We start from the raw sequence: 112,858 nt of genomic DNA on the forward strand, positions 1-112,858 counted from the left end.
TGATGTCGCCGACCGGCAATGCGCTGGCGACCGCCAGCGCGGTCGAAGCGAAGATGAAGGAGCTGTCGCGCTTCTTCCCGGCCAACATCACCTACGAGATCCCCTACAACATCACGCCTGTGGTCGAGGCCTCGATCGAGAAGGTGCTGACGACGCTGGTCGAAGCCGTGGTGCTGGTGTTCGTGGTGATGTTCTTGTTCCTGCAGAACATCCGCTACACCATCATTCCGACCATCGTGGTCCCGGTGGCGTTGCTGGGCGCCTGCTCCACGCTGCTGCTCGCCGGCTATTCCATCAACATGCTCTCGATGTTCGGCATGGTCCTCGCGGTCGGCATCCTCGTCGACGACGCCATCGTCGTGGTCGAGAACGTCGAGCGCATCATGGCCGAGGAAGGCCTGCCGCCGAAGGAAGCGACGCGGAAAGCCATGTCGCAGATCACCGGCGCCATCATCGGCATCACGCTGGTGCTGATGGCGGTGTTCGTGCCGATGGCGTTCTTCCCGGGCTCGGTCGGCATCATCTATCGCCAGTTCTCCGTCACCATGGTCGCCGCGATCGGCTTCTCCGCCTTCCTGGCGCTGTCGTTGACGCCGGCGCTGTGCGCGACGCTGTTGAAGCCTGTGGCAAAGGGGCACGGTCATTCGACCAACTTCGTGTTCGGCTGGTTCAACCGCATGCTCGAAGGCGTCAAGGAACGCTATTCGCGCACCGTCGGCTTTTCGCTGAATCGCACCGGCCGCTTGATGCTGGTCTATGCCGCGCTGCTGGTCGGCCTGTCCTGGGCCTTCGTCAACCTGCCCGGCGGCTTCCTGCCCGTCGACGACCAGGGCTTCATCACCACGGACGTGCAGACGCCGTCGGATTCGTCCTATGCCCGCACCGAGGCCGTGATCGAGAAGGTCGAAAAATATCTCGCCGCGCGGCCGGGCGTCGACAACGTCACCTTCCTCACCGGCTTCAGCTTCTCCGGCCAGGGCATGAACACCGCCCAGGCCTTCATCACGCTGAAGGACTGGTCGGAGCGCGGGCCGAAGGACTCCGCTGCCGCGATCGTCAACGACGTCAACCGCGACCTGGGCTCGTCGATCCGCGACGCAAAAATCTCGGCGCTGCAGCCGCCGCCGATCGACAATCTCGGCAACTCCTCCGGCTTCTCGTTCCGCCTCCAGGATCGCGGCCAGAAGGGCTATCAGCAATTGATGCGCGCCGCCGACCAGCTGATCGCGGAGGCCAATGCCAGCCCGGTGCTGCAGAAGGTCTATATCGAAGGCCTGCCCGAGGCGGGCGTGGTCAATCTCATGATCGACCGCGAGAAGGCCGGCGCGTTCGGCGTCACCTTCGAGGACATCAACAACACCATTTCGACCAATCTCGGCTCGAACTACATCAACGACTTCCCGAACCGCGGCCGCATGCAGCGCGTCGTGGTGCAGGCGGACGCGCGCGACCGCATGCGGGCCGAGGACATCCTCAACTACAACGTCAAGAACAGCCGCGGCCAGCTGGTGCCGCTCTCGTCCTTCACCACGATCGAATGGGCGCGCGGCCCGACGCAGATCGCCGGCTTCAACTATTATCCGGCGGTGCGCATCTCCGGCGAGGCCAGGCCCGGCTTCACCTCGGGCGATGCGATCGCCGAGATGGAGCGGCTCGCCGACCGATTGCCGCGCGGTTTCGGCTATGAATGGACCGGACAGTCGCTGCAGGAGAAGCTGTCGGGCTCGCAGGCGCCGTTCCTGCTCGCCCTGTCGGTGTTCGTGGTGTTCCTGTGCCTCGCCGCGCTCTACGAGAGCTGGACCATTCCGCTCGCGGTGCTGCTCACCGTGCCGCTCGGCATCGTCGGCGCGGTCACTGCCGCTATGCTGCGCGGCCTGCCCAACGACGTCTATTTCACCGTCGGCCTGATCACGATCATCGGCCTCGCCGCAAAGGACGCGATCCTGATCATCGAGTTCGCGAAAGATCTGCGGAAAGAAGGCAAGCCGCTGGTCGAAGCCACCATCGAAGCCTGCCGCCTGCGCTTCCGCCCGATTTTGATGACCGGCCTTGCCTTCATCTGTGGCGTGCTGCCGATGGCCATCGCCCACGGCGCCGGCGGCGCCAGCCAGCAGGCGCTCGGCAGCGTGGTGATGGGCGGCATGATCGCCGTGGTGATCCTGGCGCTCTTGATGGTGCCGGTGTTCTTCGTCTCGGTGCAGCGCGTGCTGGCGGGGGATCGCGAGCCGGCGCCGGCGCGGGACGCTGAAGCGCATGGCCGGCCGGCGCGGGCGCACACCGGCCACTGACGCTTCTCTCTGTCATTCCGGGGCGTGCGAAGCACGAGCCCGGAATCCATCGGGCCGCGTTCACGGTCGATGAATGGATTCCGAGCTCGCGCCAAGAGGCGCGCCCCGGAATGACGGGGAATGTGGAGTGCGAGCTTCCGCCTTACGCCGGTTTCCGCAAAATCTTCACCAGCTCCCCGTGCACGTACTCGTTGCCGCACACCACATGCCCGGTGATCAGCGGATCCCCCGGGGTCGCGATATCGCTCACCGTGCCGCCGGCTTCCTTCACCATGATCTGCCCGGCCGCGATGTCCCAGGGCGACAAATTCCGCTCCCAATACCCGTCAAGCCGGCCGGCCGCGACGAAGGCGAGATCGAGCGAGGCGGCGCCGAAACGGCGCAAGCCGGCGACGCGGTCCTGGATCGCGGTCATCTCGCGGCGGAATTCCTCGTGGTCGCCGCGGCCGATATGGGGCAGGCCGCAGGCCACCACGCATTCGCTCAGCTGGCGGCGGCCGGCGACGCGCAGGCGCTGGTCGTTGAGGAAGGCGCCCTTGCCGCGCTCGGCGATGTAGAGCTCGTCATTGGCGGGATTGTAGATCACGCCCGCGATCACGGTGCCCTCGCGCGCGAGCCCGATCGAGATCGCAAATTGCGGGATGCCGTGCAGGAAGTTGGTGGTGCCGTCCAAGGGATCGACGATCCAGGTGTGGCTCTTGTCGGTGCCCTCGCGGGTGCCGCCCTCTTCGCCGATGAAGCCGTAGCCGGGCCGGGCCTTGGCGAGGTCCTGGTAGAGGATCTCCTCGGCGCGCTTGTCGGCGAGCGAAACGAAATTGGCGGGCCCCTTCAGCGAGACCTGGAGATGCTCGATCTCGCCGAGATCGCGCTTGAGGCTGCGGCCGGCGCGGCGCGCCGCCTTGACCATGACGTTGATAGTGGCGGAATACAGCATATGCTTTTTGGTCTTGATCGGGGGGAGGGGCGCGGAAACGCGCCTGTTTGGGGGATTGGGTGCCCCGTGAGGGGCCCCGCGTCAAGTCATTTGGACCCGAGCCACTTCCTGGCGGCGGCCTCGGCCTTGGCGCGCTCATCCGCCGGCAGATCGGAAAGCTGCTTGTCGAGCTCGGGGTCGCCCTTGCCGGCCGTCTTGGCCACCAGGTGCCATTTGAAGCCTTCGATCTTGTCCACGGGCGTGCCGACGCCGTTGATCAGCACCCAGGCCAGCCGGTTCTGCGCGATCGCGCTGCCCTGGCGGGAGGCCTTGCGAAGCAGGGCGACGGCTGCCGGCTGGTTCTTCGGCGTGCCGGTGCCGTTGAACATCGCGATGGCATATTCGACCTCGGCATCGACATTGTCGGCGATCGCGGCGGCCTGAAGCAGCCGCACCGCGCGTTCGGGGTCCTTCGGCACACCGGTGCCTTCCTTGTAGAAGGTCGCGAGCGCGTATTGCGCTTCGGGCAGGCCTGCATCGGCGGCCTGGCGCAGCAGTTCCGCCGAACGCCGGACGTCCTGCGGCAGCGTCTGGCCGTCCAGGTAGAGCAGAGCGAGGTTATAGGCCGCCTTGGGCTCGCCGAGCTTGGCAGCCGAGGCCATCAGCCTGACCGCCTCGTTTTTGTCGACCGGGCCGCCGCGGCCGGAGATGCGCAGCATGGCGAGCGCGAACATCGCCTCGCGATCGCCGGCATCGGCGGCGCGCTTGTACCATTCGGCCGCCTTGGCGTAATCGCGCCGGATGCCCATGGCGTTGGAATAGAGCTCGCCGAGCATGGTCATCGCCTTGGCATCGCCGGCTTGCGCGCGCACGGTGGCGAGCTCGAACGCGGTCTTGTACTGGCCGCGCTGATAGGCGCCGAACACGAGGTCGACGTTGGGATCGTCGGACGGCGGCGCGGGGATCACGGTTGCCGGCTTGGGCGAAGCGGACGGCTTGGGAGATGCCGTAGGCTTCGGCGCCGGCGCCGCCTCCTTCTTCTTGGCAGGTGCGGGCGGCTTTGGCTTCTGCTTCTCTGCCGGTGCGCTCGGCGTCGTCGCCGGCGGGGTGATCTGCAGCTGCGCGGCCGCGGGCACTGTCAGCAGCAGCGTGGCCAGCATGGTGATGCACGGGAGCTTCATGTCGGGCGCTGGCCGTGCTCCTGGCCCGCAGGATCCTGGCCGGCCAGCGCCGTCGCATGGGCCTTCTTGATCGCGGCATCGACCTCGATCAGTGCGGCCTTGGGCCCGCGCGGATCGGCCCAGATGAAGTCGCCGACCAGCACGAAATCGGCGCCGCTGGCGGCGAAATCGTAGGCCTCGTCCAGCGTGGTAGCAAAGCCGACGCAAGGCGGCTCGAACAGCTCGGCCCACCAGTCGAGCCGCTCGGCGATCGCCTGCGACGACGGCCGCTGGCCTTTCGCATCGGGCTCGCCGAACAGCACGTAATCCGCGCCCATCTCGCCCGCATCCATGGAATGGTGCCGCGTCGTCAGCCCGCCGACACCGGCGATGCGATCTGGCTTGAGCGACGGCAGCGCCTCCTTCAGCGCGGCGATGCCGGGCAGGTGCGCGCCGTCGGCGCCGCCGCGCGCGACGATATCAGGATGGCCGTCGACGAGGAGTGCCGCGCCCGCCTTCTGCACCGGCGGCGCCAATGCCTTGACGCGCGAGATCATGCTGCGCTGATCGGTCTCCTTCAGCCGCAGCAGCACGGCGGCAATGTCGGCGGACGCGATCAGCCCCGGCAGCTCGGCGACCAGCGTCGCGGGATCATCGACGACGGGCGTCGCGAGATAGAGACGCGGCGCCGGGCGCGGCGGAGGCGGTTTGTTCGACAAGGTCTAGGCTGCCTTCTGTTCCAAGCTGCTTTGCCATTCGCCCTTGGAGGCGAGGCCGTTCATGCGGGCGCGATGACTGAAGGCGCGCTGGCCGGCCGCGACGTTCTCAGGCTTGCCCGACCAGGCCTTCTGCGGCGCGGCCTGCAGCGCGCGGCCGTAGGAGAAGGTCAGGCCCCAGGGCAGCGGCCCAAGCTTGTGCATGGCGTTGAGATGCGCGGTCGCCTCTTCGTCCGACTGGCCGCCGGACAGGAAGGCGATGCCGGGCACCGCCGCCGGCACGCAGGCCTTCAGCAGCCGTATCGTCTTCTCCGCGACCTCCTCGACTGAGCCCTGCTTCGGACATTTCTTGCCTGATATCGCCATGTTCGGCTTCAGCACCATGCCTTCCAGCGCCACGCGCTGCACGCGCAGTTCCTGGAAGGTCTTGTTGAGCACGCGGCTCGTCACCTCGTAGCAGCGCTCGATGTCGTGGTCGCCGTCCATCAGCACCTCCGGCTCGACGATCGGCACGATCTGCGCGGCCTGGCACAGCGCGGCGTAGCGCGCCAGCACGTGGGCATTGACGCTGATCGCCGTCATCGAGGGAATGCCGCTGCCGATGTCGATCACCGCGCGCCATTTGGCAAAGCGCGCGCCGCGCTCGTAATATTTCTTCAACCGCTCGGCGAGCCTGTCGAGCCCGACCGTGACGAGCTCTCCGGGACACATCGGCAAGGCCTGCGTGCCTTCGTCGACCTTGATGCCGGGAATGGCGCCGGCCTGCTCGATCAGCTTGACCAGCGGCGTGCCGTCCTTGGCATTCTGCCAGATCGTCTCGTCATAGAGGATCACGCCGGAGATGTACTGGCTCATGGCGTCCTTGGCGCGGAACAGCATCTCGCGATAGTCGCGGCGGTTCTCCTCGGTCGATTCCACGCCGATGGCGTCAAAACGCTTCTTGATGGTGCCGGAGGATTCATCGGCGGCAAGGATGCCCTTGCCCGGCGCGACCATGGCGGTCGCGATCTTGTTGAGCTCAGTCAGATTCATCGAGAGGTCCTCCCAAAACGATTCTGCCCTTGCCCGTGAAAATAGACCGTTCTCGGGCAATTGCCGAGTTATCGTTCGTCGCAGGGGGTCGGGGAGGTCTGTTGGGTAAAATGGCTGGCCGGGCTGGGCGGACCTTCACCTCGCCCCCGCTTGCGGGGAGAGGTCGGATTTTACGCAACGCGTAAAATCCGGGTGAGGGGGTACAAGTCTGTCGATAGGGCACAACTCGCGGAGAGAGCCCCTCACCCCGACCCTCTCCCCGTAAGAACGGGGAGAGGGAGGAGAGATCACGCAACCTCGCGATCGCTTACGCGACGCGGGGATCGCTTACGCCACCTTCGGATCCAGCTCGCCCTTGGCGTAGCGCTTGGCCATCTCGGCGGTGGTCAGCACCTTCTTGATCTTGGAGGCCTGGCCTGCGGTGTTGAACTCCTGCAGGCGCTGCTTGCACAGCTTGGTCATGGCTTCCATCGCCGGCTTCAGGTACTTGCGCGGATCGAACTCTTCCGGGTTGTCCTTGAGAACTTTCCGGATCTGGCCGGTCATCGCCATGCGGTTGTCGGTGTCGATGTTGATCTTGCGCACGCCGTTCTTGATGCCGCGTTGGATCTCGGCCACCGGCACGCCCCAGGTCGGCTTCATCTTGCCGCCATAGGCATTGATGATGTCCTGCAAATCCTGCGGCACCGAGGAGGAGCCGTGCATGACGAGATGCGTGTTCGGCAGCTTGCGGTGGATCTCCTCGATCACGTTCATGGCGAGGATGTCGCCGTCGGGCTTGCGGGTGAATTTGTAAGCGCCGTGCGACGTCCCCATCGCGATCGCGAGCGCGTCGACCTTGGTCTCCTGCACGAACTTCACGGCTTCGTCCGGATTGGTCAGCAGCTGGTCGTGGCTGAGCTTGCCTTCGGCGCCGTGGCCGTCTTCCTTGTCGCCCATGCCTGTTTCGAGCGAGCCGAGCACCCCGAGCTCGCCTTCCACCGAGATGCCGCCGAGATGGGCCATGTCGGTCACGGTCTTGGTGACGCCGACATTGTAGCCCCAGTCGCCGGGGGTCTTGCCGTCGGCCTTGAGCGAGCCGTCCATCATCACCGAGGTGAAGCCGGCCTGGATCGCGGTCATGCAGGTCGCCGGCTCGTTGCCGTGGTCGAGATGAACGCAGACCGGAATGTGCGGATAGATCTCGGTAACCGCGTCCATCATGTGCTTGAGCATGACGTCGTTGGCGTAGGAGCGCGCGCCGCGCGAGGCCTGGATGATGACGGGCGCATCGACCTGGTTGGCCGCGTCCATGATGGCCAGCGCCTGCTCCATGTTGTTGATGTTGAAGGCCGGTACGCCGTAATCGTTCTCCGCCGCGTGGTCGAGCAATTGACGTAACGTGATCCGAGCCATCTGTCTTTGTCTCCCGTTGGGGCCTCAAAGGCCGCTTGATTACTTGCTACGCAGAACTTCAACGCCGGGCAGGGGCTTGCCTTCCATCCATTCAAGGAACGCGCCACCGGCCGTCGACACATAGGTGAAGTCACCGGCCACATGGGCCTGGTTGAGCGCTGCGACGGTGTCGCCGCCGCCCGCGATCGAGATCAGCTTCTTGGCCTTGGTGCGCTCGGCGGCGTGCTTGGCGGCCGCGACCGTGCCGCGGTCGAACGGCTGCATCTCGAATGCGCCCAGGGGGCCGTTCCAGACCAGCGTCGCCGCATCGTCGATCGCGGCATGGACGCGCGCGATCGATTGCGGGCCGACGTCGAGGATCATGCCGTCGGCCGGGATCGCATCAAGCCCATAGGCATGCGACGGCGCGTTGGCGGCGAAATGGTAGGCGACGGTGGCGTCGACCGGGAGGATGATGGCGCAATTGGCGGCTTCCGCCTTCTCCATGATGCGCAGCGCGGTGGCGGCGAGATCCTTCTCGGCCAGCGACTTGCCGACCGCAACGCCCTGCGCGTGCAGGAAGGTGTTGGCCATGCCGCCGCCGATCACGAGCGCGTCGACCTTGGTGACGAGGTTTTCCAACAGGTCGATCTTGGTCGAGACCTTGGCGCCGCCGATGATGGCGATGACGGGCTTGCTCGGCGAGCCCAGCGCCTTCTCCAGCGCGTCCAGCTCGGCCTGCATGGTGCGGCCGGCATAGGCCGGCAGCTTGTGGCCGAGGCCTTCGGTCGAGGCGTGGGCGCGGTGCGCGGCCGAGAACGCGTCATTGACCCAGATGTCGCCGAGCTTAGCGATTTCCGCGACGAAAGCGGGATCGTTCTTTTCTTCCTCTTTGTGGAAGCGGGTGTTTTCCAGGCACAGGATGTCGCCGTCCTTCAAGCCGGCGACCGCCTTGGCCGCGGGCTCGCCGATGCAATCCTCGGCAAATGCCACGGGCTTCTTCACCACCTTCGCCAGCGCCTCCGCGACGGGCCTCAGCGAGTCCTTGGCATCGCGTCCCTTCGGGCGGCCGAAATGCGCGAGCAGGATGACCTTGCCGCCCTTGTCGGCGAGCTCGGTGATGGTCGGTGCAACGCGCTCGAGCCGGGTGGCGTCGGTGACGCGCCCGCTCTCCATGGGCACGTTGAGGTCGACGCGCAGCAGCACGCGCTTGCCCTTCACGTCGACGTCGTCGAGGGTGCGGAATTTGTTCGTCATCTCACGCTTCCTTGTCCCGGGCGCGCTGCGGCGCAGGGCGCCGCTGCGCTGAACCGGGACCCACGTCACGGCGAGTCCCACGGTTTAAGATGGGTCCCGGCCCTGCGGAGCAGCGCAAGCGCGCTGCACCGCGTCCGGGACACGAGACTCTGGTCAGATCACCTTCGCCATCGCAACGGCGGTGTCTGCCATGCGGTTCGAGAAGCCCCACTCGTTGTCGTACCAGGACATCACGCGCACCAGCGTGCCGTTCTGCACCTTGGTCTGGTCCTCGTGGAAGGTCGAGGAGTGCGGGTCGTGGTTGAAGTCGATCGAAACGTTGGGCGCGCTGGTGTAGCCGAGGATGCCCTTGAGCTGCTGCTCGCTGGCGCGTTTCATCGCCGCGTTGACTTCCTTGGCGTCGGTTGCGCGCTTGGCGACGATCTTGAGGTCGACGACCGAGACGTTCGGGGTCGGCACGCGGATCGCAACGCCGTCGAGCTTGCCTTTCAGCTCGGGCAGCACGAGGCCGATCGCCTTCGCAGCGCCGGTCGAGGTCGGGATCATCGACATCGCCGCGGCACGGCCGCGGTAGAGATCCTTGTGCAGCGTGTCCAGCGTCGGCTGGTCGCCGGTATAGGCGTGGATCGTGGTCATGAAGCCGGTCTCGATGCCGACGAGATCGTTCAGCACCTTGGCGACCGGCGCGAGGCAGTTAGTGGTGCAGCTGCCGTTGGAAACGACGAGGTGGTCCTTGGTCAGCGTGTCGTGGTTGACGCCGTAGACGATGGTGGCATCGGCGCCGTCGGCGGGCGCGGAGACCAGCACGCGCTTGGCGCCGGCGGTCAGGTGCGCGGAAGCCTTGTCCTTCGAGGTGAAGATGCCGGTGCATTCCAGCGCGATGTCGACGCCGAGATCCTTCCAGGGCAGCTTCGAGGGATCGCGCTCGGCGGTCACCTTGATCTTGCCGTTGCCGAGGTTGATGGAGTCGCCGTCGACGGTGACGGTGCCGGGAAAGCGGCCGTGGACGCTGTCGAAGCGGAGGAGATGGGCGTTGGTCTCGACCGGGCCGAGGTCGTTGATGCCGACGACCTCGATATCCTTGCGGCCTGACTCGGCGATAGCCCGCAGGACGTTGCGGCCGATGCGGCCAAAACCGTTAATTCCGACGCGGACTGCCATGTTTCGTCTCCTTCAATGACCGTTGTCATCCCGCACAACGCGCGGATCGCGCGCCTGCGAGGTTTTTAGGGGCGGACGCCCGGTTCAGCCGGGCGGTGCTTGATCATATGGGAGATTAGGTAGTCCTTTTTTGCGGCAAGCTCAACTCTCAGGAAACGCGCTTCAGCACAGCGTTAACCGCGGCCTCGGCGGTAATGCCGAAATGCTTGTACAGCTCCTTGGCAGGGCCGCTTTCGCCGAACGAATGCATGCCGATGAATTCGCCATCCTGGCCGATCACGGCATCCCAGCCCCAGCGCACGGCGGCCTCGATCGCGATCTTCACCGGCGCGTTGCCGATGATGGCGGCGCGCTTGGCCTCTGGTTGCGCTAGCAACAGCTCAAGCGAGGGAACGGAGACAACGCGCGAGGCGACGCCGCGTTCCGCGAGCTGCTTCTGGGCCGCGACCGCGATCTCGACCTCAGAGCCGGAGGCGAACAGCGTCGCCTTGGCTTCGCCCTGGGCGGCGACCAGTTCATAGGCACCGGCCGCGCAAGGATTGTCGTTCGGTGCCGTGGTCCGCAGCTGCGGCAGGTTCTGGCGCGTCAGCGCCAGCACGGTCGGGCCGTCGACGCGGTTGAGCGCGAGCTCCCAGCACTCGGCGACCTCGATGGCATCGCAGGGACGGAATACGCGCATGTTGGGAATGGCTCTGAGCGCGGCGAGATGCTCGACCGGCTGATGGGTCGGGCCGTCTTCGCCGAGGCCGATGGAATCGTGGGTCATCACGTAGACGACGCCGGCGCCCATCAGCGCGGCAAGGCGCATCGCCGGACGCGCATAATCGGTGAACACGAGGAAGGTCGCGCCGTTCGGCGCAAAGCCGCCGTGCAGGAAAATGCCGTTCATCGCGGCGGCCATGCCGTGCTCGCGGATGCCGTAATGGATGAAGCGGCCCTTCGGCGTCTTGGCCGAGAAGGCGGTCGCCGACTTCGCCTTGTTGTTGTTGGAGCCGGTGAGATCGGCCGAGCCTGCCAGGAATTCCATCGGCATGGCGCCGGCGATGACTTCGATCACCGCTTCCGACGACTTGCGGGTGGCCGCGGTCATCGGCTTTTCCAGCAGCTCCTTCTTATAGGCGCGCACGGCCTTGGCGAGCGAAGCGGGACGCTCATGACGCAGGCGGCGCTCGAACTCGCCGCGCTTGCGGCTGCCGAGCTCACCGAGCCGCGCTTCCCATTCCTGGCGTGCCGCGGCGCCACGGCTGCCGGCCGCGCGCCAGGCCTTCAGCACGTCGTCGGCGACCGCGAACGGCTCGAGCGAAATGCCGAGATTTTCCTTGGCGGCCTTGAGCTCGTCGGCACCGAGTGCTTCGCCGTGCACCTTCGAGGTGCCTTGCTTGTGCGGCGCGCCGAAGCCGATCGTGGTGCGGCAGGCGATCAGCGTCGGCTTATTGGATTTCTTCGCGCGCGTGATCGCGTCGGCGATCGCGGCCTGGTCGTGGCCGTCGATCTTTTCGGCGGCCCAGCCCGCCGACTTGAAGCGCTTCACCTGGTCGACGGAATCGGAGATCGAGGTCGGGCCGTCGATCGAGATGCCGTTGTCGTCGTAGAGCACGATCAGCTTGTTGAGCTTCCAGTGCCCGGCCATCGCGATCGCTTCCTGCGACACGCCTTCCATCAGATCGCCGTCGGAGGCGAGCACATAGGTGTGGTGGTCGACGATCTTCTTGCCGAATTCGGCGGCGAGCATCTTTTCGGCCAGCGCCATGCCGACCGCAGTCGAGATGCCCTGGCCGAGCGGGCCGGTGGTGGTCTCGATGCCTTTGGTGCGGAAGTTCTCGGGGTGGCCGGGGGTGAGCGAGTCGACCTGGCGGAACTGCTTGATCTGGTCCAGCGTCATTTCGGAATTGCCGGTCAAATACAGCAGCGAATAGAGCAGCATCGAGCCGTGGCCGGCCGAGAGCACGAAGCGGTCGCGGTCCGGCCAGGCGGGCGCGGCGGCATCGAATTTCAGGAACTGCGTGAACAGCACGGTGGCGATGTCGGCGGCGCCCATCGGCAGGCCGGGATGGCCCGATTTCGCCTTCTCGACAGCGTCCATCGAAAGGCCGCGGATCGCGTTGGCCATACGGGTGTGATCGACCTGCGTCATGTCTGAAATCCGTCTGAAATGAAGCGCTTGGCGATGGTTGCCCGCGCGGGGAGAAGCCTGGCGGCCACTGAAGGTTGGCGCTGGGATAGCACCTCGGTTCCGGGAGTCCAAGGCAATCGAACGCCGGTTTGGCCGCAAAAGTTGCCGGTGTGGACATCGGTTTTCCGCCGGAATCGCACCGTGCGGAAGCGACGCAGCGGCACGCCGCCCCGATTGATCGGTGCATAGTTTTGCGGCGGCGTTGCGCTTGGCTAGCTTGCTTTGTAAATTTCTGCTTCTAACCGCTTGCCGAACCGAGTCTTTTGCCGGACGGCAAGCTCCAGGGAAAGGCCACTGGGCAAAGGCCGCCAGGTTCCGCCGCTGACTGCATGAACGATCGCGTATCCAACAGTTCCGCCATGACGGAGTCGTCCGCCGTCGAGATCGAGATTGCGACCCGCAGACTCACGGCGGCGCTCGACGCGCTCGAAAGTGCGGTGGAGCGGCGGCGCGACGCCGATCGCGACGAGAACGAGCTTGCGGCGCGCATCCAGGCGCTCGGCGCGGATCGCTCGCGTCTTGCCGACGAGCTCGACGGCGCGCTGGTGAAGGCACGCAAGCTCGAGCGCACCAATCGCGAGATTTCCGACCGGCTGGATTCCGCGATCGTCACGATACGCTCGGTGCTCGATACCGGAGAGGACGGATGAGCCACATCAACGTCACCATCAACGGCCGGCAATATCGCATGGCCTGCGAGGAGGGCCAGGAGGTGCGGCTGCTCAAGCTCGCCGAGACGCTGGAGACGCGCATCCAGTCGCTGCGCGGAAAATTCGGCGAGATCGGCGATGCGCGCCTCACCGTGATGGCTGCGCTCACCGTGTGCGATGAGCTGATCGACACCAGCAACCGCGTCCGCACCCTGGAGCAGGAATTGATCGAGCTCAGGGATTTCCGCAACGCCGCCGTCGAGCGCGCCCGCATGACGCAGACCGCCGTGGTCAACGCCCTGAACGCCGCCGCCGAGCGCATCGAGAAATCAACCCAGGTCCTGAACCGCACCGTCGGCAATGGGATCGCGATCGGCTGAAGCTCGATAGTAGCCACGCGGCCAGTGCGCTCCCTCCCCCGCTTGCGGGGGAGGGTTGGGGAGAGGGTGTCTCCGCTGGGCGAGAACCCCCAAGAGGTGAGAGCCCTCTCCCCAATCCTCTCCCGCAGGCGGGAGAGGGAGTTCACCTCCGTCGTGGCTCGCCGCCCGCTTCACTACACCGAAGCTCGGCACTCTCGCCGCACTGGCGATTCGTCAGTACAGTTGTTACATTGCCTCCGCGAGGCTGCGACGTGCGTCAGGAGCCATATATCCCCGGGGCCTTATCGATCCTTTAGGGAACTGTCCCTGGCCGGGCCCGTGGGCTCGGACATATGGTGCCCACCTACTTTCGTAGGGAACTCCGGGATCGAGTGCTTCAACGGCGTTCGCGGCTTCGCACTTTTGTTTGCTTGCAGTTATGTTTGCTTGCAGTGCGTTCTTGTCGAGTGGGGTCTACGACAAACCGGCAGTGTCATGCCCCGCCTAGTGCGCAATTGCGCACGGGGGGCGGGGCATCCAGTACGCCGCGGCGTCGAGGTTTTTGCACTAGCGTCTCTGGAATACTGGATCACCCGCCCCAGTGCGCAGGGCGCACAAGGCGGGTGATGACAGCGGAGCAAAGACTTCGCCTTCGGGGGAAAACGCACATGCCCAACTCCAAAGCCGAACTCCGTGCCAAGGCCCTCGCCAAGCGCGACGCGCTGAGCGAGAAGAAACGCATCGCGGCCGCCGCAAAGCTCGCCAAGCGTGGCCTGCCGTTCAAGCTGCTGCCCGGCAGCATCGTCTCGGGTTATTCGCCGATCCGCAGCGAGATCGATCCGATGCCGCTGTTGAAGGTGCTCGCGGAGCAGGGCGCGCGGCTGGCGCTGCCTTGCGTCACCGCGCGCGGCCAGTCGCTGATCTTCCGTCTCTTCCATCCCAACGACCGCCTGATGCTCGGCCCGCTCGGCATTCCCGAACCTTCACCTGCTGCGGCCGAAGTCATTCCCGACATCATGCTGACGCCGCTCGCCGCCTTCGACCGCCTCGGCCATCGCATCGGCTATGGCGCGGGGCATTACGATTTCACCTTCGCGCATCTGCGCAAAACCAAGCAGATCGTCGGCATCGGGCTCGCATTCGCCGTGCAGGAGATCGAGGCGGTTCCGGCACTATCCCACGACGTGGCGCTGGATTATGTGCTAACGGAATCGGACGTGTTCGATTTCCGGAGTTCTGAAGTTGCGCATTCTCTTCGTGGGTGATGTCGTCGGCCGTAGCGGGCGCGAGGCCGTCTCCGAATATCTTCCCGGCATGGTCAAGGACTGGTCGCTCGATCTCGTCGTCGTCAACGGCGAGAATTCGGCCGGCGGCTTCGGCATCACGGAAGCGATCTACCAGGAATTTCTCGAGGCCGGCGCCGATGCGGTGACGCTCGGCAATCACTCCTGGGACCAGCGCGAGGCCCTCGTCTTCATCGAGCGCGCCGACCGCCTGGTGCGCCCCGCCAATTATCCGCGCGGCACGCCCGGCCGCGGCGCCGCCCTGGTCGAGACCAAGAACGGCAAGCACGCGCTCGTCGTCAACGCGCTGGGCCGCGTCTTCATGACCCCGTTCGACGATCCCTTCGCCGCGCTCGAGCGCGAGTTGGGCGCCTGTCCGCTCGGCGTTGCCGCCGACGCCATCGTGGTCGATTTCCATTGCGAGGCTTCAAGCGAGAAGCAGGGCATCGGCTTCTTCTGCGACGGCCGCGCCAGCCTCGTCGTCGGCACGCACACCCATGTGCCGACCGCCGACCACCAGATCCTGTCGGGCGGCACCGCCTACATGACCGACGCCGGCATGACCGGCGATTACGATTCCATCATCGGCATGCAGAAGGAAGAGCCGCTGCGGAGGTTTACATCGGGAATCCCGTCGGGCCGCTTCGAGCCGGCTGCAGGCGCGGCAACGCTCAGCGGCGTCGCGGTGGAAACGGATGACGCGACGGGCCTCGCGCTCCGCATCGCACCGGTGCGGATGGGCGGAAGGCTGGAGCCGACGACGCCGAAGTTCTGGTTGAGCTGAAGCGCGAAGCCAAATCACCCGGTGTCGTCCCCGGGCGATTATATCAACTTTGCCTCAGCAGCGGACATTGGCGGGCAACCAAGGGACATCCGCTTTGGGTCGATTCCGTTGAAAAAGGCCGGCAGTATTTTGTTGTAATAGCTCCGTCGCGACGTGACCGAACTGCTCCATCGACCCTATGCGAGCCTCGCGATGGGCATCGGGATGAGCTTGGCCATCTTTCGAAGGTTCTGGGCGGTGGCCGCGAGGATGAACTCATCGCGCGCGCCGTTCGGGCCTCGTAAACGCAAACGGTCGAGCTTGAGGATGCGCTTGAGGTGGGCGAACAACATCTCGATTTTCTTGCGAAGCCGGCGCGAGGTGCCTCCCTCCCACGATTTGGCGATCTGGCGCGCCATGTCGCGAGCGCCTTCGTAGATGGAGCGCGGCACCCTCCGTGATGCCTGCTTGGGGCAACACCGAGCCTTCAATGCGCATCGATCACAATCGCGCTTGCTGGCGAGGTAAAGCATGGTGGCACCATCATTCACCAACGTTCCGGTGGTGGTAAGAACTTTGCCACCAGGGCAACGATAGATGTCGCCAGCATGGTCATAGGTGAAGTCGTCGCGCGAGAAGATACCGTCTGTGCGGGCGGACTTATCGAAGACTGTAACGTGCGGTTCGATGCCGTGCTCATAGACCAGCCAAGCGAGCATCTCGGCCGAGCCATAGCCGCTGTCACCGAGTAGCCGGCTCGGATAGAGATCAAACCGCTCCAGCGATCGTTCAATCATGCGCTTGGCGGCCAATACCTCCGCCTGCCGGATCGCCGTCGTTGCCTCAACATCGACGATGATCGCGTTCTCGACGTCGACCAGGTAGTTCGTCGAATAAGCGAAAAACGCTTGGCCACCGTGCGCCCCCGTCCAGCGCGCCGCCGGGTCGGAGGGCGATACGAACTTCGGGGTAACCTCGGTCGCCGCTCCGAACGCGGCATCATCGAGGACAGCCAGATACTCATCGATTGCTCGGCCGGCAGCCTCCGGCGGAAGTCCCTTATCGCCTTCGATGCCCTTCTGCCGATTGGCATCGGCCTTGATTAGGCTCGCATCAACCGCAAATCCCTCACCGCCGACCAGTCGTTCCTCGATGCAGCGGCGCAGCACGCTCTCGAACACGCGACGGAAGAGGTCGCTCTGCCGGAAGCGGCCATGCCTGTTCTTGGAGAAGGTCGAATGATCCGGCACCGCCCCATCCAGACCGAGCCGGCAGAACCACCGGTAGGCCAAATTGAGGTGAACCTCATCGCACAGGCGCCGCTCCGACCGGATGCCGAAGCAGTAGCCGATCAGGAGCATCCGGATCATCAGCTCGGGATCGATCGAAGGTCGGCCGATGCTACTGTAGAAAGGTGCCAGCTCCCGCCTGATCTCTTGCAGGTCGACGAACCTGTCGACCGATCTCAAAAGATGGTCGGAGGGAATATGCTTCTCGAGCGAGAACTCATAGAACAACGCAGCCTGCTCGACTTGCTGATGCCCCATCATGATCTTCAGTCCTGCCAATTAGACAGACTGAATCACTGCTATCCTTGAGTCGCAACTGCCGCGTTTTTCAACAAAATCGGCCAAAAACGGAAATCACATTCTTCGCCCAATCGTCCACTGCGGTGCGCTGCACTAGTCTCGCGGCTTCTTGAAAATGAAGTCTAACGTTGACGAAGCGTCTTGCTTGCTCTTCCAGTCAGCAAGTTTTTCCTCTTCCGCGTGCAATTGACGATACAGTTTGGACATCCTACCAAATATCGAGCGAAGTGTCGTGTCGCTCGTGGTCTGCGAAATTTGAGCACACCGCTCGGCCATGTCGAGATTTTCGTTCATGAACACTGCCTCTACGCTTCCGCTAGAGCCGACCGATCGATACAGTTAGAAATGACCAACCTTGATCTGCCTGTCGAGAGCTTTGTCATCGAGCGTCTGGTCGAGGGCGGCTGGCGGGTTAGTGAGCGTCGCCCCGACCGCGAGGACATTCCTGTTGCGGACTTCGTGTCCCTTCGTGACGCCGAAGAATGGGTGAACTGGAAGCAGGGCGTTCCGAAGCTCAACCCTTATGCCGTTGAATAGGCCAAGAGGAGCGACTTCGGGTTTAGGTCAAAATGCGAAGAACTCAACCCGAGCAAATCTGGTCCGCCATGCTTCACCCTCAACGAGGGGGGCTGCTACTTCGCTGATGGGCCTTTGGACTAAACCGCTCGCGCTCTGGGTTGATTAAATGTGTGGTTGTCGCTGCACTTCATGAGTCCGGTTGTGGCCTGTGGCTGACGTTAGCCTCGTCGGCCAATGGTCAGCACACATCGCCGACTGAGATAGTGAAGTCGCGCTGGGTCACGTTGTCCGATCGCGTGGTTGAGCAGTCCCCGCGGTTGGGGTGCCCCAGCTCCAACATAGGCCCAGAGGGGCCGCCCCCAGAGGTTGGACCTTCAAGCCTTGAACAAAGTCGCAACATAGAACACGCCAGCCAAAACGATGCTGGTACCGATCACCGTGAAGGCGGCCTGTCTGGTTGAGAGCGCGCATGTCAACGCCTCCTCTAGTTGGACACGCCTAGCACCGTCAACGACCGCTTGTTGTGCCCCGGCGTTTGGAACTCAATGGTTTGGCCAACCGTCAGGCCGATCAACGCAGCTCCGACCGGCGTAAGAACTGAGACGCGCTTTAGCGTTATGTCTGCTTCGTGTGGATAAACCAATACCACGTCCCGGACCTCACCCGTCTTGTCATCGCAGTACCGGACCTTCGAGCCCATGCGGACTACGCCGGGAAGATCGGAATTGTCCGCCACCACGTTTGCACGCTCTATCTCCTGCGCAAGGAAATGGGCCACGCGCGGGAAGAGCACCGCGCTCGAACTGGCCAGAGCGTTGAGACGCCGCGCCTCATCCTCCATCACTGTGATGGGCGGCAACACGATTTCAGGTTTGCCTTTGCGATTGGTCTTGCTCATTACCTTCTCTCCTTTCCTAAGCGGCTGATGGTCCTGGATCGCCGTCATCAAAGAGCTTCTTGCCCTTGACCTCTCGATTGCTAAACAGAACCCTGACAACATCGTTCGGATCACCTCGGCTGACACGTTCGACCTTGACAACGTTGGTGCGCCCAACGGTGAAGAAGGGGATTTCGCTTCCGACCTTCAGCCCGACCAACGCTGCGCCCAACGGCGACATCACGGGGATTTGGGTTCGCTCGGACGTGTAGTCTTCGGGGTACACCAGTTGCCTTGTCTCGCGTGGGAAGCCCCAGGTGGTCCAGAACGTCACCCACGAACCCATGGTGACGATGCTGTCCAATCTGGCTGCGCGATCAGGGACGACTTCCGCACGGTTGAGTTCACTCAACAGAAAACGTGCGTCCACGTCGCCTTGATCTGCGCCCGCCTGCGCGAGCCGTTGCAAGCGATGATGATCAGACGCTGGAAGAGTGACGTTTGGGAAAAAGGGGGTGTTCACGACATGCCTCCTTGCTTGGGCTTCCCTCGCGGGAGCGCCACACACCAAATCTTTGATGAAGGAAGGGGTAATCCGGACGGCAGCAACTACCGTCCGGCTAAGCTCCTGCTTGGAGCCGTCCGGCGTGCAAGCAACGCCGCGCAATGCGCGGATCGATGTCGAGGACGTGGATCATGTCGCGACCATCATAGGATCTTCCGCTGTCCCCGTAACGCGACTAAAGAGCACACACGTAGCAAGAGAGCTAAAAGGATTGTCAACGTTCCGGATGGGGTCACGAGCGGCCCTCAGCGGGTCGAGACCGAATGTCTGCAACGGGCCAGCAACGGGCGCATGCACCACAGCAACCTACGCCGTCATTCGATCACTTCGTCGGCGCGGGCGAGCAGCGATGGCGCCATGGTCAGCCCGAGCGCCTTGGCAGCGCTGAGATTGACAATAAACTCGAACTTGGTTGGCTGTTGAACTGGAAGATCCGCAGGCTTGGTGCCCTTCAGGATCTTGTCTACGTAGGTCGCAGCGCGCCGGGACAAATCCGATAGGCTCGCGCCATAGGCGATGAGGCCTCCAGCCTCCACAAATTCCCGAACGCCGTGGATGGCAGGCAAGCGATTTCCCGCTGCGAAGTCTACAATCTGTTTTCGATAACCAACGGTGAGTGGGTCTTCGACCGTAATCAGGCCCTCTGGACGTCGGACTTTGGCAGCCTCGAATGCTGTATCAAAATCATCGAGACTGCGCACCTCAAGCGATTGGAGCGTAATTTGCAATGTCCGGGCGGCACGGTCCGTCTCTCTGAACACATCCGCCGCATAGGGATTGGCAGCATTCCACAGGATGGCCGCTCTGGAGACGTCGGGCAGAAGCTCCTTGAGTAGCTCCAACCGCTTCCCGCCCAAATCCGGAGCCATTAGGCTCAAACCTGTGACATTGCCGCCTGGGTGCGCCAAACTCCGAACAAGCCCGCTCCCGAGTGGATCGCCAGCAGGCGCCGTGACAATGGGGATCGTCGAGGTGGCTTGCTTGGCGGCGAGTGATGCCAATGTTCCGTTTGCAACGATGACATCGACCTTGAGATGCACCAGCTCTGTGGCCATGCCGGGTAGCCGATCCGAATGACCTTCTGCGAATCGGTACTCGAAGGCAATATTCGTCCCTTCCATCCAGCCCAACTCACGGAGGGCTTCAGCGAAAGCTCGTTCGAGTCCGACGCCACCCTGCGCAGCTGCGGCGCCCGCGTTGAAATAACCAATACGGTATAACTTGCCCACCGGCTGCGCTCCGGCACTGAGCGGCCAAGCAAGTGCAACGCCGCCAATGAATTTAACAAATTGCCGCCGCCGCATGGCTGTCTCCCGGACCAGGAGAACGTTAGTCCCAATTTCAATTATCGCACTGAACGGGGTTCGGGGATAGCGTCAGCCGCGGTCGGCGCGAGATGGCTGATGTCTCAAACGGGTCATTTGCAGTCGTTCCCAGCCGGGCAAGCCACGTCTGCTCGTCCCTTGGAAACGGGCAGTCCCGAATGATGAGTGTACGCCTTGGCCCGCAATTGCGAACGAGGGGCCAGAACCATGACTCCGAGCGCGAGCGCGCAGTTGTTTTGCGAAGCTTGTCACTCCGCGTTTTCGCCAAACCAATGCTGCGGCGCATGGGTCTTGGATCTGTGCTTCGCTTGTCCGTGGCAATGGCGGAGATCGGCGCGCGCAATCACGCGTCAATCTCAGGTGATCGCGCCCCGCGCCGCGACTGGCCAAAGTGCCTCCACGCGGGCATCCGGCGTGTTGAAGCCGCGCACGCCGACATACCAGTCGTAGAGATTGACGGTTGGGTCGCAATGGCCGGGGATCAGCGTCACCTTGTCGCCGATCGCCAGTCGCGACGAAGCGCTGTCGAAATCGAGCAGGCCATGCTCGTCGGAGGGCCGATGATAGCGCAGGTCGGGCCGGCCGAGCACGACCGGAAATCCGCTGTCGTTCGACAGGGCCTTGTGGCCCGCATCGATGACGGCGCGTTCGCCGGCGCCGGTGCTCATCACGGTCGCGATCACGAACAGCGCATGCTCGAACGGATTGGCGTTGCGCGTCCCGTCGGCGAGGTTCTTGGCGTAGTCGGCGTCCATGAAGATATAGGAGCCCGCCTGCAATTCGTTCCAGATGCCGCTCGCGCCTTCGAGCTCGAACGTGCCGGTTCCTGCACCTCCAATCGTCCGGCACTGAAAGCCCGCGTCCTTGAGCACGCGCAATGTTTCCGAGGTCGCATCGGCGGCGCTCGCGATGGCAGCGCGCCGCTCCTCCGGCGTGCGCAAATGCTGGGCAGAGCCGTGATAGGCCTGCAAGCCGCCGAACGACAGGAAGCGCGAACCCGCCACCTGCCGCGCCAGGGTGGCCGCCGCCGGCCCCGGCCTGACGCCGCAGCGACCGGCACCGACGTCGATTTCGACCAGGACTTCGATTTGCGATCCTGCCCGCTCCGCGGCGTGCGACAGTTGCTCGACCATGATCGCATCGTCCACGCAAACGCTGATGCGTGCGTGGCGCGCGAGGCCTGCGAGACGTTCCAGCTTCCGCGGGCCCACCACCTCATTGCTGACGAGCACGTCGCTCACCCCACCCGCAACCAGGATGTCGGCCTCGGCGACCTTCTGGCAGCACATGCCGATTGCGCCGCGCGCGATCTGCTTGGCCGCAATGATCGGCGACTTGTGGGTCTTCGCATGCGGACGCAGGCGAACGCCGAGCTTGCCGACCCGTGCCGCCATCGTATCGAGATTGCGCTCGAAGGCGTCGAGGTCGATGATCAGCGCCGGTGTGTCAATCTCGGAAAACGGCGCGCCGATTTGGGCAGGTGGACAGGACATCAAAAAACCAGCTTGCTGTGTTCGGGTTCGAATGCGCGGCGGCACTTCTACGGCAACGTCGGCCGCCGCACCAGTGCAGGCGCGGGGCGAACCGAATGCCTTCCAATTTTCGGAATATTAGCATTCTACCCCTGTTTTGCCCGACGGGTCAACGCGCGCAACGGCCTGCCGGCGCAAGCCATTGATTTCGCACACCCCGGCTACTGTGCATGGGGTTGTTTTCGAGTTTTTGTTTTGAAGATGCCGGAGCGTCCTCGTCAGCCCTGGCGAAAGCCCATCCGGAAAGCGCCCCAGTGCTTGCCGCGGATCATGATCGGCGAGGACAGGTCCTTCATCAGCACGAACTGCCCGCCGCCCATGTCGCGGCGGTAGGTCTGCAGCAGGAAGGGTTTTGTATTGGCCGCCACCTTCTTCACCGCGCGGTCGGTGAACAGGCGGCGGTTGCGGCAATTGGCGTTGTTCCAGACCGGGTCCTTGCCCTGCGGCAGGCGGTAGTTCGGATTGTGGGTCGGAAGGTAGCCGCCCCGCGCCCAGGCGACGCAGAACACGATGCGCGGATCGGAGTTCTGGATCGGGTCCTGGATCGCGGGCAGCACGCGGTCGGTGAACGCGACGTAGTTGGTCAGGTACTGCTTCGGATCGGTGCCTGATATCTCGCGGTAGGTCTCGTCCATGAGCTGGTCGAGCGTGATCTCGCCGCGGTCGATCGCGGCTTCGAACTCCGCCGAGATCCGCTTCGCGGTGTCGACGACGATGCGGATCAGCGGCGCGTCCGACGTCTCCACGCCGCTGTCGGCGATCAGCGCGATCAGGCCTTCCGAGGTGTCGAGCAGCTTCGCCACCCGATCGTCGGCGCTCCTGAGGTCGCGCGAGGAGAGGTCTACGCCCTTGGCGAGCTCGTTGAGCTCGCTGATCACGGTGTCGCAGTGGCCGAGGTTGGAGGTCGCCGCGCGGGCGACGCCGTCGATCTCGGCTTCGACCGAGGCGAAGCCCTGCTGGACCCGCGAGATGATGCCGGAGATCGCTTGCGCGCCTTCGCCGGCGGTCTTGGCGCGCTGCGAGGCGTCGCTGCTCTCGCCGATCAGGCCTTCGATCTGGCCGTCGAGATCGCGCACCGTGTCGGAGATCTCGTGCGTCGCCTGGCGGGTGGCTTCGGCGAGGCTCTTGACCTCGCTCGCGACCACCGCGAAGCCGCGGCCGGAGGTGCCGGCGCGCGCCGCCTCGATGGTGGCGTTGAGCGCGAGCAGATTGGTCTGCTTGGCGATCGCCTCGATCGAGCCGGAGACCTTCGCCACCTGCGCCAGCGCCGCGCCGACGGCGGACAGGCGCGCCTCGATCCGCTCCACCGCGGCGACGAGTTCGGAGATGTGGCTGACCGCGGTGTCGACGGCGCCGCGCGACTGCGCGATCTCGCCGACCGCGGCCGACGTCGTGGTTTGCACCGCCTGCGAGGCGTTGGCGATGTCGTGGTTGGTCGAGACCATCGTCTCGGCCGTCTTCTGCAGATGGTGAAACCGTTCCGACTGGCTCGCGACGCGGTTGGCGACGTCCTGGACGTTGCCGGCGATGTCGGCGAGCTCGACGCCGAGACCGCCGATGCGGTCGGCGAGCTGGTCGATCAGGCGTTCGGCGAGCGTCCGGTTGGATGCGGTGTCCAATACGGCAAGTTGTGCAGAGGACATGTACGGGCTCTCTCCAGTCGGAGCCGTTGATCGGCTCCTTGGCGGCATTCCGATTCCAGGTCCGACCTTAGAGGATGATTCGCGCCCGGCGTCTTGCCCAGGAGTGCAGGTGCGTGCAGGTGCGTGCAGGTGCGTGCACGCGTGGGGGCGCTACAGCTTGTAGGCCGTGCGGAAGCCGCCCCAGTGCCGGCCCTGCACGCGGATCGGGACGTCGATCTCGCGCATCATCACCGTGTTCCCGTTGCCCATGTCGCGCGCATAGCTCTGGACCAGGTACGATCGCAGGTTGCGCGCGGCAGCTAACCCCGCCGGATCGTTGAAGATGCGCCGGTTGCGGCTGTTGGCCGTGTTCCAGGCGACGTCGCCCGGCCGCTGCGGATGCGAATAGATCTTGTTGTGCACCGGCAAAAAGCCGTTGCGGTCGACCATGGCGCAGAACGCCATCCGCGACTCCCGCGCCAGGAAGGCCTCCTGGAACGGCGGCAGGGCGCGATCGGCCCAGTCGAGATATTTGGTGCGGTATTGCTGCGGATTGGTGCCGGCGATTTCCGCGTAGTCCGTGTCGAAGAGGTCGTCGAGCTTGACCTCGCCGCGCGCAACCGCCTGCTCGAATATCTGCGTCAGTGCATTGCCCGCCTCCATGGCACGGGTGACGAGCTCGGTGTTCTCCTCATGGATCGACCAGAGCTTGTCCTCGATCTTCTCGCTGAGCGCGGCGGTGGCGCCGACGAATTGCGCGCGGGCGCCGGCCTTGGATTGCTCGACCACGCGCAGGCGGCAGGCGCCGATGTCCTCCAGGCTGCCTTCGATCGTAGACTGCGCGGCGAGCCGGCTTGCGTCCGCGCCGCCGATCAGCACGCCCTCCATCGCGATTTCATAGACCGGCATCACGCCGCGCGCGGTCTCGAATTTGAGGTGGCAGGGCAGCCGCTCGGTCTTGCGGCGGTCATCGTGCTCGCTTTGGCGCAGCAGCACCGCGCAGCGCGATTTCAGCTTGCGGGCGAAGGTTGTGACGGCCTTGCCGGCGCTGGCGACGCTCTCGCCATGGGTCTCGGCGGCTTTGGTCGCCGCGTCGATCTCGGCCGCGCTCTCGCCGACCGAGATGATGAACTCCGAGGCGCTGGCGGCATTGCCGGAGACTTCGCTGGTTGTGGCATTCTGCTCGGCGACCGCGCCGTTGACGGTGTCGAACACCGGACGGATCGCCTCGATCGCCTGCGAGATGCGGTGCACCGCATCCGCCGAGCCGGCGGCGTCGCGCTGGAGCGCATCGATCTTCTTCGTGATCTCCTCGGTCGCGCTCTGGGTCTGCACCGCGAGCGCCTTGACCTCGGTGGCGACGACGGCAAAGCCTTTTCCGGCTGCGCCCGCGCGCGCGGCCTCGATCGTCGAGTTGAGCGCGAGCAGCGTGGTCTGCCGCGCGATCTGCGCGATCAGATTGACGACGTTGCCGATCGCGGCGGAGGATTCGCGCAGGCGGTCGACATTGGCGCGGGCTTCCTGGGCGGCGGCGCTGGCCTCGTCGGCGAGCTTGCCGGCCTCGCGGACCTGCGCGCCGATCCCTTGCGCGGACTGGGTGAACTTGTCGGCGGCATGGGCGAAGGTGGAGGCGGTGGATTGCGCCGCGTTGGTCCGGCCGGTCAGGGCGTCGGTGCGGTCGCGAATGGCGGCAAGGGTCGCCGCGGTCGCCTCGGCGCCGCCGGCCACCGAATTGGCGGCGCGCTCGAGCTGGCGGATCATGGCGCCGAGCTCGAGTTCCAGCAATTCCAGGATTTCCCGGGCCGAATCACTTTCGGCGGTCGGGGCGGGTGCGGCAGGGGCTGCCGGCTGCGCAGCCTCCGGGGCTGCCGCAGGCGCGGCCGTGTCCGGCAGACGCTTCCGAAATAGTCCGAACGCCATCGGGTCTCTCTTGTCGGGGAACGGTCGGGCACTATTTTCGCAGTCCGGAATGAAATCAGGGTTAACGGTGCCTGACATCTAGGCGGGCGCCATGGCGGCGGTTACCTTTACAGGGCTACCTCAGGACAAGCCGAGCCCTTTGATTCCGGTGGGTGGGCGGCCTATAAGGCCGCGCTTCCCGCATTTACCTTGACGCACGCTTCCATCAAGAGACCACGCATGGCCGGACATTCCCAATTCAAGAACATCATGCACCGCAAGGGGCGGCAGGATGCCCAGAAGTCGAAACTGTTCGGCAAGCTGGCGCGGGAAATCACCGTCGCTGCCAAGCTGGGCACCCCCGACCCCGCCATGAACCCGCGCCTGCGCGCCGCCGTGATCGCGGCGCGCCAGGAGAAAAAGAACATGCCGAAGGACAATATCGAGCGCGCCATCAAGAAGGCGCTTGGCAGCGACGGCGAGAACTATGACGAGATCCGCTACGAGGGCTACGGCCCCGGCGGCGTCGCGGTCATCGTCGAGGCGCTGACCGACAACCGCAACCGCGCCGCCTCTGACATCCGCTCCTTCTTCACCAAATCCGGCGGCAATCTCGGCGAAACCGGCTCAGTCTCCTTCATGTTCGACCGCACCGGCATCATCGAATACGACCGCAGCGTCGCCTCCGACGATGCGGTGCTGGATGCCGCGATCGAGGCCGGCGCCGACGACGTCGTCTCGGGCGAGAACGGTCACGAGATCTACGCTTCGACGGAAAGCTATCGCGATGTCGCCAAGGCGCTGGAAGCCAAGTTCGGCGAGCCGCGCAAGGCCGCGCTGATCTGGAAGCCGCAGAATACGGTTACCGTCGACGACGAGACCGGCGAGAAGCTCCTGAAGCTGATGGACTTGCTCAACGAGCACGACGACGTGCAGAACGTCTACGCCAATTTCGAGGTGTCGGACGCGCTTGTTGCGAAGATGGGCGGGTAGGGCTCGACGGCCCTACTTCCCTTGTTACTTCCGTTCTGTTTCTGTTTCCTCCAGGGCAGCCAGCCGCTATCACTGGCGCATGACTGCGCTCCCGATTCGTGGCCCCGTTCGCATCATCGGCATCGATCCCGGCCTGCGCCGCACCGGCTGGGGCGTGATCGAGGCCGAGGGCAATCGCTTGGCCTACGTCGCCTGCGGCTCGGTGGAACCGCCCGACGATTTGCCGCTGTCGAGCCGGCTGCTCGCGATCCATGAAGGGCTCGCTTCCGTCTTGTCCAATCACCAGCCGGTGGAAGCCGCGGTCGAGCAGACCTTCGTCAACAAGGACGGCGTCGCGACGCTGAAGCTCGGCCAGGCCCGCGGCGTTGCCATGCTGGCGCCCGCAATGTTCGGCATCTCTGTCGCCGAATACGCGCCGAACCAGGTCAAGAAGACCGTGGTCGGCGCCGGCCACGCCGACAAGCAACAGATCGCGATGATGCTGAAAATCTTGCTGCCGAAGGCCGAGCCGCCGTCCGCGGACGCAGCCGACGCGCTCGCCATCGCCATCACCCACGCCCATCATCGCCAGAGCACCGCTCTCAGGCTGAAGGTGGTGGGGATATGATTGGTCGTCACGCGTTCTCGCCGTCATGCCCGGGCTTGTCCCGGGCATCCACGTTCTTTCTTGTCGGCGTTGAAGGCGTGGATGGCCGGGTCAGGCCCGGCCATGACGATGGAGAAGTCTCTGCCGCGAATGAGGTCTTGATATGATCGGCAAGCTCAAGGGCTTGATCGATTCCTACGGCGAGGATTTCGTCATCCTCGACGTCGGCGGCGTCGGCTATCAGGTACATTGCTCCTCGCGCACCCTGCAGCATCTGCCTTCGCCGGGCGAGGCCGCCGTGCTGTCGATCGAGACTTATGTCCGCGAGGACCAGATCAAGCTGTTCGGCTTCCGCACCGATCAGGAGCGCGAATGGTTTCGCCTGCTCCAGACCGTGCAGGGCGTCGGCGCCAAGGTCGCGCTGGCCGTGCTCGGCACGCTGTCGCCAGCCGATCTCGCCAATGCGATTGCGCTGCGCGACAAGGCCGCGGTGGCGCGCACGCCGGGCGTCGGCCCCAAGGTCGCCGAGCGGATCGTCACCGAATTGAAGGACAAGGCGCCGGCCTTCGCCAGTGTCGATCCCGCCGTCGTGCATCTTGCCGGCGCCGTCGACGACCAGCGCGCGCCGCGCCCCGTCGCGGATGCGATCTCCGCCCTGGTCAATCTCGGCTACGGCCAGCCGCAGGCCGCCGCCGCGATTGCCTCGGCCTCGCGCAGTGCGGGTGAGGGCGCCGAGACGGCGCAGCTGATCCGGCTCGGGTTGAAGGAGCTCGCGAAGTGAGCGATCCCAAGGCCAGCCGCATGGTCTCGCCCGAGCGGCGCAGCGATGATGTCGGCGACACCGCGCTGCGGCCGCAATCGCTGTCCGACTTCGTCGGCCAGGCGCAGGCGCGCAAGAATCTCTCGATCTTCATCGAGGCGGCGCGCAAGCGCGGCGAGGCGCTGGATCACGTGCTGTTCGTCGGCCCGCCCGGCCTCGGCAAGACTACGCTGGCGCAGATCGTCGCAAAGGAGCTCGGCGTCGGCTTCCGCGCCACCTCGGGGCCTGTCATTGCCAAGGCCGGCGACCTCGCTGCGCTGCTGACCAATCTCGAAGAGCGCGACGTGCTCTTCATCGACGAGATCCATCGCCTCAGCCCCGCGGTGGAAGAGGTGCTCTATCCCGCGATGGAGGATTTTCAGCTCGACCTCATCATCGGCGAAGGACCGGCGGCGCGCTCGGTGAAGATCGAGCTGTCGAAATTCACCCTGGTGGGCGCCACCACGCGCGCCGGCCTTCTCACCAATCCCTTGCGCGACCGCTTTGGCATTCCGGTCCGGCTCAACTTCTACACGATCGAGGAGTTGGAGAGCATCGTCAGCCGCGGCGCGCGCGTGCTCAACGTCGGCATGAGCGCGGACGGCGCCAACGAGATCGCGCGCCGCGCCCGCGGCACCCCGCGCATCGCCGGCCGCCTGCTCCGCCGCGTGCGCGATTTCGCGTCCGCGGCCGATGCCGACAAGATCGACCGCAAGATTGCCGACCACGCGCTGAGCGCGCTCGAGGTCGATGCCGCGGGGCTGGACGCCATGGATCGACGCTATCTTTCGACCATCGCGCTCAACTATGGCGGCGGCCCGGTCGGCGTCGAGACCATGGCTGCGGCCTTGTCGGAGCCGCGCGATGCCATCGAGGACATCATCGAGCCCTATCTGATCCAGTGCGGCTATCTACAGCGCACGCCGCGCGGCCGCCTGCTGACCTCGCACGCCTTCCGCCATCTCGGCCTCGCCGAGCCCTCGCGCGATGCGGCGGCGCAGTTCGGCCTGTTCGGCACGGATGACAGCGACGAGTGATCTGCTGAACCGCGCCGTTCCGGCTTTGATGAATTTCCGTTAACCTCGTGCAGACGATCTGCACGAAAGCATCCCAATTCCGCTCCAATCGGATATCATCAAGACGCCGCATCATCATCGGGCTTCCATGATCACGCGTCGTCACCTCATCCGTTCCATCGGCGGCCTGTCCGCCCTCGGCGTCTCGACCGCCGCCTATGGCGTCGGTGTCGAGCCGGTGCTGCGCCTCCGCGTCACGCGCTATCATCCGATGCCGCGGCAGTGGCCGGCGGATTTTCCGCTGAAGATTGCCGCCATCGCCGACATCCATGCCTGCGACCCCTGGATGTCGCTGGAGCGCATCGAGGGCATCGTCGACCGGACCAATGCTCTCAACGCCGATCTCATCGTGCTGCTCGGCGACTACGTCGCCGGCCTTCACCACGTCACGCGCTTCATTCCGTCGAGCGAATGGGCAAGGGTGCTGGCGCGCCTGAAGGCGCCCCTCGGCGTCCATGCCGTCATGGGCAACCACGATTATTGGGACGACAGGACCGTGCAGCAGGCAGGGCAAGGGCCGACCATCGCGCATCGGGCGCTGGAGGCGGCCGGCATCCCCGTCTACGAGAATGATGCCGTCCGCCTCACCAAGGACGGACGTCCGTTCTGGCTTGCCGGCCTCGGCGATCAGCTCGCCTTCCTGCCGGCGCGGCGCTTCCGGAGCATGGCGCACTTCGGTGCCGACGATCTCAACGCCACGCTGGCCAAGATCACCGACGATGCACCGGTCATCCTGCTCGCGCACGAGCCCAATATCGCACCGCTCGTGCCCGCGCGCGTCGCACTGCAATTGTCCGGCCATACCCATGGCGGCCAGGTCCGCCTGCTCGGCTGGTCGCCGGCCGTCGCGCCCAAGAACGGCCTGCGGCTCGCCTATGGCCACTTCCGCCTGAAATGCGATCTCATCGTCTCCGGCGGCCTCGGTTGCAGCATCATGCCGCTCCGCTTCGGCGTGCCGCCTGAGATCGTCGAGGTGACGCTGGGAAGGTCCGGGGCGGTTGTGTCCTAACACGCTTGCGCGTCCGGCTGTTTTTGCGCACAACGAGCCGGTTACCGACCAGCGAAGAGGCTCCGGACGTGACAGCTCATCTCGACGGCGAGATCCGCGACGGCCGCCACCACATGCAGGTCCGCGTCTATTACGAGGACACGGATTTTTCCGGCATCGTCTATCATGCCAATTACCTGCGCTACATGGAGCGCGGACGCACCAATCATCTCAGGCTGATGGGCGCCGAGCAGCAGGTGCTGTTCGAGCAGGCCGAGACGGACGGCGCCGGCTTCGCCTTCGTGGTGCGCTCGATGCATCTGGACTTCCTGAAGCCCGCGCGAATGGACGACGTGCTCGACGTCGTGACCTGGCCGGTCGCGGTGAAGGGGGCGTCCATCATGCTGGCGCAGGAGGTGCGGCGCGGCGACGACGTGCTGGTGAAAGCCGAGGTCCGCGTTGCCTTCATCAGCGGCGGCCGCGCCCAGCCGATCCCGAAATCGATCCGCCAATTGATGAAGGCCGATCTGGTTTCGTGATCGCTCGATAGTGGATGGCCTATCGACTCCGCTGATTGCGACGATACATTCGCGGTCCCGATCAACCGATGAGGCCATCATGTCGCGCCCGCCACTTCCACCCTTCACCCGCGAGACCGCCGCGCAAAAGGCCCGCATGGCCGAGGACGCCTGGAATTCACGCGATCCGGTGCGCGTCTCGCTCGCCTATACCGAGGACAGCCGCTGGCGCAACCGTTCGGAAGTGTTTCAGGGCCGCGAGGCCATCGTCGCCTTCCTCACCCGCAAATGGGAGAAGGAGCAGGATTACCGCCTGATCAAGGACCTCTGGGCCTTCGACGGCAACCGGATCGCGGTGCGCTTCCAGTACGAATGGCACGATGCAAGCGGCCAGTGGTACCGCTCCTACGGCAACGAGCAATGGGAGTTCGACGAGCACGGCCTGATGAAGCGGCGCGAGGCCTCGATCAACGACATCGCCATTGCGGAGAAGGACCGCCGGTTTCACTGGGCGGCGCCGGGCCCGCGACCGGCCGATGTGCCGGGATTGGGAAGCGATCCGTTCTGAACCGCTTCCTCTCCCTCTCCTCGTTCTTACGGGGAGAGGGGTGGGGTGAGGGGCTGTCTCAGCAAACTCGATGGCAGACGGACTCGCGGAGAGTCCCCCTCACCCGGATTGCGCAGACGATGCTTCGCATCGCCGCGCGCAATCCGACCTCAAGCGGGGCGAGGTGAACTCACCGTTTCGTCAGGAATCTTGTAATCGCCCCGCCGAGCTTCGCATTATCCATCGGCTCCGCCAGCGACGCCCTCGCGGTGGCGACGACTTCATCAGGTGCCTTGCCGTCGCGCAGATCGCAGCACACTTGCGCGAACCCGACATCGAATTCCGGATGCGGCTGCACTGTCAGCGTCGCGCCATTGGCATAGAGCAGGCCGGCATGCGGGGTGAACTCGGAGGAGAGGATCGTCAGCGCATCGTTTGGCGGCTCGATCACCTGGTCCTGATGCGAGGCGGCGATCGCAACCGCTTCACCGTCGATGACGCCGTTTTCCGGCAGCACCTGATAGACATGCCGGCCGATGCCCCAGCCATGCTCCGATTTGCGCACGGTGCCGCCGAGCGCCTGCGCGATCAGCTGGTGGCCGAAGCAGACACCGACCATCGGTGTCTTGTTGGCGTAAGCCGTCCGCGCGAAATCTTCCAGCGGCGCGATCCAGTCGAGCCCGTCATAGACCCCGGCCGCCGCGCCGGTGATCAGGACGGCCTCGAGCTTGCTCGGATCGGGAAGTGCATCGCCGTTGGGGATGCTGACGACCTCGATCGTCGCGGCCGGCTCCTCGGCGCGGATCATGCGCGCGAACATGTCCGGAAATGAACCGTGACGCTCGCGGTATTTTTGCGGCACCTCTCCGGTCTCGATGATGGTGATGCGTGCCATGGGCCTCCCGGTCAAAAGGTTGCGAAGCTCAGCCGCTTTCTGCCCCATGTTGCTGGTGCGGCGCTGTGCGCTCGAGCAGAGCGCTCTCCTTGCGGATCTCGTTGAGAAAGGCCTTGGCCAGACGCGACAGCGGCTCGGCTTCAGACCATAACATATAGGCGACCGCCTGCGTCGTCGGCGTGAACGGACGGACGACGAGGCCGCTGCCGCCGTTCTGCCGCGGCGAGAAGGGATCGACCACCGCCGCGCCGACGCCGGCGGCGGCCAGCACGCAGGCCGTGTTGCAGTAGCGCACCTCGACCGTCGGCCGGAACGGCGCACCGGCACGGGCAAAGCTGTCGCGCACGGCTTCGCCCAGCCGCGTGCCGCGTTCGAGCCCGATGAAGGGCAGGCCGGAGAGATCAGCGGCCGAGATCACCGGTCGTTCCGCGAGCGGATGCTGTGGCGGCAGCACGCAGACCATCTCGCCGGTGTGCACCACCTCATGCGCGATGCCGGGATGATGCGTGAGGCCGAGCGCGAAGCCGAGCTCGGCGACGCGGCTCAGCACACCCTCGATGATGCCCTCATAGCGCCGTACGTCGAAGAACACCCGCGTCTCCGGGCGGCGGCGCAGGAAGCCCGACAGCGCGGACGGAATGATGCTGTAGGCGAGCGGCGGCGTCGCCACGATGGCGAGATGCCCGGCGCGGTTCTCGCGCAAATCGCGCATGCGGTTCTCGAGCTTGGCGTGCAGCGCAAAGATCGCCTCGCTCTCCTTGTAGAGCGCCATCGCTTCGGCGGTTGGAAACAGCCGGTTGTTGACGCGCTCGAACAGCGCAAAGCCCGCCTGCGCCTCCATCGTCTTCAGCGCGTTGCTGACCGCCGGCTGCGACAGCGCCAGCTCGTCCGCCGCCGCCACCGTGGTGCGGTGGCGGATCACGGCGCGAAGGATCTCGAGCTGACGCAGGTTCATATCACTGCCGATTATAGTCAGGGCCAAAACATCATAGCAACGCGAATTGATTTTGCAGCAGCGCTTGCCCGTAATGGCAGCGGATTTGCGCGTCGCATCAAAGGGTTCGTTCGCCCATTGAGGCGGCAACGCGCACAGATTGGAGGCAAACTTGGTTCGTGTCCTTCGCGCCGCCGCGGCTCAGATGGGGCCGACACAAAAAGCCGATACGCGCGAGCATACGTTGTCGCGGATGCTCGACATGCTGGAGGAGGCGGCCGGTCGGGGTGCGAGCCTCGTGGTGTTTCCGGAGCTCGCCTTCACCACCTTCTTCCCGCGCTGGCTGCTCGAAGGCGAGGCCCTCGACCGGTATTTCGAGCGCAGCATGCCGAACCCCGCGGTGGCGAAGCTGTTCGATCGCGCACGTGCGCTCCGCGTCGGCTTTTACGTCGGCTATGCCGAGCTGACGGCGGAGGGGCGGCGCTACAATTGCGCCATCCTGGTCGATCGCGACGGCGAGGTTCTCGGCCGCTATCGCAAGGTGCATCTGCCGGGCTCGGTCGAGCCGCGTCCGGGCGCGCGCTACCAGCAACTCGAGAAGCGCTACTTCGAATATGGCGACCTCGGCTTTCCCGCCTTCCGCGCCGGCTCGTCCTGGGCCCATGCCATCATGGGCATGATGATCTGCAATGATCGTCGCTGGCCGGAATCCTGGCGCGTGCTCGGTCTGCAAGGCGTCGAGCTCGTCTGCATCGGCTACAATTCGGCGGCCTACGATCCCAACGGCGGCACGACCGAAGACGGAGCCTTGCGCACCTTCCACTCGACGCTGGTGACGCAGGCCAACGCCTACATGAACGCGACCTGGGCGATTTCGGTGGCGAAGGCGGGCGAGGAGGACGGCTCCGGCCTGATCGGCGGCTCCTGCATCGTCGATCCCAACGGCCGCATCGTCGCGCAGGCGCAGACGCTGGCCGACGAGGTGATCGTCGCCGACATCGATCTCGACCTCTGCCGCCAGGGCAAGGACAAGATGTTCAACTTCGCCGCCCATCGGCGGCCCGAGCAATACAGGGTGATCACCGAGCGTGCCGGCATCATCGAGCCGGCCGTTCTCGACGCAGATTGACCAACGGCCGGTCGCGGCGTTGGCAAAAGGAGCTGACATGACACGCCTCTCGTATTTGCTTGCCTGCGCGGCGCTGGCCGCGGTGACGTCGGCGCGAGGCGCCGAGCTCCCGGCGGAGATCAAGCAGGCCGGCACGCTGAAGCTGACAGTCAACTCCACCTACGCGCCGATGGAATATCGCGATCCCGCAACCAACGAGCTGGTCGGGCTCGACATCGATCTGGCGAAAGAGCTCGCCAAGCGGCTTGGCGACCTCAAGATCGTCTGGAGCGAGACGCCGTTCGCCGAGTTGATCCCCTCGCTCCAGACCAAGCGAGCCGACTTCATTATTTCCGGCATCTCCGATCGTGCCTCGCGGCGCGAGACCGCCGACTTCGTCGATTACCTCGCAACCGGCCCGCAGTTCTTCGTGATGGCGGAGAGCGCGGCCAAGGACGCCCCCGATCTCTGCGGCAAAAAGGTCGGCACCACCCGCAGCACCAGCTTCCCGGTCGAGATCGAGAAGTGGAGCAAGCAAAATTGCGAGCCGGCCGGCAAGCCCGCGATCCAGTACGTTCCGGGCGAGAATTCCATCGACGTCCGCAACCAGCTCAAGCAGGGCCGCATCGACGCCGCCGTGCAGGGCAGCGAGACGTTGCCTTATGCGCAGCAACAGGAGCCCGGCAAGTATCGCATCGTCGGCGAGCCCTTTGCCAGGGGCTATCAGGGCATCATGTTCCGCAAGGACGATGCGGTCTTGCGCGAGGTCGTGACGGAGAAGCTCGCGGCGATGATCGCTGACGGCTCGTACAAGGCCATTCTCGACAAATGGGGCTTGGGGACCAATGCAGTCGCCCAGCCCATGCTGAACGCGGCGCCGCAATGAAGCAGGCGCCGGCACTCGCGCAAGGATTTCCCGATCTGTCGGGCATGCGGATCGCGCGCGAACCGCACTGGTTTCGCTGGATCAGCGCGGCCCTGATCGTCCTCGTGCTGGCGGCGATCGCGCGCGCCTTTGCGAACGGCCAGATCGAATGGTCCTATGTCAGCCGCTTCCTGACCGCAAAGGTCATCCTCGAAGGCATCGTCAACACCATGGTAATGGCGGTGCTGGCGATGATGCTCGGCATCTTCCTCGGCATCGTCGTCGCGATCATGCGGCTGTCGCCCAATCCGGTGCTGAAGTCGGTCGCCGCCGGCTACACCTGGCTGTTCCGCGGAACGCCACTGATCCTGCAGCTGCTGCTGTGGTTCAACCTCGCGCTGGTGTTCCCGACCATCGGTATCCCCGGCCTGTGGTCCGCGCGCGCCGTCGACGTCATGACGCCGTTCCTTGCCGCGCTGCTCGGGCTCGGCATCAACCAGGGCGCCTACACCTCCGAAGTCATGCGCGCCGGCATGCTGTCGGTCGATATCGGGCAATATGAGGCGGCGCAGGCCATCGGCATGGGACGGCTGCGCGCGCTGCGCCGGATCGTGCTGCCGCAGGCGATGCGCGTGGTGATCCCGCCGCTCGGCAACGAGTTCATCGGCATGGTGAAGGCGACCTCGCTCGCCAGCGTGATCCAGTATCCGGAGCTGCTGCACAATGCCGAGAACATCTACTACGCCAACTCCCGCGTCATCGAGCTCCTGATCGTCGCCGGGCTCTGGTACCTGCTCGCGGTTTCGATCCTGACCCCGCTCCAGATGTTGCTCGAACGCCGCTTTGCGCGCGGCACATTGCGGCTGGCGCGATGACAAAACCGCTCGTCGCGATCCGCTCCGTAGCCAAGAACTTTGGAGAGTTTCAGGCTCTCAACAACGTCTCGCTCGACGTCTGGCCCGGCGAGGTGATGTGCCTGATCGGCGCCTCCGGCTCCGGCAAGACGACGCTGCTCCGCTGCATCAATCAGCTTGCCACGATCGATGCCGGGGGCATCTGGCTCGACGGCGAGCTGCTCGGCGTGCGCGAGCAAGGCGGAAAACTCCATCGCCTCAGCGAGCGCGAGATCGGGCGGCAGCGGCTCAAGACCGGCATGGTGTTCCAGCGCTTCAACCTGTTTCCGCACAAGACCGCGCTGGAGAACATCACGGAAGGTCCGATCCAGGTTCAGGGGCGCAAGCCGGACGAGGTGCGCGCCGAGGCGATCGAACTGCTTCGTCGCGTCGGGCTGGCGGCCAAGGCGGATTCCTATCCGGCGCAGCTCTCCGGCGGCCAGCAGCAGCGTGTCGCGATCGCGCGGGCGCTCGCCATGAAGCCGATGCTGATGCTGTTCGACGAGCCCACCAGCGCGCTCGATCCCGAGCTCGTCGGCGAGGTGCTCGCGGTGATGAAGGAACTGGCGCGAAGCGGCATGTCCATGATGGTGGTGACGCACGAGCTCGGCTTCGCCCGCGAGGTCGCCGACCGCGTCGTCTACATGGATCAGGGCGCGATCGTCGAGCAGGGCCGCGCCTCCGACGTGTTGGGCGCGCCGCGCGAGGAGCGCACCAAGGCATTTCTATCGGCAGTGATCTGACATTGGGGGTATGTGATGAAGAGACTTTTGCTTGCGGCGGCGTTCCTGGGCGTCATGAGCGCGTCGGCAATGGCGGCCGAATTGCCGCCTGAAATCGCAAAGCGCGGCAGCATCAAAGTGGCGGTCGTGCCGAATTATCCGCCGATGGAGTTCCGCGATCCCGCCACCAACGCGCTCTCCGGCTTCGACGTCGATCTCGGTGAAGCCATCGGCCGCAAGCTCGGCGTCAAGATCGAATGGACCGAGACCAGTTTTGCCGAGTTCATGCCCTCGATCTCGACCGGGCGGGTGGATGCCATCCTGTCCGGCTTCACCGACTATGCGAGCCGGCACGAGGTCGCGACCTTCGTCGATTATTTGCGCAGCGGCCCGCAGTTCTTCGTGCAGGCGTCGCGCAAGCCGGAATTCAAGGGTGCGACGTCACTGTGCGGCAAGAAGGTCGGCTCCAGCCGCCGCACGATGTTCCCGGCCCAGATCACCGCGTGGAGCGAGAAGAACTGCGGCAGCAATCCGATCCAGGTCGTCGGCACCGACGGCTCGGCCGACGCGCGCACCCAGCTGAGGCAAGGCCGCATCGATGCCGCTGCCCAGGGCAACGAGACGCTGCCCTACATCATGGACCTCGAGCCCAACACCTATGCGACCGTGGGCGAGCCCATCGCACAGCAATTCACCGGCATTGCTCTGCCGGTGAAGGAGAAGGCATTGCAGCAGGCAATGCTGGAAGCCGTCGACGCACTGATCGCGGACGGCACCTACAAGACGCTGCTGGCGAAGTGGAAATTGAGCGACAACGCAATCGAGAAGGCGACCATCAATGCTGGACAGTAAGGCACTCCAGAGCATTCCGCTCGTTCCGGCCAACACCGCGGATCCCGCGCCCGAATATCCCTGGCCGAAGCCGTACACATCCGCGATGTTCCTGTCGTTCGACGTGGACGCCGAGAGTGCCTGGACCAGCAAGGACGCGGCGCATGCGCAGCGGCTCATCACCATGAGCTATGGCGGCTACGAGGCGCGCGTCGGCACGCCGAAGCTGCTGGAGCTGCTCGGCCAGCTCGATCTCAAGGCGACGTTCTTCGTCACGGGGTGGTCGGTCGACGCGCATCCGGCGATGGCGGAATCCATCTTGAAGGCCGGTCACGAGATCGGACATCACGGCTATCACCATCTGCTGCCGGATCCCGGCGATCCCTGGATCGAGGAGGAGCTGGAGCGCGGTTTCGAGGCTTTGAAGCGCCGGCTCGGCGTCAAGCCGACCGGCTATCGCGCGCCCTATGGCGAGTTCACGGAGGAACTGCGCGTCGCGCTGGTGCGGCACGGTATCGTCTATACGTCCTCGTTCCGCGACGACGTCAGGCCCTATCGCCATCGTCTCGCCGACGGCAGGCCCGGCACGATCGAGCTGCCGGTCACCGCGAGCTATGACGACTGGATGCACGGCCTGTCCGCGCGCTTCAGTCCGCGCTCGATTTTCCCGAAGGAGCACGTGCTCTCGATGTGGAAGGACGAGCTGGACGAAGTCCGCGACTGGGGCGCGATGGTGACGACCGTGCTGCATCCGCAATGCAGCGGCCGCCCGATGCGGCTGCGTCTGCTGCGCGAGTTCCTGAGCTACGCAAAGTCGTGCCCGGATGTCTGGATCACCACCGGCGAGAACATCGCGGAAAACTTCCTGCGCCACGAAGCCGGTCACCGCTGATGTCCATCTCCCGCCGTTCGCTCCTCAAGGCCGGCGCGGCGCTGCCGGCGCTGTCGCTGCCGGGCATCGTCCGCGCTGAATCGCAATCCACGCTGCGCTTCATTCCCGTCATCGATCTCGCCTTCGTCGATCCCATCTATTCGACGGCACAGGTGTCGCGAAACCACGGCTTCATGGTTTACGATACGCTGTACGGCATGAGCTCCTCGCTCCAGGTCTCGCCGCAGATGCTGTCGGGCCAGGCCATCTCCGCCGACCAGCTGCAGTGGGACCTCACGCTTCGTGATGGTCTGTTCTGGCACGACGGCGAACGCGTGCTGGCGCGCGATTGCGTCGCCAGCATCCGCCGCTGGGCCGCGCGCGACGGCTTTGGCGGCGAGCTGATGGAGGCGACCGCCGAGCTCACCGCTGCCGACGACCGCACCATCCGCTTTCGTCTGAAGCGTCCTTTTCCGCTGCTGCCGCAGGCGCTCGGCAAGGCCGCGATCAACGCTTGCTTCATGATGCCGGAGCGGCTGGCGAGCCAGGATCCGTTCAAGCCGCTCACCGATGTCATTGGCAGCGGCCCGTTCCGCTATCTCGCCGACGAGCGCGTACAGGGCGCGCGCAACGCCTATGCCAAATTCGAGCGCTACCAGCCGCGCACCGACGGCAAGCCGGATTGGACCGCGGGGCCGAAGATCGTGCACTACGATCGCGTGGTCTGGACCACTACGCCCGATGCCGGCACCGGCGTCGCCGCGCTGCAGACCGGCGAGCAGGACTGGCAGGAGACCACGCCGCACGATCTCTTGCCAGTGATCAAGGCGGCCGGCGATATCGAGACGCGCATCCTCGATCCCAGAGGCTACGCCTGCATGCTGCGCCTCAACCACCTGCAGCCGCCGTTCGACAATCCCGCCATCCGCCGCGCGCTCCTGGGTGCGATCGATCAGTCCGCGTTCATGACCGCTGTCGCCGGCACCGATCCGGCGTTCCAGGTCTCGCCGGTCGGCTATTTCGCACCCGGCACCCCGATGGCAAATGAGGTCGGCCTCGACGTGTTCCGCGGCCCGCGCGACTACGCCAAGGTCAAGGCTGACCTCAAGGCCGCCGGCTATAACGGCGAGAAGATCGTGCTGCTGGTCCCCACCAATTCGCTGGCGCAAAAGCCGCTTGGCGAGATCGCGGTGGACTCGTTGCGCAAGGCCGGCATGAACGTCGAATATGCCGGCCTCGATTTCGCCGTGGTGCTGCAGCGCCAGCTGAAGAAGGATCCGCTTCCGCAGGGCGGCTGGAGCGCCGCGGTCGGCAACTGGCAGGGCATCGACTGGCTCAACCCGGCCGGCAACACCAACATCCGCGGTGAAGGCAAGGTCGCCGGCTGGTACGCGAGCACGAAGATGGGCGAGTTGCGCAGCCAGTGGCTGGCGGCCTCCGAGCTCGCCGAACAGCAGCGCATCTGCCGCGAAGTCCAGAGGGTGGCGTTCGAGGAAATCCCCTATATTCCGATCGGCCTCTACAAGCAGCCGACGGCCTATCGCAAGGCCATCACCGGCATTCTCGACGGCACCGCCGTGTTCTGGAACGTGCGCCCCGCATGAGCACCACAGCAATCTTCGGCAGCTATGTGCTGTCACGCAAAGACGGCGCGCAGGATGTCTTGCGCGACCACTGGGTTCTCGTCCAAGGCAAGAAGATTGCAGCGATCACGCGCGACAAGCCGCGCGCCGATCAGGTCTATGATCGCCCAGGCCGCTTCGTCCTGCCGGGCCTGCTCAACCTGCACAATCATTGCTTCTCGGAAGCAGTGGCGCGCAGCCACACCGAGGACGGCAACGGCCGCAAGAACAACCAGAGCATCGTCTACACGGTGCTGCTGCCGCTGACCAAGCGCGGCGCCGATATCCTCTCCGCAGAAGAGCGGCTTGCGGTGGCGCGGCTCGGCATCCTCCAGCTGCTCAAGGGCGGCGCCACCACGGTGATGGAGCCGTTCCGCAACTCGATCCCCGAGATGTTCGACGCGGCGGAGGAGATGGGCATCCGCTTCTACGGAGCGCCCTATCTGTTCTCGACCTCCGACGCCAAGGCCGGGCCTGACGGTGTGGTCCAATATTCCGGCGATGACGGCGCTGCTGATATGGCGACGTGGGACGCGCTCTATCAGCGCTGGAATAGTCGCGGCGACGGCCGCATCAAGCTCGCCATGAGCCCGCATGCGACCGACACCTGCGGCCCCGATCTGCTGAAGGCCTGCGCCAGCCGGGCGCGCGAGCTCGGCGTTCCCATCACGACGCACATGGCGCAGAGCCGCGCCGAGGTCGAGACCATCGCCAAGCGCTATGGCGGCCGCACCCCGGCGCAATATCTCGATTGGCTCGGCCTGCTCGCGCCCGATCTGATGGCGGCGCATTGCATGTTCTCGAGCGACGACGATCTCAGGCTGATGGCCGCGCGCGGCATGACCGTCTTGAACTGCCCGCGCGTGTTCGCGCGTGCCGGCATCACCGCGCCGTTCAGCCGCTTCGCCGCGCACGGCGTGCGCACCGTGGTCGGCACCGACGGCTACAACATGGACCTGCTCGGCGAGCTCAATGCGGCGTCGCTGATCTCCAAGATCATTTCGGCGCGCCCTGACGTCGCGAACTCACCCGAGCTGATCGAGGCGAACACGAGGGTCGCCGCCGACGTCATCAAGCGGCCCGATCTCGGCCGCATCGAGCCGGGCGCGACCGCCGATCTCACTATCGTCGATCTCACCCATCCGCATCTGCAGCCGCTGTTCGACCCGCGCCGCGCGCTGATCGCACTCGCCAACCGCGCCAATATCGATCAGGTCATGGTCGACGGCCGGGTCCTGGTCGATGAGGGGCGCTATCTCGGCGCGGATGAAGCTGCGATCATTGCGGCGGGCACCGCCGCGATCGGCAAGATCTGGGATCTGCCGGAGGCGCAGGCGGCGTTCAGTGGTTGAGCGCTACTGGCGCCACGAAGACGGTGCGCTCCCTCTCCCGCTTGCGGGAGAGGTGGCAGCGAGCATGGAGCTGCACTGTTCGAACCGAAGCCCTAATCCTCGAACTCCACCAGCGCCTTGCGCATGGTCTCGACCAGGTCCAGCGCCACCGGTGATGGACTGCGCTGCGCCGGAAAGACCGCGGAGAATTCGAAGTCGATGCGCGGCAGGAAGCGGCGCACGACGACGCCGCGCGTTGCAAATTCCTGCGCCGTGAAGGGATCGCAGATCGCGACGCCAAGGCCCGACGACACCATGCCGCACATGATCTCCGACAGCGTGGTCTCGACGCGCAGCACGCGGCGGACATCGTGGCGGTGGAAGACCTGGTCGACGAGATGCCGGCTCGAGGATCCCGCCGACAGCGAGATGAAGGTCTCGCCCTCGAAATCGCGCGGCTCCAGCACTTCCTTCTCCGCGAGGCGATGACCGGTCGGCAGCACTGCGACGCGCGCTGGCGCCGGCAGTCTCTGGCTCGGCAGACCGGAATGCGCGATCGGCACCTCGGCAAAGCCGACGTCACATTGATTGTTCAGCACCCAGTCGACCACGATCGGCGAGATGACACCGAAGAAGGCCAGGTTGAGGTTGGGCCGCTCCTTCAGGAAGTGACCGGTGAGCCGCGGCAGATAGCCGTTCGACAGCGCCGGCAGTGCTGCGATGCGTAGCGAGCCCGTGCGGCGTCCGCGGATTTCTTCCGCCGCCGCCGTGATGCGTTCAAGGCCGACGAAGGAACGCTCGACCTCGGTGTAGAGCGCCATCGCCGCGGCGGTCGGCACCAGACCGGTGCCGCGCCGCTCGAACAGCTCCATTTTGAGCAGGGCCTGGAGGTCGCGCAGCAAGCGGCTGACGGCCGGCTGCGTCACCTTCATCAGCGCCGCCGCCTCGGTCACGCTGCCAGTCAGCATCGTCGCGCGGAAGGCCTCCACCTGCCGCGAATTGATCCGCGCCATCCCCAGTCCCATCCATAACATTTCGGCATGCAGAGGGTGCCATTATTCATTGGACGATGGAAGCTTGGGTCTGCGATCTTTTTCATCAGGACTGGAGACAGCCCGCTTTTTCGGCAGATTGGAGGGGTTCAAACCTCCAGATCGCGCCAAAACCCACCGAATGGGGGCCGGAGCCCTGATCGGAGAGGGATTCGCGCGGAAGGGAATGCGGCAACGCGCTTCAGCCAAGCGAGACTCGTCGGCACGTCACCTCATTCCGGTATTGGAGATCGGTCCACATGAAGACTTTTCGCCTTCTGACCGCGGTCAGCATCGCAGCGCTCATTGCCGCTCCCTCGGCCGCCTCGGCCCAGCAAAAGACGCTCTACGTCGCCGGCTATGGCGGCTCGTTCGAGAAGACCATCCGCGACGAGGTGATCCCGGCCTTCGAGAAGGAGAACGGCGTCAAGGTCGAATACGTCGCTGGCAACTCCACCGACACGCTGGCCAAGCTCCAGGCCCAGAAGGGCAACCAGCAGATCGACGTTGCCATCGTCGACGACGGCCCGATGTACCAGGCCATCCAGCTCGGCTTCTGCGGCAAGCTCGACGGCCTGCCCGCCGATCTCTACGACACCGCGCGCTTCAAGGACGATCGCGCCGTCGCGATCGGCATCGTCGCTACCGGCCTGATGTACAACACCAAGGTGTTCAAGGAGAAAGGCTGGGCGCCGCCGACCTCGTGGAACGATCTGAAGGACACGAAATACGCAAAACAGCTCGTGATCCCGCCGATCAACAACACCTATGGCCTCGAAGCGCTGGTGATGCTGTCGAAGATGAACGGCGGCGGCGAGACCAACGTCGAGTCCGGCTTCAAGATCTTCAAGGAGCAGATCAATCCGAACGTGCTGGCCTATGAGCCGTCGCCGGGCAAGATGACCGAGCTGTTCCAGTCCGGCCAGGCCGTGATCGCGGTGTGGGGCACCGGCCGCGTGCAGAGCTTCGCCAATACCGGCTTCCCTGTCGACTTCGTCTATCCCAAGGAAGGCGCAGCGACGCTGCTGACCACGGCGTGTCCGATCAACAAGCCCAATGCTTCGCCGCTCGCTGCGAGCTTCGTCAAGATGCTGCTCGATCCGAAAACCCAGCTCGTGATGCTGAAGGATTACGGCTACGGCCCGGTGCTGAAATCGCTGGTGATCCCGCCCGAGCTCGGCAAGATGGCGCCGATCGGCGAGCGCGCGGCCAAGCTCTACAATCCGGACTGGACCGTCATCAACGAGAAGCGCGAGGAGTGGACCAAGCGCTGGAATCGCGAGGTCGAACGCTGATCGGTCGCCGCGGAGACAGCGTCATGGCCTATCTCGAGCTCGATCGGGTCGCAAAGCAGTTCGGCACGCAGACCGTGGTCGATGACTTCAGCCTGTCGGTGGGAAAGGGGGAGTTCATCTCCTTCCTCGGCCCGTCCGGCTGCGGCAAGACCACGACGCTGCAGATGATCGCGGGCTTCCTCGATCCGACACGCGGCGCGATCCGGCTCGAGGGCAAGGACCTGACCGCGATCCATCCGGCCAAGCGCGGCCTCGGCATCGTGTTCCAGAGCTACGCGCTGTTTCCGCACATGACCGCGGCGGAGAACGTCGCCTTCGGCCTGGAGATGCGTGGCGTGCCGCGCGCTGAAAGGTCCGAACGCGTCCGCGCCGCACTCGCGATGGTGGGCCTCGCCGGATACGAGGACCGTCACCCCCGCCGCATGTCCGGCGGCCAGCAGCAGCGCGTGGCGCTGGCGCGTGCGCTGGTGATCAAGCCGAGCGTGCTGCTGCTCGACGAGCCGCTGTCCAACCTCGACGCCAAGCTGCGCGAGGAGATGCAGATCGAGCTGCGCCAGATCCAGCGCACCGTCGGCACCACCACGATCCTGGTCACGCACGACCAGAACGAGGCGATGTCGCTGTCCGACCGTATCGTGGTGATGAGCCAGGGCAAGATCGAGCAGATCGGCACGCCGCAGCAAACCTATGAGAAGCCGGCCTCGGCCTTCGTCTCGCAATTCCTCGGCAAGACCAACGACTTTGCCGGAATGATCGACCGGACCGTGGCGCCGACGCAACTGGTGGCCGGCTCCTGGCGCGCACCGGCGCCGGCCGGGCTTGGCGGTCCCGTGACCGTCAGCGTGCGTCCCGAAAGAATCGGCTTCGGCGATACGGGGCTCAGCGCAAAGATCATCACGCGCATCTTCCAGGGCAATCACTGGCTGTTCCAGTGCGACAGCGAATGCGGCCCGGCGATCGTGATCCGCCAGAACGACGGCAAAGCGCAGCCGGCCGAAGGCGACGCGGTTCGCCTCACCTGGCGGCCCGAGGACATGAGCGTGCGCGCGAGGGCCGGCGCATGAGCATGGCGGCCGAGGAGCGCAGCCTGCGCGCGCCGTGGGTGCTGACCGCGCCCGCTTTGATGCTATTCGTTGGCGTGCTGCTGATTCCGCTGGCGATGACGGTGATGCTGTCGTTCCACGATTGGGGCCAGTACAAGGGCATCGAGCCGGTCTTCATCCTCAAGAACTGGCACGAGATCGCGACCGATCCCTATTACGCCGAGATGTTCTGGCGGACCTTCCGCATCGCGATCCTGACCACGCTGCTCACCGCACTGCTCGGCGCGCCCGAAGCCTATATCCTCAACCGCATGAGCGGCCGCTGGAAGAGTTTTTTCCTGCTGGTCATTCTCGGGCCGCTTCTCATCTCGGTGGTGGCGCGCACGCTGGGCTGGGCCCTGCTGTTTGGCGGCAACAACGGGCTGGTCAACAAGCTCCTGATGTCACTCGGGCTAATCGGCTCCCCCATTCCCTTCATGTTCACCGAAACAGGCGTGGTGATCGCGCTCGCGCATGTGATGATGCCGTTCATGGTGCTCTCGGTGTGGGCGGCGCTGCAGCGACTCGATCCGCAGATCGAGAATGCCGCGATGTCGCTCGGCGCGGGCCCTGCGACCATCATCCGCCGCATCATCATGCCCCAGATCATGCCCGGCGTGCTGTCGGGCGCGATCATCGTGTTTTCGCTCTCGGCCAGCGCGTTCGCAACACCCGCGATCATCGGCGGGCGCCGGCTCAAGGTCGCGGCAACGCTCGCCTATGACGAATTCCTCAACACCCTGAACTGGCCACTCGGTGCCGCCGTCGCGACGCTGCTGCTGGCCGCACTGGTGCTGATCGTCGTCGGCAGCAACGCGCTGATCGAGCGCCGCTATGCGGAGGTGTTCCGATGAGCCGGAACGGACCGCTCGCGCTGATCTTCCACACCGTCTTCGTCATCGTCATGGTGGCGCCAATCTTGGTGGTCTGTCTTGTCGCCTTCACGCCCGAAGGTTTTCTGTCGCTGCCGACCAACGGGTTTTCGCTGCGCTGGTTCAGGACCATCGCGAACTACCCCGAGTTCATCCATGCGTTCTGGGTCAGCCTCGGCCTTGGCGCGCTGTCCTCGCTCGTGGCGCTCCTGTTCGCGGTGCCGGCGGCGCTCGCAATCGCGCGCTATCGTTTCCGCGGCCGTGATGCGCTGGCGGCGCTGTTCCTGTCGCCGCTGATGATCCCGCACGTCGTGCTCGGCATCGCCTTCCTGCGCTTCTTCACCTCGGTGGGACTAGGCGGAAGCTTTGCCGCGCTGATCATCGCCCATGTCATCATCGTGTTCCCGTTCGCGCTGCGGCTGACGCTGGCGGCGGCGATCGGCATGGACCGCACGGTCGAGATGGCGGCGGTCTCGCTCGGCGCCGGCGGCTGGACGCTGTTTCGCCGCGTGACCTTGCCGCTGATCCTGCCCGGCGTCATCAGCGGCTGGGCGCTCGCCTTCATCCAGTCCTTCGACGATCTCACCATGACCGTCTTCCTTGCTGCGCCAGGGACCGAGACGTTGCCGGTCCGCATGTTTCTCTACATCCAGGACAACATCGATCCGCTTGTGACGTCGGTCTCGGCCTGCGTGATCGCAATCACCATGGCCGCCCTCATTCTGCTCGACCGCTTCTACGGGCTCGACCGTGTGCTCGCCGGCAAGGGCGATACGGGACGATAGGAGAACTCATGCCAGGAGAATACGACGTCGCCGTCGTCGGCGGCGGATTGCTCGGCTCCGCCATTGCCTGGGGCCTCGGCCGGCTCGGCAAGAAGGTCGCCGTGCTCGACGAAGGCGACATCACCAAGCGCGCCTCGCGCGCGAACTTCGCGCTGGTGTGGGTGCAGAGCAAAGGGCTCGGCATGCCTGCCTATACGCGGTGGACCGTGCAGGCCTCGCAAGCGTGGGGCCGGCTGGCCTCCGAGCTGAAGCAGCAGACGGGCCTCGACGTCGCCCTGCAGCAGAACGGCGGTTTTCATCTTACGCTCGGCGAGGACGAATTCGGCCAGCGCACCGAGCTCGTCAAGCGCATGCACAACCAGGTCGGCGCGGCCGACTACAAGATGGAGATGCTGCGGCCGTCCGAGGTGAAGAAGGCACTACCGCTGATCGGCCCCGAGGTCTCCGGCGGCAGCTATTGTCCGCTCGACGGCCACGTCAATTCGCTGCGCACTTTCCGCGCCTTCCACACCGGCTTCATTGCGTTCGGCATCGACTATTTTCCGGAGCGCCCGGTATCGGCGATCAGCAAGAGCGGCGGCGAATTTCGCCTGACGACGCCGCAGGGCGAGCTGCGTGCCGCCAAGATCGTGCTTGCCGCCGGCAATGCCAACCAGACGTTGGCGCCGATGGTCGGCCTCTTTGCGCCGATGGGCCCGACTCGCGGCCAGGTCGTCGTGACCGAGCGCACCATGCCGTTCCTGCCGCATCCGCTGACCACGATCCGCCAGACCGACGAGGGTACGGTGATGATCGGCGACAGCAAGGAGGACGAGCTCGACGATCGCACGTTGAAGCCGTCGATCAGCGGCGTCATGGCCGATCGCGCGCAGCGCATGTTCCCGCATCTGGCGCGGCTCAACGTGGTCAGGAGCTGGTCCGGCATTCGCGTCATGCCGCAGGACGGCTTCCCGATCTACGACCAGTCGGAGACGCATCCCGGCGCCTTCGTCGCCTGCTGCCATTCCGGCGTGACGCTCGCCTCCAACCACGCCTTCGAGATCGCGCGCATGGTGGCACAGGGCGCGCTCGAGCCGGAGCTGGTCGGCGCGTTCTCGGCGAGCCGTTTTGGCGGCGCAGGTGCTGCCAACAGCAGCGGTTACTGAAGATTTTGAGAAGGAGCCAAGAGGCATCCCCATGTTCAAGCGATCCGAACAGGACAACCGGCCAGAGGTGCAGATCTTCGTCGACGGCGTCGCCGTCGCAGCGCGCCAGGGCGACACCGTCTCTGCCGCGCTGCTGGCCTCGGGCTGCGACGCACGGCGTTCCACCGCTGTCAGCGGCGCGCCGCGTCTGCCTTATTGCATGATGGGCGTCTGCTTCGACTGCCTCGTCACCATCGACGGCGTCGGCAACCGGCAAGGGTGCCTTGTGCCCGTCGCCGAGGGCATGCAGATCGAAATTCAGAAGGGCAAGCGGGAGATCGGAAAATGAGCGTGGCTCCCAAGCGCGAAAACTATGACGTCGTGGTGATCGGCGCCGGGCCTGCCGGCCTTGCTGCTGCCGCAACATCCGCTGAGGCTGGCCTCTCGACGCTGCTGCTCGACGAGAACATCGGCCCCGGCGGTCAGGTGTTCCGTGCGATTTCTTCGACTCCGGTCACCGAGCGCAATCAGCTCGGCGCCGATTATTGGGTCGGGGCCGAGCTCGTGCAGTCGCTGCGCGCGAGCAGCGCGGAAGTCATCCAGCGTGCGACTGTCTGGAGCCTCGACCGCAATCTCGATATTGCCGTCTCGATCGGCGGCGCCTCGGCCTTCGTCAAGGCGAAACGCGTGATTCTCGCGACCGGCGCGCTGGAGCGGCCCTTCCCAATTCCCGGCTGGACGCTGCCGGGCGTGATGACCGCGGGCGCGGCGCAGACCATGCTGAAGTCCTCGGCGCTGGTGCCCGACGGACGCACGGCGATCGCAGGGCAGGGGCCGCTGCTGTGGCTGCTCGCCGCGCAGATCCTGCGGCTTGGCGGCCGCATCGATCGTATTCTAAACACCACCGAGCGCGGCAATTATTTCGCCGCGCTGCCGTATGCCTTCGCGTTCCTGACCTCGCCCTATTTCGCCAAGGGCCTGTCGATGATGCGCGAAGTGAAGGCAAAGGTGCAGGTCGTCTCTGGCGTCACCGAGCTTGCGGCTTCCGGTGATGGCCAGCTTGCCAGCGTGAGCTATGTCGCCGGCGGCAAGCGCGAGACCATTCCCACCGATCTGTTGCTGCTGCATCAGGGTGTCGTGCCCAACGTCAATCTGGCGATGTCCGCCGGCATCGAGCATCGCTGGGATGATCTGCAGCTCTGCTGGTCGCCGGTGCTGGACGCGAGCGGCAATTCGTCGGTCGCCGGCATCGCGATCGCCGGTGACGGGGCCGGCATCGGCGGCGCGAGTGCAGCCGTGGTGCGCGGTCGCATTGCCGCGCGCGCCGCGGTCGAAGCACTGGCGCCCGCTTCTGCCGCAAAACTTCCCGCAATGGCGACGCTCCGTTCCGACCTCGCCAAGGCCGAGCGTGGCCGCCTGTTTCTCGACACGCTGTTCCGCCCCGCGCCGCACTTCCGCGTTCCCTCGGGCGATACTATCGTCTGCCGCTGCGAGGAGGTGACCGCGAAGGACGTGCTCGATTCCGTCGCGATCGGCGCGACCGGACCGAATCAGCTCAAGGCCTATCGCCGCACCGGCATGGGCCCGTGCCAGGGCCGGCTCTGCGGCCTCACCGTCACCGAGCTGATGGCGCAGGCGCGCGGCAAGACCCCGCAGGAGATCGGTTACTACCGCCTGCGCGCGCCGGTGAAGCCGATCACGCTGGCCGAGCTCGCCGCCGTTCCGAAGAGCGAGGCCGACGTCAAGGCCGTGGTGCGCGGATGAGCACAAACGTGGATGCGATCGTCATTGGCGGCGGCATCCACGGGTGCTCGACCACGCTGCATCTGTGTCTCGCCGGCCTGAAGCCGGTGTTGATCGAAAAGGACTATGCCGGCCGCCACGCCTCGGGCGTCAACGCCGGTGGCGTTCGTCAGCTCGCCCGGCACATCCCGGAGATCCCGCTGTCGATCCGCTCGATGGGAATCTGGGAGAAGATTTCGGAGCTCCTCGACGACGATTGCAGCTTTGAGAGCTACGGCCAGGTTCTCGTCGCTGAGAACGAGGACGAGCTCGCGGCCTGCCGCGCGCGGGTCGCCGAGCTCAACGCACTGGGCTTCACCCACGAAGAGCTGATCGGCGCCGCCGAACTGCGCCGGCTGGTGCCGGCGGTGGCCGAGACCTGTCCCGGCGGCGTGGTCTCGCGCCGGGATGGCGCGGCTAATCCGGCGCAGACGACGACGGCGTTCCGCCGCAAGGCCGAGCAGTTAGGTGCGACCGTGCGCGAAGGCGTCGCGGCCGGCAACATCCGCCACAACGACGGTCTCTGGCACGTCGATGCGGGTTCGGAGAGCTTTGCCGCGCCGGTGCTGGTTAATGCGGCCGGCGCCTGGGCGGGCAGGATCGCGGCTGATCTCGGCGAGCCGGTGCCGGTCGAGACCGTGGCGCCGATGCTGATGATCACTTCGCGCGTTCCGCACTTCATCGACCCCGTCGTGATCCTGCGCGGCCGGAAGCTGTCCTTCAAGCAGTTCAAGAACGGCACCGTGCTGATCGGCGGCGGCCATCTGGCTACGCCTTATCAGGACCGCAACGAAACGGTGCTGGACTGGAAGAGCCTTGCGACCAGCGCGCAGATCGTGTTCGAGCTGTTTCCGGTGATGCGTAGCGCCACCATCGTTCGCGCCTGGGCCGGCATCGAAGCCAAGATGAAGGACGACATTCCCGTGTTCGGGCCGAGCTCGCGTCACAAGGGCCTCTATCACCAGTTCGGCTTCTCGCTGCACGGTTTCCAGCTCGGCCCTGGCGCCGGCGCCGTGATGGCGGAGCTGATCGTCAACGGCGGCACCCAGACCCGCATCAGTGATCTCGGCATCGACCGCTTCCACCCTTCCGCACTCTAGCATGATCCGAATAGCCGAAAAGATCATGCTCAAACAAAGGAACAAGAGGACATCATGAGCATCACCCGCAGCATCCGCACGCCCATCATGCACCGCGCCGTCGAAGCCAATGGCTTCGTCTTCCTCGGCGGCACGATCGCCGACGACACCTCGGTCTCGATGGGTGAGCAGACCCGCAACATCCTCGGCAAGATCGCCGGCTATCTGAAGGAGGCGGGAACCGACAAGTCGCGCGTGGTCAGCGCCTCGATCTTCGTCACCGATCTCTCCAAGAAGAAGGAGATGGACGCGGCCTGGACCGAATTCTTCGGCGACAATCTGCCGACCCGCGCCACCGTCGGCGTCGCCGATCTCGGCGGCGGCGCGCTAATTGAGGTGGTGGTGACCGCGCTCAAGGGCTGATGGCGCACGGCGAGGAAGGACGACAGCGCCCATCACGCTGTTGCCTCCTCGTGCCGCGCCTTGATCTCGCCCTTTGATGGGACTAGTTAGAGAATTCCTCAATCAGGATCTTCGCAGCCATGGATTTCACCCCGACCGCAACGCCCATCCGCCTTGCTCACGGGGAACTCCATGCCCGCTTCAATCATCCTGTCGAACTTGTCGCTGTCCACGCCTGACGGCCGCTCTCTCTTCTCAAACCTCGATCTGACATTCGGCGCCGAGCGAACTGGTCTCGTCGGCCGTAACGGCGTTGGCAAGACGACGCTGCTTGCGTCGATGCTCGGAGAACATATTCCTCAGTCGGGACGCGTTCTGATCAACGGCACTATCGGCTTGTTACGCCAGGACGTGCAGGTTCTTGCCGGCGCGACCGTGGCGGATATGTTCGGTGTGCGGCCAGCGCTCGAGTTGCTGCGCCGTGCCGAGCGGGGCGACGCCTCCGCCGACGAGGTCGCTGCGGTCGACTGGACGCTCGAGACGCGGCTTGGGGCCGCGCTGGCGCGCCTCGGGTTCGATCCGTCTCCCGATACGGAGCTGTCGTGCCTGTCCGGTGGCCAGATCACGCGGGTTCGTCTCGCCGCGCTGGTGTTCGCTGCGCCTGACTTCCTGCTGCTGGACGAGCCCACCAACAATCTCGACCAGGACGGACGCAAGGCCGTCACCGATCTGCTGGCTGCCTGGCGCGGCGGCGCGATTATCGTCAGCCACGACCGGACACTGCTCGACACCATGGATGCGATCGTCGAGCTGACGTCGCTCGGCGCGACACGATATGGCGGCAATTGGAGCAGCTTTCGAACGCAGAAGGCCATCGAGCTCGCGGCTGTGAGGCACGATCTCGCGCTTGCCGAGAACCGCCTGTCCGAGATCGACGGGAGGGCGCAGGAGGCCGCGGAGAAGAAAGCGCGCAAGGACAGCGGCGGCAGAAAGAAGCACGCCAAGGGCGACATGCCGCGCATCCTGGCCGGCGCCCGCAAGGATCGCAGCGAGGACACCGGCGGCAAGAATGCGCAAATCGCCGAGCGGCAGCGCGCGGAAGCACTTCAAGCCATCGACACGGCGCGCCGGCGCATCGAGGTTCTTCAGCCGCTCTCGGTCAAATTGCCCGCAACCGACCTGCCGGCGGGGAGGGAGGTGCTTTGGCTTGACGGTGTCAGCGCTGGCTTTCGGCCGGAGCAGCCTGTCCTGCGCGACCTCTCATTTGCGGTGGTCGGGCCGGAGCGCGTCGCGCTGCTCGGGCCCAATGGCTCCGGCAAGACGACGCTGCTGAAGCTCATCGTGGGCGAGCTGCGTCCGCTTGCGGGCATCGTGCGGGTCAGGCCGGATTTCGCGTTGTTCGACCAGAAGGTCAGCCTGCTCGAACCGGCGCGCTCCATCCTGGACAATTTTCGGCGTCTCAATCCGAAGGCCGGTGCGAACGAGTGCCATGCCGCGCTGGCCCGGTTCATGTTTCGCGCCGATGCCGCCTTGCAAATCGTCGGGAGCCTGAGCGGTGGGCAAATGTTCCGCGCGGGCCTCGCTTGCGTGCTGGGCGGGCAGCCGCCGCCGTCGCTGCTGATCCTGGACGAGCCGACTAATCATCTCGACTTCGAGTCCATCGAAGCCGTCGAGGCCGGCTTGCGGGCCTATGACGGCGCTCTGCTGGTCGTCAGCCATGACGAGGCGTTCCTGCAGGCGATCGGGATCACGCGGCGGATCGAACTTGCCGCCAATTTGCCGCGCATCGATGGCGGGATCGTCTGATCCCGCCTGGCGCTCTGGATCTGGCTGTGATTATCAAAAGCCCGACGCCCTGCCCCCAGCGCGTCGGGCGGAAAAAATGAGTATAAATCCGTGATCCCAACGCCAGTGTTGTGACGCGGGCCGCATCGATTTTCTACTCCGGGAAACTACCGCATCGGAACCAGGCTTCGTCTGCTCACCGACTGCGCGGCCTACGAGGCCGCGCCTCCACTCGGCTCCAGCGCCTCGCCGATCTCCAGCGGATGCGCCATGGTCTCGTGCAGCGCGTCGCGGTCGAGCTCGCCTTCGGAGATGCTGATGACCACGCAGGCAACGCCATTTCCGATCAGGTTGGTCAGCGCGCGGCATTCGCTCATGAACTTGTCGATGCCGACCAGGATCGCGATCGACTGGATCGGGATATCAGGCACGATCGACAGCGTCGCGGCGAGCGTGATGAAGCCGGCGCCGGTCACGCCCGAGGCCCCCTTGGAGGTGATCATGGCGATGCCGAGAATGCCGAGCTCCTGCCAGATGGTCAGATGGGTGTTGGTCGCCTGCGCCAGGAACAGCGTCGCCAGCGTCATGTAGATGTTAGTGCCGTCGAGATTGAAGCTGTAGCCGGTCGGGATGACGAGGCCCACCACGGAGCGTGAGGCGCCGAGATGCTCCATCTTCTGGATCATCTGCGGCAGCACGGTCTCGGAGGACGAGGTGCCGAGAACGATCAAAAGCTCGTCCTTGATATAGGCGATGAAGCGCAGGATCGAGAAGCCGGCGAGCCGGGCGATCGAACCCAGCACGATCAGCACGAACAGGATACTGGTCAGATAGAACGTGCCGATCAGCGCGGCGAGATTGAGCAGCGAGCCGAGGCCGTAGGCGCCGACGGTGAACGCCATCGCGCCGAAGGCGCCGATCGGCGCGACGCGCACGATGATGCGGATGATGCCGAAGAACATCTTCGCCGCCTTGTCGATAGCGTCCGCAATAGGCTCGCCGGCCTTGCCGAGAAAGGCGATGGCGAAGCCGGACAGGATCGAGATCAGCAGCACCTGCAAGAGGTCGCCGCGCGCAATGGCGCCGAGATAGCTGTCGGGAATGATCGCCATCAGATGGGCGACGATGCCCTCTTCGTGGGCCTTGGTGACGTAGGTCGCCACCGATTTCGGGTCGATCGTGGTTGGATCGATGTTGAAGCCGTGTCCGGGCTGGAGAATCTCCCCGACCAGAAGGCCGACCGCGAGCGCCACGGTCGAGACCGTCTCGAAATAGATCAGCGACTTCAGCCCGACCCGGCCGACCCGCTTCAGATCGCCCATCGAGGAAATGCCGTGCACCACGGTGCAGAAGATCACGGGCGCGATCATCATCTTGATCAGCGCGATGAAGCCGTCGCCGAGTGGCTTCAAGGCCTTGCCGAGATCGGGATAGACATAGCCGATGAGCACGCCGAGTGCGATCGCGATCAGCACCTGGACGTACAGGATCTTGTACCAGGGCTGGTGCCGGCGCTGGATGGCTGACGGGATCGCAATCTGTGTCATAATGTAGGCTCGGGAACGGATTGATCGTGCATGATTTGCATCATGTGATGGGCGCCGCAGAAGCGACAATCACGTTTTTGTCTGTTGGCACGACCATCGGTCGTTGCGCCGAACTTGGGTGGAAACATGACGATCGCAACAGGCTCGGACGAGCAGAGCTATTTTCCACGTTGGAAGCTCAAGACCTCGGGCGTGATCATGCCGGAGGAGCGGCTGTCCTGGGGCCAGACCATCGTCTCGGGTCTTCAACATTGCGTCGCGATGTCCGGTGCGACGATCATCGCGCCGCTGTTGATGGGGTTCGATCCCAACGTTGCAGTTCTGTTCTCCGGCGTCGGCACGCTGATCTTCTTCGTCATCGTCGCCGGGCGCGTGCCGAGCTATCTCGGCTCGAGCTTCGCCTTCATCGCCGTCGTCATCGCCGCCACCGGCTATGCCGGGCAGGGGCCGAACCCGAACCTGTCGGTTGCGCTCGGCGGCATCGTCGGCGCCGGAGTGCTGTATGGCCTGATTTCGCTGGTCGTGATGTGGTCCGGTGTCGGCTGGATCGAGCGGCTGCTGCCGCCGGCCGTTACCGGCGCCGTCGTCGCCGCGATCGGCCTCAATCTCGCGCCGGTTGCGGTCAAGGCAGTTAGCGCCAATGCATTCGACACCTGGATCGGCCTCGCCACCGTCTTGATCATCGGCGTGGTCGCCGTTGCAGCACCAGGCCTGTGGCGCCGCCTACCGATCATCCTCGGGGCGCTCGGCGGCTATCTCTTGTACCTGCTGTTCGCGAACGGCCTCGGCTTCGGCAAGCCGATCGACTTCACGCAATTGTCGGCCGCGCCGTGGCTCGGGCTGCCGAACTTCACTGCGCCGAGCTTCCATGCCGATGCGATCTTCCTCATCGCGCCGGTTGCCGTCATTCTCGTTGCCGAGAACCTCGGGCACATCAAGGCCGTTGGCGCCATGACCGGCCGAAGCCTCGATTCTTATCTTGGCCGCGCCCTTTTCGCCGACAGCTTAGCTACCATCGTGGCGGCGTGCGGCGGTGGTACCGGCGTCACCACCTATGCCGAGAACATCGGCGTGATGGCGGCGACCAAGGTCTATTCGACACTGCTGTTTGCGTTCGCAGCCCTGGTGTCGATCCTGCTCGGCTTCTCGCCGAAATTCGGCGCGCTCATCTTGTCCATCCCGGGTCCCGTCATCGGGGGGCTTTCGATCGTGCTGTTCGGATTGATCGCGGCGATGGCCGGACGAATCTGGGTCGAGAACAAGGTCGACTTCGCCAATCCTGCGAACCTCATCACGGTCGCGGTGGCGCTGATCGCAGGGGCCGGCGACCTCACGCTCAAATTCGGTGCATTCACGATCGGCGGCATCGGCACCGCGACGTTCGGCGCGATCATCCTCTATCAGATCTTGACCTCGCCGCGCGCGCAGCGAGCCGACTAGATGCCGGCATCTGCGAGGGATGGAACAAAACGCCGGTTCCATCCATGATGATGCATCCCGGAGAAAACACATGCCGCAAACCGAACGCTCGACCCCGTTTCCCTCGCGCCTCGTCGGCCAGTACGCGCTGGTGACCGGCGCCTCACAAGGCATCGGTCGTGCCGTTGCCATCCGGCTCGCCCAGGAAGGCGCGACCGTCGCCATCAATTATTTCGGCAGTCCCGAGGGGGCGGACGAGACGCTCGCGCTCGCACGAGCCGCATCGAGCGATCGCGGCCATGGCAGGCTCGACCATATCGTCGTCAAGGCCGATGTCGGCAATGAGCAGGACATCGCCGCGATGTTCGAGACGGTCCTGGCGCGCTTCAAGCGTCTCGATTGTCTCGTCAACAATGCCGGCTTCCAGCGGGAATCGCCGAGCGAGGCGCTCGACGTCGAAACCTATCGCCGCATCATCGACGTCAACCTGAACGGCGCCGTGCTGTGTGCCCAGAAGGCGCTGGCGCATTTCGTCGCGCGCGGCGCAGGCGGCAGCATCATCAACTGCTCCAGCGTCCACCAGATCATCCCCAAACCCGGCTATCTCGCTTACTCGATCAGCAAGGGCGGCATGGCCAATCTCACGCGCACGCTGGCGCTGGAATTCGCCGGCCAGCGCATCCGCGTCAATGCGGTTGGTCCCGGCGCGATCGACACGCCGATCAATGCGGCCTGGACCGGCGATCCGGAGAAGCGCGGCGTCGTCACCTCCCACATTCCGATGGGGCGCGTCGGCACGCCGGAAGAGATCGCCGCGGTGTTCGCCTTCCTCGCCTCGGAGGACGCCAGCTACATCACCGGGCAGACCATCTATGCCTGCGGGGGCCTGACGCTGTTTCCAGAGTTTCGGGAGAACTGGGCAAGCTGAAAACCGGCTTGGGGTTGCGCGCGCCTCGCGTGGGATAGAGGGGCGCGACCGGTTGGGGGTCTGCGGCGCCGTGTGCTATCGACCGTGGATGGCGCTGCCGCTATTGGCGAGCGCCGACACGTGAAGGGCCCGTGACCACAACCATCAACATCAATGCCTATAGTGACGCGCTGGTGGTCCTCGGCACCGCCGGCGTCGTGGTGCCGATCGTCCGGCATTGGGGCATCAATCCGGTGCTGGGCTATCTCGGGGCCGGCGCCATTCTCGGTCCGCTCGGGCTCGGCTCGCTCGTCAAGGACCTCCCGTTCCTGTACTGGTTCACCGTGACGGACGCGAAGAACGTCGAGGGTATCGCCAATCTCGGCATTGTGTTCCTGCTATTCCTGATCGGGCTCGAGCTGTCTTTCAGACGGCTGATGACGATGCGGCGTCTGGTGTTCGGGCTCGGCGGCCTGCAAGTCCTCGCGACGTCGGCGATGATTTTCGGCGTGGCGCTTCTCTTCGGGCAGAGCTCCGATACGGCCGTGATCCTCGGCGCGAGCCTTGCGCTGTCCTCGACGGCGATCGTGCTCGAGCTCCTGTCCGCCGAGAGGCGGCTTTCCACCTCGGCTGGGCGCGCCAGCTTCTCGGTGCTGCTGGCTCAAGACCTCGCAGTCGTCCCCATTCTGGTTTTCGTCTCGGTGCTCGGCGCGGGAAGCGGTGGCTCGGTCGTGGCGCATATCTCCAGTGCGGTCCTGAAGGCGGTGCTAGCGGTAGCCTTCCTCACGCTGGTCGGACGGCTATTGATGCGTCCGCTCTTCCAGATGGTTGCAGGCACCCATTCGACGGAGTTGTTCGTTGCCGCGACCCTGTTCGTCATTGTCGGCGCAGGGCTTGCCGCCCACCAGGCCGGCCTGTCGATGGCGCTCGGAGCCTTCGTTGCAGGACTGATGCTGGCGGAGACCGAGTATGGCAAGGCCATCGAGGCCACCGTGGAGCCGTTCAAGGGCCTGCTGCTGGGCATCTTCTTCTTCACCGTCGGCATGGCCATCGACGTCCGCGTGTTCCTGCGCGAGCCCGTCTGGCTGCTGGCCGCCGTCGTCGGCATTCTCGTCGGCAAGGCGATCGTGCTCATCATCCTGGGGCGCCTCTTCAGGCTGTCATGGCCGGCGGCGATCGAGATCGGCTTCCTGCTGGGCCCCGTCGGCGAATTCGCCTTCGTCAGCATCGGAATGGCGGCGGCCGGAGGCATGATCGAGCCCCGCGTGTCGAGCTTTGCCGTCGCCGTGACCGCCGTGACGATGGCCCTGACGCCGCTTCTGAGCATTCTTGGACGAAAATTGGCCGCGAAACTGAGCAGCGAACGCACGCCCGATCCCGAACTCGCGGTGCGGCCGCCCGGCGACCGCGCGCACGCCATCGTGGTCGGCTATGGCCGTGTTGGGAAGGTGGTCTGCTCCCTGCTGACCAGCCATGGCCTGAACTACATCGCAGTCGATCACGCGGCCGTCGACGTGGCGCGTGATCGCCGCGACGGTCACAAGGTCTATTTTGGCGATGCGACAGAGCCGGGTTTCCTCGAAGCCTGCGGCTTGATGCAGACGACCGGCGTGATCATCACCATCCAGTCGCGGCCGGCGATCGATGCCGTCGTCGAGCGGGTCCGGGCGGTGCGGCCGGACGTGCTGATCGTCTCGCGTGCGCGGGATGCCGATCATGCCCGGCACCTCTACGCGATCGGCGCAACCGATGCGGTGCCGGAAACCATCGAGGCGAGCCTGCAGCTCTCCGAAGCCGCACTGGTCGGCCTCGGCGTTGCGGTCGGGCATGCGATCGCCTCCGTGCACGAGAAGCGGGACGAGTTCAGGCTGACGCTGCAGCAGGCCGCGCGGATCGCGGGACAAGAGAAAGCTCGTCCGCTCGATCTCACGGGACGGCGGTCGCCGCGATAACGGCTATGCGGCCGCCATGCGCCGGGATTGTCGTTATCTGGCAAAACGGGCCGGCGCGAACTACATCATGCGCCATGACGAATGCCCCTCCGGCAAAACCTCCGCTCCAGGATTTCATCGGCCGGCACGAACGCCTGTTCGTGCTGACGGGCGCCGGCTGCAGCACCAATTCGGGCATTCCCGACTATCGCGACAGCCAGGGCAACTGGAAACGGACCCAGCCGGTCAATTTTCAGGCCTTCATGTCGGAGGAGCCAACCCGCCGGCGCTATTGGGCACGCAGCCTGATCGGCTGGCGGCGGTTCGGCCAGGCGAGGCCGAACGATGCTCATCGTGCGCTGGCCCGGCTCGAGGCGAACGGCCGGTGCGGGATGCTGCTGACCCAGAACGTCGACCGGTTGCATCAGTCGGCCGGCCATCGGCAGGTGATCGACCTGCACGGCCGGCTCGATCTGGTCCGCTGCATGGGCTGCGGGGCGAAGACGCCGCGCGAGGAGTTTCAGCACGCGCTCGGCCGCGCCAATGAGGCATGGCTGACGCTCGATGCCGCCGATGCACCCGACGGCGATGCCGATCTGGAGCACGAGGATTTTTCCTCCTTCGAGGTGCCTCCTTGCGAAGCCTGCGGCGGCATCCTCAAGCCCGACGTGGTGTTCTTCGGCGAGAACGTGCCGCGTGAGGTGGTGGCCACGGCGCAGGAGCATCTGGCGCAGGCCGATGCCATGCTGATCGTTGGCTCGTCATTGATGGTCTATTCCGGCTTCCGCTTCGTGCAGGCCGCCCGCGAAACGGCAGATTCCGATCGCCGCGGTCAATCTCGGCCGCACCCGCGCCGACGATCTCCTGACGCTGAAGGTCGAGCAGCGCTGCGAGGCGGCGCTTGCATTCCTGCTCTGATCGCTCAGGCGCGAACACGCCTTGCCTATTGCATAGGTGCCGCGCAAAATAGCCGGGCACAGCGTTACAGGCATGCGTCATGGCACGGGAATTGCTGCGCTTTTGGACCCGGTCTTGACGACCAGCACGGAGAAATTGGAATGCTCGAGGGAGCCGAGGTACGGCTTGCCGTTGATATCGGTGGCACGTTCACCGACATCGTGCTGGACGTGGGACAAGACCGCAAAACCCGCAAGGTGCTGACGACGCCGCAGCGGCCTGAGCAGGCGGTGCTGGACGGCATGCGGCTCATTCTTGCCGATGCGCGCGCGCATATCAGCGATATCGACGTCTTCATCCATGGCACGACGCTCGCGACCAACGCGATCATCGAGCGGCGCGGCGCCAGGACGGCGCTGATCGCAACCGAAGGCTTTCGCGACGTGCTCGATATCGGCACGGAGAGCCGCTACGACCAGTACGACCTCAGCATCGACAAGCCGAAGCCGCTGGCGCCGCGCGGCCTCCGCTTCACCGTGCCCGAGCGCATCGACGCTCACGGCGCCGTCCGCCTCCCGCTCGACGAAGCTTCGGTGCGGGCGCTCGCGCCGAAATTGCGCGAACTCGAGGTCAAGAGCGTCGCCATCGCCTTCCTGCATTCCTATGCCAATCCCGAGCACGAGCGGCGCACAGCGGCGATCCTGGCCGAGGAGATGCCCGGCATCTCCGTCACATTGTCTTCCGCCGTCTGTCCCGAAATTCGCGAGTATGAGCGCACATCGACTGCGGTCGCGAACGCCTATGTGCAACCCCTGATCGACGGCTATCTCGCCCGCATGGCCGACGCCCTGCAGGTCGAGCAGTTCCGCGGCTCGATCTATCTCGTCACGTCAGGCGGCGGCGTCACCTCGATCGAGACGGCGCGGCGCTTTCCGGTGCGTCTCGTCGAATCCGGTCCTGCGGGCGGCGCGATCTTCGCGGCGCAGATCGCGGCGCGCCTTGGCGAGAGCAAGGTGCTCTCTTTTGACATGGGCGGCACCACGGCAAAAATCTGCCTGATCGAGAAATACCAGCCCGAGACCTCACGCGTGTTCGAGGTCGATCGCGCGGCGCGCTTCCTCAAGGGCTCCGGCCTGCCGGTGCGCATCCCCGTGATCGAGATGGTCGAGATCGGCGCCGGCGGCGGCTCGATTGCCCATGTCGACGCGATGAAGCGCGTCACCGTCGGCCCGGAGAGCGCCTCGTCGGAGCCGGGGCCGGCCTGCTATGGCCGCGGCGGCCAGCGTCCGGCAGTGACGGATGCCGACGTTGCGCTCGGCATGATCGATCCCGATACCTTTGCGGCCGGTACGATCAAGCTCGATCCGGAGCTGTCGAAAGAGGCGCTGCTGCGCGATGTCGGTGCGCCGCTCGGCCTGTCGGCGGAAACCGCGGCTTATGCCGTGCACGAGGTGGTCTGCGAGAACATGGCGAGCGCGGCGCGCGTGCACGCTGTCGAGCGCGGCGCGGTGGTCGGCCAGCACACGCTGATCGCCTTCGGCGGCGCCGCGCCGCTGCATGCGGCCCGTGTCGCCGAGAAGATCGGCGTGTCCCGCGTGATCGTGCCCTCGAATGCCGGCGTCGGCTCGGCGGTCGGATTTCTGGCGGCTCCCATCGCGTATGAATTGGTGCGCAGCCGGCACGTGCGCCTCGATGATTTCGACACCGAGGCTGTCTCCGACCTCTTGCGGGAGATGGCGACCGAAGCGCGTGCGCTGGTCGAGCCTGGCGCCGCTGGCGCGCCGGTGCGCGAGCGCCGTGCTGCCTTCATGCGCTATGTCGGCCAGGGCCACGAGATCTCGGTCGAGCTGCCGAACCGGCCGCTGACGTCGGCCGATCTCGCTGGCCTGCGGCAAAAGTTCGAGGCCGACTATTCGGCGATGTTCGAGCGACCGATCCCGGGCGCGGCGATCGAGGTGTTGAGCTGGTCGGTGCTGGCGACCACCGAGGCGCGCAATCCGCCTGCCGTTGCGGCGGTCGCGCGCAAGCCCGCGGCCAAGGCGTCCGGCAGCCGAAAGTTCTTCGACGGCCGGGCCGGCGAAGTGATCGAGATCCCGCTCTATCGGCGCGAGGACATGGCGCCAGGGGCAACCATCGCAGGCCCCGCCGTGATCGCGGAAGACGAAACCTCGACGTTCGTCTCCACCAGTTTCGACGCCCATATCGACGGTGCCGGCAGCATCGTCATGGAACGAAAGGCGGCCTAATCATGAGCAAGGCAAATGGCGCGAGCCTGATCGACCTCCAGATCATGTGGCACCGGCTGATCGCCGTGGTCGAGGAGCAGGCCCAGGTGCTGCTTCGCACCGCCTTCAGCCCGATCGTGCGCGAATGCGGCGACCTCTCGGCCGGCGTGTTCGACCTCAAGGGGCGGATGCTGGCGCAGGCGGTGACCGGCACACCCGGCCACGTCAACTCGATGGCCGAATCGGTCAAGCACTTCATCGCTCACTTCCCGATCGAGACGATGAAGGAGGGCGATGCCTACATCACCAATGATCCCTGGATGGGCACCGGTCATCTCAACGATTTCGTCGTCACCACGCCCTGCTTCAAGGACGGCAAGGTCGTCGCGCTGTTCTCCTGCACCAGTCATCTCATGGACATCGGCGGCATCGGCTTCGGGCCCGACGCCACCGACGTGTTCATGGAGGGGCTCTACATCCCCATGCTGAAGCTGATCGACCAGGGCGTCGTCAACGAGACGCTGATGGCGATGATCCGCACCAACACGCGCCTGCCGATCGACACCGAGGGCGATACCTATTCGCTCGCCGGCTGCAACGATGTCGGCTGCGAGCGCCTGGTCGAGATGATGAGCGAGTTCGGCATCGACACGCTCGACGAGCTCGGCGACTACATCTGCGACCGCTCGCGCGAGGCCGTGCTGGCCGAGATCGCAAAGCTGCCGAAGGGCAGCTGGCGCAACACCATGGTGGTCGACGGTTATGATGCGCCGGTGACGCTGGCGGCGACGCTGACGATCTCGGATACCGGCATCCACGTCGATTTCGACGGCACCTCGGCGGCCTCGAAGTTCGGCATCAACGTGCCGCTGTCCTACACCACCGCCTATACCGTGTTCGGCCTCGGCTGCGTCGTTGCCTCGCAGATCCCCAACAATGCCGGCTCGCTCTCGCCGCTGACGGTGTCTGCGCCGGCTGGTGCCATCCTCAATGCGCCAAAGCCGGCGCCTGTGGCGTCGCGCCACGTCATCGGCCAGATGCTGCCGGACGTCGTGTTCGGCTGCCTGCGCCAGATCATTCCCGAGCGCGTGCCTGCGGAAGGCACCTCCTGCCTGTGGAATCTCAACGTGCGCGGCCAGACCCGCTCCGGCGCCGGCGGCAATTACGGGTTCTCGATGGCAGTCACCTCCAACGGCGGCACCGGTGCGCGCTTCGGCAAGGACGGGCTGTCGGCGACCGCTTACCCAAGCGGCGTGCGCGGCACGCCGGTCGAGATTGCCGAAACGCAGACGCCGCTGATCTTCTGGCGCAAGGAGCTGCGTCCGGATTCCGGCGGGGCGGGGCGCACCCGCGGCGGCCTCGGCCAGATCATCGAAGTCGGCAGCGGGGTCGATGCGCCGTTCGACATCCTCGCCGCGTTCGACCGCATCGACCACCCGCCGCGCGGGCGGGACGGCGGCCAGAACGGCGAGGCCGGCTATGTCGGTCTCAAATCCGGCAAGAAGCTGCGCGGCAAGGGCTTTCAGCAGGTGCCGCCGGATGACCGGCTGGTCGTGCTGACGCCCGGCGGTGCCGGCATCGGCGATCCCAGGGAGCGCGATCGCGCGGCCGTCAACGACGACGTCGCAAGCGGTCTCGTGTCTTCGGAGAACGCAGTCAAGGTCTATGGGTACGCGCGTTGATGCATCAACACGCTCGGTAAACGGAGGGGAGCAATGATTACGCGACGGAACTTCACTGTGGGCGCAGCGACGCTGCTCGCCGCCGGCCACATCTCGACTCGCGCCCGGGCGGCAACGAGCTGGGATATGTCGACGGTCTGGCCCGACGGCAATTTCCACACCCAGAACGCGATGGCGTTTGCGGAGGAGGTGAAGAAGCAGAGCAATGGTGCGGTCGCCATCACCGTGAAGGCCGGCGGCCAGCTCGGCTTCAAGGGGCCCGAGCACTTGCGGGCCGTGCGCGACGGCCTGGTGCCGCTCGCCGACGTCCTCAACATCCAGCAGGTCGGCGACGAGCCCTTCATGGGCGTCGAGAGCATCCCCTTCCTCTGCGGCTCCGTGGACGAGCTCAAGGTGCTGCACAAATATGTGCGGCCCGAATACGAGAAGATCGCCGCGCGCAACAATCAGAAGATCCTCTACGTCGTGCCATGGCCGACGCAATATCTGCATCTGAAGACGAAGGTCGCCGACGTCGAGGGCCTCAAGAACATCAAGATCCGCGTGCCCGACAAGAACGCGGTCGAGATGCTCAATGCCGTCGGTATGGCGGCGGTGATGATCCCCTGGGGCGAAACAATCCCCGCACTCGCCTCAGGCGCCGTGGCCGGCGTCTCCACCTCGTCGGTGTCGGGCGTCGACGGCAAGTTCTGGGAGTTCCTCAAATACGTCTACCCGACCAACCATGTCTGGTCGTCGCAGATGCTCACCGTCAATCTCGATGCCTGGAAGGCGCTCGGCGCCGATCAACAGAAGCTGGTCGCTGACATCGCGGCGAAGATGGAGCCCGGCTTCTGGGCCAATTCGCTCAAGGCCGACGTTGACAGCCTCAATCGCCTCAAGGAAGGCGGCATGGAGGTGGTGCCGGTCTCGGACGCCATGATGAAGGACATCCGGGCCAAGACCGCGCCGCAGTTGGATGCCTTCCTCAAGCGCGTGCCGGCGGCGGACAAGCCGGTGCGAGCCTATCTCGCTGAAATCAAGCGCGGCTGAGGACGAGGCGTGGTGAGCCTTTCGCCCGAAGCATCGCAAAGTCTCAACGCAGCGGCGCCCGCGCCGCTGCGCATCGTCCTCGACGGCATCGATCGCCTTGGCCGGCTCGACGGCTGGATCGGCGGCTTCTGTCTCCTGATGCTGACGCTGTTGATGCTGTGCGAGGTCGCAACCCGCTTCCTCTCGAACTTCCTGCCGCTCTTCCCGCCGACCATCTCGATCGCGTGGGAATACTCCTCCTATCTGATGGCGGCGGCCTTCACTTTCGGCGCCGCCATGACGCTGCGCGTCGGCGGCCACATCCGCGTCGTGCTGCTCCTGAAGAACGCACCCGTGCCGGTGCAGCGCGCGCTCGAGATCCTCTCGGCGGCGGCCGGCTTCGCCTTCATGGCGTTCCTGACCATGGCCATGGCGAAATTCGCCTGGAGCGCCTTCGTGCGCGGCCAGGTCTCGACCTCGAGCGACACGCCGCTGTGGTTTCCGCAAGCGATCGTCACCTTCGGCATGTTGCTGCTGACGCTGCAGTTCCTGGCGCGTGCGATCCAGGCCGCGCTCGGCCTGCCGCTGGAGGATCATCGCATGAAGGCCTCGCCCGTCGAATGATCGCCTTGCCCGCATCCGGATCCAAGATCGCATGACCATCGAAGTCGTTGCCCTGTTCGCGATCCTGTTTGTGCTGCTGGCTTGCGGCGTCTGGATCGGCCTCACCCTTGCGCTGACCGCGACGCTGCTGCTCGCGATGTTCCGTTCGGTCCCGCTCGACAAGCTGCTGCCGCAATACGCCTGGAACATCCTGACCACGCAGGAGCTGCTGGCGCTGCCGCTGTTCATCCTGATGGGCGAGCTCTTGTTCCGCACCCGCCTGTCGCGCTCGCTGTTTCAGGGATTGGCGCCCTGGGCCGGGCTGCTGCCCGGCCGTCTTCTGCATGTGAACGTGATCGGCTGTACCATCTTCGCGGCGATCTCGGGCTCGTCGGCGGCGACGACGCAGGTGATCGGCCGCATGTCGCTCAACGAGCTCACGCGCCGCGGTTATTCCCGCGACATCGCGATCGGCTCGCTCGCCGGCGCCGGCACGCTCGGCTTCCTGATCCCGCCCTCCAACATCATGATCATCTACGGGGTGCTCGGCGACGTCTCGATCCTGAAGCTGTTCACCGCCGGCGTGCTGCCGGGCTTCCTGCTGGCCGCGACGTTCATGGCCTGGGTGATGCTGCACACCACCCTCAAACCCGCGATGGTGCCCGAGACCGAAGCCAAGCTCTCGCAGGTGCCTTGGAGCGAGCGCTTTGCAGCACTGAAGGATCTCGCGCCGGCGCTGTTCCTGATCGCATGCGTGCTCGGCTCGATGTATGGCGGGCTCGCAACGCCCTCGGAAGCTGCCGCGGTCGGCGTGCTCGGCGCGGCCCTGGTTGCCTGGGCGCAGGGCGCAATGTCGCAGCAGGTGATCCGCGACGTCTTGATCGGCTCGGTCGTCACTTGCTCGATGATCGCGCTGATTGTGCTGGGGGCCTCGATCCTCGGCAATGCCGCGGCCTTCCTCGGCATCCCGCAGGCGGTGGCCGCGTTCGTCAAAAGCCTCGGCCTGTCGCCGTTCATGCTGATCGTGGCGCTGATCGTCTTCTATCTCGTGCTCGGCTGTTTCCTCGACGGCTTCTCGATGATCGTGATGACGCTGCCGATCGTGCTGCCGATCGTGAAGGGTGCCGGCTTCGACGAGGTCTGGTTCGGCATCTTCCTTGTGCTCGCCGTGGAGATGGCGCAGATCACGCCGCCCGTCGGCTTCAACCTGTTCGTCATCCAGGGCCTCACCGATGACGGGCTCGGCTACATCGCGCGTGTCACCTTGCCCTATCTCTTGATCATGATCGGCTTCGTGCTGCTGCTGACGCTGTGGCCGGGCATCGTCACGATACTGCCGAAGGTGCTTTACGGATAAGACGACCTGTTCCGGGATCGGCGGATCGAAAGCAAAAACGGTCAGCGCCGCTGCCGTTTCAAGTCGCCCTGCATCGAATCGGCTTCGGTGCGCATTCCATATTTGCAGGCCCTGTGATCCGTCGTACAGTGTGACGGCAAGCAGAAGTACAACAGCAACCACTCCGGTGAACGTGGCTCCTCGGCGCGATGCGCCGAGGAGGGGAGGTCTGTTGACGATTCGGTCCGATGGAGGACGATCGACGCACACTGAACTGCAAGTACCCCTCGCAAGCCGCATTCACGAGACGCAATCAACAAACACAAGAGCGGGAGGAAGTGCAAATGAGGAAGCAATGGCTCAGCTCGGCCTTGGCTGTCGTTGTCGTTGCGACACTTGCAGCGACGGCGGCATTGGCTCAGTCCGTGGATACGGCCCGTATCGAGGCCGCCGGCCAGAACGATTGGCTCACCTATCACGGTTCGTACAAATCCCATCACTACAGCCCGCTTGCACAGATTAATACGAGCAATGTCGGCAATCTGGGCGTGGCATGGATGCACATTCCCGGGCGATCGACGCGCGGCCTGCAGTCGATGCCGCTCGTCGCCGACGGCGTGCTGTACTATTCGGGCTCTTACAGCCGGGTCTTCGCGCTGAACGGCGCCAGCGGCGAGGTCATCTGGTCGTTCTTTCCGGAGCTGGATGAGGCGCTGATCAGCCGGCAGACGCACTCTCCTTACAACCGCGGCGTCGCTCTCGGCGAAGGCAAGGTCTTCGTCGGCACCATGGACGGTCGTGTCTTCGGGCTGGATGCCAAGACCGGAAAGGTTCTCTGGGAGACCAGGCTGATCGACTCGCAGAAGCTGACTGTCGGCTTCACCGGCGCGCCGCTCTACGCCAAGGGCAGCGTGATCATAGGCGCGCAAGGCGGCGAATGGCCGGGCCGCGGCCCGATCTTCGCGCTCGATGCCGCAACCGGAAAGAAGAAGTGGGAGTTCCTCACGGTCGCAGGCACCGAAGAGGCGATGAAGACCTGGGGCAACGAGTCCTGGCGCACCGGTGGTGGTGGCGGCTGGATGCCGGGCACCTACGATTCCGAGACCAACACCATCCTGTGGGGCACTGCGAACCCGGCGCCGCTCTACGATTGGTCGGGTCCGGACTACAAGACCCAGGGGGCGCGTCCCGGCGACAACCTCTACACGAGTTCGGTGATCGGGCTCGACATCGATACCGGCAAGCTGAAATTCTACCATCAGGAACTGCCGCACGATGCCTGGGACTTCGACAGCTCGGTCGGCGAATTCGTGATGCTCGAGCGTGACGGCCAGAAATACGTCGTCCATCCGAACAAGGGCGGCTTCGTCTTCGTCTACGACCGCAATCTCAAAGTGAAGAACGTCTGGCGGCTGGTCGAGAACATCAACTTCGTCAAGGATATCGATCCCAAGACCGGCGCGCTGATCGGCCGTCGCGATTTCCCGGTCGGCAAGGTCACCGAACCACCGCTGTGTCCGTTCATCGGCGGCGGCATCAGCTGGAACGCCGGCTCCTACAGCCCCAAGACCGGTCTCTATTACAAGATCGGACAGGAATGGTGCATGACGCTGGATATCCAGAAGACGACGCCGGTCACCACGCCGCAGGTCCAGCTCAACATCGGTGCCGATTTCAAGATGGTGCCTCCTCCGGGTGGCGAGATCTACGGACATCTCGACGCGCGCGATCCCATCACGGGCGCGAAGAAATGGGAGGTTCGCTATCCCGAGCCTCCGCTCGGAAGCGTGCTGTCGACCGCGGGCAACCTCGTCTTCGTGCCTGATTCGCGTGGCGTGCTGCACGCCTATGATGCCGAAACCGGCGCCGAGCTATGGAGGCACAACAACGGCACCGGCCATCAGGGCGGCATCGTCAGCTACTCCGTCGGCGGCAAGCAATATATCGCGGTGACGGCGGGCTTCGGCGGGATGCTGGCGGACGAATATGCGCCGAACTTCGGCGGCGTCTACAAGAGCATGCCGCGTGACGACGGCGCCTTGGTCGTCTTCAGCCTGAAATAGTCTGCCGCAGATGTTCTGATCATGGAGCGGGCGCAAGCCCGCTCCTCGATCGATGTCGCGGCCGCGTGGCTCAGGAATGGAGCGTAGCTGTTGAGACTGTCTTGCAAGACGATCTTGGCGGGGCTGGGCGCCTCGTTGCTGTGGGCTGCGATGGCCCAGGCCCAATCCGCCACACCGGCGCCGGAGAACGCGGCGTTCGAGGTCGAGCAGGTGTTCGCCGGGACTTGCGGCTTCTGTCACTCCGACGGCGGCCGGGCCGCGGGCAAGGGGCCGCAATTGATGAATTCGCCGCGCGACGACGACTACATCCGCAATCGCATCAAGCACGGCAAGCAAGGGGCGATGCCGGCGTTCGACGGCGCGTTCACCGACGCCCAGATCGACCAGATGGTCAAGTACATCCGCGCGCTGAAACCGCGCGAGGGTTGAACCGCAGAGAGCGCGGAATGAAGGCATATGTTCCCGTCATCGTCGCTGCCGCCATCGCTCTGTCCGGGCAGGCGGCGGCGCGACCCCTGGAGGCGATCCGATCCAGCGGCGTGATCGGGCTCTGCGCACATCCCAATTCGCTTCCCTTCGCGCACAAGACCGGCGATCCGCCCGGCTTCCAGGTCGAACTCGGTCGGGTGCTGGCACGCGAGCTCGGTGTCTCGCTGAGGCTCGATTGGATCATCACGCAGTACCAGATGCGCAGCGCCGGCTGCGACATTCTTCTGGACGTCATCGCCGATCGCGAAGCGCAAGGCGAAACCCGCCTGAGAATCTCCAAACCGTATTATCGCACAGGCGTCGCGCTCGCCGTGCCCGCATCTAGCACGCTCACGTCCTTCGCCAGCCTCAACGAATCGACCAAGGTGGGCGTGCAGGTTGGATCGATCGCAGCCATGATCATCGCCCGGCGGCGCGTGCCGATATCGACCTTCGGCTTCGAGAGCGACAGCCTGGAGGCCGTGTCGAACCGCGAGATCGACGCCGCGGCGGTGACGCCCACTGCGGCGAGCTATTTCAATCTGACCCATCCGGACAATCCGCTCCGGATCCTGGATCGTGACGAGAGCACGGCCGATCTGAACTGGAACGTCGGCGTCGGCATGGTCCGTCCGGACGATGCGTTCCGCGAAGCCATCGACGCAGCCGTCGAACGGCTGCGCAGCGACGGCACGATCGACCGCATCTATCGCCGCTACGGCATCGCGCTGCAGCCGCCGAGATAGCGCGCAGGTCGAATCGATTGCCACGGCTCGTTCACCTCTCCCGCTTGCGGGAGAGGTCGCGCCGGAGGCGCGGGTGAGGGCTTTCTCCTCTTGGGGATTGTCCCATTGGAGAAGCACCCTCTCTCCAACCCTCTCCCGCAAGCGGGAGAGGGAGCGCACCTCCGTCGGTGCAGCGATCGAGCCTCATTTCGTCATGCCTCAGGCCGCCGCCTTCTTCCGCGCGAGCTCGGCCTTGTACAGCTCGAACTCCTCGGCGATCGCCTTGGCAATCGATGGTCGCTGACGCAGCCGCTCGTGATACGCCTTCAGGTTCGGCCATTTCGCAAGCTCGATCGGCGGCGTCGCCATGGTCCAGTTGATGACCGTGACGAGATAGGCATCGGCCACGCTGAAATGGTCGAGCAGGAACTCGCGTCCTTTCAGGTAATTGTCGAGATAGTCGAGCCGCGACAGGTTCTTCTCCAGGGCATAGGCCTTGGCTTCCTGCGGCGCCTTGCGGTCGAGCATGGGGATGAACAGACCCTTGTGCAGCTCGGTGCCGATGAAGCAGAGCCATTGATGCAGCCGGGTGCGTTCCATGCCGGCGCTCGCGCCGAGGCCGGCTTGCGGGAAACGGTCCGCGACATATTGCAGGATCGCAGCGTTCTCGGTCAGCACCATGCCGTCGTCGGTGCGCAGCGTCGGCACGAGGCCGATCGGATTCACGGTGCGGAAGTCGGAGCCGTCGCTCAGCACCTTCTTGGTCGGCGGATCGACTTCGAGGTAATTCGCCTCGGCGCCGGCTTCATACAGCGCGACGCGTGTCGCCATCGAGCAGGCAAGCGGCGAGAAATAGAGATCCATCTGTAGCCTCCTTGGGCAATTCCTCTTTGGGTGTCGCTCAACCTGGCCAGATTGATTTTTGTACCATCTTGCATAATATGGGTGAGGTCAAGGAATAACTTGCGGAATGGTACAAAAATCGAAGCCGCCAGCTGCTGCCAATCAGCCCGAACGCCACGGCGAACCCGAGGGTCGCGGTGGGCCTAAGCGCCGCGGCCGTCCGCGCGCCTACGAGCCCGATATCGCGCTCGGCAAGGCGCTCGATCTGTTCCGCAAGCAGGGTTTCGCGGCCACCTCGCTCGACGATCTCAGCGCCGCCACCGGCATGAACCGGCCGAGCCTCTACGGCGCCTTCGGCGACAAGCGCGAGCTCTACATCAGGAGCTACCAGCGCTATCGCGACGAGGCGAGCGCGGCGATGGTCGCGATCTTCCGCGAGGAGATGCCGCTGCGCCGGCGGCTGGAGCGCATCTACGCGGCCGCGCTGGACATCTATCTGTCCGGTGACACCGGGCCGCGCGGTTGCTTCACGGTCGTCACCGCGGCCTCCGAGGCGGTCGGCGATCCCGAGATCCGCGCCATGGTGCTGGACGGCCTCACCGGGCTCGACAAGGCCTTTGCCAGTTGCTTCCGCCGCGCCAAGGAGAAAGGCGAGCTGCCGGAGAGCGCCGATCCGTTCGCGCTGGCGCAGATCGCATCGGCCACCATCCACACCATCGCCATCCGCTCCCGCGCCCGCGTGCCGCGCAAGGAGCTGGAGGCGATCGTGAAGGGCGCGATCGACGTGATGGTGGGAGCTAAAAGCTAGAGCATGATCCGGAAAAGTGTGCAGCGGTTTTCCGAAAGATCATGCTCAAACAATAGCCTAAAGCGAAGCCTCAATACCCCCTTGCGCGGTCCACCACGTTCTCCAGCGCGCCGCCCGCCTCGAACCGGGCGATCTGCTCGGCGACATAGGCCGAGATCGCATCCGCGTCGGTGTCGGCGGCATTGTGCGGCGTCAACACCACCTTGGGGTGGGTCCAGAACCGGCTGTCCTTCGGCTGCGGCTCCTGCACGAAGACGTCGAGCGAGGCGGCGCCCAGCGTGCCGTCGTCGAGGCAGGCGAGAAGATCAGCCTCGTTCTGCAGGCCGCCGCGGCCGGCATTGATCAGCACCGGCGCGCCGAGCGGGCTGCTGCGATTGAGCTTCTTGAAGACCTCGCGGTTGAGGATGCCGTGCGTGTCTGATGTCAGCGGCAGCAGGCAGACCACGATATCGGTCTTGCGCAGGAACGCGTCCATGCCAGCGGCGCCATGGAAGCATTCGACGCCCTCGATCGTGCGCGGGCTGCGGCTCCAGCCGGCGACGCGAAAGCCGAGCCGCCGCAGCACGTCGGCCGCATCGGCGCCGAGCGTGCCCAGCCCCATGACGCCGACCGTGATCGCGCTCGCCGGCCACTGATATCTGGGCTCCCAGCGCTTCTCGCGCTGCGATTGCCGGAGGTAAAGCTCCTGGCGGTGATGCATCAGAACGTGCAGCACGACATATTCGGTCATGCGGTTGGTGAGATCGGGCACGGCGACGCGCACCAGCGGCACCTCGGGCAGGCTCTTGTCGGCCATCAGCGCGTCGACGCCGGCGCCGAGGTTGAAGATCGCCCGCAGATTTGGGAACGCCCCGAGATCGCCCGGCACCGGCTTCCATACCGCCGCATAATGCACCTCCGCCGGATCGAGTCCGGCGTCCGGCAGCAGCACCACGCGGCGGTCCTCGCAGACGGCTTCGAATCGGGCCTTCCACCGCTCCGGCAGCCAGTTCTGCTGCGTGCTGTTGATCAGGACGGCCAGTGTGCCCATGGTCATTCGAAGTGCCTCTTTCGGGTTCCGCTCGAGAAAGCCCTCCTTGGCACGATCTGCCGGATTTTTCTTGCAAATTTTTTCCGCAGCGCTGTCGGCGCGGGGCATATTGGCGCGTCTTCAGTACAGACGAGGGAAGTGCCGCCCATGCTTTACGCCATACTTTGCTATCACGATGAGGATTTCGTCGGCTCCTGGAGCAAGGAGCAGGACGAGGCCGTGATGAAGAAGCTCGCCGTGGTGCAGGACAAGCTCACAAGGCAGGGCCGGCTCGGGCCGGTGGCGCGGCTGTTGCCGACGACCGCGGCGGCGACGCTGCGCAAGGAGGATCCGCCGCTGGTGCTCGACGGTCCCTATGCCGAGACCAAGGAGCAGCTGCTCGGCTTCTACATCGTCGACTGCAAGAATCTCGACGACGCGCTCGACGTCGCACGCGAGCTGGGTGCCGCCAATCCCGGCGGCGCCTATGAGGTGCGTCCCGTCGGCGTGTTCCGGCCTGGAGGAAACCTGACGTGAGCGAGGCCGATACCGCCTGGATCGAGACTGCGCTGACTTCGGCGCGACCCCAGGCGGTCGGCGCGCTGCTGCGCTATTTCCGCGATCTCGACACCGCCGAGGAGGCGTTTCAGAACGCCTGCCTGCGCGCGCTCAAGACCTGGCCGCAGAATGGGCCGCCGCGCGATCCCGCGGCTTGGCTGATCATGGTCGGCCGCAACGTTGCGATCGACGAAGTGCGACGCGCGCGCAGGCAGCAGCCGCTGCCGGAGGACGACCAGGCGATCTCCGATCTCGACGACGCCGAAGGTGAGCTGGCCGAGCGGCTCGACGGCTCGCACTATCGCGACGACATCTTGCGGCTGATGTTCATCTGCTGCCATCCAGGATTGCCGGCGACGCAGCAGATCGCGCTGGCGCTGCGCATCGTCTCGGGCCTCACGGTGAAGCAGATCGCCCGCGCGTTCCTGGTTTCGGAAGCGGCGATGGAGCAGCGCATCACGCGCGCCAAGGCAAAGGTGGCCGAGGCCGGGACGCCGTTCGAGGCGCCGGGCGCGGTCGAGCGCTCTGAACGGCTCGCCGGCGTCGCGGCGATGATCTACCTGATCTTCAATGAAGGCTATTCGGCGAGCGGTGACACCGCGGAGATCAGGAAGCCGCTGTGCGAGGAGGCGATCCGGCTGGCGCGGCTGCTGCTGCGGCTGTTTCCGAGCGAGCCGGAGATCATGGGCCTGACCGCGCTGATCCTGTTGCAGCACGCGCGCAGCGCCGCGCGCTTTGCCGCGGACGGGTCGCTGATCCTGCTGGACGATCAGGATCGTTCGTTGTGGAACGGCACCATGATCGCGGAGGGCCTCGCGCTGATCGACAAGGCGATGCGCCACCGCCGCAGCGGGGCCTATCAGATTCAGGCCGCGATCGCCGCACTGCATGCGCGCGCGGCGACGCCGGAGGAGACCGACTGGACGGAGATCGACCTGCTTTACGGCGCGCTCGAAGTGGTGCAGCCCTCGCCGGTGGTGACGCTCAACCGGGCGGTCGCTGTCTCCAAGGTGCGCGGGCCGCAGGCCGCGCTCGAGCTGATCGAGCCGCTGGCGCCGAAGCTCGCCAATTATTTTCATTTCTACGGCGTGCGCGGCGCCTTCCTGATGCAGCTCGGCCGCAATGACGAAGCCCGAATCGCCTTCGATCGCGCCATCGCGCTCGCCAACACCTCGGCCGAAGCCGCCCACATCCGCATGCATCTCGATCGCCTGATCCGGGACAGCCAGCCGAAGCGCAGCGATGGCAGCGTGAAGTTGGGTACGAAGGCAAAGTAGGCCCGTCTGCCTCCACATCGTCATGCCCGGGCTTGTCCCGGGCATCCACGGTCTTTCCATCTACGCCAAGAACGTGGATGGCCGGGACAAGCCCGGCCATGACGAGCGGCGGGCAGTGCGCCAAAGAATTTCTCTCCCATTGTCGGCCCCCGCCGTTCCCCTTCGTCTTAATCCCGTACCAGGGGAGTCATCCATGCTGAAAGCCGTTGCCGTCATCGCCATCGTTCTCGCCGCCGGCGTTGCCGCCGTCCTCGTCTTTGCCCTGACGAAACCCGATACCCTCCGTGTGGAACGCTCGCTCGCCGTCAACGCACCGGCCGCTGCGATCTATCCGCTGGTTGCCGATTTCCATCGCTGGACCGCCTGGTCGCCCTATGAGACCCGCGATCCCGCCATGAAGCGGACGTTCGGCGGAACCTCGGCAGGGAAGGGTGCGACCTATGCCTGGGACGGCAACAACAAGGTCGGCGCCGGCCATATGGAGATCCTGGAGGCGACCGGGCCCTCCAAGCTCCGGATCAAGCTTGATTTCGAGCGGCCGTTCGAAGGCCACAACACCGCCGAGTTCACCTTTGTGCCGCAAGGCGATGCCACACTCGTCACATGGGCGATGTACGGTCCGGCCCCGTTCATGTCCAAGCTGATGCAGGTGTTCTTCAACATGGACAGCATGATCGGCAAGGATTTCGAGACCGGCCTCGCCGGCCTGAAGAAGCTCACCGAGAAGCGATAGGTCTCAAGGCAAACGAAGAGGAGAGAAACGATGCTCAATCCCTATCTGTTCTACCAGGACAATTGCGAAGCCGCGTTCAACTATTACGTCAAGGTTCTCGGGGGCAAGATCGATGCGATGATGCGTTCATCGGACGCGCCGCCGGAGGTGCCGGCTACGCCCGGCCGTGAGAAGATGATCATGCATGCGCGGATGTCACTGCCGGACGGCACGGTATTGATGGCCTCCGACTCGCCGGCCGAGCATTTCCAGAAGCCGCAGGGCTTTGCAATCTCGCTTACAGTCAAAGACCCCGCGGATGGCGAGCGCAAGTTCAACGCGCTGGCCGACGGTGGCAGCGTCACCATGCCCTTCAGCAAGACGTTCTGGGCCAAGGGCTTCGGCATGTGCGTCGACAAGTTCGGCATTCCCTGGATGGTGAATTGCCCGGCCGAAGGCATGTGATAGAGCATGATCCGGAAAAGTGTGAAGCGGTTTTCCGAAAAGATCATGCTCAAACAACAACCTAAAGCGCGATGACGATTTATCCTATCGCATCGCGCTTTGGGCGCGACCGTCGCGTTGCGATCCCCTCTCTCCAATGCTGAGGGAGAGGGGACGTACGTTTCGTTACGTCAGGCGCCGATCGGCCGTTTGTCCTCTCACCGGATTGATCCGGTGACGTCCTCGCGCGGCGCTGACGATTCCACGCAGCGAGGGCAGATCACGAGCTTGGCGCCGAGCGTCCTGTCGTTCTCCGCCTGTATCTCGTCCTGGACCGCCCACCACGCCTCGGAATAGGGGCGCAATGTGCCGAGCACTTTTTCGCGCTCCTGATTCGGATCACTTGCAGCCGGCGCGCCGGTCGTGACGCGCCGCTTGGCGACATGCGGACGGTTCGGATCCTTGCCGAGGCCATCCCATGCCATGGCGCGGCGTTCCTGCGCTGGCGCCTCTGCGCATCCGATCAGCGCTGTGCAAAAAGTGAGCACGATCAAGCCGTGTCGAATCATGCCGGGCTTTTGCCTCCATAATCGGCGCGCAGAATCTGCATGAGACACGCGCATCGTCGGTTCAATGGAACTCAAGGCAAAACAAGCTTGCCGGCATGGCCGAATATGAGTCGTGCTTTCGCATCACTTTGCGGACGCAGTGAGGCCGCTTCGTGAAGCGAGCTGCATCGCACAACAATTGGCGCAATATTGGGCTGTGCTCTGCACGCCAGAATCGTTATTGGTGAGTCATAAAAGCTACAAACTGGGATGGACGTCACTTGCAAGGGGAGCGACCGATGGCGGCGGCGCTACAGATCAACTTTGCTCTTTGGGGAATGCTCATTTGCGCCAGCGCGAAGCTGGCGCCAGTGATCCAGACGCTGTTTTGAAAGCGGTTGGCGGCTGCCGGCTGTATCAGCGGCAACGCGGATAGATCGCGGCGAGATCGCGCCCCTTCAACAGCAGCAACCGCGAGGTCAGGCCGCCACGGCGGCTGATCCAGTCGCGCACCGGACCGGGATAGGCGGCAAGCACCGCGACCGATGCTTCCGGCTCGGCATAGAAGCGGCCGCGCCGATCGACCGAGCGTGCGGCATGGAAGCCGAGCACGGCGCGCTTGGTGACGCAGATGCGCTCGCCCGGCACGATGCTCAGCACCAGCGTGCAGGCGGACAGGCAGGGGCCGTCGATCACCACGCGCTCGCCACTGTCGCGGACCTTTTCGAACAGATCGAGGAACGGCCCGACCTGTCCGCCCGGGGACTGGATGATGCGGATCTCGGCCGCCGCGGGCGCGGCGGCGAGCAGCGCGGATGCAAGCATCAGAGCTTTGAGGAAGGTGATGCGTTGCATGAACTCTCCACCAAACCGCTTTCGTGGGGTGGGCAAAGCGTAGCGTGCCCACCATCCGCACCGCAAACTTGCGATAGTGGTGGGCACGGCGCGTTGCGCCTTTGCCCACCCTACAAATCCTGTGCCTACCCGTTGCGCCTCTGCCCGCGCAGCGTCGGCAGGCCGATGCCCGCCGCATCGAAGCCGCCGTCCACGGCCAAAATTTGGCCGGTGATGTAGCTCGCGCGGCCCGAGCACAGGAAATAGATCGCTTCCGCGAGTTCCTCTTCCAGGCCGTAGCGGTTGAGCGGAATGGCGTCGTGATAGTCGGCTCGGATCTCCTTGGTGTGCACCTGCTTCGCCATCGCGGTGTCGACGGGTCCCGGTGCGACCGCGTTGACGCGGATGTTGAGGGAGGCGAGCTCGACCGCGAGCTGCTTGGTGAGGTGTGCAAGGCCTGCCTTGCTGGTGCCGTAGGCCGAGCGCAGCGTCGAAGCGCGCACGGCCGAGATCGAGGTGATGTTGACGATGGCGCCGCCATTGCCGTCGCGCATCAAAGGCACAGCCGCCTTGGTGCAGAGGAACGGTCCGGTGAGGTTGACCTCGAGCACGCGGCGCCAGTCGGCATCCGACGTCTCCATCAGCGGCGCGAACACCGCGATGCCGGCATTGTTGACCAGCGCGTCCAGCCGGCCGAACCGCCGCTCGATCGCCGTCATTGCGGCGCTGACTGCGGCCGCGTCGGCGATATCGCAGGTCAGCGCCAGCGTCGCCTCGCTCTGGCCGATGTCCGCGACCGCGTGGCCGAGCAGTTCGTGCTCGATGTCGAGCAGGGCCACGCGCCAGCCCTCGGCCAAGAATTTCTTCGCGGTCGCAAGCCCGATGCCGCGGGCGGCACCGGTGACGAGGGCGACTTTTTGCGGGGCTTGCGGCATTGGCTGATCTGTCCTGCGTCCGGGAGCGGCGTGCGAGAGCGCCGGCCCCTTTTACTGCGCTTTGGTTCCGGCATGAAAGGCCTCGCCGAGCCGATCGAGCCCGATGCGGCCCAGAATGCGCCAGCCGCGGCTGCGCTGCGGCCTCGAAATAATTTCTGTCCCACTGTCGGCCGGGCAGAATGCCGTTCGTCTTGGAGGTGAGCGCGGGCCAGCCGTTTCCGCCCGCAGGACATATCGGAGCGACTGAGACAGCAAGGAACTCCCATGCGATTCATGATGCTGATGATCCCGCTCGGCTACGAGAACGCGCCGCCGGAGCTTCAACTCGATCCCGAGCGCGTCGCCGCGATGATGCGCTACAACGAGGCGCTGAAGGATGCGGGCGTGCTGATCACGCTCGATGGGCTGCACCCGCCGTCGACCGGGGCGCGCGTCTCGTTCGCGACCGGCAAGCCCGTCGTCACCGACGGGCCCTTTGCCGAAGCCAAGGAAGTCCTGGGCGGCTATTGGATGATCGAGGTCGCCTCGCGCGAGGAAGCGATCGCGTGGGCCAAGAAGTGCCCGGCTTCAGCCAACGAGATCATCGAGGTCCGCCAAGTGCAGGAGATGGCCGACTACTCGCCCGAAGTGCAGGAGATCGTCGCCGGGTTTGGCGACCTGAAGACGTAGACGAGACGGCGGCTGCGCGATTCCCAATCAACCTGAAGGAGAAAACCCATGAGCGCCGAACATAAATTTCTCGCCGTCTATCTCGGCAGCATGAGCGGATCGAAAATGGCGGCGTGGCGGGCGCTGCCCGAGGCCGAGCGGAAGGCGAAGGAGCAGGCGGGCATGGCCGCTTGGCATGGCTGGGTCGAGAAGCACAAATCCGTGATCGTCGAGATGGGCGGCCCGCTCGGCAAGACCCGCAGGATCGACGGGAGCGGCATCACGGAAGTCAGCAACGCGCTGACCGGTTTCACGGTGGTGCGCGCCGCCTCGCAGGAGGACGCTGCAAAGCTGTTCGAGAACCATCCGCATTTTGCGATCTTCCCCGGCGAAGCAATCGAGGTCATGCCCGTGCTGCCGATTCCGGAGATGTAGCCCCGGTCACCCGTCATTCCGGGTTCGATACTCCGTATCGCCCCGGAATGACGTGAAAATACGGGTTAACCAGTCCGGCCGCCGCTAGTGACCTTCACGCCCGGCTCATGTAAAGGTCGTTCACATGAGCTGGCGCAAGGAGCAGCGCCGCGCCGAGCGCGGCTATCACCACGGCAATCTGAAGGAAGCCCTGTTGCAGGCGGCCCTCGGGCTGATCGCCGAGAAGGGGGCGGCCGGCTTCACCTTCGCCGATGCCGCGCGCATGGCCGGCGTCAGTGCGGCGGCGCCCTACCGGCATTTCCGCGACCGTGACGAGCTGCTGTCCTCGATCGCCCAGCGCGGTTTCGAGCAGTTCGAGGCGCGCCTGGCCGCGGTCTGGGACGACGGGCGCCCCGATACGGTCACCGCGTTCGAGCGCGTCGGCAAGGCCTATCTGGCCTTCGCCCGCGAGGAGCCCGCCTTCTACAGCGCGATGTTCGAATCGGGCGTGCCGGTGGGTGCCAATCCTGCGCTTCAGGCGGCCAGCGAGCGCGCATTCAACATCATTCGCGCCGCCGCCGAGCGGCTCGCGGCCCTGACGCCGCCGGGCACGCCGCGGCCGCCGGCCATGATGATGGCCTTGCACATCTGGTCGATGGCCCACGGCGTGGCCTCGCTGTTTTCCCGCGGCGATGCTGCGCGCCGCAAGCTGCCGATGTCGCCGGACGAGCTGCTGGAGGCCGAGGTGCTGATCTATTTGCGCGGCCTCGGCTTCCCGACCGACCGTCGTCCCTCAGGCAAGGGCGCCGAGCCGCCGCCGGTGCCACCGGAGGCTTCCTCCGGTTCGGGCCTGCCGCCCGGCAGTCCCTGGGGCAAGCCGAAATAAGATTGCTCGAAGAATCACGCGGGCGTGTCTGGCGGTCGGCTTGACAAAATCGCGGGATAGTCTAGCTATGTAAATGTTATTTACATTCACAACGGCGCTGGTGCCGTGATGGAGATGGGAAATGGCCTATACCGCTGACGTCAATCGCTGGCGCGGCCCTTCGGACCAATACCAACAGTACGAGCGTCCCCGCATGCTCGATACGCCTTGGCATCCGGGCTGGATCGCCGTGACCATCCTCGGCTTCATCATCTGGTGGCCGATCGGACTTGCCCTTCTCTTTTTCACACTCGGGAGCAGAAGAATGTCGTGCTGGAGCCATCAGGACCGCTGGCAGAACAAGATGGAAAAGATGCAGTACAAGATGGATCGCATGCGCGACCGCATGGAGCGCCGCGGCTTCGGCTTTGGCTTCGGGCCGCCGTCCTCCGGCAACCGAGCCTTCGACGAGTATCGCAGTGAGACGCTGCGCCGGCTCGAGGAAGAGCAGGTCGAGTTCAAGAACTTCCTCGACCGCCTGCGTCACGCCAAGGACAAGGAAGAGTTCGACCAGTTCATGGCGCAGCACAAGACGCGCCCGACTCCGCCGCCGACCGACCAGCAGCAGGGCTGATCTGAAGAAGTCCACCTCTCAAGCCTTCAGGCGCATGCCCCCAAAGTCCTGATGGCCTCGAGCCGCCCGTCTGCGCAACCCGCAGGCGGGCGGTTTGGTTTATGTCAAACTTCGATGGTCGTCCTGGCGATGCGAAGCGCCTGCGAGGGCTTTGCGAGGCCCATCACGCAGATGTGCAGGGTCGATAGAACCCGGACCGCGCGAGCACCGACCAAGCCTTGACTGCGCCTCCGCGGCGCCGACGGGCACGATCATGACCAATATTGAACGCAAACAAATCGGCCAGCGCCTCGGATTGTTCGAGCGCGCGGCCGTGTTGTTCGAGCGCTTCGGCCCTGTGGTGCCGGTGGCGATTGCGTTCCTCAGTGGGTGGCCCACGGAAGTTCAGCTCTACCCGGAATGGCAGCTCGGTGAGTCCTGGCGGTTGTTTCTCAGCGCCAATCTATATTGGGGCGCATCGTACGCACTCAGCCGCGCGGTGTCGTTCGCGAAGGGAAGTATCGTCCCATGATCCTGCTCCGCGATTTCGCGCTTTTCGTCCTGCCGGTGCTGATCGCCGCAGGCGGCTGGCTCTATGCGCTCAGCCTCCGCAAGCAGGCTGACCCCGGCCGCGCCCGCGATGGACGCGCCCCGGCAGCATGACCGCTGCCGGCCGGTGTCGCATGGCGTGAAGTTTCAGCGCACTGCGGCGAGTTGCGCGTGAACCGAGGCCAGGAAGTATTCGTAGGCGTGGTCGACGATCTCGTTGAGCGATCGCGTGCGCGCGAACATCGCTTTGGCCTCCGCGAGAAACTCCTCGCGGGTCGGGATCTTCGGCAGATGCAGATGCGTCAGCGCGTCGACACCTTCATGCGCGCGATTGAGAATGTCGTGCAGCGACGGCAGCTGCAACTGGGCGAGATCGGCACGGCGGCGTGCCGACGAAATCGCATGCGCCAGGGTCTGCGCATCGAACCGTCCGGCGAGCTGGCGGGCGGCCCGCTGGATGACCCGCGCGCCGAGCGGCTGCTCGTTGCGCAGCACCTGTTCGGGCGGCGCTTTCATGTTCCAGACGACGCCGATCCACGACAGCAGCGTCAGGATGTAATAGGTCACGTCGACTTCCCACCAGCGAAAGCCCTGTCGCACGCTGCTCTGATAGGCGTGGTGATTGTTGTGCCAGCCCTCACCCAGCGTGAACAACGCCAGCAGCCAGTTGTTGCGGGAATCATCGCCGGTCACGTAGCGCTTGCGCCCGTGCACATGGGCAAGCGAATTGATGCAGAAGGTCGCGTGATAGACCAGCACAGTGCTCCAGAGAAAGCCGACCACCAGACCCGACCATCCTGCGACCAGGAAGCAGAGCCCTGCCAGCACGAACGCCGGCAGCAGCTCCAGCCGATGCAGCCACATCAGCTCGGGATAGGCGGCGAGATCGCCGACCTTCACGAGGTCGGTTGCGTCGTGCTGCCGGTAAAAGATCCAGCCGAGATGGCTATAGAGGAAGCCGCGGTGACGCGGTGAATGCACGTCGTTTTCGGTGTCGGAATGCAGGTGATGGTGGCGATGTTTGGCCGCCCACCACAACACGCTCTTCTGGGCGCTGCTTTGCGCAAGGCAGGCCAGGATGAACTGAAACACCCGGCTGGTCGCAAACGCCCGATGCGAGAAATAGCGATGGTAGCCGGCTCCGATCGCGAACATCCGCAAGCAATAGAGTGAGACGCAGATCGCGACCGCCTGCCAGGTGACGCCCGACCAGATTGCCGCAAGGCAGCCGAGATGGACCAGCAGGAACGGCAGGGCGGATGGATACATGATGTCGTCGTGCTGGTCGTCGGCGGGGGCGTTGGGCGACATATTTGAGCGTGACCTCGGATGACGTGGATTCGGAACTGGATCCGGCAGCTTGACGTCCGGCGGGTACCAAAACCCGCGGATGCCACCGCGGGCTTCGGCCGAAGGGTGGCCGCAGCTCTCTGGCAAGCAAGCCCGTAGCCTTACGGGGAGCATGGCGCACAGGTGGCCGCGCGTGTTGCCGACGCCAATTGGCGCGCAGGCGGCCTGGGTCCTATATTCGACAGCGAGAAGCAAGCGTCAAAACACCGCAGGCGGCAATGCGGACGGAGACTGCGATCATGGCGAGCGACATCCTCTGGCAGGAGATACGCGGCGAGGCGCGGCGCGCCGCAGCGGCGGATCCCGTCTTCGGCAAGGCTGTCGCCGATGCCATCCTTGCCCATGACGATTTTACCGCTGCCTTGGCCGATCTGATCGGGCGTCGGCTGGGCGGCAGCGCCGCCGATCGCGAGCGCTTCACGACGTTTTCCCGCGATGCCTTTCGCGGCCAACCGGATCTGGTCGAAGCGGCCGGCCGCGACCTAACCGCCATCGTGCTCCGCGATCCCGCCATCGCCGGATTGTTGCCGCCGCTGCTGCACTTCAAGGGCTATGTCGCGCTGCAGTCCTGGCGCGTCTCGCACTGGCTATGGCGTCATGACCATCGTGATGCGGCGCTGCTGTTGCAGAACGAGGCTTCGAACGTCCTGCAGGTCAGCATTCATCCGGCCGCGAGCCTCGGCTCGTCGGTTTATCTCGACCATGCCACCGGCATCGTGATCGGTGCCAATGTCGTCATCGGCGACGAGGCGACCATCCTTCAGAATGTCAGCATCGGACGCCATGGCGACCTGCCGATGCGCTCGCCTCGCATCGGTCGCGGCGTGTTCATCGGCTCCGGCGCGACCATCCTCGGCGACATCGAGATCGGCGACTTCGCCAAGATCGGCGCCGGGACTGTCGTGACCGGTGACGTGCCTGGCGGCTGCACCGCAATCGGCAATCCCGCGCGGCTCACCAATTGCCTTGCGGCCGCTTCGTCCGCTTGACTGTCGCTCAGGCGGCGCGGCGGTGGCTTTCGCCGCCATGATGCGGGTTGACCGGCTCCGAGCTGGTCTGGCCCGGCGCGTCCAGCACCGCGACGTGGTGGCGGTAGACCATTTCCCAGCCCTTCCATCCCGTGAACAGGAGGATGCCGACCACGACCAGGGACAGCACGACGCCCCAGGGGTTGATCGCCGCCTCCGCGCCTTGGGCGTAGCGGAGATAGAAATTGACCAGGGCCAGCACCACCGCCGCGAGATTGCCGATCATGTGGTACCAGGCGTCGTTCAGGCGGCGGATGCGCGGCTCGCTGAAGAAGTCGGTAAAGCCGGCTGCGGCGGCAACCAGCGCCATGACGATGCCGGCGCCGATCAGCCACATCGCGGCGCGTGCCCAAAAACCGTCGCCGGTTCCGATGAAGGCGAGATCGGCGATGGGGGCGCCGACCAGGAACGCGACGGGGAACGGGATCAGCATGGGGTGGAGCGGGTGATCGCCGATCGCGGCGGTCGTCTTGGGGTTGATGGACATGGCAGGACCTCGCTGAGAGTGATTTTCCGGACAATTTTTGGCGCGAGAGCAGGTTCCTCCGGCCGGTGCGTCCGGAACACGGGATCCGGGGTCCATCCCCCTGCACGGACTGCCTTTCCTGCAACCAAATGCGCCGCCGGTAACCCCGCATTAACCATCGGCGGGCTCTGGTATGTGCGGACAGGCGTGCCCGGAGCCCGACGTCAAGGCCTGGGGTCGAGGCCCCTTAGTTTTGACATCTTGGCGGGGAATGCAGGCGGCCGGCTTTTGACGAGCCTTTGGACGAGCCCTGCACCCCAGAAAGACAAGGCTTTGAGCGGGCTTGCCCGCCGCGCGGGTCCAGCGCGGCTGTTGGGGAACACCGGCCGCGATTTGCTGGCCGAAGGACATTAGGTAACGATCGCCTTGAGAGGATACTGCTTATGAATCCGGCCGAATTGGCTCAGTCAGCCCTTCCGGTTGCTGCCTCCGCCGACGTGTCGCTGATCGCGCTGTTCTGGCAGGCTCACTGGATCGTGAAAGCGGTGATGCTGGGGCTTCTGGCCTGCTCGGTCTGGGTCTGGGCGATCGCCATCGACAAGATCTTTCTCTACGCGCGCACCCGCCGCTCGATGGACCGGTTCGAGCAGGCGTTCTGGTCCGGCGAGTCGATCGAGGAGCTCTATCGCACGCTGTCGGCCAAGCCGACGCATTCCATGGCGGCCTGCTTCGTGGCGGCGATGCGCGAATGGAAGCGCTCGTTCGAGAGCCATGCCCGCTCGGTCGCAGGGCTTCAGATGCGCATCGACAAGGTGATGAACGTCTCGATTGCGCGCGAGGTCGAGCGGCTGGAACGGCGCCTTTTGGTGCTGGCGACCGTCGGCTCCGCCGGCCCCTTCGTCGGCCTGTTCGGCACGGTCTGGGGCATCATGTCGAGCTTCCAGTCGATCGCGGCCTCGAAAAATACCTCTCTGGCGGTGGTCGCCCCCGGTATCGCCGAGGCGCTGTTTGCGACCGCCGTCGGCCTTATCGCCGCCATTCCTGCCACTATTTTCTACAATAAGTTCACCTCCGAGGTGAACCGGCAGGCCCAGCGGCTCGAGGGCTTTGCTGATGAATTTTCAGCCATTCTGTCTCGTCAGATCGACGAGCGGGGCTGACGGACGGCATGTATAGTGTGAAGGGCAATCTGGGCACGCGATCATGGCCATGAACGTTGCGAGTTCGTCCGGCGGCGGCGGGCGCCGCGGCCGGCGCAAGCCGGTCGTGGCCGAGATCAACGTCACGCCGATGGTCGACGTCATGCTGGTGCTGCTCATCATCTTCATGGTGTCGGCACCGATGCTGACGGTCGGCGTCCCGCTCGACCTGCCCCAGACCAGTGCCAAGAGCCTCGAAAACAACGACCAGAAGCCGATCCAGATGTCGGTCGACATCAAGGGCAAGGTGTTCATCAACGACACCGAGATTGCGCTGAACGAGCTGATCCCGAAGCTGAAGGCGATCACCGATGCGCGCGGCGGCCTCGAGGAACGCATCTATCTGCGCGCCGACAAGAAGGCGGATTACGGCACCGTGGCCAAGGTGATGGGCCAGCTCTCGGGCGCCGGATTCAAGAAGCTGGCGCTCGTCACGGAAGCGGATCAGGGGTCTTGAGGCCGTGAAGGTGAACGTCGACAAGACACTCGTTGCGTCGATTGCCCTGCATGTCCTCGTGCTGGGATGGGGGCTCGTCACCTTCAGCAGCAAGGCCTACATCGCTACGCAGGAATCGCTTCCGATCGACATCATCTCCTCCGATCAGCTCGCCAAGATGATGGCGGGGCAGAAGACCGGCAAGAAGGAGGAGCCGAAGCCGAAGGTCGAGAAGATCGCGGAGCCCAAGCCCGAGGAAGACGCCGTCGGCAAGGTCACCGAGAAGAAAGAGCTGATCAAGACCAACTCCCAGCCGGAGCCGCCGCCGAAGCCGGTCGAGAAGCCGGTGGAGAAGAAGCCGGAGCCGCCGAAGCCCGTGGCGGAGGCCAAGCCGAAGGAAGAGCCGAAGCCGCAGGAAAAGAAGCCTGATCCGGCCAAGGAAGATCCGATCGCCGAGCTGCAGAAGAAGATGGAGACCAAGAAGCCGCCGCCGAAGCCCGTGGAGCAGAAGGTCGCGGCGGTGCAGCCGCAGCAGCAGCCCAAGCCCAAGGAGCGCACGTTCGACCCCGCGCAGATCCAGCGCGACCTCGACAAGCGCGCCGCGACGCGGCACGAGCAGACCGGCGCGGCGCTGAATGCATCGGCGTCGCTGGGAGCAGCAACCGGGACGGCCGCCAACAATGTTGCGACCTGGCAGGGCGCGTTCATGTCGGCGGTCAGGCGCTGCTTCACGCCCACCTACAACGGGCAGGATGCCGACCAATACGAAGTCGACATCGATATTTTTATGAAGATCGATGGAACACTGGCATCCGAGCCGGTTGTCGTTGCAGCGCGTGGACCGTCCAGGTCGATCGCTCAGGCCGTGGCGGAGAGTGGCAAGCGTGCCATCGTCCAGTGTCAAGTCTATTCGTTCCTGCCGAAGCAGCAGTATGACACCTGGAAGACCATTCCGATGCGCTTCGGCCTGAAGGATATGTTGTGACATCCGAACAAAAGAATTTTGCGATGAATGACATTCGATCGATGAACCGCCGCCGCTTCATGACGCTGACCGGATCCGCGCTTGCGACGCTTGGGGCTGGACATGCGCTCGCCCAACCGCAAAAGCGGCTTGAAATCAATCCCACCGAATTCCAGCCGATCCCGATCGCGATCAGCAACTTCCTGCCCGGCTCGCCCTCCGACGGCGACGTCGGCAACGGCGTCACGCAGGTCATCACCAACAATCTGAAGCGCTCGGGCCTGTTCGCGCCGATCGATCAGGCCGCCTTCATCGAGCGCATCAACAACATGGATGTCGCGCCGCAATTCCAGAACTGGAAGACCATCAACGCGCAGGCGCTCGTCACCGGCCGCATGACGCGGCAGCCGGACGGGCGGCTCAAGGCCGAATTCCGTCTATGGGACGTCATCTCCGGCCAGCAGCTCGCCGGCCAGCAATATTTCACCTCGCCGGAATATTGGCGCCGCATCGCCCACATCATCTCCGACCAGATCTACGAGCGCATGACCGGCGAGAAGGGCTATTTCGACAGCCGCGTCGTGTTCGTGGACGAGACCGGGCCGAAGGAGCGCCGCGTCAAGCGCCTCGCGATCATGGATCAGGACGGCGCCAATGTGCGCTATCTGACCCGCGGCTCCGATCTCGTGCTGACGCCGCGCTTCTCGCCGAACTCGCAAGAGATCACCTACATGGAGTTCGGTCAGGGTGATCCGAAGGTCTATCTCTACAACATCGAGACCGGCCAGCGCGAGATCGTCGGCAATTTCCCGGGCATGACCTTTGCGCCGCGCTTCTCGCCGGACGGCCAGCGCGTCATCATGAGCCTGCAGCAGGGCGGCAATTCCAACCTGTTCGTGATGGATCTGCGCTCGCGCTCGACCACGCGTCTCACCGACACGCCGGCGATCGACACCTCGCCGTCCTATTCGCCCGACGGCAGCCGCATCTGCTTCGAGTCCGATCGTGGCGGCAGGTCGCAGATCTACGTGATGAGTGCGGGCGGCGGACAGGCGCAGCGCATCTCCTTCTCCAAGGACGACACCAACGCCAGCTATTCGACGCCGGTGTGGTCGCCGAAGGGCGACTACATCGCCTTCACCCGGCAGGGCGGCGGGCAGTTCGCGATCGGCGTCATGAAGCCCGACGGCTCGGGCGAGCGGCTGCTCACCTCCGGCTTTCACAACGAAGGCCCGACCTTCTCGCCGAACGGCCGCGTGCTGATGTTCTTCCGCGATCCTGGCGGCAATGGCGGACCGTCGCTGTACTCGGTCGACATCTCCGGCCGCAACGAATTGAAAGTGCCGACGCCGGGTTTTGCCTCGGACCCGGCATGGTCGCCACTGTTGTCCTCGACCTCGGGCTGACAACGGCGCAGTTGAAACATCGCGCGTTCAGACGCGCGATGTTTTCGAAAAACCGCGCCGATTTTTTCCGAGTTTGCCGTGAACGGCAACACTTCCTTCACCTTGCGCCCGGCAAGGCTTGCCTACCTGCTTGATATTCCAGCAGAAATCATTTCGCTATTGCCGAAAAACAACCCGACTTTAACGATGTTCCCTCAGAAAAGCTTCATCTCGGCTGGGTAAGACTACGCGCTGAACAGGACGCGCGTACAAACCAAAATGCAGTTCGCAAGCCAGAGCGGAGAGCAGGGGCAGCCGCCGCCGGTCAATCCGGCGGCGCAGATCGATTTGCTCTTTGAAGCGCCCGGACCGCTGCTGGCCGGTCTCATCTTCGTGTCGATCGGTGCTGCGCTGACTGCGCTGAAGACAGGTGAGCTCCTGATTTGGGCGTGCGTGGCGCTGCTCGTCTTGGCCGGAACGGTGCGGGCGATCGATTTGCGGCGCTATCAGGGACGCAAGTCGAGCGTGACCGCCGAGGCGGCCAAACGCTGGCAGGCGCGGTATCAGATCGGCGCGAAGATCCAGGCTGCAGCGATCGGCATCTGGTGCGGCACGACTCTGCTCGCCACCGACGACGCGGTCGCGCATATGATTGCCCTGTCGGTCACGACAGGCATCGCCGCAGGGGGAGCGGGAAGGGCGTACGGACGACCGTCGATCTTCCATCTGCAGGCGCTGCTCATTTTCGCCCCGGCGGTGTTGGCATTGGCGTGGCGCGGCACGCCCTACTACATCGCGATGGCCGTTGTGAGCGCGGCCTTCCTGCTGGCGATCATGCAGCTCTCGGTCAACTTGCACCGGATCTTCATGGGCGCCGTGGTGGCGCGCGAACGCGAAGCCGCACTTGCGGGCCAGTTCGATACCGCCCTCAACAACATGCCGCACGGTCTTTGCATGTTCCATCGCGATGGCCAGCTCGCGGTGATGAATCACCGCTTCGCGGCGATGATGAACCTGCCCGACCATCTGCCTCGGAGCGGCGCCAGCGCGCGCGACATCATCGCGGCGTGCGTGCAGGCAAGATCCATCTCGAGCGCGGACGGCGAGCATATCGTCGCCGGCATCGAAAGTTCGCGGGAGAAGGAGATCATCACCGCCGAGGCGAACCTGGAGCGAAATCGGTCGCTGTGCTGGACCGTTCAGCCGATGGCGGACGGAGGGGCGGTGCTGCTGCTCGAGGACATCACCGAGCGGCGCAACGCCGAGGCCAAGATCACCCATCTTGCGCGATACGACGACCTGACGGCGTTGCCGAACAGGGTCAACTTCCGCGACCAGATCGAGCACCTGCTGGCTGTCTCCCACGATGCGGCGCAGCTCTCTGCGCTGTTGTTCATCGACCTCGACCAGTTCAAGCAGGTCAACGACACGCTGGGCCATCCCTGCGGCGACCAGCTCCTGTGCGCCGTCGCCAACCGCTTGCGCGAGATGCTGCGCCCCGAGGATTTCGTCGCCCGGTTCGGCGGCGACGAGTTCGTCGTGTTCCAGCAGAACCTCACGGCGCCCGAGGACGCCGCGGCACTCGCCCGCCGCATCGTCGAGCGGTTGAGCGAGCGGTACCGCATCGACAATCATCTGGTCGAGATCGGCGCCAGCGTTGGCATCGCGCTGACCTCGCCGGAGGGCACCAGCGCCGACACGCTGCTCAAGAACGCCGATATGGCGCTGTACCGCGCCAAAGCCGACGGCCGCGGCACCTATTGTTTCTTCCGCGACGAGATGGCCGCGACCGTCGAGCAGCGCCGCATCCTCGAGCTCGACCTGCGCAAGGCGCTCGCCAACGAGGAATTCGAGCTGTTCTTCCAGCCGCTGGTCAATCTGAGGTCCGGCAAGATCACCACCTGCGAAGCGTTGCTGCGCTGGAATCATCCGGTGCGCGGCACGGTCTCCCCGGTCGACATCATCCCGGTCGCCGAGGACATGGGCCTGATCGTCGATCTCGGCCGCTGGATCCTGCGCCGCGCCTGCATGGAATGCATGAAGTGGCCGGAGGGTGTCAGCGTCGCCGTCAATTTCTCGCCGCAACAATTCCACCAGCGCGACGTCCTGAACGAAATCCGCTACGCGCTCGAAGTGTCGGGCCTGCCGGCGCATCGTCTTGAGATCGAGATCACCGAGTCCTCGCTGCTGCGCAACACCCAACTCACCCACGACATCCTGTCGCAATTGCATGCGCTCGGCGTGCGCATCTCGCTCGACGATTTCGGCACCGGCTATTCCAGCCTCAGCTACCTGCACAATTTCCCGATGCAGAAGGTGAAGATCGATCGCTCCTTCCTCGAAGGCATCGATTCCGACCGGCCGCTGACGCTGCTGCGCGGTGTCGCGCGGCTGTCCGCCGATCTCGGCATGGCCGTCGTGGTCGAAGGCATCGAGACCAATGAGCAGCTCGAGCTGATCAGCGCCGACGGCACCGTGACCGAAGGGCAGGGCTACCTGTTCAGCCGGCCCGTACCGGCGGTGCGGATCCGGCAATTGCTCAACGCCTCGCATGGTCGTCGCGTGCCCGACGACCAGCTCGCCCTCGTGTCGTCGCGATAGGCCCGATCCCTTCCCGACAGCTCCACTCCCGCACTCGGCTCCCATCTGCACCGTAGTCTTGCGGGCTCGCAAAGGTTAACCCTAACGATTCTATAGCTTTGCAATTCCGTTAAGGAACCATTAAGGTCTGGCTACTCGTGGAAGTTGCTTGGAGTCAGAGGTTGCAGATGAAGTCCGGAGCCGAACCGAACACGGCGCTCCTTCCACGAGGCGCCGCGTTGTTTGACCGCATCGATTATCGGCTCATCGAAACGCCCGAGGACAAGGACAACCTGTATCTGATGCGCTACCGCGCCTATCTGCAGGCCGGTCTGATCGAGCCATCACCTTCACTGCGCGTCAGCGATCGTTTCGACGAAACGCCCAACACCTGGAATTTCGGGGTCTACGTTGACGGAGAGCTTTGCAGCTCCGTCCGCATCCATCTGCTGACGTCGGAATGGCGGATGTCCTACACCACCGAGGTGTTCGGCGACATCCTGCATCCCCGCCTCGATCGCGGCGAGGTTTTTGTCGATCCGTGTCGGCTCGTTGCAGATCCCGACAAGCACCACCGCTTTCCCGAGCTGCCCTATTTGACCGTCCGCCTCGCCTTTGTCGCGTGCGATCATTTCAACGCCGACACCGGCCTTGCCATGATCCGGACCGATCATCAGGCGTTCTACCGCCGCATCTTCCTGCACGAGACCATTTCGCCGGAGCCGCGGGGCTTTCCGGGCTGGCCCACCAAGAAGGCGGTCCTGATGGCGACAGACGTCCGGCGGCAGCGCGACAAGGTGCTGGCGCGCTTTCCGATCATGCGCTCCAGTGCGTTCGAGCGGCGCATGCTGTTTGAACGCAGCATCCCCCGCCAGGCCGCCACGCGGCCGATTCTGCTCACCACGCCGCGGACCCTGGACGTGGCCTCTCAAGCGCTCGGTTCGGTCTAGGCGGGCGCTCCCCAGTCATTTCGGCCCAAAATTCCAGCAAGTGCCGGCTCTTTTGCCGGCCGACGCGGCTTGCCTTCACCCTCGCGCCACATTTACAACCCATTAACCATGACGTTTGCTTTTCGCTGGTTGGGGGCATTTGACCGGCTGAGGCAAGGTTCCGTCAAGGTTGACGGAACGTTCGCTTAACCAACCCCCTGTAGACCGGACAGCAGTGGACTAACGTGAGCGTGGAGGCTCCGGAATGAGACATCCTATGCGTATCCTCCAGGGATTGAAGCTGGCCGCGGTGCTCGCCGTCGCGCTGTCGATGGGCGCCTGCGCCAACAAGAATGCCGCGACGGATGCGATGGCCAATGCGGCGACGCCCGGCAGCCAGCAGGACTTCGTCGTCAACGTCGGCGACCGCGTGTTCTTCGAAAGCGACCAGACCGACCTGACCCCGCAGGCGATCGTGACCCTGGAGAAGCAGGCGCAGTGGCTGCAAACCTATCCGCGCTACGCCTTCACCATCGAAGGTCATGCCGACGAGCGCGGCACCCGCGAATACAACATCGCGCTCGGCGCCCGCCGTGCCCAGTCGGTGCGTTCGTTCCTCGCCTCGCGCGGCATCGACCCGAACCGCATGCGCACGATCTCCTACGGCAAGGAACGGCCGGTCGCCGTCTGTAACGACATCTCCTGCTGGTCGCAGAACCGCCGCGCCGTCACTGTCCTGAACGCCAGCTCCTGACGATCAGTCAGGTCCCCGGCGATCAGTCAGGCCCCGTTCAGCTTTGCAATTGGATGATGCCGGCGCCCTCTCGGGCGCCGGTTTCGTTTCAGCATTCTGTGACTGAAAACCCCTTGGTATCAGTCACATTTTTGGCGTACTCCACTTCAATGTGTGGCGCGTCGAGGGTTCCGTCGCAGGCCATTTCGCTTTCGTCGTCAGGGCAAGATGTCATCCAGATTTAAGGCTTTTACCGGTACCGCGGCGACCGCCGCGCTGCTCTCCTTGTGCTCGCCCGCGCTTGCGCAATCGGTCTACGGGCAGTCGGATGATGCCGACCCGGAGATGCGGATCGAGCGGCTGGAGAACCGGCTGCGCCAGCTCACCGGCCAGAACGAGGAGCTGCAATATCGCAACCGCCAGCTCGAAGAGCGCCTGCGGGCGCTCGAGGGCGGCGCGCAAGGGGCGCCCGGGCAGGCACCCAACGTCGCGGCGATGCCGCCCGCGCAGATCGCACCGAGCCAGATTGCACCGGGGCAGGTCGCGCCCGGATATCGCCAGCCCCCGCAACAGCAGGCCGCGCAGCCGAGCTACGAGCAGCCGCAGATCGCCGCGCCCGCACCGATCGTTCAGGAGCAGCCGGCGCCCGGTGCACCCGGCACGCGCCGCCGCGGCGATGCCTTCGACCCGAACCAGAACCCGAATGCACCCGGCGCGCCGCGCGCACTCGGCGGCGGGCAGCAGCCGATGCCGGCGGTCACGCCTGGCGGCGGCCGCAATGCGGGCGAGCCGCTCGATCTCGCCAACACCAGCCCGCGCTACCAGCAAGGTGTGCCGCCGGCCGCGCAGCCCGGCTATCCGCCGGCACAATCGGGTTATCCCGCACCGGCCGGTGGCGCTGCTTTGGCCACCCTGCCGCCGTCGGCGACGCCCCGCGACGAGTTCGACCTCGGCATTGGCTACATGCAGCGCAAGGACTACGCGCTGGCCGAGCAGACCATGAAGAACTTCACGCAGAAATTTCCGAGCGACCCGCTGGTCGGCGACGCGCAATACTGGCTCGGCGAGAGCTATTTCCAGCGCCAGCAATATCGCGATTCCGCCGAAGCGTTCCTCGCCGTCACGACCAAATACGAGAAATCGGCCAAGGCGCCGGATGCGCTGCTGCGGCTCGGCCAGTCGCTCGCCGCGCTGAAGGAGAAGGAGGCCGCCTGCGCCGCCTTCGGCGAGATCGGCCGCAAATATCCCCGCGCCTCCGCCGGCGTCAAAGCCACCGTCGATCGCGAGCAGAAGCGGGTGAAGTGCTGATCCGCTGACAAAGCGGATGGCGTTGCGCTAAACATTCGATCCATCCGCGGATGATTGCAGCGTCATGTCAGACGACGACGATTCACCGATCTCGGCGCGCGAGGCGAGGCGGCTCTTCGCGGGCCTGAGAGATGCCCCCGCGCTGGTGCTCGCGGTCTCCGGCGGGCCCGACTCGGTTGCCCTGATGTGGCTCGCGGCGCGCTGGCAGCGCAGCCTCGCGCGAGGCCCGCAAATCACGGTCGTCACGATTGATCACGGCCTGCGCCCGGAGGCCGCCCGCGAGGCGCGCGAGGTCAAGCGGCTCGCCGCAGCGCTCGGATTGCCGCACCGGACCCTGCGCTGGCGCGGTGAAAAGCCGAAGACGGGGCTGCCTGCCGCTGCGCGCGAGGCCCGCTATCGCCTGCTCGCACAGGCCGCGCGTGCCGCCGGCGCGAGCCATGTCCTGACAGCCCACACCCGCGACGATCAGGCCGAGACCCTGTTGATGCGCCTGTTCCGCGGCAGCGGACTTGCCGGACTCTCCGCCATGGCTCCATTCACCGATCGCGACGGAATCGTGCTGGCGCGTCCGTTGCTCGACGTTCCGAAATCGCAGCTGATCGCGACCTTGCGGCGGGCGAGGATCGGCTTTGCCGAGGATCCCACTAACCGCGACACCGCCTTCACACGGCCGCGGCTGCGCGCGCTGCTGCCGCTCCTCGCGGCCGAGGGCGGCGATGCCAGAAATCTGGCCCGGCTCGCGGCAAGGCTGGCGCGGGCCAATGCGGCGGTCGAGGTGCTCGCCGACGGCGCCGAGCGCTTCCTCCGCCTGCGGGCTCGCGGCGATGCGCCGCAGGCGGGCGTCAGGAGCTTCGAGGCCTCGGCCTTTGCGGCCCTGCCGGAGGAGGTGCGGCTGCGGCTCCTGCTGCGGGCCATCGACGCGCTCGGCCATGAGGGGCCGGCGGAACTCGGCAAAGTCGAAACCCTGATGTCCGTCCTTGATCGGGCGATCGCCAGCCCCCGCGCGGCCGCAAATGGCCGGCCGGTCCTGAAGCAGACCCTCGCAGGAGCCTTGATCAGCCTTGCCGGCGGGCGTATCCAGATCGCGCCGGCGCCGGCCCGGCGGCGCAAGGGCAGATGAGCGCGACGAGAGCGGATCATGACACCGGTCAATTCGCGTCCGTGCCGTCAGGCCACCTTAACCAGGCAGGAAAAACCCGGGTTCGGACGCCATGATTTCAGCGGGAATCGCGCTAAGATGGGATAAATAGTCCCATCTCGTTCCCTTGGCAGCGACCGGGGCGGCACCTAAATTGTATCCGTCTAACGATGAGGATTCCTTGGGATTTCCTCGCATTGACCAAATCAACTGCCCAAGGATCACGGCCGCGATCCGCGCGACCACGAAGGAAGATCGATGAACGCCAATCTGCGCAATTTCGCCCTCTGGGTCATCATTGTCTTGCTGCTGTTGGCGTTGTTCACGCTCTTCCAGAATCCGGGTCAGCGGGCCTCCTCGCAGGACATCGCCTTCTCGCAGCTGCTGAGCGAAGTTGACCGCGGCAATGTGCGCGACGTCGTGATCCAGGGGCCGGACATCCACGGCACCTTTACCAACGGCTCCAGCTTCCAGACTTACGCGCCGAACGACCCGACGCTGGTGAAGCGCCTCTATGACAGCAAGGTGCAGATCACCGCGAAGCCGCCCGGCGACAACGTGCCGTGGTTCGTCTCGCTCTTAGTCTCCTGGCTGCCCTTCATCGCGCTGATCGGCGTCTGGATCTTCCTGTCGCGGCAGATGCAGGGCGGCGCCGGCAAGGCGATGGGCTTCGGCAAGTCGCGTGCGAAGATGCTGACGGAGGCCCATGGCCGCGTCACCTTCGAGGACGTCGCCGGCGTCGACGAGGCCAAGCAGGACCTGCAGGAGATCGTCGAGTTCCTGCGCGACCCCGGCAAATTCCAGCGCCTCGGCGGCCGCATTCCGCGCGGCGTGCTGCTGGTCGGCCCTCCCGGCACCGGTAAGACCCTGATCGCGCGCGCGGTCGCGGGCGAAGCCAACGTGCCGTTCTTCACCATCTCCGGTTCCGACTTCGTCGAGATGTTCGTCGGCGTCGGCGCGAGCCGCGTCCGCGACATGTTCGAGCAGGCCAAGAAGAATGCGCCCTGCATCATCTTCATCGACGAAATCGATGCCGTCGGTCGTCACCGTGGCGCCGGTCTCGGCGGCGGCAATGACGAGCGCGAGCAGACGCTGAACCAGCTGCTCGTCGAGATGGACGGCTTCGAGGCCAACGAGGGCGTGATCCTGATCGCCGCCACCAACCGTCCCGACGTGCTCGATCCCGCGCTGCTGCGTCCGGGCCGCTTCGACCGTCAGGTCGTGGTGCCGAACCCCGACGTCGTCGGCCGCGAGCAGATCCTGAAGGTGCATGTTCGTAAAGTTCCGCTGGCGCCCGATATCAATCTCAAGACCATCGCGCGCGGCACCCCGGGCTTCTCCGGCGCCGACCTGATGAACCTCGTCAACGAGGCCGCTTTGACCGCCGCCCGCCGCAACAAGCGGATGGTGACGCAGGCCGAGTTCGAGGAGGCCAAGGACAAGGTGATGATGGGCGCCGAGCGCAAGTCGCTCGTCATGACCGAGGAAGAGAAGCTGCTCACGGCCTATCACGAGGGCGGCCACGCCATCGTCGGCCTCAACGTGCCCGCGACCGATCCGATCCACAAGGCGACCATCATCCCGCGCGGCCGTGCGCTCGGCATGGTCATGCAGCTGCCCGAGCGCGACAAGCTGTCGATGTCGCTGGAGCAGATGACCTCGCGCCTCGCCATCATGATGGGCGGCCGCGTCGCCGAAGAGCTGATCTTCGGCCGCGAGAAGGTGACCTCGGGTGCGGCCTCCGACATCGAGCAGGCCACGCGCTTGGCCCGCATGATGGTGACGCGCTGGGGCCTGTCGGAAGAGCTCGGCACCGTCTCCTATGGCGAGAACCAGGACGAGGTCTTCCTCGGCATGTCGGTATCGCGCACGCAGAACGCCTCCGAAGCCACCGTCCAGAAGATCGATTCCGAGATCAAGCGCCTGGTCGAGGAAGGCTACAAGGAGGCGACCCGCATCCTCACCGAGAAGCGCGCCGATCTCGAGACGCTGGCCAAGGGCCTGCTCGAGTTCGAGACGCTAACCGGCGATGAGATCGTCGACCTGCTCAAGGGCAAGAAGCCAAACCGCGAGTCGGTGCTCGAGCCGACCACCCCGCGCGCCTCCGCCGTGCCCCCGGCCGGCAAGCCGCGCCCGCGTCCCGATCCGGATCCCGGCCTCGAGCCGCAGCCGCAGGCGTAATTCTAAGCGGCAGCTGAGAATCGAAAAACGCGGCGGTAACGCCGCGTTTTTTTATTGTCCGAGCGCGTCTTCGCGAGCTGGCATTGCGCTGGCCCCTCCCACAAGGCAGGCGCCGCCGAACCAGAGCGTTCTGTTCCGGCGCATCGTTCGAGCCTGGGCCGTTTTGCCACAGCCATCCGGCTGAATCGGTTGCGGTGGGTCAAGAAGGAGCATCTCGACGGCGTTAGGTTCCGCCTCGTCAAAGGAGGCACGCATGGCTTTCAAGGATGTTCTGTTGACCCTGGCGAGCTATCCGGAGCCGACGCCGGTTTCGGTGATCGACGATGCCGTCTCGGTGGCCGCCGCCCTGGGTGCGCACCTCGCAGCCATTTCCTGCGAGGTCCATGCGGAGGTGCGCGCAAGCCTGCTCGGGGATGTCATCCTGGACATCCCCGCGCTTGTTGCGCGCGAGGCCGCCAAGAGCCGCGGGAATGCGAAAGCCCTGCTTGCCGCATTCGAAGCCTCCGCCGACAAATCCGGCGTCCGGCATGAGACCATCTTCGAGCAATGTGCAACCGCCAGCGAGGCCGCGCTGCTGGTCGACTATGCAAGGCTTCGCGATCTCACGATCATGGCGGTGCCGGACTCCCATGATCTGGGATACGCCGAGGAGGTGATCTTCGAATCCGGCAGGCCGACGCTGATCCTCCCCACCGGCCCGCGGTCGCGTCCGTTGCGGCTCGATGCCATCTGCGTGGCTTGGGACTTCAGCCGCACCGCTGCGCGAGCGGTTTCCGACGCACTTCCTTTGCTCGAAATCGCAAGAAGTGTGCGCCTCGTGACTGTCACCAATGAAAAGCCCCTGGATTCCAGACATTCCGGCCGAGAACTGGCGAAGAACCTCGCTCGTCATGGCATCGAGATTGTGCGCGACGAGATCGATGCCGAGGGCAAGCCGATCGACGAGATCCTTGCATCTTACGTGCTATCCCACGGCATCGACGTCCTCGTGATGGGCGCATACGGAACGCCGAGGTGGCGGGAATTCGTGCTCGGCGGCGCGACCAGGGGCCTGCTGTCCAAGCCGCCGGTGCCGATCCTGTTTTCGCATTGACGGCTGGTGATGCAGGAGGTGGCGCCGCTCGGGTCTACGAAACTGGTCAGATCGCTGACGCTCACGCACGCGGTCCTCTACGGGCTCGGCGTGACGATCGGCGCCGGAATCTACGTCCTGGTGGGCGCGGCCGCCGCCCGGAGCGGAATGCATGCACCTCTGGCGTTCCTCGCTGCCGCGGTCGTGATGGGCGTGACGGCCGGGAGCTTTGCCGAACTGGGCACGCGACTGCCGGTCGCGGCGAGCGAGGCCGCCTATGTCCAGGCCGCGTTTCATCGAAAATGGCTCAGCGGTGCCACAGGGTTGCTCGTGGTGGCTGCAGCGACGATTTCGGGCGCGACCATCACCGTTGGGAGCGCCGGCTACATCAGCGTGTTCCTGCCGCTGCCGGCCAGCTGGATCATCGCCGGCGTCGTGCTCGCGATGGGAGCGATCGCCTGCCTGTCCGCGGTTCAGTCCATCAGCTTCGCCGGCTTGATGACGGTCGTGGAGATCGGAGGATTGGTCCTTATTGTCGGAGCCGGGCTGTTTGAGGGCGACGCCCTGGTCTCCCGGCTGCCCGAACTGTTGGCTCCCTTGAGCGATAAAGCAGCGTGGACCGGGATCGCACAGACGTCGCTGCTCGCCGTGTTTGCGTTCATCGGGTTCGAGCACCTCGTGAACATCTCCGAGGAAATGAAGAATCCGTCCCAAACGTTGCCTTGGGCGCTCTTCATCACCCTCGGCGTGACCGCGCTCCTCTACATGATCGTCGTCTGGGTTGCGGTGGTCGCGGTGCCCCCGGCCGAGCTCGCGCACGCCTCGGCTCCGCTTGCACTTGTCTTTCAGCGGTTGACCGGTCTTCCCCTCTCGGTCTTGAGCGTCATTGCGATCGTTGCGACGGTCAACGGGATCATCGTTCACATGCTGATGATCGGACGTGTGCTGTACGGGCTTGCGAACCAAGGCAGCCTTCCGGCCTTTCTGGCCCGGGTGAACGCCAGAAGCGGCGCGCCGGTGGTTGCAACCCTCTTCGGCGTGGGCGCCATCCTGATCCTCTCCCTTGGCGTTCCCTTGACCGGATTGGCCGAATGGACCTCACGCCTGACGCTCGGGATCTTCGTCCTGGTCAACCTGGCGCTTCTTCGCATCAAGACGAGAGAATCCAAGCCTCCCGCCGGCGTGTTCCTCGTGCCCATTTGGGTGCCGATCGCAGGACTGTTCACAAGCGCCGCATTGCTCCTGATCGATCTCGTGCGATAGCGCCCGCGTGGCGTTTCGGCGGAGGACCCGGGCGTTGCGATGGCGGTTCTCTCGCTTCCGCACGCGCGTTCGGTGAAACATTAAAGAACACCTTAACAATTAAGGCCTAGCTTGGCCCGCCATGACTGATCAGGTCGTCTCCAGCGCGGTTCAACCGTTTTCGGCGCGTGCAGTGCTCCCTTGGGCTGTGGGGCTCGCCGTCTACGCTGTGTTGCTGGCTGTCGGCCCGAAGCTGCTCGGAGATCCCGACAGCTATTCTCACGTCGAGCTCGGGCGCTGGATCATGGCGCATGGGACCCTGCCGACGAGCGATCCATTTTCGTTTTCGAAGCATGGCGCGCCCTGGATCACGTTCGAATGGCTGTCGGAAGTCATCTATGCCGGAGCCTACGTCCTGTCCGGCTGGTCCGGCGTCGTCGTCGTCGCGGCCGCGGCGATCGCACTCGCCTTTGGTCTGCTCACATACTTCCTGCTGCGCGAGCTGTCGCCGACCCAGACGCTGGTCATGGTGATCGCGGCCGTCATCCTGACGGCGCCGCACATGCTGGCGAGGCCACACGTGCTCGTGATGCCCATCATGGTGATCTGGGCGGCTGCCCTGGTGCGTTGCATGGATCATGGCAGGCCGCCACCATACTGGGCCCTGCCGCTGCTGGTCGTGTGGGGCAATCTGCACGGCAGCGGAGTGTTGGCGCTTGGCTTGATTGGACCCGTGGTGCTCGAGGCGCTGCTGCGCGAGGAGCGAAGCCAATGGCCACGCGTGCTGCTGCGCTGGGTGCCATTCACACTGCTTGCCGTCGCCGCATCCTGCCTGACGCCGCATGGGCCGGAACCGCTGCTGATGCCGATCACGACACTCGGCCTCGGTCCCGCGCTCGCCTGGATCGCGGAATGGCGGCCGCAGGATTTCAGCCGCATCGGCGGCTTCGAGCTGCTGTTGCTGGGGGGCATCTTCGCGCTCTCGCGCGGCGTCACGCTGCCGGTCGTGCGGACCCTGGTGGTGATCGGCTTGCTCCATTTCGCGCTGGCGCAGATGCGCAATGCGGATCTGTTGGCCATGCTGGCGCCGCTCTACCTCGCGGCCCCGCTGGCCCGGAGGTTCGGCGGGCCGAGCGGGAACGAGACCGACCGCTCCTCGCGCGGCTTGAACCTGGCGGCATTCGGCATCTTGGCCGCGATGAGTGGCTTGGCGCTGGCGCGCGACATCCGGCCGGTTCACCTCATCACCCCCGAGGCGGCGGTCGCCCGTGCCGACCTCGCCAAGGCGGGGCCGCTGCTCAACGATTATTCCTTCGGCGGCTATTTGGTCTTTGCCGGCATTCCCACCTTCATCGACGGCCGCGCGGAACTGTTCGGCGGACCGTTCATCGACCGCTACAATCGCGCCCTGGCGCTGATTGACCTCGGAGATTTTCTCAAGCTGCTCGACGACTACAAGATCCGCGCCACGCTGCTCGCACCGAATACGCCCGCCACAGCGATGCTTGACCGGCTGCCGCACTGGCAGCGCGTGTACAGCGACGATGTGGCGGTCGTCCACAAGCGCCGGGAGATGCAGTAAAGCCCGCTCGGCAGCGGCATCGAAGACCAGGTGTTGGCCTCACGTCCGAGATGATTGCGGCGGATCACTCGTTGATTGCGTGCTTGGCGGGTACGGTCGCCGCCTCGTTGCGATCGAAGCCGGCTCGCTTCTGGACCACGTACAGTGGACGGCGCTTTACTTCGGCATGGATGCGGCCGACGTAAAGGCCCACGATCCCCGTCATCAGCATGTTCATTCCACACAACAGCGAGAGGAGGACGATGGTCGAGGACCAGCCGGTCACGAGATGAGCGTCGTTGCTCAGCCACATCACGACGACCCAGCCGCCGTAGAGCAGAGCGAATGCCGAGACGGTCAATCCGCACCAGATCGCCAGGCGCAAGGGCAGATCGGAAAAGCCGAGCGCGGCGTTCACCGCGAGTCGGATCATCTTGAACAGGGGGTACTTGGTCTCGCCCGCGGCGCGCTCGAGACGATGGAAGGCGACCTCGGCTTGGCGGAAGCCGAGCCAGGCGATCATGCCGCGTACGAAGCGATCCTGCTCCGGCATCTGCCTGAGCGCGTCCAGCACCTTGCGATCGATCAGGCGGAAGTCGCCGACGTCGGCGGGGATGCCGACGGAGGACATCTTGCCGAGCAGCCGGTAGAACAGGTGTGCGGTCGCGCGCTTGAATGGGCTCTCTCCCTCGCGCGACAGGCGGCGGGCGTGGACGACGTCATTGCCTTCGTGCCATTTCGCGATCAATTGCTCGATCACTTCGGGCGGATCCTGCAAATCGGCGTCCATGACGATGATCGCGTCACCCTGCGCGGCGTCCATGCCGGCGGTGATGGCGACTTGATGGCCGAAATTCCGCGACAGGCCGATATAGCGAAAGCGGGAGTCGCGCACAGCGAGTGCCTGTAGCACGATCGAGCTGGAATCGCTGCTGCCGTCGTCGACGAAAATCGCCTCTGCCGGCCCGTCGAGCCGGGACAGCAGCAAGTCGAGCCGGCGTAACAATATCGGCAGTACGGCTTCCTCGTTGAACACGGGAATGACGAGGCTGTAGCGGATCGGTCCGGAATTGGCCGCCATGCGAAGGAGTCCAGCTGGGTTGCAGGGGCGGAAGTCTATGGGCAGGTGGTTAAGGTCGCCTTTCTCAGGACTTGCGGCGAATCCTATAGAGGACGAACCGATCCGAGGTCTGCAATAGTTCCAGCAGATCCGGCAGCGGGTTTGCGGCCCGCGGTCCCAGCACATAGAGGTAGTCGAAATCCCGGTACCAGGTGCGGACACAGCGCGGCGAGTCCGCCGGCGGGCGGCCCGCTGCTATCGCGGTGAGAAGGCCTGAGGACACCAATCCGCCATCCGGAGTGGCAAGATGGCGCACGGCCTCGACGGCCCGAACAGGCTGCTTGCCCGCCTCCGTGAAGAGATTGGGCACGAACGCGTTGGCATAGTGCACCGCCAGCGTTGGCGCATAATACATCGGATACGCGGTGAGATCGGCGAAGGGCGGGTCGCCCGCTTCGTCCGCATTGCTGACGAGGACGCGCGAGCCGCGTTCGACCTTGCGGAACGACTCGACAATGGCCGCGTAGTCAGCGCGGTAGGGCAGCCATACCGTGAAGACAACGGCGAGATTGATCAGCGTGATGCCGCTGATCGCAGCGAGTGCAGCCATCCGCCAAGCCCGGCTTGGCAGCGACAGCGAGCAGAACGCCGGCAGGATCAGCGCCGCAGCAGGAAACACGCGGAGGTCGGCGAAAGAGGTCCCGAACAGTCTCGAGGGAATGGCCACGTACAGGAGCGCAAGACCGAGCGCGATCCAGATCCCGGCGGGCTCGAGCCTGAGCACGCCGCGCCTTGCGGCGAACAGCAACGCGGTCATGAGGGTCAGCCCGGTCACCGCCGCGGCCGTCAGGTTGTAGCCGTTCATGATGCGGAGCGGCCAGACCGGCTTGAATGCGAGGAACCAATCGTTGCCTTGGCTTCCGATCGCGCCTGCCGTGACATGCATGATCGCAAGCAGCGCAAGCGCCGGTAGGGCCAGCGCGCCCAGCCGCGCGGCCGCGACGGGATACGCGACCCGCCCTTGGCGGATGCGCGACAGCTCGAAAAGGCCGAGCGTTGCGCCATAGATGCCGAGCGAAAAGAAATGCGCCACATAGAGCGCGGCGACGAAGATCAGATTGGCCATGAAGCGCAGCGGCCAGGGGCCTTCGGCCAGCATCAGATAGACGGCGATGCCCCAGAGCGCGAGGCCGAGCCCGAACTCGAAGTTCACGAAACCCCAGCTGAACGGCAGGCAATAGAGGAAAGCGAGCGCGGCGAAACCGGCGAGATGGATGCGTCCCTTCTTGACCCATTCGAGCAGAAGCGCACCGGTGACGATCAGGCATTGGCTCAGCAACAGAAACAGCCGCGTCGCGTTCTCGACGCTCATCAACCGCGCCAGCTGCGGGACCAGCAGGTCCATTCCGAGGTTGGGATAGAAGGCCCACCTCACCTCGTAGTACGGATTTGCACCCGCGGTGCCGTTCTGGCTCAGAACAGACATGCGGGCGAGGTGATTGGGATAATCGACCATCGCCGGAATGGGCGTCAGCAGCACCGGAACAAACGAGACCACAGCCAGCATCGCAAGCACGATCATCGCCACGGCTCGGTCCGGGTCGGGACGCGCCGGATCTGACAGGATCGGCTTGCTGGAAGGAACCATCTGATGAAGTGGCTGAGGCCGAAGACGCGCGCTGGAGCGGCTCGTCACTTCGAAGGCGCCGCGGTCGCGCCGTCTGCGGCGTCGCGCACGTGGATCACGGCGATGTCGTCCGCATAGATCCGCTTCCAGCCCTTGAGCTGGTCGAGGATCTGCGGGCCCGGCGCATCCGCGCCCAGCAGTGTTGCATCGATCTTGTGCTCGTCGAGCAGGCGTGGCAGCAGCTCGGGCTTCTTGCCCTCGGTCGCCTTGAAGAAGTCCATGATGAATTTCTCGCCGTAGAGCTCGGCGCGGCCGTCGACGAAAACAGGGATATTGCGCGAGATCAGATAGCCGCCGAACTGGTAGGCGTTGAAGACGCGCTGCACCTTGCGTTGCTCGAGCAGGTCGACCGCCGCAACCGGCGTCTGCGTCATCGTGAAGGTGAAGCGGTGGTGCCCCAGATAGAGCGAGGTCGAGGTCCAGCTTGCCGCCACGATCATCAGTGCGCCGAGCGCCGTGACGTAGCGGCCCGGCCAGCTTTCGGCACCGGCGGCCTCTGGCTGTGGCTGCGGGAACATCTCGCCGAGCGGCTTTGCCAGCACCAGCGGCACCAGGAATGCAAATGCGTCGATGCTCCTGACGTGGCTCAACGCGCTCCAGGTCAGGAACAGGATCAGGAAGATCCGGGGTGCCGACAGCACCAGGCCGCGATAATAACCGAATGCGATCAGGGCGAGCAGGGCGCCTTCGAACGGGGTGAACGTGGCGAAGTTCGCCGGCATCCATTCGACGATCAGCGTCAGCAGCTCGCCGAGGCTGAGGATGTTGGTCGCGCCCTGCAGCGTTCGCCAGCCGTACGGCGTGCAGCAGCTCGCGATCAGCGCCCCGATTCCGAACAGCACCCAGCGCATGAACAGGGCGAGCCGCCGTCCCTTCTCGGCATGCTCGACCGCTTCGAGCGAGATCGGGCCGATCAGCGCGAGCCCGAGCACGAAGCCGCCGTGCAGGTTCGCCCACAGCGCCATCAGCGGCAGCCAGGTCCAGGACGGCGCGCTCCTGCGGCTCGCAGCCGCCATCAGCAAGCCGACCCACGCCACCATCACCGGCAGCGCGAGAATATGCGGGCGCGCCAGCACGTGGTGAATCGACAGCAGCAGCGCCAGCATCGCGAACAGCACCGCGCGCGGGGCTCCGATATGCACTTCGAGCAGATAGACGAGGATCGCGACGGTGAGCGCGACGGCGGCCGCGGTGAGGATGACGGGGCCTGCCCAGCCCCATTGTGCATGCGAGAAGGCGAACGCGACCTGCGACAGCCAGGACGTCGAGATCCACGGCGCGCCCGTCCGCGTGAAGGAATAGAAGTCGATCATGGGCATGGCGCGGTGATCGAGGATCCATTGCCCGATCTTGATCTGCCAGAACGAGTCGGAATCCTGAAGCAGCGTGTCGCCGAGAAAAAGGAAGAACAGATAGGCGCCGGCGCCGACGCACAACGGCACCAGGGCACGCGCGCGACCTTGCACCGCGATGCTGTTGGCGAAGGAAAGGGACATGCCGTCTCGTCGTCCTGGTTGTTCTTGCCGGCCCGAGCGGGCGGCATTGGACCACGCCGGTCATAACTTCGGGTAAACCGGCCGCGCTAGGCCGGCGTCAGATGCGTACAATTTAACGGATTGTTTCGAACTTGGATTTACCATGGGCCGATACACGCAATCCGCTCGGTGTTTACGCAGCCAAATTAACTGCGGTGCAATTCTTTGCCTCTACGTTCCGTTGCCATGGTCGGGCGGCGCTGGGAAGCCGAAGAGACCAGATCAGTTGTAGCCTCGTGTACTCATTTGGAGCACTCTATGAAGAACCTCGTTGCGCGTTTCATGAAGGATGAATCCGGCGCCACCGCCATTGAATACGGCCTGATCGCTGCCGGCATCGCGCTGGCGATCATCACCGTCGTCAACAACCTCGGCACCACGCTGAACACGAAGTTCAGCTCGATCTCGACCAGCCTCAAGTAAGGCCGGACGACCAGCGGAATAGCGAAGGGCCCCGTCATCGACGGGGCTCTTTTGCGTTGCCCGGGAATTCGGCGCGGGGCGTTCGACGATCAGGCTTAAGCCTCCTTCAAGTCACTCGGGTGTATGGCTTGGGCGCATCCGCCTCACATCATCGCGCAAGGAAGCCGCATGGCCGAAGCCTCCTCCGTCCCGTCTGCCGTCGGCCGTCACGGTGCGGTCCCCGCGATCCTCGTCAACATCTCCTTCGTGCTGGCGATCGTCACGCTGGCGTATTTTCCGACGGCCTATCTCGCCCATCTCTGGATCTTTGACGCCGACGGGCGCGGCATTCCCACCGATTTCGTCAACGTCTGGGCGGCCGGAAGACTGGCGCTCGAGGGGCATCCCGCGCAGGCCTGGGATTGGGACATTCAGAAGCAGGTCGAGCTTGCGCTGCTCAAGCAGGATTTCGTCGGCCATTTCGCCTGGCACTATCCGCCGCCCTTCCTGTTCGTCGCGTCCTTCCTCGCGCAGTTTCCCTATACGGTGGCTTTCATCGGCTGGGCCGCGTTCAGCATGGTGCCCTATCTCGCCGTGATGCGCGCGATCATCGGGCGCAATGCGGGCCTTGTGATTGCGGTTGGATTTCCGGCCGCCTTCCTCAACATCCTGGTCGGGCAGAACGGTTTCCTCACGGCCTCGCTGATCGGCGGCATGTTGTATCTGCTGCCGACGCGGCCGGTGCTGGCTGGAATCTGCGTCGGGCTGCTGAGCTACAAGCCGCAATACGGATTGTTGTTTCCGCTGGTTCTGCTCGCCGCCGCCGAATGGACCGTGCTGTTCACCGCCGCAATCGTCACCGTTGCGATCGCTGCACTATCCTGGCTCGCCTTCGGCACCGAGAGCTGGCAGGCGTTCTTCCACTGGATCCCGATGTTCTCCCAGGCCTTCCTGACCGAGGGCCGGGCGCCCTGGTTCAAGATGCAGAGCATCTTCGCGCTGGTGCGCTATGTCGGCGGCACCGAGCAGCTCGCATGGATATTCCAATGGGTGTTGACCGCTTCTGTGGCCGTCGCGCTGGTCGTGGTGTGGCGGAGCCGGCTGCCCTACGCCCTCAAGGCAGCGATGCTCGCGACGGCGACGCTGCTCACGACGCCCTATCTTTTTATGTACGATCTGGTTGTGCTGGGCGTCGCGGTGGCCTTCCTCATCCGCGCCGGGCTCGATGAAGGTTTCGCGCGCCACGAAGTGATGGCGCTGGCGCTCGTCTTCGCGCTGCTTGCGAGCTTCCTGTTTCTCGGGCAACCGGTCGGCTTCCCGGCAATCCTGATCGTGTTCGGGATGATCCTCGGACGCTGCGCAGCCTGGCGGAGTGCCGAGGCCGCATCGGCGCAGCTCGCTCTCACGCGAACGAGCTGAGAAGCGCGATCATGCTCTGATCGGGCTCCGGGTGAGACGCTGGGGCGTGTACTCGTTGACGCTCGCCGTCAGCGCGCCGGTGTTTGCTGCACTCTCGATGGCGCCGGACAAGTTGACATTTCTCAACGGCCGCGATGGTCGATGAATGGACATGGCGGAATTATTCGATCACCTCGTCGGCGCGGGCAAGCAACGCCGGGGGCAGGGTCAGGCCGAATGCCTTTGCCGTTTTCAGATTGATCAGGAATTCAAATCTGGTCGCCTGATAAATCGGAATGTCACCCGGTTTGGCACCTTTCAGGACCTTGTGCACGTCGTCGGCCAACCGCCTGAACAGCTCCGAGAGATTGAGAGCATAACCCATCAGCACGCCGGCTTCGACGTAGTCGCGGTACGGACATATCGTCGGCAGGCGTTTTTTCACGGCGAGCTCGGCGATGAATTGGCGATTGGCGTAAAGATCGCCCTCTCCGCTCACAAGCACGGCGTCCGGCCGTTGCTCGGCTATAGCATCGAAGACGCGCTCAATCTCCGAGGGTTTCCCTTCCTGTGGGAAGACAAAGGTCAGTGAGATTCCCAGGCGGGTGGCGGCATTCTGCAAGACCTGGCCCACAGACCCATCCCAACCGCCGCGCATCCCGAGGAATACGGCCTTCTGCATCGAAGGAATCGCTTCTTTCAAGAACTCCAGCCGCTTGCCCCAGATCTCGATGCCGGCATCAAGCGTGATGCCGGTGAGGTTGCCGCCGGGCTGCTGAAGGTTGGTCACCAGTCCCGCCTGCAGCGGATCCAGCATGAAAGCAACGATCGGTATCGTATCGGTTGCCGCCTTGAACATGGTTACGACGGGATTCGTTCCGGTGACGATGACATCCGGCTTGCGGCTCACGATTTCACGGATCACTTCGGCATAACGATCATGACGCCCCTCGGCCCAGTAGCGCTCGATGATCAGATTTTGTCCTTCCAAATAACCCAAATGGCGCAACTCGCCGAAAAAGGCGCGCCATGGGCTGCCTCCGCCCGTTTCAGTCAGGAGCGCCGGCGGGATTGCCGGATGGAACATCGCCAGCAGCGGCGGTCTGGCCGCTTGCTGCGCGTGCGCCGCCAGCGGCCACACCGCCGCGGCGCCTAGCAGAGTAATGAGCTCGCGTCGCCTCACAGCATTGCCTCCGCGCGCTGACCAAAACAATAGCACACCTCGGCAACGTGGGAGAGCGCTGCGCTGCGGAATTCCGGCCCGGCTCGGGACTGGGTTGGGTTATTCTCGACGGTTGGGCCTGGACTCCGTTGCGCCCGGTCTACCCCTCACAGGCGACGTCGAGGCGGCAGACGGTGTTGGCCGCGATGGGCGCCGGCTGAGAGCCGGAGATTGTCGGCCGAGCGCCGGAGATGGAACGCGGCTGGCAATTTACCGAAGCTTAGCGCTCGTTGCTGCACAACCGACAGATGTTGCGCCTTCGCACGAGGGATGTCCGCGCGTGAGAACGCTGCTCAAAATTGCCCTCGTGGCTGCCTGCGCTGCAATCCTCGCCACAGTGCTCCTGGTCATCGTCTTGGCTGGCGTCCTTGGGATGCAATGGAGCAGGACGTCGCAAATACTGAGCTCTGAGACGGGGCTCTATGTTTTGCCGACCATCATCTTCTTCGAGTTCTGTTTCCTCACGAACGACCTTTTGGCCTATCTTTGTGAGAAATACGAGCTGGACTTCGGGCTACGTTTCTCCGAGGTGCCATTCGAGTTCGACCTCGACAACCGTGGCACTCCCATTCCGCTCAGGACGAAGCTCGCTCGGCTGTATCCCCTCTCCATTCTGCTGACTCTGCTTGGGTTCGCTGTCGCGCTGATGACGCGGCAATGAGGTCGGTCCTTCAGGTCCGCAGCGGCTCAAAGGCGGCCCTGGCCAGCTTGCATTGCCTCGTTCGGATCACCATCAGGAAGCCGGCTTCGTGCATTTAGTTGCGCGCGCTCCCGCGGCACTTGAAGGCCGCCTTATCATCTTCCAGCAATTCGATGGTGCATCGGATCATCGCCAGACTAAGCGCGTCCATTCCCGGTGCCATCAACCTGCGGAACTGTTCAATCTCGTTGTCTATCTTGACGCATTTGTTGCACATGTTCATCCCGCGGCTTGGAGGCGGGAGCAACCAGCTCTCAGTCACCGATAGTAGCCCACGGATCCGAAAAGGTGATTAAGCTTAAAGCCGTTCGCCCAGCGGCGTTCCCAGAAAGCCACATGGAAATCACGATCAGCAGCAGGACGTCCCGTCAATGGCATACCAACTCGAGCAAAAACGCCGCCCGCTTAAATGAAGCGCAGGCGGCGGCTTACCAGCCCCGGGAGGGTGAGAGTAAAATCCCGATAGACGTTGGTCTCCACGTGGCATGCTGAAGTTCATCACGCCGCACAAGAGCGAGACTTAAATTCACGAGGGCGCCTGTAGTCCCGGTGAGGACAGCCAATTGTTAATCTCCCCCGCAACATCGATCTGCCGGGCTTTTCGCAGAAGCTCCGTGCGGCGGAGACCAACGGGCATCCCCTCGGCCTGTAGGCGCAGGTTGATCGCCTCTTGCGCGAGGCGGTATTCAAGTGTCGAGAATTGTCCTGGGGACCGTTGAGGCGGCATGTTTGACGCTCCGCTTGGGGTTGAGCGGGAGCGCAACTTTGCGTTCACACCACCGATAGATGCTAAGGGCCGCTCGATGGTAGTGAGACAGTGCGCCTTTATCTGCCGAATAGCGAGCGCTTTGTTCGGTTCCTGGCAGGAACTATTGCGAATTGCTGGAAGCTGACGCCGGGGTCGAGAGGCAACGTGCCGAGGACAGAGACAGCTGCAAACCGAGCGCTTCTATTGGCGTTGCTGATCTCTGAGCGATCGGCTGATCGCTCGTTCAGCTGCGCTGACGGCCTCCGCTCGATTGAAGGCAATTCCCGTTCGGGGTGACCGACCGTCTCGCTCAAACGACCATTTCCAGCCGGGCGGGTTGATCGTCTGGACCACCGTGTATCTAATCCCAAGATGTTCCATGCGTCATCATGACTCCGGGCCGAAGCAACCATGCGCGGTGACAAACCTCGATCACTCAGCATCGTTTGAAGTCTTCTTCGAACGATCGACGCGGACCGCTTTGAATTCCGCTGGCCCCTCAAGCAGGCGCTGCTTTCTGGCCGATTGGTCCTTGGAACTCGCAGAGCGGTCTGCCTTGCCATCCAAAACCGTGCCCGCCAGATGAAGAGCGCGCTTTCGTTGGCGGCCCACTCGGCGATCATTAGCATCGTTCGTCATCTTACAGGGTCTCGTAATGGGCGCGTATGTCGGAAGCGAAGCTCAGCAACCGCGGCAAATATTCTTGAGCTTCGCGGCGGTTCGGGCTTCTTCCGCAAGGAATGGATCCTTGTAGCCTGACGATGGATCGACGCCGGCTTCGGCGGGCTTCCTGGCTTTTGGAGGAAATGCCGCATCGTAACAGGAAAGGCGGGCGCTGGTGCTTTCAATCGCACGGCAATTCGGCTCCGCAGCAACAGCTGCTGGCGTGAATGTGCCCAGTGCGGATGTCAGCAAAAGCGCCGCGGTCAATATGCCGGTTCGAACCATCTTCATGCTGAGCACTCCTAGCTAATTGGTTTTACTCGCCCAGGTGGGACTCTCGCCGGTCCAGGCCGGAAGAGCATCCCATTCGGACCAACGCATCCGGCGCTCCTCACCTCCGACCCTCACGAAAACAAAGGGAGCATCGTCCCGGCCAGTCTTCGAACCAACGAAGATCGCCGGAACCCCGTAGGCATCCCTGATGATTGCCGTGTTTGCCATTTTTGGGCTCCCGTTTGGCTTGAACTGGCGCAACGCCCCGGTTTGCAGTTCTGACGCATGGTGATTGAACGGACTTACCGCTATAGAATGGCCGTGACCGCAATCAGCAGTACGAGGAAGACCGGTACCAACAAAGGTGGTACGAGCCACTCACGAATGTCGAATTTGTCGGAATTTGCCATCTGACCGCCTTCTCTTGGGTTGAGGGCGGGAGCGCAAAGCTCTCAGTCACCGATAACAGCCACGTAGCGCGCGGTGATGCGAACTCTGTAGCAGTCTTCTAAGCAATTAGCGAGATCAATCTCAGCCGGCTGGTACCCAATCGCCCAAGGCGAGCGCTTTACACAAGCTCGTCAGTCCACACCTTGAAGCTGACGAGCGTATTGGGTCCGAAAGTATGGACGATCGGAACATCCGCCGCATCGCGGCCTTGCGCGATCAGGACGCGCCCGATTCGCGGAGTGTTGTTGCGGGCATCGAACGTGTACCAGCGGCCGCCAAGATAGGCTTCGAACCAGCCTGCAAAGTCCCCGGGGGCATGGGGCGGCGGGATCCCGATGTCGCCGAGATAGCCGGTGCAATAGCGCGCTGGAATGTTCATGCAACGGCAGAATGCAATGGCAAGATGCGCATAGTCGCGGCAGACGCCCTTGCCCTCGTTGAATACGTCCCAAGCCGTCATGGTGGCCCGCGCGTGCTCGTAGCCGAACGCGATGTGATTGTGCACGAAATCGCAGATCGCCTGGACCCGTGGCCAACCCGGCGCCGCTTTCTCGAACAGCTTCCATGCGATGTCGGAAAGCCGATCGGTTTCGCAGTAGCGGCTGCCAAGCAGATAAACGATGGTATCAGGTGGAAGATCCTCGACCGCGTATTGTGTCGCGGAAGGTGCGATCACATCAGGCAAACCGTTATCGCGCACTGCACCGTTGGCGGAAAGGCGCATGCGGCCAGCAGGCGCAACGAACCGACTGCACCAGTTTCCAAAGCCGTCGCGGTATGGCGAGATCGGCACGGAAGGCTCGGTGATGAGGTAATCCGGCACAATGATGTCGGACGCGCGGGTGAAGTGCATGCCGACGACAGCAATCAATGGTGTGACTTGCTGGAAGTCGTAGGTCATTTCGAAGCCAACCTGTATTTTCATGCTTGGGGCCTGTCTCGACAAAACTCGAATTGGCCGCGGGGGTGATCGTGCTGGCAACGGCGGGCGGCGGTCCGGTGACAAGCCTAGTCGAGCGTGCCCGAGGTCTGCAACGGGCCAATAGGCCACATGGCAAGTTTGCCCGGAGAAGAGATTTGCTCGGAGAAGAGAGAAGGCGCCAGCTGAAGATGCCCCTTGGCGCCCATTGAAGAGATCGAGCCTGCCAAAGCTTCGAAAACATCATCCAGGAGCAAAGTTCGTTCGCCTTGGCTGGGCTCTCAAGTCTGCGTTCCGCGCGCGGCCCGCGCGATCACCATAGAAGCAGCCAAGGCTGCCCTTCTTCGCCTGCGGGAGGTTCCCGTGCGAACCGTTGACGTCTCGGCCGCGATCGAACGGGCACTCGATGTCTTCATCGAACTCGATGGTGTCACGCAACAGGAAATGTCGCCCCTCAAGCTAGAGCCGGCAACGTCACTGACGAGGCCTGCTTTGATTTGTCATTGGACAACCGCCACAGGAGACGAGCGGCGAACAAGGGGAGGATCAGTAAAGCGATCGGTATTTGCGCGAAGCCGAATGGAAACATCAGAATAGGCAACATCCACAACGCAAGTGAAAGAATTTGATCGGCGAACGCTTCGTTTCCGCGCTGACGCAGGAGCGCGACAATCCATCCGAATACGACCATGTCGTAGTTCATGATCCAGGGTGAAAACAAGAAGGTGGCGGTAACGAAGAGCGCTAGTGAGAGGACCGGATCGCGCTTGCGCCAGAACGTCCAAACCACCGCACCGACGGCGCATACCGACGCCGCTCCTTGCACCACCCAGGCTAGATCAGCCGGAAGACCCGCAAGGCGTGCGTTAATCAAGGCCGAGGCGACGATCGGCCAGCCCATGATACCTGCCACATCGAGCAGTTCGTTCTGTTGCGGCAAAACCTTATGCAAATACGCTGTCCAGATTTCTGGCCCAAACCATGCTGCAGTCGCGGCGACAAGAAACACCGTCGTGACGACGGCTGAACCAATGACTCGCCAGTGCCCACCCAGCACCAGCACGATCGGAAGCAGGAGTCCGAGTTGCGGCTTGATGGTCAGGATACCAAACAAAATTCCAGCGAGTATCGGCCGTCGCTCGAGGTTTGCAAGACCGCCGATCAAGAGCGCGGCGGTCAAGAAACCATTCTGGCCGAGGAAGACGTTAACCGTGACGGCAGGTGCGACGGCCAGAAACACCCAGTATTTTCGTTCGACACCGCACGATGTTGCCGTCCAAACATACAGGGCGAGCCCGGCGACGCACGACGAAATGTACGACGGCAGAAAACCAAGCAAGCCAAGGGGCCAAATGAAGAACAGCAGATGCGGCGGATACGACCAATACAGAGGTGCCAGATCGGGGATGCCGGTCACCTTCGTTATTGCAGCCATGTAGGCGCCGGAATCAAACCAGTCAGCAGGGCCGCCGGAAAAAGCCGATCGGCCGCCCATCCAGGTGTTCATGAAATCTCGACCAACCGGAAAGCCGCCTGGGTCAAGTACGAACGATGGGAACGACTGGGCTGCTGCCAGTTGGAAGTCAAATATGACGATCGCTAGCAGAATGGCCGCAGCGACCACGGTGAAGGCCGCGTAAATCCTGACTGATGTGGAATTGCCTGTGCCAAGCTCGCCATGATTCATTGTACAGCTCAAAGGGGTAAAGCCTCTGTTCAAGGAAGGGCGGTGGTTTTCAAAGTGAGCCCCGCGCGATCAGCGGGCAGCTTTCGATCACCGTGCCGGGGCGGGCGCCCTCGATGGTGACGCAGGGCCGTGAGCGATCGATGGTGAGCTCGTAGCGACCCAAGAGCGCGCTGCGGTCCGGTTCGCCGCGCATGTGCAATTCGCGGACGCCGCCGGGCAGCGGCGCCTTCAGCCCGGCGCGAATGCGCTGGTCGAAGATGCCGCCGGGGACGATTGGCACGGCGATATCGGCGAGCAGGTAGAAGCGCGACTGGGAGGGGAGCTGCGGCGCGATATAGGCGAGCGGCTTGCCGAGGATGAAATAGGTCGCGGGCTGATCGAGCTCGTAGGCGATCTTCGGCCGGTAGACGTCGGACCAGGGGCGGTGCCACCAGTCCGCCGGCTGCGACCACGCTGCGATCGCGACTGCGACCGTCAACGTCAGCGCGGCGAGCGGTCGAGGGGACGTCGTCAGCCATGTCGGCCCCACGCTTCCGGCGAGGCGCGCGAGCAACAGAACGATCAGCGGGCCGCACAGGAGCTCCAGAACCACCACATAGCGCTGGATCGAGAACAAGCCGAGCCATGCGAGGTAAGAGGCCGCAAACAGCACCACCAGCTGCAAGTCACCCCGGGTGAGGATCGCGCTCTTGCGCCTCGCGCGGACCCACAGGCCGAGCGCGAGCAGGACCATCACCACCGCGAAGCGCGCGTCGCGGAACGGATGCTCCGCGCCTCGGTGGTCGCCGATCAGCCAGT

The 112,858-nt window shown here is 64.6% G+C and carries 106 protein-coding genes, 1 other RNA gene and 1 pseudogene (2 of these 108 cut by a window edge); 73 read left to right on the forward strand and 35 right to left on the reverse strand.

Annotated features, from left to right (window positions below; genetic code table 11):
• Positions 1 to 2,288, forward strand: the 3' portion of a protein-coding gene (locus tag ACVWYQ_RS28605; RefSeq protein WP_157283740.1) for a multidrug efflux RND transporter permease subunit. It extends 874 nt beyond the left edge of the window; 2,288 of the gene's 3,162 nt are visible here — the last part of the coding sequence; its start codon lies off the left edge, out of view; its stop codon occupies positions 2,286 to 2,288.
• Positions 2,289 to 2,430: 142 nt separating this feature from the next.
• On the opposite strand, the gene ACVWYQ_RS28610 is transcribed toward ACVWYQ_RS28605, so the two are convergent.
• From ACVWYQ_RS28610 to tkt, 8 genes are all read right to left on the reverse strand, one after another.
• Positions 2,431 to 3,222: an inositol monophosphatase family protein gene (locus tag ACVWYQ_RS28610; RefSeq protein WP_157283741.1), complete on the reverse strand. Its 792-nt coding sequence runs from the start codon at positions 3,220 to 3,222 to the stop codon at positions 2,431 to 2,433.
• A gap of 86 nt (positions 3,223 to 3,308) precedes the next feature.
• Positions 3,309 to 4,382: a tetratricopeptide repeat protein gene (locus tag ACVWYQ_RS28615; RefSeq protein ID WP_271542872.1), complete on the reverse strand. Its 1,074-nt coding sequence runs from the start codon at positions 4,380 to 4,382 to the stop codon at positions 3,309 to 3,311.
• Positions 4,379 to 5,080, reverse strand: coding sequence for a thiamine phosphate synthase (locus ACVWYQ_RS28620; RefSeq protein WP_275497987.1), 702 nt, complete (start codon positions 5,078 to 5,080; stop codon positions 4,379 to 4,381). The genes ACVWYQ_RS28615 and ACVWYQ_RS28620 overlap by 4 nt, the downstream gene beginning before the upstream one ends.
• 3 nt (positions 5,081 to 5,083) lie before the next feature.
• A complete protein-coding gene (locus ACVWYQ_RS28625) occupies positions 5,084 to 6,109 on the reverse strand; it encodes a class I fructose-bisphosphate aldolase (protein ID WP_271542874.1) in 1,026 nt (341 codons plus the stop codon).
• Positions 6,110 to 6,436: 327 nt separating this feature from the next.
• Positions 6,437 to 7,504, reverse strand: coding sequence for a class II fructose-bisphosphate aldolase (fba, locus tag ACVWYQ_RS28630; RefSeq protein ID WP_025034030.1), 1,068 nt, complete (start codon positions 7,502 to 7,504; stop codon positions 6,437 to 6,439).
• A gap of 39 nt (positions 7,505 to 7,543) precedes the next feature.
• Positions 7,544 to 8,740: a phosphoglycerate kinase gene (locus ACVWYQ_RS28635; RefSeq protein WP_456726595.1), complete on the reverse strand. Its 1,197-nt coding sequence runs from the start codon at positions 8,738 to 8,740 to the stop codon at positions 7,544 to 7,546.
• 153 nt (positions 8,741 to 8,893) lie between these two features.
• Positions 8,894 to 9,901 (reverse strand): type I glyceraldehyde-3-phosphate dehydrogenase, encoded by a 1,008-nt coding sequence (gene gap / locus ACVWYQ_RS28640; RefSeq protein WP_271542876.1) that lies wholly within the window; start codon positions 9,899 to 9,901, stop codon positions 8,894 to 8,896.
• A 148-nt stretch (positions 9,902 to 10,049) separates the two neighbouring features.
• The gene (gene tkt / locus ACVWYQ_RS28645) at positions 10,050 to 12,035 is read right to left on the reverse strand and encodes a transketolase (protein WP_456726596.1); all 1,986 of its coding nucleotides are present in this window, start codon (positions 12,033 to 12,035) and stop codon (positions 10,050 to 10,052) included.
• A 368-nt stretch (positions 12,036 to 12,403) separates the two neighbouring features.
• On the opposite strand from tkt, the gene ACVWYQ_RS28650 reads away from it, so the two are divergent.
• The 5 genes from ACVWYQ_RS28650 to ACVWYQ_RS28670 all read left to right on the forward strand — a co-directional run bounded on the left by ACVWYQ_RS28650 (position 12,404) and on the right by ACVWYQ_RS28670 (position 15,150).
• Positions 12,404 to 12,724 carry a DUF4164 domain-containing protein gene (locus ACVWYQ_RS28650; protein WP_014439722.1) on the forward strand — a complete coding sequence of 107 codons (321 nt, stop codon included), beginning with the start codon at positions 12,404 to 12,406 and terminating at the stop codon, positions 12,722 to 12,724.
• Positions 12,721 to 13,104, forward strand: a complete 384-nt coding sequence (locus ACVWYQ_RS28655; protein ID WP_404545944.1) for a cell division protein ZapA — start codon at positions 12,721 to 12,723, stop codon at positions 13,102 to 13,104. The genes ACVWYQ_RS28650 and ACVWYQ_RS28655 overlap by 4 nt, the downstream gene beginning before the upstream one ends.
• 238 nt (positions 13,105 to 13,342) lie before the next feature.
• Positions 13,343 to 13,503: non-coding RNA, 6S RNA (ssrS, locus tag ACVWYQ_RS28660), on the forward strand.
• 248 nt (positions 13,504 to 13,751) lie between these two features.
• Positions 13,752 to 14,348 (forward strand): 5-formyltetrahydrofolate cyclo-ligase, encoded by a 597-nt coding sequence (locus tag ACVWYQ_RS28665; RefSeq protein ID WP_456726597.1) that lies wholly within the window; start codon positions 13,752 to 13,754, stop codon positions 14,346 to 14,348.
• Entirely contained in the window at positions 14,326 to 15,150 is an 825-nt protein-coding gene (locus ACVWYQ_RS28670; RefSeq protein WP_404545948.1) for a TIGR00282 family metallophosphoesterase, read from the forward strand. The genes ACVWYQ_RS28665 and ACVWYQ_RS28670 overlap by 23 nt, the downstream gene beginning before the upstream one ends.
• A 176-nt stretch (positions 15,151 to 15,326) precedes the next feature.
• Here the strand turns inward: ACVWYQ_RS28670 and ACVWYQ_RS28675 are convergent, their stop codons facing one another.
• Positions 15,327 to 16,679, reverse strand: a complete 1,353-nt coding sequence (locus ACVWYQ_RS28675; RefSeq protein WP_456725395.1) for a transposase — start codon at positions 16,677 to 16,679, stop codon at positions 15,327 to 15,329.
• A gap of 384 nt (positions 16,680 to 17,063) precedes the next feature.
• On the opposite strand from ACVWYQ_RS28675, the gene ACVWYQ_RS28680 reads away from it, so the two are divergent.
• Positions 17,064 to 17,255 carry a hypothetical protein gene (locus ACVWYQ_RS28680; protein ID WP_157283751.1) on the forward strand — a complete coding sequence of 64 codons (192 nt, stop codon included), beginning with the start codon at positions 17,064 to 17,066 and terminating at the stop codon, positions 17,253 to 17,255.
• Positions 17,256 to 17,721: 466 nt separating this feature from the next.
• Here the strand turns inward: ACVWYQ_RS28680 and rnk are convergent, their stop codons facing one another.
• The 6 genes from rnk to ACVWYQ_RS28710 all read right to left on the reverse strand — a co-directional run bounded on the left by rnk (position 17,722) and on the right by ACVWYQ_RS28710 (position 25,078).
• Positions 17,722 to 18,135, reverse strand: a complete 414-nt coding sequence (rnk, locus tag ACVWYQ_RS28685; protein ID WP_404545950.1) for a nucleoside diphosphate kinase regulator — start codon at positions 18,133 to 18,135, stop codon at positions 17,722 to 17,724.
• A 16-nt stretch (positions 18,136 to 18,151) separates the two neighbouring features.
• Positions 18,152 to 18,637: a GreA/GreB family elongation factor gene (locus tag ACVWYQ_RS28690; RefSeq protein WP_404545952.1), complete on the reverse strand. Its 486-nt coding sequence runs from the start codon at positions 18,635 to 18,637 to the stop codon at positions 18,152 to 18,154.
• 356 nt (positions 18,638 to 18,993) lie between these two features.
• Positions 18,994 to 19,983, reverse strand: coding sequence for an ABC transporter substrate-binding protein (locus tag ACVWYQ_RS28695; RefSeq protein ID WP_404545953.1), 990 nt, complete (start codon positions 19,981 to 19,983; stop codon positions 18,994 to 18,996).
• Between the two features lie 377 nt (positions 19,984 to 20,360).
• Positions 20,361 to 21,497, reverse strand: a complete 1,137-nt coding sequence (locus tag ACVWYQ_RS28700; RefSeq protein WP_456726598.1) for a DSD1 family PLP-dependent enzyme — start codon at positions 21,495 to 21,497, stop codon at positions 20,361 to 20,363.
• Positions 21,498 to 21,754: 257 nt separating this feature from the next.
• Complete coding sequence (locus ACVWYQ_RS28705; protein WP_456726599.1) at positions 21,755 to 23,179, reverse strand: methyl-accepting chemotaxis protein; 1,425 nt, start codon at positions 23,177 to 23,179, stop codon at positions 21,755 to 21,757.
• Between the two features lie 150 nt (positions 23,180 to 23,329).
• Complete coding sequence (locus tag ACVWYQ_RS28710) at positions 23,330 to 25,078, reverse strand: methyl-accepting chemotaxis protein (RefSeq protein WP_456726600.1); 1,749 nt, start codon at positions 25,076 to 25,078, stop codon at positions 23,330 to 23,332.
• A gap of 219 nt (positions 25,079 to 25,297) precedes the next feature.
• Here ACVWYQ_RS28710 and ACVWYQ_RS28715 point away from each other — a divergent pair, with 219 nt between their 5' ends.
• The 7 genes from ACVWYQ_RS28715 (at position 25,298) to ACVWYQ_RS28745 (ending at position 30,585) form a co-directional block, all read left to right on the forward strand.
• On the forward strand, positions 25,298 to 26,050 hold the full coding sequence (locus ACVWYQ_RS28715) for a YebC/PmpR family DNA-binding transcriptional regulator (RefSeq protein ID WP_456726601.1): 753 nt from the start codon (positions 25,298 to 25,300) through the stop codon (positions 26,048 to 26,050).
• Between the two features lie 79 nt (positions 26,051 to 26,129).
• Positions 26,130 to 26,657 carry a crossover junction endodeoxyribonuclease RuvC gene (ruvC, locus tag ACVWYQ_RS28720; protein ID WP_275498008.1) on the forward strand — a complete coding sequence of 176 codons (528 nt, stop codon included), beginning with the start codon at positions 26,130 to 26,132 and terminating at the stop codon, positions 26,655 to 26,657.
• A 142-nt stretch (positions 26,658 to 26,799) separates the two neighbouring features.
• Complete coding sequence (gene ruvA / locus ACVWYQ_RS28725; RefSeq protein ID WP_271542887.1) at positions 26,800 to 27,417, forward strand: Holliday junction branch migration protein RuvA; 618 nt, start codon at positions 26,800 to 26,802, stop codon at positions 27,415 to 27,417.
• Between the two features lie 20 nt (positions 27,418 to 27,437).
• Entirely contained in the window at positions 27,438 to 28,472 is a 1,035-nt protein-coding gene (ruvB, locus tag ACVWYQ_RS28730) for a Holliday junction branch migration DNA helicase RuvB (protein WP_157283837.1), read from the forward strand.
• Between the two features lie 127 nt (positions 28,473 to 28,599).
• Positions 28,600 to 29,520 (forward strand): metallophosphoesterase, encoded by a 921-nt coding sequence (locus tag ACVWYQ_RS28735; protein WP_456726602.1) that lies wholly within the window; start codon positions 28,600 to 28,602, stop codon positions 29,518 to 29,520.
• Between the two features lie 68 nt (positions 29,521 to 29,588).
• Entirely contained in the window at positions 29,589 to 30,038 is a 450-nt protein-coding gene (ybgC, locus tag ACVWYQ_RS28740; protein WP_156447009.1) for a tol-pal system-associated acyl-CoA thioesterase, read from the forward strand.
• A 79-nt stretch (positions 30,039 to 30,117) separates the two neighbouring features.
• A complete protein-coding gene (locus tag ACVWYQ_RS28745) occupies positions 30,118 to 30,585 on the forward strand; it encodes a nuclear transport factor 2 family protein (RefSeq protein WP_157283760.1) in 468 nt (155 codons plus the stop codon).
• Positions 30,586 to 30,754: 169 nt separating this feature from the next.
• Here the strand turns inward: ACVWYQ_RS28745 and ACVWYQ_RS28750 are convergent, their stop codons facing one another.
• The gene (locus ACVWYQ_RS28750) at positions 30,755 to 31,459 is read right to left on the reverse strand and encodes a type 1 glutamine amidotransferase (RefSeq protein ID WP_456726603.1); all 705 of its coding nucleotides are present in this window, start codon (positions 31,457 to 31,459) and stop codon (positions 30,755 to 30,757) included.
• A gap of 28 nt (positions 31,460 to 31,487) precedes the next feature.
• Positions 31,488 to 32,414: a LysR family transcriptional regulator gene (locus ACVWYQ_RS28755; protein ID WP_271542892.1), complete on the reverse strand. Its 927-nt coding sequence runs from the start codon at positions 32,412 to 32,414 to the stop codon at positions 31,488 to 31,490.
• Between the two features lie 151 nt (positions 32,415 to 32,565).
• Here ACVWYQ_RS28755 and ACVWYQ_RS28760 point away from each other — a divergent pair, with 151 nt between their 5' ends.
• Genes ACVWYQ_RS28760 through ACVWYQ_RS28795 form a run of 8 tightly spaced genes read left to right on the forward strand, consistent with a single transcriptional unit; the run spans position 32,566 to position 40,657 of the window.
• Positions 32,566 to 33,522, forward strand: a complete 957-nt coding sequence (locus tag ACVWYQ_RS28760; RefSeq protein ID WP_271542893.1) for an N-carbamoyl-D-amino-acid hydrolase — start codon at positions 32,566 to 32,568, stop codon at positions 33,520 to 33,522.
• Between the two features lie 37 nt (positions 33,523 to 33,559).
• Positions 33,560 to 34,387, forward strand: coding sequence for an ABC transporter substrate-binding protein (locus ACVWYQ_RS28765; protein ID WP_271542894.1), 828 nt, complete (start codon positions 33,560 to 33,562; stop codon positions 34,385 to 34,387).
• Positions 34,384 to 35,241, forward strand: a complete 858-nt coding sequence (locus ACVWYQ_RS28770) for an amino acid ABC transporter permease (protein ID WP_036021759.1) — start codon at positions 34,384 to 34,386, stop codon at positions 35,239 to 35,241. Before ACVWYQ_RS28765 ends, ACVWYQ_RS28770 begins: the two co-directional genes overlap by 4 nt.
• Positions 35,238 to 36,002 (forward strand): amino acid ABC transporter ATP-binding protein, encoded by a 765-nt coding sequence (locus ACVWYQ_RS28775; RefSeq protein ID WP_271542895.1) that lies wholly within the window; start codon positions 35,238 to 35,240, stop codon positions 36,000 to 36,002. The genes ACVWYQ_RS28770 and ACVWYQ_RS28775 overlap by 4 nt, the downstream gene beginning before the upstream one ends.
• Before the next feature lie 15 nt (positions 36,003 to 36,017).
• The gene (locus tag ACVWYQ_RS28780; protein WP_404545964.1) at positions 36,018 to 36,833 is read left to right on the forward strand and encodes an ABC transporter substrate-binding protein; all 816 of its coding nucleotides are present in this window, start codon (positions 36,018 to 36,020) and stop codon (positions 36,831 to 36,833) included.
• Positions 36,820 to 37,704: a polysaccharide deacetylase family protein gene (locus ACVWYQ_RS28785; protein ID WP_271542896.1), complete on the forward strand. Its 885-nt coding sequence runs from the start codon at positions 36,820 to 36,822 to the stop codon at positions 37,702 to 37,704. Before ACVWYQ_RS28780 ends, ACVWYQ_RS28785 begins: the two co-directional genes overlap by 14 nt.
• Positions 37,704 to 39,287, forward strand: coding sequence for an ABC transporter substrate-binding protein (locus ACVWYQ_RS28790; protein ID WP_404545966.1), 1,584 nt, complete (start codon positions 37,704 to 37,706; stop codon positions 39,285 to 39,287). Before ACVWYQ_RS28785 ends, ACVWYQ_RS28790 begins: the two co-directional genes overlap by 1 nt.
• Positions 39,284 to 40,657, forward strand: coding sequence for an amidohydrolase family protein (locus ACVWYQ_RS28795; RefSeq protein ID WP_271542898.1), 1,374 nt, complete (start codon positions 39,284 to 39,286; stop codon positions 40,655 to 40,657). Before ACVWYQ_RS28790 ends, ACVWYQ_RS28795 begins: the two co-directional genes overlap by 4 nt.
• 92 nt (positions 40,658 to 40,749) lie before the next feature.
• Here ACVWYQ_RS28795 and ACVWYQ_RS28800 read toward each other — a convergent pair whose 3' ends face one another.
• Complete coding sequence (locus ACVWYQ_RS28800; RefSeq protein WP_128264216.1) at positions 40,750 to 41,649, reverse strand: LysR substrate-binding domain-containing protein; 900 nt, start codon at positions 41,647 to 41,649, stop codon at positions 40,750 to 40,752.
• Between the two features lie 278 nt (positions 41,650 to 41,927).
• Between ACVWYQ_RS28800 and ACVWYQ_RS28805 the strand changes: the two genes are divergently transcribed.
• The 10 genes from ACVWYQ_RS28805 to ACVWYQ_RS28850 all read left to right on the forward strand — a co-directional run bounded on the left by ACVWYQ_RS28805 (position 41,928) and on the right by ACVWYQ_RS28850 (position 51,894).
• On the forward strand, positions 41,928 to 42,962 hold the full coding sequence (locus ACVWYQ_RS28805; protein WP_271542899.1) for an ABC transporter substrate-binding protein: 1,035 nt from the start codon (positions 41,928 to 41,930) through the stop codon (positions 42,960 to 42,962).
• A 23-nt stretch (positions 42,963 to 42,985) separates the two neighbouring features.
• Entirely contained in the window at positions 42,986 to 44,026 is a 1,041-nt protein-coding gene (locus tag ACVWYQ_RS28810; protein ID WP_271542900.1) for an ABC transporter ATP-binding protein, read from the forward strand.
• Complete coding sequence (locus ACVWYQ_RS28815) at positions 44,023 to 44,898, forward strand: ABC transporter permease (RefSeq protein ID WP_036041395.1); 876 nt, start codon at positions 44,023 to 44,025, stop codon at positions 44,896 to 44,898. Before ACVWYQ_RS28810 ends, ACVWYQ_RS28815 begins: the two co-directional genes overlap by 4 nt.
• Positions 44,895 to 45,701, forward strand: a complete 807-nt coding sequence (locus ACVWYQ_RS28820) for an ABC transporter permease (protein WP_456726604.1) — start codon at positions 44,895 to 44,897, stop codon at positions 45,699 to 45,701. The genes ACVWYQ_RS28815 and ACVWYQ_RS28820 overlap by 4 nt, the downstream gene beginning before the upstream one ends.
• Positions 45,702 to 45,709: 8 nt before the next feature.
• Positions 45,710 to 46,846, forward strand: a complete 1,137-nt coding sequence (locus ACVWYQ_RS28825; RefSeq protein WP_271542902.1) for an NAD(P)/FAD-dependent oxidoreductase — start codon at positions 45,710 to 45,712, stop codon at positions 46,844 to 46,846.
• 31 nt (positions 46,847 to 46,877) lie between these two features.
• Entirely contained in the window at positions 46,878 to 47,174 is a 297-nt protein-coding gene (locus ACVWYQ_RS28830; RefSeq protein ID WP_271542903.1) for a (2Fe-2S)-binding protein, read from the forward strand.
• Positions 47,171 to 48,589: an FAD/NAD(P)-dependent oxidoreductase gene (locus tag ACVWYQ_RS28835; RefSeq protein ID WP_271542904.1), complete on the forward strand. Its 1,419-nt coding sequence runs from the start codon at positions 47,171 to 47,173 to the stop codon at positions 48,587 to 48,589. Before ACVWYQ_RS28830 ends, ACVWYQ_RS28835 begins: the two co-directional genes overlap by 4 nt.
• Positions 48,586 to 49,707 carry an NAD(P)/FAD-dependent oxidoreductase gene (locus tag ACVWYQ_RS28840; protein ID WP_271542905.1) on the forward strand — a complete coding sequence of 374 codons (1,122 nt, stop codon included), beginning with the start codon at positions 48,586 to 48,588 and terminating at the stop codon, positions 49,705 to 49,707. The genes ACVWYQ_RS28835 and ACVWYQ_RS28840 overlap by 4 nt, the downstream gene beginning before the upstream one ends.
• Before the next feature lie 54 nt (positions 49,708 to 49,761).
• Entirely contained in the window at positions 49,762 to 50,109 is a 348-nt protein-coding gene (locus tag ACVWYQ_RS28845; protein ID WP_028138431.1) for a RidA family protein, read from the forward strand.
• Between the two features lie 171 nt (positions 50,110 to 50,280).
• Positions 50,281 to 51,894 (forward strand): ABC-F family ATP-binding cassette domain-containing protein, encoded by a 1,614-nt coding sequence (locus ACVWYQ_RS28850; protein WP_456726605.1) that lies wholly within the window; start codon positions 50,281 to 50,283, stop codon positions 51,892 to 51,894.
• A gap of 191 nt (positions 51,895 to 52,085) precedes the next feature.
• Here ACVWYQ_RS28850 and ACVWYQ_RS28855 read toward each other — a convergent pair whose 3' ends face one another.
• Positions 52,086 to 53,420 (reverse strand): dicarboxylate/amino acid:cation symporter, encoded by a 1,335-nt coding sequence (locus tag ACVWYQ_RS28855; protein ID WP_404545973.1) that lies wholly within the window; start codon positions 53,418 to 53,420, stop codon positions 52,086 to 52,088.
• Positions 53,421 to 53,546: 126 nt separating this feature from the next.
• Here ACVWYQ_RS28855 and ACVWYQ_RS28860 point away from each other — a divergent pair, with 126 nt between their 5' ends.
• From ACVWYQ_RS28860 to ACVWYQ_RS28915, 12 genes and pseudogenes are all read left to right on the forward strand, one after another.
• A complete protein-coding gene (locus tag ACVWYQ_RS28860) occupies positions 53,547 to 54,860 on the forward strand; it encodes a solute carrier family 23 protein (protein ID WP_404545975.1) in 1,314 nt (437 codons plus the stop codon).
• A gap of 70 nt (positions 54,861 to 54,930) precedes the next feature.
• A complete protein-coding gene (locus tag ACVWYQ_RS28865; RefSeq protein ID WP_404545977.1) occupies positions 54,931 to 55,767 on the forward strand; it encodes an SDR family oxidoreductase in 837 nt (278 codons plus the stop codon).
• Between the two features lie 131 nt (positions 55,768 to 55,898).
• Complete coding sequence (locus ACVWYQ_RS28870) at positions 55,899 to 57,698, forward strand: cation:proton antiporter domain-containing protein (protein ID WP_271542910.1); 1,800 nt, start codon at positions 55,899 to 55,901, stop codon at positions 57,696 to 57,698.
• Between the two features lie 74 nt (positions 57,699 to 57,772).
• Positions 57,773 to 58,595, forward strand: a pseudogene (locus ACVWYQ_RS28875) (NAD-dependent protein deacetylase).
• A 140-nt stretch (positions 58,596 to 58,735) separates the two neighbouring features.
• A complete protein-coding gene (locus ACVWYQ_RS28880) occupies positions 58,736 to 60,820 on the forward strand; it encodes a hydantoinase/oxoprolinase family protein (protein WP_404545980.1) in 2,085 nt (694 codons plus the stop codon).
• A 2-nt stretch (positions 60,821 to 60,822) separates the two neighbouring features.
• On the forward strand, positions 60,823 to 62,481 hold the full coding sequence (locus tag ACVWYQ_RS28885; RefSeq protein WP_275510556.1) for a hydantoinase B/oxoprolinase family protein: 1,659 nt from the start codon (positions 60,823 to 60,825) through the stop codon (positions 62,479 to 62,481).
• 33 nt (positions 62,482 to 62,514) lie between these two features.
• On the forward strand, positions 62,515 to 63,513 hold the full coding sequence (locus ACVWYQ_RS28890; protein ID WP_404545982.1) for a TRAP transporter substrate-binding protein: 999 nt from the start codon (positions 62,515 to 62,517) through the stop codon (positions 63,511 to 63,513).
• Positions 63,514 to 63,522: 9 nt separating this feature from the next.
• Complete coding sequence (locus ACVWYQ_RS28895) at positions 63,523 to 64,116, forward strand: TRAP transporter small permease subunit (protein ID WP_404545984.1); 594 nt, start codon at positions 63,523 to 63,525, stop codon at positions 64,114 to 64,116.
• Between the two features lie 31 nt (positions 64,117 to 64,147).
• On the forward strand, positions 64,148 to 65,452 hold the full coding sequence (locus tag ACVWYQ_RS28900; protein WP_275498045.1) for a TRAP transporter large permease: 1,305 nt from the start codon (positions 64,148 to 64,150) through the stop codon (positions 65,450 to 65,452).
• Positions 65,453 to 65,775: 323 nt separating this feature from the next.
• Positions 65,776 to 67,494, forward strand: a complete 1,719-nt coding sequence (locus ACVWYQ_RS28905) for a pyrroloquinoline quinone-dependent dehydrogenase (RefSeq protein WP_271542917.1) — start codon at positions 65,776 to 65,778, stop codon at positions 67,492 to 67,494.
• A 114-nt stretch (positions 67,495 to 67,608) separates the two neighbouring features.
• A complete protein-coding gene (locus ACVWYQ_RS28910; protein ID WP_246732250.1) occupies positions 67,609 to 67,923 on the forward strand; it encodes a c-type cytochrome in 315 nt (104 codons plus the stop codon).
• 17 nt (positions 67,924 to 67,940) lie between these two features.
• A complete protein-coding gene (locus ACVWYQ_RS28915; protein WP_404545987.1) occupies positions 67,941 to 68,708 on the forward strand; it encodes a substrate-binding periplasmic protein in 768 nt (255 codons plus the stop codon).
• A 198-nt stretch (positions 68,709 to 68,906) separates the two neighbouring features.
• On the opposite strand, the gene ACVWYQ_RS28920 is transcribed toward ACVWYQ_RS28915, so the two are convergent.
• Positions 68,907 to 69,551 carry a glutathione binding-like protein gene (locus ACVWYQ_RS28920; protein ID WP_157283790.1) on the reverse strand — a complete coding sequence of 215 codons (645 nt, stop codon included), beginning with the start codon at positions 69,549 to 69,551 and terminating at the stop codon, positions 68,907 to 68,909.
• A 106-nt stretch (positions 69,552 to 69,657) separates the two neighbouring features.
• Between ACVWYQ_RS28920 and ACVWYQ_RS28925 the strand changes: the two genes are divergently transcribed.
• On the forward strand, positions 69,658 to 70,338 hold the full coding sequence (locus ACVWYQ_RS28925) for a TetR/AcrR family transcriptional regulator (RefSeq protein WP_456726606.1): 681 nt from the start codon (positions 69,658 to 69,660) through the stop codon (positions 70,336 to 70,338).
• Between the two features lie 70 nt (positions 70,339 to 70,408).
• Here the strand turns inward: ACVWYQ_RS28925 and ACVWYQ_RS28930 are convergent, their stop codons facing one another.
• Entirely contained in the window at positions 70,409 to 71,374 is a 966-nt protein-coding gene (locus ACVWYQ_RS28930) for a 2-hydroxyacid dehydrogenase (RefSeq protein WP_456726607.1), read from the reverse strand.
• Positions 71,375 to 71,515: 141 nt separating this feature from the next.
• On the opposite strand from ACVWYQ_RS28930, the gene ACVWYQ_RS28935 reads away from it, so the two are divergent.
• The 4 genes from ACVWYQ_RS28935 to ACVWYQ_RS28950 all read left to right on the forward strand — a co-directional run bounded on the left by ACVWYQ_RS28935 (position 71,516) and on the right by ACVWYQ_RS28950 (position 74,359).
• On the forward strand, positions 71,516 to 71,884 hold the full coding sequence (locus ACVWYQ_RS28935) for a YciI family protein (RefSeq protein WP_157283793.1): 369 nt from the start codon (positions 71,516 to 71,518) through the stop codon (positions 71,882 to 71,884).
• Positions 71,881 to 73,182 (forward strand): RNA polymerase sigma factor, encoded by a 1,302-nt coding sequence (locus ACVWYQ_RS28940; protein ID WP_404545993.1) that lies wholly within the window; start codon positions 71,881 to 71,883, stop codon positions 73,180 to 73,182. The genes ACVWYQ_RS28935 and ACVWYQ_RS28940 overlap by 4 nt, the downstream gene beginning before the upstream one ends.
• A gap of 193 nt (positions 73,183 to 73,375) precedes the next feature.
• Positions 73,376 to 73,915 (forward strand): SRPBCC family protein, encoded by a 540-nt coding sequence (locus ACVWYQ_RS28945; protein ID WP_404545995.1) that lies wholly within the window; start codon positions 73,376 to 73,378, stop codon positions 73,913 to 73,915.
• Between the two features lie 30 nt (positions 73,916 to 73,945).
• Positions 73,946 to 74,359, forward strand: coding sequence for a VOC family protein (locus ACVWYQ_RS28950; protein ID WP_271542924.1), 414 nt, complete (start codon positions 73,946 to 73,948; stop codon positions 74,357 to 74,359).
• Between the two features lie 197 nt (positions 74,360 to 74,556).
• On the opposite strand, the gene ACVWYQ_RS28955 is transcribed toward ACVWYQ_RS28950, so the two are convergent.
• From ACVWYQ_RS28955 to ACVWYQ_RS28965, 3 genes are all read right to left on the reverse strand, one after another.
• Positions 74,557 to 74,907 (reverse strand): hypothetical protein, encoded by a 351-nt coding sequence (locus ACVWYQ_RS28955; protein ID WP_157283795.1) that lies wholly within the window; start codon positions 74,905 to 74,907, stop codon positions 74,557 to 74,559.
• A 396-nt stretch (positions 74,908 to 75,303) separates the two neighbouring features.
• Positions 75,304 to 75,741: a hypothetical protein gene (locus ACVWYQ_RS28960; protein ID WP_035998510.1), complete on the reverse strand. Its 438-nt coding sequence runs from the start codon at positions 75,739 to 75,741 to the stop codon at positions 75,304 to 75,306.
• Between the two features lie 125 nt (positions 75,742 to 75,866).
• On the reverse strand, positions 75,867 to 76,655 hold the full coding sequence (locus ACVWYQ_RS28965) for an SDR family NAD(P)-dependent oxidoreductase (RefSeq protein WP_157283796.1): 789 nt from the start codon (positions 76,653 to 76,655) through the stop codon (positions 75,867 to 75,869).
• 264 nt (positions 76,656 to 76,919) lie between these two features.
• Between ACVWYQ_RS28965 and ACVWYQ_RS28970 the strand changes: the two genes are divergently transcribed.
• The 6 genes from ACVWYQ_RS28970 to ACVWYQ_RS28995 all read left to right on the forward strand — a co-directional run bounded on the left by ACVWYQ_RS28970 (position 76,920) and on the right by ACVWYQ_RS28995 (position 79,858).
• Positions 76,920 to 77,324, forward strand: a complete 405-nt coding sequence (locus tag ACVWYQ_RS28970) for a YciI family protein (protein WP_128264189.1) — start codon at positions 76,920 to 76,922, stop codon at positions 77,322 to 77,324.
• 48 nt (positions 77,325 to 77,372) lie between these two features.
• A complete protein-coding gene (locus ACVWYQ_RS28975; protein ID WP_128264188.1) occupies positions 77,373 to 77,738 on the forward strand; it encodes a YciI family protein in 366 nt (121 codons plus the stop codon).
• Positions 77,739 to 77,862: 124 nt separating this feature from the next.
• Positions 77,863 to 78,603 (forward strand): TetR/AcrR family transcriptional regulator, encoded by a 741-nt coding sequence (locus tag ACVWYQ_RS28980; protein WP_456726608.1) that lies wholly within the window; start codon positions 77,863 to 77,865, stop codon positions 78,601 to 78,603.
• A 121-nt stretch (positions 78,604 to 78,724) separates the two neighbouring features.
• Positions 78,725 to 79,216: a DUF2852 domain-containing protein gene (locus ACVWYQ_RS28985; protein ID WP_025034098.1), complete on the forward strand. Its 492-nt coding sequence runs from the start codon at positions 78,725 to 78,727 to the stop codon at positions 79,214 to 79,216.
• A 253-nt stretch (positions 79,217 to 79,469) separates the two neighbouring features.
• Complete coding sequence (locus tag ACVWYQ_RS28990; protein WP_404545999.1) at positions 79,470 to 79,727, forward strand: hypothetical protein; 258 nt, start codon at positions 79,470 to 79,472, stop codon at positions 79,725 to 79,727.
• Positions 79,724 to 79,858, forward strand: a complete 135-nt coding sequence (locus ACVWYQ_RS28995) for a hypothetical protein (protein WP_271542926.1) — start codon at positions 79,724 to 79,726, stop codon at positions 79,856 to 79,858. The genes ACVWYQ_RS28990 and ACVWYQ_RS28995 overlap by 4 nt, the downstream gene beginning before the upstream one ends.
• Before the next feature lie 33 nt (positions 79,859 to 79,891).
• Here ACVWYQ_RS28995 and ACVWYQ_RS29000 read toward each other — a convergent pair whose 3' ends face one another.
• A complete protein-coding gene (locus ACVWYQ_RS29000) occupies positions 79,892 to 81,055 on the reverse strand; it encodes an acyl-CoA desaturase (RefSeq protein ID WP_404546001.1) in 1,164 nt (387 codons plus the stop codon).
• Between the two features lie 278 nt (positions 81,056 to 81,333).
• On the opposite strand from ACVWYQ_RS29000, the gene ACVWYQ_RS29005 reads away from it, so the two are divergent.
• Complete coding sequence (locus ACVWYQ_RS29005) at positions 81,334 to 82,083, forward strand: serine O-acetyltransferase (RefSeq protein WP_404546003.1); 750 nt, start codon at positions 81,334 to 81,336, stop codon at positions 82,081 to 82,083.
• Between the two features lie 7 nt (positions 82,084 to 82,090).
• Here ACVWYQ_RS29005 and ACVWYQ_RS29010 read toward each other — a convergent pair whose 3' ends face one another.
• Positions 82,091 to 82,609: a DUF2231 domain-containing protein gene (locus ACVWYQ_RS29010; protein WP_157283799.1), complete on the reverse strand. Its 519-nt coding sequence runs from the start codon at positions 82,607 to 82,609 to the stop codon at positions 82,091 to 82,093.
• A gap of 422 nt (positions 82,610 to 83,031) precedes the next feature.
• Between ACVWYQ_RS29010 and tolQ the strand changes: the two genes are divergently transcribed.
• From tolQ to ACVWYQ_RS29080, 14 genes are all read left to right on the forward strand, one after another.
• The gene (gene tolQ, locus ACVWYQ_RS29015) at positions 83,032 to 83,748 is read left to right on the forward strand and encodes a protein TolQ (protein WP_008546343.1); all 717 of its coding nucleotides are present in this window, start codon (positions 83,032 to 83,034) and stop codon (positions 83,746 to 83,748) included.
• 43 nt (positions 83,749 to 83,791) lie between these two features.
• Positions 83,792 to 84,244: a protein TolR gene (gene tolR, locus ACVWYQ_RS29020; protein ID WP_036021864.1), complete on the forward strand. Its 453-nt coding sequence runs from the start codon at positions 83,792 to 83,794 to the stop codon at positions 84,242 to 84,244.
• Between the two features lie 4 nt (positions 84,245 to 84,248).
• The gene (locus tag ACVWYQ_RS29025) at positions 84,249 to 85,208 is read left to right on the forward strand and encodes a protein TolA (protein ID WP_128264182.1); all 960 of its coding nucleotides are present in this window, start codon (positions 84,249 to 84,251) and stop codon (positions 85,206 to 85,208) included.
• 41 nt (positions 85,209 to 85,249) lie between these two features.
• Complete coding sequence (gene tolB / locus ACVWYQ_RS29030; RefSeq protein ID WP_035998559.1) at positions 85,250 to 86,593, forward strand: Tol-Pal system beta propeller repeat protein TolB; 1,344 nt, start codon at positions 85,250 to 85,252, stop codon at positions 86,591 to 86,593.
• A gap of 78 nt (positions 86,594 to 86,671) precedes the next feature.
• Positions 86,672 to 86,815 (forward strand): hypothetical protein, encoded by a 144-nt coding sequence (locus tag ACVWYQ_RS29035; RefSeq protein ID WP_193760487.1) that lies wholly within the window; start codon positions 86,672 to 86,674, stop codon positions 86,813 to 86,815.
• A 36-nt stretch (positions 86,816 to 86,851) separates the two neighbouring features.
• Positions 86,852 to 89,173 (forward strand): putative bifunctional diguanylate cyclase/phosphodiesterase, encoded by a 2,322-nt coding sequence (locus ACVWYQ_RS29040; RefSeq protein ID WP_456726609.1) that lies wholly within the window; start codon positions 86,852 to 86,854, stop codon positions 89,171 to 89,173.
• 167 nt (positions 89,174 to 89,340) lie between these two features.
• The gene (locus ACVWYQ_RS29045; RefSeq protein WP_035998571.1) at positions 89,341 to 90,102 is read left to right on the forward strand and encodes an N-acyl amino acid synthase FeeM domain-containing protein; all 762 of its coding nucleotides are present in this window, start codon (positions 89,341 to 89,343) and stop codon (positions 90,100 to 90,102) included.
• A 244-nt stretch (positions 90,103 to 90,346) separates the two neighbouring features.
• Complete coding sequence (pal, locus tag ACVWYQ_RS29050; RefSeq protein WP_157283802.1) at positions 90,347 to 90,835, forward strand: peptidoglycan-associated lipoprotein Pal; 489 nt, start codon at positions 90,347 to 90,349, stop codon at positions 90,833 to 90,835.
• Positions 90,836 to 91,042: 207 nt separating this feature from the next.
• The gene (gene ybgF / locus ACVWYQ_RS29055; RefSeq protein ID WP_456726610.1) at positions 91,043 to 92,122 is read left to right on the forward strand and encodes a tol-pal system protein YbgF; all 1,080 of its coding nucleotides are present in this window, start codon (positions 91,043 to 91,045) and stop codon (positions 92,120 to 92,122) included.
• 64 nt (positions 92,123 to 92,186) lie between these two features.
• On the forward strand, positions 92,187 to 93,242 hold the full coding sequence (tilS, locus tag ACVWYQ_RS29060; protein WP_271542935.1) for a tRNA lysidine(34) synthetase TilS: 1,056 nt from the start codon (positions 92,187 to 92,189) through the stop codon (positions 93,240 to 93,242).
• A 276-nt stretch (positions 93,243 to 93,518) separates the two neighbouring features.
• Complete coding sequence (gene ftsH / locus ACVWYQ_RS29065; RefSeq protein WP_035998585.1) at positions 93,519 to 95,441, forward strand: ATP-dependent zinc metalloprotease FtsH; 1,923 nt, start codon at positions 93,519 to 93,521, stop codon at positions 95,439 to 95,441.
• A gap of 253 nt (positions 95,442 to 95,694) precedes the next feature.
• Positions 95,695 to 96,534: a universal stress protein gene (locus ACVWYQ_RS29070; protein WP_271542938.1), complete on the forward strand. Its 840-nt coding sequence runs from the start codon at positions 95,695 to 95,697 to the stop codon at positions 96,532 to 96,534.
• A gap of 9 nt (positions 96,535 to 96,543) precedes the next feature.
• Positions 96,544 to 97,776, forward strand: a complete 1,233-nt coding sequence (locus tag ACVWYQ_RS29075; RefSeq protein ID WP_271542940.1) for an APC family permease — start codon at positions 96,544 to 96,546, stop codon at positions 97,774 to 97,776.
• 121 nt (positions 97,777 to 97,897) lie between these two features.
• A complete protein-coding gene (locus ACVWYQ_RS29080; protein ID WP_271542942.1) occupies positions 97,898 to 99,337 on the forward strand; it encodes a hypothetical protein in 1,440 nt (479 codons plus the stop codon).
• 64 nt (positions 99,338 to 99,401) lie between these two features.
• Here the strand turns inward: ACVWYQ_RS29080 and ACVWYQ_RS29085 are convergent, their stop codons facing one another.
• The 3 genes from ACVWYQ_RS29085 to ACVWYQ_RS29095 all read right to left on the reverse strand — a co-directional run bounded on the left by ACVWYQ_RS29085 (position 99,402) and on the right by ACVWYQ_RS29095 (position 103,559).
• The gene (locus ACVWYQ_RS29085; protein WP_456726611.1) at positions 99,402 to 100,397 is read right to left on the reverse strand and encodes a glycosyltransferase family 2 protein; all 996 of its coding nucleotides are present in this window, start codon (positions 100,395 to 100,397) and stop codon (positions 99,402 to 99,404) included.
• Positions 100,398 to 100,461: 64 nt separating this feature from the next.
• Positions 100,462 to 102,024, reverse strand: a complete 1,563-nt coding sequence (locus ACVWYQ_RS29090) for a hypothetical protein (protein WP_456726612.1) — start codon at positions 102,022 to 102,024, stop codon at positions 100,462 to 100,464.
• Positions 102,025 to 102,068: 44 nt separating this feature from the next.
• On the reverse strand, positions 102,069 to 103,559 hold the full coding sequence (locus tag ACVWYQ_RS29095; RefSeq protein ID WP_404654931.1) for a hypothetical protein: 1,491 nt from the start codon (positions 103,557 to 103,559) through the stop codon (positions 102,069 to 102,071).
• Between the two features lie 297 nt (positions 103,560 to 103,856).
• On the opposite strand from ACVWYQ_RS29095, the gene ACVWYQ_RS29100 reads away from it, so the two are divergent.
• Entirely contained in the window at positions 103,857 to 104,021 is a 165-nt protein-coding gene (locus ACVWYQ_RS29100; protein WP_035998610.1) for a Flp family type IVb pilin, read from the forward strand.
• A 168-nt stretch (positions 104,022 to 104,189) separates the two neighbouring features.
• The gene (locus ACVWYQ_RS29105; RefSeq protein ID WP_404546018.1) at positions 104,190 to 105,419 is read left to right on the forward strand and encodes a glycosyltransferase family 87 protein; all 1,230 of its coding nucleotides are present in this window, start codon (positions 104,190 to 104,192) and stop codon (positions 105,417 to 105,419) included.
• A 160-nt stretch (positions 105,420 to 105,579) separates the two neighbouring features.
• On the opposite strand, the gene ACVWYQ_RS29110 is transcribed toward ACVWYQ_RS29105, so the two are convergent.
• Entirely contained in the window at positions 105,580 to 106,581 is a 1,002-nt protein-coding gene (locus ACVWYQ_RS29110) for an ABC transporter substrate-binding protein (protein ID WP_404546020.1), read from the reverse strand.
• Between the two features lie 319 nt (positions 106,582 to 106,900).
• Between ACVWYQ_RS29110 and ACVWYQ_RS29115 the strand changes: the two genes are divergently transcribed.
• Positions 106,901 to 107,281: a hypothetical protein gene (locus tag ACVWYQ_RS29115; RefSeq protein ID WP_271542951.1), complete on the forward strand. Its 381-nt coding sequence runs from the start codon at positions 106,901 to 106,903 to the stop codon at positions 107,279 to 107,281.
• A 1,219-nt stretch (positions 107,282 to 108,500) separates the two neighbouring features.
• On the opposite strand, the gene ACVWYQ_RS29120 is transcribed toward ACVWYQ_RS29115, so the two are convergent.
• The 5 genes from ACVWYQ_RS29120 to ACVWYQ_RS29140 all read right to left on the reverse strand — a co-directional run.
• On the reverse strand, positions 108,501 to 108,707 hold the full coding sequence (locus ACVWYQ_RS29120; protein ID WP_271542955.1) for a hypothetical protein: 207 nt from the start codon (positions 108,705 to 108,707) through the stop codon (positions 108,501 to 108,503).
• A 42-nt stretch (positions 108,708 to 108,749) separates the two neighbouring features.
• Positions 108,750 to 109,022: a hypothetical protein gene (locus ACVWYQ_RS29125; protein WP_271542957.1), complete on the reverse strand. Its 273-nt coding sequence runs from the start codon at positions 109,020 to 109,022 to the stop codon at positions 108,750 to 108,752.
• Positions 109,023 to 109,572: 550 nt separating this feature from the next.
• Positions 109,573 to 110,379, reverse strand: coding sequence for a transglutaminase-like domain-containing protein (locus ACVWYQ_RS29130; RefSeq protein ID WP_271542959.1), 807 nt, complete (start codon positions 110,377 to 110,379; stop codon positions 109,573 to 109,575).
• Between the two features lie 448 nt (positions 110,380 to 110,827).
• Complete coding sequence (locus ACVWYQ_RS29135; protein WP_404546023.1) at positions 110,828 to 112,060, reverse strand: glycosyltransferase family 87 protein; 1,233 nt, start codon at positions 112,058 to 112,060, stop codon at positions 110,828 to 110,830.
• 49 nt (positions 112,061 to 112,109) lie between these two features.
• Positions 112,110 to 112,858: the 3' portion of a glycosyltransferase 87 family protein gene (locus ACVWYQ_RS29140; protein ID WP_404546025.1), read on the reverse strand. The gene runs 850 nt beyond the window's last position; only the last 749 of its 1,599 coding nucleotides appear in the window; its start codon lies off the right edge, out of view; its stop codon occupies positions 112,110 to 112,112.

Source organism: Bradyrhizobium sp. USDA 3397 (assembly GCF_054060965.1).

Coding starts and splice junctions, on each gene's coding strand:
- ACVWYQ_RS28610 (WP_157283741.1), bottom strand. CDS start 3,222: ATGCTGTATTCCGCCACTATCAACGTCATGGTCAAGGCGGCGCGCCGC.
- ACVWYQ_RS28615 (WP_271542872.1), bottom strand. CDS start 4,382: ATGAAGCTCCCGTGCATCACCATGCTGGCCACGCTGCTGCTGACAGTG.
- ACVWYQ_RS28625 (WP_271542874.1), bottom strand. CDS start 6,109: ATGAATCTGACTGAGCTCAACAAGATCGCGACCGCCATGGTCGCGCCG.
- fba (WP_025034030.1), bottom strand. CDS start 7,504: ATGGCTCGGATCACGTTACGTCAATTGCTCGACCACGCGGCGGAGAAC.
- ACVWYQ_RS28635 (WP_456726595.1), bottom strand. CDS start 8,740: ATGACGAACAAATTCCGCACCCTCGACGACGTCGACGTGAAGGGCAAG.
- gap (WP_271542876.1), bottom strand. CDS start 9,901: ATGGCAGTCCGCGTCGGAATTAACGGTTTTGGCCGCATCGGCCGCAAC.
- tkt (WP_456726596.1), bottom strand. CDS start 12,035: ATGACGCAGGTCGATCACACCCGTATGGCCAACGCGATCCGCGGCCTT.
- ACVWYQ_RS28650 (WP_014439722.1), top strand. CDS start 12,404: ATGAACGATCGCGTATCCAACAGTTCCGCCATGACGGAGTCGTCCGCC.
- ACVWYQ_RS28655 (WP_404545944.1), top strand. CDS start 12,721: ATGAGCCACATCAACGTCACCATCAACGGCCGGCAATATCGCATGGCC.
- ACVWYQ_RS28665 (WP_456726597.1), top strand. CDS start 13,752: ATGCCCAACTCCAAAGCCGAACTCCGTGCCAAGGCCCTCGCCAAGCGC.
- ACVWYQ_RS28675 (WP_456725395.1), bottom strand. CDS start 16,679: ATGATGGGGCATCAGCAAGTCGAGCAGGCTGCGTTGTTCTATGAGTTC.
- ACVWYQ_RS28680 (WP_157283751.1), top strand. CDS start 17,064: ATGACCAACCTTGATCTGCCTGTCGAGAGCTTTGTCATCGAGCGTCTG.
- rnk (WP_404545950.1), bottom strand. CDS start 18,135: ATGAGCAAGACCAATCGCAAAGGCAAACCTGAAATCGTGTTGCCGCCC.
- ACVWYQ_RS28695 (WP_404545953.1), bottom strand. CDS start 19,983: ATGCGGCGGCGGCAATTTGTTAAATTCATTGGCGGCGTTGCACTTGCT.
- ACVWYQ_RS28700 (WP_456726598.1), bottom strand. CDS start 21,497: ATGTCCTGTCCACCTGCCCAAATCGGCGCGCCGTTTTCCGAGATTGAC.
- ACVWYQ_RS28705 (WP_456726599.1), bottom strand. CDS start 23,179: ATGTCCTCTGCACAACTTGCCGTATTGGACACCGCATCCAACCGGACG.
- ACVWYQ_RS28710 (WP_456726600.1), bottom strand. CDS start 25,078: ATGGCGTTCGGACTATTTCGGAAGCGTCTGCCGGACACGGCCGCGCCT.
- ACVWYQ_RS28715 (WP_456726601.1), top strand. CDS start 25,298: ATGGCCGGACATTCCCAATTCAAGAACATCATGCACCGCAAGGGGCGG.
- ruvC (WP_275498008.1), top strand. CDS start 26,130: ATGACTGCGCTCCCGATTCGTGGCCCCGTTCGCATCATCGGCATCGAT.
- ruvA (WP_271542887.1), top strand. CDS start 26,800: ATGATCGGCAAGCTCAAGGGCTTGATCGATTCCTACGGCGAGGATTTC.
- ruvB (WP_157283837.1), top strand. CDS start 27,438: ATGGTCTCGCCCGAGCGGCGCAGCGATGATGTCGGCGACACCGCGCTG.
- ACVWYQ_RS28735 (WP_456726602.1), top strand. CDS start 28,600: ATGATCACGCGTCGTCACCTCATCCGTTCCATCGGCGGCCTGTCCGCC.
- ACVWYQ_RS28745 (WP_157283760.1), top strand. CDS start 30,118: ATGTCGCGCCCGCCACTTCCACCCTTCACCCGCGAGACCGCCGCGCAA.
- ACVWYQ_RS28750 (WP_456726603.1), bottom strand. CDS start 31,459: ATGGCACGCATCACCATCATCGAGACCGGAGAGGTGCCGCAAAAATAC.
- ACVWYQ_RS28755 (WP_271542892.1), bottom strand. CDS start 32,414: ATGAACCTGCGTCAGCTCGAGATCCTTCGCGCCGTGATCCGCCACCGC.
- ACVWYQ_RS28765 (WP_271542894.1), top strand. CDS start 33,560: ATGACACGCCTCTCGTATTTGCTTGCCTGCGCGGCGCTGGCCGCGGTG.
- ACVWYQ_RS28770 (WP_036021759.1), top strand. CDS start 34,384: ATGAAGCAGGCGCCGGCACTCGCGCAAGGATTTCCCGATCTGTCGGGC.
- ACVWYQ_RS28775 (WP_271542895.1), top strand. CDS start 35,238: ATGACAAAACCGCTCGTCGCGATCCGCTCCGTAGCCAAGAACTTTGGA.
- ACVWYQ_RS28780 (WP_404545964.1), top strand. CDS start 36,018: ATGAAGAGACTTTTGCTTGCGGCGGCGTTCCTGGGCGTCATGAGCGCG.
- ACVWYQ_RS28785 (WP_271542896.1), top strand. CDS start 36,820: ATGCTGGACAGTAAGGCACTCCAGAGCATTCCGCTCGTTCCGGCCAAC.
- ACVWYQ_RS28790 (WP_404545966.1), top strand. CDS start 37,704: ATGTCCATCTCCCGCCGTTCGCTCCTCAAGGCCGGCGCGGCGCTGCCG.
- ACVWYQ_RS28795 (WP_271542898.1), top strand. CDS start 39,284: ATGAGCACCACAGCAATCTTCGGCAGCTATGTGCTGTCACGCAAAGAC.
- ACVWYQ_RS28800 (WP_128264216.1), bottom strand. CDS start 41,649: ATGGCGCGGATCAATTCGCGGCAGGTGGAGGCCTTCCGCGCGACGATG.
- ACVWYQ_RS28805 (WP_271542899.1), top strand. CDS start 41,928: ATGAAGACTTTTCGCCTTCTGACCGCGGTCAGCATCGCAGCGCTCATT.
- ACVWYQ_RS28810 (WP_271542900.1), top strand. CDS start 42,986: ATGGCCTATCTCGAGCTCGATCGGGTCGCAAAGCAGTTCGGCACGCAG.
- ACVWYQ_RS28815 (WP_036041395.1), top strand. CDS start 44,023: ATGAGCATGGCGGCCGAGGAGCGCAGCCTGCGCGCGCCGTGGGTGCTG.
- ACVWYQ_RS28820 (WP_456726604.1), top strand. CDS start 44,895: ATGAGCCGGAACGGACCGCTCGCGCTGATCTTCCACACCGTCTTCGTC.
- ACVWYQ_RS28825 (WP_271542902.1), top strand. CDS start 45,710: ATGCCAGGAGAATACGACGTCGCCGTCGTCGGCGGCGGATTGCTCGGC.
- ACVWYQ_RS28830 (WP_271542903.1), top strand. CDS start 46,878: ATGTTCAAGCGATCCGAACAGGACAACCGGCCAGAGGTGCAGATCTTC.
- ACVWYQ_RS28835 (WP_271542904.1), top strand. CDS start 47,171: ATGAGCGTGGCTCCCAAGCGCGAAAACTATGACGTCGTGGTGATCGGC.
- ACVWYQ_RS28840 (WP_271542905.1), top strand. CDS start 48,586: ATGAGCACAAACGTGGATGCGATCGTCATTGGCGGCGGCATCCACGGG.
- ACVWYQ_RS28845 (WP_028138431.1), top strand. CDS start 49,762: ATGAGCATCACCCGCAGCATCCGCACGCCCATCATGCACCGCGCCGTC.
- ACVWYQ_RS28850 (WP_456726605.1), top strand. CDS start 50,281: ATGCCCGCTTCAATCATCCTGTCGAACTTGTCGCTGTCCACGCCTGAC.
- ACVWYQ_RS28855 (WP_404545973.1), bottom strand. CDS start 53,420: ATGACACAGATTGCGATCCCGTCAGCCATCCAGCGCCGGCACCAGCCC.
- ACVWYQ_RS28860 (WP_404545975.1), top strand. CDS start 53,547: ATGACGATCGCAACAGGCTCGGACGAGCAGAGCTATTTTCCACGTTGG.
- ACVWYQ_RS28865 (WP_404545977.1), top strand. CDS start 54,931: ATGCCGCAAACCGAACGCTCGACCCCGTTTCCCTCGCGCCTCGTCGGC.
- ACVWYQ_RS28880 (WP_404545980.1), top strand. CDS start 58,736: ATGCTCGAGGGAGCCGAGGTACGGCTTGCCGTTGATATCGGTGGCACG.
- ACVWYQ_RS28885 (WP_275510556.1), top strand. CDS start 60,823: ATGAGCAAGGCAAATGGCGCGAGCCTGATCGACCTCCAGATCATGTGG.
- ACVWYQ_RS28890 (WP_404545982.1), top strand. CDS start 62,515: ATGATTACGCGACGGAACTTCACTGTGGGCGCAGCGACGCTGCTCGCC.
- ACVWYQ_RS28900 (WP_275498045.1), top strand. CDS start 64,148: ATGACCATCGAAGTCGTTGCCCTGTTCGCGATCCTGTTTGTGCTGCTG.
- ACVWYQ_RS28905 (WP_271542917.1), top strand. CDS start 65,776: ATGAGGAAGCAATGGCTCAGCTCGGCCTTGGCTGTCGTTGTCGTTGCG.
- ACVWYQ_RS28915 (WP_404545987.1), top strand. CDS start 67,941: ATGAAGGCATATGTTCCCGTCATCGTCGCTGCCGCCATCGCTCTGTCC.
- ACVWYQ_RS28920 (WP_157283790.1), bottom strand. CDS start 69,551: ATGGATCTCTATTTCTCGCCGCTTGCCTGCTCGATGGCGACACGCGTC.
- ACVWYQ_RS28925 (WP_456726606.1), top strand. CDS start 69,658: ATGGTACAAAAATCGAAGCCGCCAGCTGCTGCCAATCAGCCCGAACGC.
- ACVWYQ_RS28930 (WP_456726607.1), bottom strand. CDS start 71,374: ATGACCATGGGCACACTGGCCGTCCTGATCAACAGCACGCAGCAGAAC.
- ACVWYQ_RS28935 (WP_157283793.1), top strand. CDS start 71,516: ATGCTTTACGCCATACTTTGCTATCACGATGAGGATTTCGTCGGCTCC.
- ACVWYQ_RS28945 (WP_404545995.1), top strand. CDS start 73,376: ATGCTGAAAGCCGTTGCCGTCATCGCCATCGTTCTCGCCGCCGGCGTT.
- ACVWYQ_RS28950 (WP_271542924.1), top strand. CDS start 73,946: ATGCTCAATCCCTATCTGTTCTACCAGGACAATTGCGAAGCCGCGTTC.
- ACVWYQ_RS28955 (WP_157283795.1), bottom strand. CDS start 74,907: ATGATTCGACACGGCTTGATCGTGCTCACTTTTTGCACAGCGCTGATC.
- ACVWYQ_RS28960 (WP_035998510.1), bottom strand. CDS start 75,741: ATGCAACGCATCACCTTCCTCAAAGCTCTGATGCTTGCATCCGCGCTG.
- ACVWYQ_RS28965 (WP_157283796.1), bottom strand. CDS start 76,655: ATGCCGCAAGCCCCGCAAAAAGTCGCCCTCGTCACCGGTGCCGCCCGC.
- ACVWYQ_RS28970 (WP_128264189.1), top strand. CDS start 76,920: ATGCGATTCATGATGCTGATGATCCCGCTCGGCTACGAGAACGCGCCG.
- ACVWYQ_RS28975 (WP_128264188.1), top strand. CDS start 77,373: ATGAGCGCCGAACATAAATTTCTCGCCGTCTATCTCGGCAGCATGAGC.
- ACVWYQ_RS28980 (WP_456726608.1), top strand. CDS start 77,863: ATGAGCTGGCGCAAGGAGCAGCGCCGCGCCGAGCGCGGCTATCACCAC.
- ACVWYQ_RS28985 (WP_025034098.1), top strand. CDS start 78,725: ATGGCCTATACCGCTGACGTCAATCGCTGGCGCGGCCCTTCGGACCAA.
- ACVWYQ_RS28990 (WP_404545999.1), top strand. CDS start 79,470: ATGACCAATATTGAACGCAAACAAATCGGCCAGCGCCTCGGATTGTTC.
- ACVWYQ_RS28995 (WP_271542926.1), top strand. CDS start 79,724: ATGATCCTGCTCCGCGATTTCGCGCTTTTCGTCCTGCCGGTGCTGATC.
- ACVWYQ_RS29000 (WP_404546001.1), bottom strand. CDS start 81,055: ATGTCGCCCAACGCCCCCGCCGACGACCAGCACGACGACATCATGTAT.
- ACVWYQ_RS29005 (WP_404546003.1), top strand. CDS start 81,334: ATGGCGAGCGACATCCTCTGGCAGGAGATACGCGGCGAGGCGCGGCGC.
- ACVWYQ_RS29010 (WP_157283799.1), bottom strand. CDS start 82,609: ATGTCCATCAACCCCAAGACGACCGCCGCGATCGGCGATCACCCGCTC.
- tolQ (WP_008546343.1), top strand. CDS start 83,032: ATGAATCCGGCCGAATTGGCTCAGTCAGCCCTTCCGGTTGCTGCCTCC.
- tolR (WP_036021864.1), top strand. CDS start 83,792: ATGGCCATGAACGTTGCGAGTTCGTCCGGCGGCGGCGGGCGCCGCGGC.
- tolB (WP_035998559.1), top strand. CDS start 85,250: ATGAACCGCCGCCGCTTCATGACGCTGACCGGATCCGCGCTTGCGACG.
- ACVWYQ_RS29040 (WP_456726609.1), top strand. CDS start 86,852: ATGCAGTTCGCAAGCCAGAGCGGAGAGCAGGGGCAGCCGCCGCCGGTC.
- ACVWYQ_RS29045 (WP_035998571.1), top strand. CDS start 89,341: ATGAAGTCCGGAGCCGAACCGAACACGGCGCTCCTTCCACGAGGCGCC.
- pal (WP_157283802.1), top strand. CDS start 90,347: ATGAGACATCCTATGCGTATCCTCCAGGGATTGAAGCTGGCCGCGGTG.
- ybgF (WP_456726610.1), top strand. CDS start 91,043: ATGTCATCCAGATTTAAGGCTTTTACCGGTACCGCGGCGACCGCCGCG.
- tilS (WP_271542935.1), top strand. CDS start 92,187: ATGTCAGACGACGACGATTCACCGATCTCGGCGCGCGAGGCGAGGCGG.
- ftsH (WP_035998585.1), top strand. CDS start 93,519: ATGAACGCCAATCTGCGCAATTTCGCCCTCTGGGTCATCATTGTCTTG.
- ACVWYQ_RS29070 (WP_271542938.1), top strand. CDS start 95,695: ATGGCTTTCAAGGATGTTCTGTTGACCCTGGCGAGCTATCCGGAGCCG.
- ACVWYQ_RS29075 (WP_271542940.1), top strand. CDS start 96,544: ATGCAGGAGGTGGCGCCGCTCGGGTCTACGAAACTGGTCAGATCGCTG.
- ACVWYQ_RS29080 (WP_271542942.1), top strand. CDS start 97,898: ATGACTGATCAGGTCGTCTCCAGCGCGGTTCAACCGTTTTCGGCGCGT.
- ACVWYQ_RS29085 (WP_456726611.1), bottom strand. CDS start 100,397: ATGGCGGCCAATTCCGGACCGATCCGCTACAGCCTCGTCATTCCCGTG.
- ACVWYQ_RS29090 (WP_456726612.1), bottom strand. CDS start 102,024: ATGGTTCCTTCCAGCAAGCCGATCCTGTCAGATCCGGCGCGTCCCGAC.
- ACVWYQ_RS29095 (WP_404654931.1), bottom strand. CDS start 103,559: ATGTCCCTTTCCTTCGCCAACAGCATCGCGGTGCAAGGTCGCGCGCGT.
- ACVWYQ_RS29100 (WP_035998610.1), top strand. CDS start 103,857: ATGAAGAACCTCGTTGCGCGTTTCATGAAGGATGAATCCGGCGCCACC.
- ACVWYQ_RS29105 (WP_404546018.1), top strand. CDS start 104,190: ATGGCCGAAGCCTCCTCCGTCCCGTCTGCCGTCGGCCGTCACGGTGCG.
- ACVWYQ_RS29120 (WP_271542955.1), bottom strand. CDS start 108,707: ATGACGAACGATGCTAATGATCGCCGAGTGGGCCGCCAACGAAAGCGC.
- ACVWYQ_RS29125 (WP_271542957.1), bottom strand. CDS start 109,022: ATGAAGATGGTTCGAACCGGCATATTGACCGCGGCGCTTTTGCTGACA.
- ACVWYQ_RS29130 (WP_271542959.1), bottom strand. CDS start 110,379: ATGAAAATACAGGTTGGCTTCGAAATGACCTACGACTTCCAGCAAGTC.
- ACVWYQ_RS29135 (WP_404546023.1), bottom strand. CDS start 112,060: ATGAATCATGGCGAGCTTGGCACAGGCAATTCCACATCAGTCAGGATT.